A 113474-nucleotide genomic window follows, 5' to 3' on the forward strand; every position below is an offset into this window, starting at 1 on the left:
GCGGCGCGGCGTCGCGAACGCCTTGGCGCCCTCGTAAACCAGGCCTTCGGCGACGAGCTTGTCGGTGACCAGGCGGCGCAGATCGTCGGCCGCCTTCCCTTGCATGCGCGCGGGGATTTCTTCGGAGAACAGTTCAAGCAAAAGATCGGGCATCAGGCCGCTCCGCCCGCTTCAGTATGGATCCAGGCCTCGCCGCAGGCCTTGGCCAGCTCACGCACGCGAAGAATGTAGCTCTGCCGCTCGGTCACGGAGATCACGCCGCGGGCATCGAGCAAGTTGAAGACGTGGCTGGCCTTGATGCACTGGTCGTAGGCCGGCAGCGCCATCAGATGCGCCTCGCGCTTGTCGTCCTTCCAGCCGGCGTCGAGATATTTCCGGCAGGCTGCCTCCGCCATCTTGAACTGCTCGAACAGCATCGCGGTGTCGGCGACTTCAAAATTGTGCTTCGAATATTCGCGCTCGGCCTGCAGGAAGACGTCGCCATAGGTGACTTTGGCATCGCCGTCGCGGCCGTTGAAGTTGAGGTCGTAGACGCGGTCGACGCCCTGCACATACATCGCGAGGCGCTCGAGACCGTAGGTGAGTTCGCCCGCGACCGGCGCGCATTCGAAGCCGGCGACCTGCTGGAAGTAAGTGAACTGGCTGACTTCCATGCCGTCGCACCAGCACTCCCAGCCGAGGCCCCAGGCGCCCAGCGTCGGGCTCTCCCAATCGTCCTCGACGAAGCGGATGTCGTGCACGGCGGAATCGATGCCGATCGCGGCCAGCGACTTCAGGTACAGCTCCTGAAGGTTCGGCGGCGACGGCTTCATGATCACCTGGAACTGGTAATAGTGCTGCATCCGGTTCGGGTTCTCGCCATAGCGGCCGTCCTTGGGCCGGCGCGAGGGCTGCACATAGGCCGCGTTCCAGGGCTTTGGCCCGAGCGCGCGCAACGTGGTCGCCGGATGGAAGGTACCCGCGCCCATCTCCATGTCGTAGGGCTGCAGGATCACGCAGCCCTGCTCGGCCCAGAACCGCTGGAGCGCGAGGATGAAGCCCTGGAACGAGCGTTCCGGGCGCATATGGGCGGGCAATGAGGCGTCCATCGTCAGATCAGGCTCTCGCGGGGGGGTTGAATCGCGCGGGACCGTATCGACGGCGGGAGTGGGAATCAAGGCAAAGGGGCGGATTCGGGCTTAACGGCCGCCGTAGAGTGACGGTGCCGTAGGGTGGGCAAAGCGAAGCGTGCCCCCCATCGTCGCCACGATTGCCGAAGGGAATGGTGGGCACGGCGCAAGAGCGCCTTTGCCCACCCTAGGGCACCTTACATGGGGCGCGCCTAACCCGGCCGATAGGCTCCGGTCACGGGGTCACGTTTCAGGGTCTGGATGTTCCCCATATGGGCGGCCTCGGCGACGCGCGAGAGGCGCATCTCCTCCAGCTCCCGGTTGATCCTGACAGCAGTCTTGTAGGCCCAGCGGACCACGGCAAGCCCACCCAGGACGCCCGCGAAAGCGACGAACGGCGGCATCGGTCGATCCTCGTTGAGTGCTCAGCCCCCACGCACATTGTTGCGCAGTCGGGGCTGCGCCGCAATCGGCAGGCCAAGAGGCCAAATGGCGCGGGAGGGCTGCGCCTAGAACCCGAATTTCGCCCAGATCGCCCGCGTCTCAAGCGCCGAGATCAGATCGTCCGGCAGGCCGACCATTGATTCCATGGCCGAAAGCTGCCCCGCGCCGGGCGATTTCCGGCCCAGAAAGCCGGAGAGCAGCCCGGTCGGCTGCGCGATCACGGGGGTGAGAACCTTCTCGCCATAGCGGGCACGAAGAGTTGAGCGGAGATCGCCGATGCTGTCGGCGAGCCCCAGCGCGATCGAACTCTCGCCGGCCCAGTATTCGCCCGTGAACAGGGCGTCGTCCGCGCCCTTGAGGCGCGCGCCGCGGCTCTCCTTCACCAGGGAAATGAAAATCTGATGGATTTCGCGCTGGAGCGCCTTCAGCTTGGCGACGTCGTCGGGGTTCTCGGGGAGGAAAGGATCGAGCATCGCCTTGTGCGCGCCGGCCGTGTAGAGGCGCCGCTCGATGCCGAGCCGCTTGATCGCCTCCTGGAAACCGAAGCTGCCGCCGACCACGCCGATCGAGCCGAGGATCGAAGAGGGATCGCAGATGATCTCGTCGCCGGCGCAGGCGATCATGTAGCCGCCGGACGCCGCAACGTCCTCGACGAACACGAGCACCGGCAGCTTCTTCTCCGCCGCGAGCTGCTTGATGCGCAGGTAGATCTGGCGCGACTGCACCGGCGAGCCGCCGGGCGAGTTGATCACCAGAGCCACCGCCTTGGCGTGCCGGTACGAGAACGCGCGCTCCAGCACCCGCGCGACGCCCGCCAGCGTCATGCCCGGGCGCAGCGGCGTCACCGCACCGATCACACCGGACAGCCGCACCACCGGTACGACCGCGGTACCGGGGCGGAAGCGCGCCGGCAGATATTGCATGAGCTTGTCGGCCAGGCCGGAACTCTCACGATCTTTCAATTGTTCGGCCATGCCGTTACCTCTGATTAACCATTTCTTATCACGCGACTGTCATTGGAAGTGCCTGGAACGTGTTTTGCAGATTTTCCGTTGGGAGGCTGCAATGAGGCAGCGGAGAACACCATGAAAATCTATCTGCTGATGCTGCTGATCGGTGCGCTGTTCATGGCGATCCGCTTGACGTCCCCGCAAGAGCAGCAGTCGGAATCGCTTCCGCAGTAAGTCGTCACGGTTCCATCAGCGGCAAGGCCGCTCTCCCCTCCAAAATCTCCGTCACCTCTTTTTTGGACACGCCTGACTCGTCGTTGAGCATGAGGCCCGGCAGCAATCGCGTCGGAGCCCGGCCGCCTTTGACCGCACGCACCAGCACGCGGATCGCGGGCCGCCCCGCCTCACCGTGAACCGGCAGGATCGAAAGGCTCCCGAAGCCGCGTGACAGCGCCGCCAGGACATCGGCGATTCCATCTGCGCGCCAGATCAATGTCAGCACACCATTCGATCGGAGGATGCGCCGCGCTGCATGCACCCAGGCATGCAGGGTCTCCTCCGTCGCCACATGCGCGGTGTGACGCGCCTGATCCGGCGAGCCGCGATGCCGGGCCGGATCGTTGAAGGGCGGATTCATCAGCACCGCGTCGACGCTGTCGGGCGGCAGCCCGTTTGCCGCAAAGGCCGTGGCGTCGGCAGTGACATCGAGCAGGATGATCTCGGCGGCAAGCGCATTCGCGGCTGCATTGGCGCGCGCGAGCTCGGCCAGCTCCGGATCGATCTCGACCAGGCTCAGCCCGATACCAGCGACGCGCCGGGCCAGCGCCAGCCCGGCCGTGCCGATCCCGGCGCCGAAATCGACCACGCGGTCCCCGGGGCGGGCCTCCGTCGCCGCCGCAAGCAGAATGGCGTCGTGCCCGGCTCTGTGGCCACTCCGCTTCTGTCTCAGGCGCAATTGCCCGCCGAGAAAGGCGTCCTCGGTGATATCTGCGGCCTCACTCATCGCCGCGCAGTTCGTGGCTGAGGCCGGCCTCGGTGAGGAGCTCCCGCGCCTCCTGGGCGTCGTCCTCATGAACCAGGATCCGCCGCGGCAAAATGCCGAGCGAGCCCTCGATGATGCTCATGTTCTGGTCCAGCACCAGATGATGGATGTTGGCGCCGTCGAGCAGCGCGCCGATCGCCGACACCAGCACCATATCGTTGGTCCGAACCAGTTCACGCAAAACGCAGGTTTCCTTGCCTGAGAGGGGGCTAAAGCGGCAAATGTCAATGGTTCCGCGGGCCTTGCCGCATCCGCCGCCAGTTTCTATTGTCTTTCCGTCAGAATAGCCCCTCCGGGGCAAATATTGGAGACCGGCGTGGCCGTCATCGTACCTTTCGAAACTCCCGGCGCGTCGATCGAAGAGCTGGTTGCCCTTGTCGCCCCTGATATGGAGCGCGTCAACGCCACGATCCTGTCGCGGACCGGTTCGGACGTGACCATGATCCCGGAGGTCGCCAACCATCTGATCTCCTCCGGCGGCAAGCGGCTGCGGCCGATGCTGACGCTCGCCATGGCCAACCTCGCCGGCTACACCGGCGACGGCCACATCAAGCTCGCCGCCTCCGTCGAGTTCATGCATACCGCCACGCTCCTGCACGACGACGTCGTCGACGAGAGCGAGATGCGCCGCGGCAAGCTGTCGGCCCGCATGCTCTGGGGCAACGAGGCGAGCGTGCTGGTCGGCGACTTCCTGCTCGGCCAGGCCTTCCGCATGATGGTCGAGGTCGGCTCGCTCCGCGCGCTCGACATCCTCTCTGCGGCCGCCGCCACCATCGCCGAGGGCGAGGTGATGCAGCTGGCCGCCGCCAAGAACACCGCGACCACCGAGGACGAATATCTCGCCGTGATCCGCGGCAAGACCGCCGAGCTGTTCGCGGCGGCCTGCGAGGTCGGCCCCGTCATCGCCAACCGCCCCAAGGCCGAGCAGACCGCCTGCCGCTCGGTCGGCATGAATCTCGGCATCGCCTTCCAGCTCGTCGACGACGTGCTCGACTATGGCGGCAAGAGCGCAAAGCTCGGCAAGAACACCGGCGACGATTTCCGCGAGGGCAAGATCACCCTGCCCGTCGTGCTCGCCTTCCGCCGCGGCAACGACACCGAGCGCGCGTTCTGGATCCGGGCGCTCGAGCGCGGCGAGATCGGCGATAGCGACCTCGATCACGCCATCGGGCTCATGAACAAGCACCGCGCGCTCGAGGACACGCTCAGCCGCGCCCAGCACTACGGCGCCATGGCGGTGGACGCACTGGCGCTGTTCCCCTCCTCGCCGATGAAGAGCGCGCTGGAGCAGGTGGTGGCGTTCTGTCTGGCAAGGTCGCACTAGGCTTTTGCGTTTCGGCGCACCGCCAGCGAAACACTCGGTGTCGTCCCGGCGAACGCCGGGACCCATACCGCGTGATCTATCGATACAGCTTTGGTGCAAGTACCGATAACATCCGATCTTCGCCAAACCACTCCCTGTGGTTATGGGTCCCGGCGTTCGCCGGGACGACACCGGTGAGATAGGTCCGGACTATCTCCACATCGTCATTGCGAACGCAGCGACTTGTCCGCCGAAGCCTTGGCGAAGGCGGAGCAATCCAGAGTCCCGCCGTGGAGACAGTCTGGATTGCTTCGCTTCGCTCGCAATGACGGAGTTCGGGGCAACAACACAGTCACTCTCGTGTCCCGGACGCGCTGCAACGCCCTTCGCGTTGCTGCGCAGAGCCGGGACCCACGGGACATGCAACATGGGCCCCGGCTCTGCAGCGCACCGCTGAAGAAGCGCTGCGCTGCGTCCGGGGCACGAGGTTGCCCAGTCACTTGCATTTTGCAAGTCACTCACCTACCTTCCCGCCATGCAACCCAAATCCCCCTCGATCCTGGAATGCCCGGTCGGCCGTGCCGTCGAGACGGTCGGCGAATGGTGGAGCATCCTGATCCTGCGGGATGCGTTTCAGGGTGCGACGAAGTTCGACGAGTTCTCGCAAAGCCTCGGCATCGCGCCGAACATCCTGTCGCGGCGGCTTGCCCATCTCACCGCATCGGGCATGTTCGTGCGCCGCCACTATCAGGAGCGGCCGCCACGTTACGAATACGTTCTGACCGACAAGGCGCGTGATTTCTTCCCGGTGATCGCTACGCTGCTCGCCTTCGGCAACAAGCATCTCGCGCCCAAAGGCGAATCCATTCTGCTGGCGAACCGGAGCGACGCTCGCCCGTTCGATCCGGTCGTGGTCGACGCTACCGACATGCGGCCGATCACGCTCGCCAATACGGTCGTCGTCGCCGGTCCCCGCGCCAGCCGCGGCATGCGCAAGCGCATCGCTTCACTCAAGGCCATGAACCCGGCCGTCGCGCCGGCTGGAGAGTAATATGCGTCGTATCGTCGTGACGGGAATGGGCGCGGTGTCGCCGCTCGGCTGCGGTGTCGAAACCTCATGGCGCCGGCTGCTCGCCGGCCACAGCGGACTGCGCCCTCTGCCCGAATGGGCGCAGGCGCTGCCGGCGCGCATTGCCGGACTCGTGCCCGACAAGGCCGACGATGCCGATGGCGGCTTCGATCCCGCGCAGGCCGCCGCACCAAAAGACCAACGCAAGATGGATCGCTTCATCCTGTTCGCGCTGCTCGCGGCCGCCGAGGCGATCGCGCAGGCGAAATGGACGCCGCAGGATCCTGCCGCGCTGGAGCGCACCGCGACGATCATCGCCTCCGGCGTCGGCGGTTTCCCGGCGATGGCGGAGGCGGTGCGCATCACCGAGCAGCGCGGCGTGCGCCGGCTCTCGCCGTTCACGATCCCCTCGTTCCTGGCCAATCTCGCCGCCGGCCACGTCTCGATCAAATACGGCTACAAGGGCGCGCTCGGCACACCGGTCACCGCGTGCGCCGCCGGCGTCCAGGCGATCGGCGATGCCGCGCGCATGATCCGTGCCGGCGAAGTCGACATCGCGATCTGCGGCGGCGCGGAGGCCTGCATCGACATCGTCAGCCTCGGCGGCTTTGCGGCAGCGCGCGCGCTGTCGAGCTCCTTCAACGCGGAGCCGGCGCGCGCCTCGCGCCCGTTCGATCGCGACCGCGACGGCTTTGTGATGGGCGAAGGCGCCGGCATTCTTGTCATCGAGGAACTCGAACATGCGCTCGCGCGCGGCGCCACGCCGATCGCAGAGGTGATCGGATACGGCACAACGGCGGACGCCTACCACATGACGTCCGGCCCACCCGACGGCGACGGCGCCCGCCGCGCCATGGAGATCGCGCTGCGGCAGGCGAGCCTTGCACCGGCAGATCTGCAGCACCTCAACGCCCACGCAACATCGACGCCCGCCGGCGACGAGAGCGAGCTTGGCGCGATCGCCGCGCTGTTCGGCCGTAACCGCGGCATCGCCGTCAGCGCGACCAAATCGGCCACCGGCCATCTGCTCGGCGCCGCCGGCGGCCTCGAGGCGATCTTCACCGTGCTTGCCCTGCGCGACCAGATCGCGCCGCCGACGCTCAACCTCGAAAACCCCGATGCGGGCGCTGAGGGCATCGACATCGTCGCCGGCAGCGCGCGGCCGATGCCGATGCAACACGCAATCTCCAACGGCTTTGGCTTCGGCGGGGTCAATGCCAGCGTGATCTTCCGCCGCGCGGGCTAAACGAGAGCCTTGCAATCGCGGCCCGCTCCGTTACCAAAACAGGATGATCGAAACGAATTTCTGGCTGTTCCTGGCCGCAGCCTGTCTCATTGCCGCCGTTCCCGGCCCCGGCATCTTCTACGTTGCGGCACGGACCTTGTCGGAGGGACGCACCAGCGGGTTTGCATCGACCGCAGGCACGGCGCTGGGCGGACTGGTTCATGTGGTCGCGGGGAGCCTCGGCATCTCCGCAATCATCCTCGCCAGCGCCGAATTGTTCGCCGCCGTTAAATTCGTCGGCGCGCTCTATCTGGTCTGGCTCGGCATCAAGACTTTCCGGAGCGCCGGCCGCGCACTGTCGCTCGAGGGAGAGCCGGCCGGTGACACGTGCGCGTTCCGCGACGGCGTGCTGGTCGAGGCGCTGAACCCGAAGACCGCCGCGTTCTTCCTCGCCTTCATTCCGCAATTCCTCGATCCCGCGGGACCGAGCCCCACGCTGCAGTTCATTATGCTGGGTGCGATCTCGGTGGCGTTGAACACGCTTGCCGACGTCGTCGTGGTGCTGATGGCCTCCGCTACCCGCACGCAGCTGATCGGACGGCCGCACCTGATGCGGCGTCTCACCCAGGGCTCCGGCGTCTTCATTGCAGGCCTCGGCCTGTCGCTGGCACTGGTGCGGCGGCCGGCGAATGGATAGCGCCCCGATGCCCGCCCCGCAAAGCCGCTTCTACGAGTCTCATGGTCTACGGCTGCATTACGCCGATTGGGGCAATGAGGGCGCGCCGCCTCTCATCCTGGTCCATGGCGGCCGCGATCACTGCCGGAGCTGGGACGTCATCGCCCGGTCATTGCAGCCGCATTTTCATGTGGTGGCGCCCGACCTGCGCGGCCATGGCGATTCCGACTGGACCAGGGGCGGCAGCTACGCACTGACCGAATATGTCTACGATCTCGCCCAGCTCATCCGCACCATCGCAGCGTCTCAGGTGACCCTCGTCGGCCATTCGATGGGCGGCATGGTGAGCCTGATCTTTTCAGGGTCATTCCCTGAACAGGTCTCGAAGCTGGTCGTGCTCGACGGCGTGACGATGCTGCCGGACACGCCAAAGCCGCCGGCGCATGAGCGCATCGGCAAATGGGTGGTCCAGCTCGACAAGCTGCACGACCGCTCGCCGCGCCGCTATGCGACCCTGGCGGACACAGCGGCGCAGATGGTGCTTCACAACAGGCGCCTGTCCCGCGACCTCGCGCTGCATCTCGCCACGCACGGCGCACGGCAGAATGAGGACGGTACCTATAGCTGGAAGTTCGATCCCTATCAGCGCGCCTCGGCGCCGCACCGGCTCTGGCCGGACGACCACATCGCGCTGTGGTCGCGCATCACCTGCCCGACGCTGCTCTTGAACGCCGGCGAAAGTTTTCTCGCCGGTGCCAGAGCAGCAGGCCTGGAGCGTTATTTCCCGCAAGCGCGCGTCGAGACCATCGCCGGGGCGGGACACTGGCTGCAGCACGACAAGCCGCAGGAAGTGCTGGGCGAGATCCGAAAGTTTCTCGAGCTGACCGAGCAAAGCGCGGGTTAGCCGCACTGCCGTAGGGTGGGCAAAGCGAAGCGTGCCCACGCTTCCGTCTCCGTATCGGAAAGATGGTGGGCACGGCGCAAAAGCGCCTTTGCCCACCCTACGGCACCGTCCCCGGAGAGAGACTCAGCTCAACGTCCCCGCATGCACCCACCAGCCGGGGTGGTCGCGCCGGATCTTTTCGGCCGCGGCATGGGTATCGGCGGGCGAGCCGTAGATCGCAAAGCACGTCGCACCCGAGCCGGACATGCGGGCCAGCTTGACGCCGGCGGAGTCGCGCAAGGCCTCCAGCACGTCGCCGATCACAGGTTCGATACGCAGCGCAGGCGCTTCGAGATCGTTGGGAACGCTTTCGAGAACGTCGACCCAATCGGCGATCGACCCACCCTCCTCCGGCCAGGCCGGAGCTCGGAAGACCGAGGTAGCGCCGACCAGGAGCTCGCCGTTGCGCAGACCCAGCTGCTGGAAAACATCCTTGGTGGCCACAGGCACGCGCGGATTGACCATCACGCAGGGCATGCTCGGCAGTGCGAGCGGCAGCAGCTGCTCGCCGACGCCGGTCATGTCGCAGGCGCGCGAGAACAGGCACACCGGCACGTCGGCGCCGGTCGAGAGCGCGACCTTCTGCAGGCGAGGATCGTCGAGCGACAGATTGTTCAGACGCGCCAACAGCCGCAGCGCCGCTGCCGCATCGGCCGAGCCGCCACCGATGCCGGCGGCAACCGGCAGCACCTTGTCGAGCGCGAAGGCGCCGAGCTTCAGATTCGGCACCGCGTCGGCCAGAAGCTTGGCGGCCTTGAACACGAGATTGTCCGCGGTATCGCCGCAAGCCGCGGCAAGCGGTCCGGTGGTGGCGAGCTTCAGCTCGCCGCCCGGCTCCAGCGTAAGCCGGTCGGCGCAATCGGCAAACGCGACCACGCTTTCGAGATCATGATAGCCGTCGGCACGACGGCCGACGACGCGAAGGCTGAGATTGACCTTCGCCCGTCCTTCTTCAATCAACGCCGGCATTGGCGACACGCCCCCAACTTCAGTTCTTCGTCGTGCATGATCTCGTCGGAAAACCGCTACACACTTTTCGCTAGCGCGGCCCTTCGGGTCCGGATCATGCGCCAGACTAGCCGCCCTTGCCGTCGTCCTTCCTCTTTTCCGCCTGCGCGGCCGAAGAGTTCGAATTGTCGTCGGCGAGGCCATTGGCGATCTTGGCCTCGATCTTCGGCAGCTCTTCCGGCTCGGGCTTGAGATCGCGCGCGTGCGACCACTGGAATTTGGCTTCCAGCGTGCGGCCAACCCGCCAATAGGCGTCGCCGAGATGGTCGTTGATGGTGGGATCCTCGGGCTTGAGGTCGATCGCGCGCTCGAGGTTCTTCACCGCTTCTTCGTAGTTGCCGATGCGGTAATAGGCCCAGCCCAGGGAATCGACGATGTAGCCGTCGTCGGGACGCTGCTCGACGGCGCGCTTGATCATCTTCATGCCTTCGTCGAGGTTCACGCCCTGGTCGATCCAGGAATAGCCGAGATAGTTGAGGACGTGCGGCTGGTCGGGCTGGAGCTCGAGCGCCTTCTTCATGTCGGCCTCGGCCTTGGCCCACTGCTTGGAGCGCTCCTCGCAGATACCGCGATAATAGTACCAGACGCTGTTGGCCTTGTCGTTGCCGGGCGGCAGCACGTCGACGCCTTGCGAATAGGTCGCGCCGCAGTCGCCGAACCTCTTGCGGCCGCGCTCGATGTTGCCGAGCGCCATGATCGCTTCGAGGTCCTTGGCATCCTCCGATGTAACGCCCTTGAGGATCTTGATCGCCTCGTCGGTGCGGTCGGCGGAATCCAGATCGATGGCAAGCTGGATCTGCGCGTTGCGCTTGAGCGGCGAGGTCGACGGCACGCGCTCATAGACCTTGATCGCCATCTGCGGCCGCTTCACGGACTCGTAGAGATCGGCGAGCGAGAGCAGCGCCAGCGGATGGGTCGGCTGGAGGTAGAGCGAGAGCTGGAGATAGACCAGCGCCAGGTCCTCGCCGCCGCGGCGGGTCAGCGTGGCGCCGATGCCGTAGAGCGCCTCGGCGGCGCCGGCCTGGGCGGAATCGACCAGCGGCGGCATTTTCTTGCCGGCCTTGGTGTCGCGCAGGCCTTCCTGGATCAGCGGATGGCGCGCGAGCTTCTTGTCGAAGGCCTGATAGACGGTGGTCGCGGCGGCGGAATCCTTGTTGCGCGACAGCCAGCGCGCATAGGCCTCGGTCACGCGCAGCATGGAATCGTCGAGCTTGTAGGCGCGCTCGAAGCGGGTACCGGCGTCCTTCTCCTTGCCGGAGAGCTCGAGGATCATGCCGGCGTGAAGGTCCTTGAACAGCGGGTACCATTCGGGACCTGCCAGCTTGTCGATGGTGGCGACACCGCCCTTGGCGTCCCCGGCACCGTAGGCGGCCCAACCCGACAGCAGCGTGGCGACGAGATCGGTGATCGGACCGCGGATCGACTGGTTGATGTTGGTCTGCGCGGCTGCGTACTTCTTCACCTTGAGATCATGCACGCCGACGACGAGACGCGCGACGCGGTTGGTCTTGTCGATGGTGAGGACGCGCTCGGCGAGCTTGACCGCTTCGTCGATGTCGCCGTCGGCGACCGACGAGATGAAGGCGCGGTCGAGCAGCTCGTTGTTCTTGGGATCGGTGCGCAGGGCCGAGCGGTAGAACGCAGCGGCGGAGGCCGCGTCGCGCTCGACGCTGGCATGGCGGGCGGCGAGATAGCTACCGGCACCCGTGAGCGACTTCAGATCGTTTCGGGTCGGAAACTGCGCCGCCGTGTTCTCCGGGTGATCCGGCGTCTGCGCCAGGACGCTGCCGGGGACGGTCGCGATCGCTGTGCCCATGAGGGCGATGGCAGCAACAGTCCAGCGGTTGAAACGATTTGAAAACATCAGGGCTCGCCTTGAGTTGGTAGTGCCTGGGTTTGCAGCAGAGGGCCGTATCGCATGCGAACGCGGCCGGTGGCATCGGGACCCGGAACCGTCCGGCGGACAATGCCGCTTTTGGCGCTTCGCCGCAAGGATTCGGGCCGGACGATCCCCTCCGCACGCCTTAAATCGGCCAAGTGACCGGCCAAGAGCGGTCCCAAGACGCTGTCAGTATGGCCTTATCGTGGCCGCGACCGGTGGCCGCAGCGGTGTCCTCACGCGAACGTGCGCCGGATCACCCTCGTGATCAGGTCCTTTTGCTCGGCCGGCCCTTACATCGCCTCGTAGTTCGGACCGCCACCACCCTCCGGAGGAACCCAGGTGATATTACCGTTGGGGTCCTTCACGTCGCAGGTTTTGCAGTGGACGCAGTTCTGGGCGTTGATCTGGAAGCGCGGGCTCGTGCCCTCCTCGACCCATTCATAGACGCCGGCCGGGCAATAGCGATTCGAGGGACCGGCGAACACGTCGTGCTCAGAGGTCTTTTGCAGGTTCATGTCGGTGACCTTGAGATGGACCGGCTGGTCCTCCTCATGGTTGGTGTTGGACAGGAACACCGAGGACAGCTTGTCGAACGAGATCTTGCCGTCGGGCTTCGGGTAGCTCCTGGGCGCGTGGCTCTTGGCCGGATCGAGCGTGGCGCGGTCGGGCTTGGCGTGCGCCTGGGTGCCGAACAGCGAAGCGCCGAACAGCGTGTTGCACCACATGTCGATGCCGCCGAGTGCGACGCCCAGCACGGTGCCGAACTTCGACCACAGCGGCTTGACGTTGCGGACCAGGAACAGATCCTTGCCGACCGACGACGAGCGCCACGCATTTTCGTATTCGACGAGTTCGTCATTGGCGCGATCGGCGGCCAGCGCCGCCGCGACATGTTCAGCCGCGAGCATGCCGGTGCCCATCGCATTGTGCACGCCCTTGATGCGCGGCACGTTGACGAAGCCGGCCGCGCAGCCGATCAGCGCGCCGCCGGGGAAGCTCAGCCTCGGCACGGACTGGTAGCCGCCCTCGGTAATGGCGCGCGCGCCATAGGCGAGACGCTTGCCGCCTTCAAAGGTGCCGCGGATCGAAGGATGGGTCTTGAAGCGCTGGAATTCGTCGAACGGCGACAGGTACGGATCGTCGTAGTTCAGATGCACGACGAAGCCGACGGCAACGAGGTTGTCGTCATAGTGATAAAGGAACGAGCCGCCGCCGGTCTTCAGGTCGAGCGGCCAGCCGAAGGAATGCTGGATCATGCCCTTCTGGTGCTTGGCAGGATCGATCTGCCAGACTTCCTTGAGGCCGATGCCGAACTTTGCCGGCTCGCTCTTGGAGTCGAGCGCGAACTTGGCGATGAGCTGCTTGGTCAGGCTGCCGCGGGCGCCTTCGGCGAACAGCGTGTACTTGCCGAGCAATTCCATGCCACGGGTGAAGGAGTCCTTCGGCTTGCCGTCCCGGCCGATGCCCATGTCGCCGGTGGCAATGCCCTTGACGTTGCCGGCGTCGTCATAGAGCACCTCGGCCGCGGCGAAGCCCGGATAGATCTCGACGCCGAGCGCTTCCGCCTTGCGCGCCAGCCAGCGGCAGACATTGCCGAGCGAGCCGATGTAGCAGTGATGATTGTCCATCAGCGGCGGCATCATGAAGTTCGGCAGCTTGATCGCGCCGCCGGCCGTCATCCAGTAGAAGCGGTCGTCCTTCACCTGCGTTTTCAGCGGGCAGTCGGAATCCTCGCGCCAGTCCGGAACGAGCTTGTCGAGCCCGGCCGGATCGATCACGGCACCGGAAAGAATGTGCGCGCCGACCTCCGAGCCCTTCTCCACCACGACGACGTTGAGATCGGCGTTGAGCTGCTTCAGCCGGATCGCAGCCGACAGGCCCGAGGGGCCGGCGCCGACGATGACGACGTCGAATTCCATGGATTCGCGCGGGGGAAGTTCTTCGGTGCTCATCTGATCTCAGCCCTTGAGACGGTCCTTGGTCATTTGCGCCCTCTTGTTTCCGATTTTTCCGGGTAGGACAACCACGGAAATGCGTTTCGCCGGGGTGCAAAGGGGTGCAAGGCGCCCTAAACTGGACTTCCCCGGTTCTGGTAGGCCAGAACCGGGGAAGTCCCATCTTTTTTGACGCGTTTTCTTCACGCGAACCGGGTGCCCACTTCGCTCGAAAACGCTATGCTATAATAGTCAGACTTTCCCATGATACCCGAACCCGCACCCACCGTCCGCGAGCTTCTTGCCTTCTATCTGGAGGCCGGCGTCGATTGCGCGCTCGCGGAGGAACCGATCGACCGCCTGGCGGAATTGGATGCCCCGCCGCCGGCCCCGCGCGTGGCGCCTCCGGTCGAGGCACCGCGGCCGGTCGCCGCGCCGGCGGTGATGCGCGGCGAGGCCGCACCTGCGCCCGACATCGCGATTGCCTCGGCGCGCGAGGCTGCGCGCACTGCGCCGACGCTGGACGCGCTACGCGAGCTGATGCAAGGCTTCGAGGGGTGCGCGCTGAAGCACACCGCGACGCGATTGGTATTTGCCGACGGCAATCCGCAGGCGCGCATCATGTTCGTCGGTGAGGCGCCGGGCCGCGACGAGGACATCGAGGGGCTGCCCTTCGTCGGGCGCAGCGGCAAGCTGCTCGATCTCATGATCGGCGCGATCGGCCTCAACCGCAGCACGGCCTACATCGCCAACGTGATTCCGTGGCGGCCGCCCGGCAATCGCACCCCGACGCCGCAGGAGACGCAAATCTGCCTGCCCTTCATCCAGCGCCAGATCGAACTGGTGAATCCCGACGTGCTGGTGACGCTTGGCAATCCCTCGACGCAGACGCTGCTCGGAACGCGCGAGGGCATCATGCGCACCCGCGGGCGCTGGTTCGACTACGAGACGGGGGCGCGCACCATCCGCGCGCTGCCGACGTTCCATCCGGCCTATCTGCTCCGCTCGCCGTCCTACAAGCGGCTGGCCTGGCAGGATCTGCGCGCGATCGCCAAGGTGCTGACGGGGTAGCGAGCTCTCGTGTCCCGGACGCGGTGCGGCACGCAGTGACGCTCCGCAGAGCCGGGACCCAGAAAGCAACACAGTACGATGCGGCGGGATGGCCCCGGCTCTGCAGCGCACCGCCGAAGAGGCGCGGCGCAGCGTCCGGGGCACGAGACCTACGTCCTCACGTCCCCTTCGGCCGCACGATGGCCCAGCCGACGCGCAAGAGCTGCTGGCGACCGGTCACCAGCCATTCGAAGGCGCGCGGGACTTCCGGGACGATGCCGGGAAAGCGCTTGAGGATGTCCGGCGGCGGCGTGCCGGCGGTATCGGAAGCGCGCCAGACCACGACGCCGCCGGTCTCGCTGAATTTGGCCTGATTGATCCACGGCGTGCGCGCAGGGTCGGCGTCGATGAAGAGATGCGGCCGGCCGGAATGCAGCGTGATCAGGCTCGCAAGCGAGGTCTCGCCGGCCACCGCACGCAGGCGATGGTTGGTGCGGCGGGCAAAGCTCTCGTCGAAGAAGTCCGAGATCGCGCGCGCCGGCATCGAGGTCGCGATCTCGTTCGTGCCGGTCCAGGGCAGCAGCAGGACGGCGAGCACGACGCCGACGGCCGGCGCCACGACGGCGGCGGCCCAGACCGTCCGCAGCATCCGCGCACGGCGCATCGCGATGAGATCGCCGGCTGCGACCACCACGGCAAGCCCGGACACAACCAGCACGACGCCGGCGCCGCCGACGACGGAGTCGAGCCCGAGCAGGCCGGAGATGAGCACCGCGCCCAGCGCCGGCGCCAGCGCGAAGAAATAGACGAAGTTGCGCGCCATCGGCTCGACCGGTGGTCGGTAGATGATCGGCGGCTCCTCGCCCTTGCCGGCGAACAGCCCGGTGTTGAGGAAGGTCAGCGCCGGGATCGCAGCGGCCCCGAGCACGAGGCCGCCGAACAGCCACGCCGCATGCAGGGCGCGGGCATCCAGCTCCGCAACTTGCGGCAAGGCCGGCATCACCAGCGTCTCGGCGCGCATCAGCCAGACCGCGTAGGGCAGCGCCAGCACCGCGACGACAACAAGCGCGAACAGCGGATCGAGCGCGCGCAGCGTCCGGCGGCCGCCGGCGGTCGAGACCGCGAAGACGACGAGCAGCAGCAGCAGGAAGATCGCTGCAGGCGTCGTCAGCAGCAGGAGACCGGCCTCGATCGACCAGGCGAACCAGGCATTGCCGCGACGCTGGCCGATGATCTGCCAGGAGTGCAGCAGCAGCAGCGCCCAGAGCGGCCGGGCCAGGACAAGCGGGCCGAAGTCGAGCGCCGACGAGGAGAAGGCGAGCACCGTCATGGTCAAGAGCACCGCGAGCACCGCCTGCTGCGAGCCGACCACGGCGCGGGAGAGATGATAGAGCGCAATGAACGTCGCAATCTCGCAGAGCTCGGCGAGCACATAGACGCCGAACATGTGGCCGCCGGCGGCGCGATAGGCGATGTCGGCGAGCCAGACCGGCAAGGGCGGACCGAGATCGGTGCCGACCTGGTATTCGCGTCCGAAAGCCAGGAGCGTCGCAAGGCTGCCGGGCGGGCTGCGGTAGAAAACCAGCGCCACGAACAGCCACATCGCGGCCTGCAGCAGCACGGCGATCCAGACGATCAGCCGCGGCCGGGCGCGAATGAGCTCGATGACCAGGGAGGTAAACCGCATGCAACGCCCGAAAGATGCAGCCAACCCGTCCAGCCGGCCCTATTCGCTCACAAACACTTTGATAAGGGGCGCTGCGCGTTGTGGCAACGACGGTTTCCTCGTCATGCCCGGGCTTGTCCCGCCTGGCTAACTCTAGAGATTCGCCGACGCGTCGATTCCGACGCTGGCTTCCACCGGCACCTCGACCTCGGTCACCGCAAACAGATCCGGCACCGGCTCGACGGTCCACGGCATGTGCTTGGCGCGTGCGGCCGCGACCGGGGCGAAGAAGCGGCGGTGATGGACGGAGGGGCCGAGGCGGTCGAGCGCGTCGAGGTGCTCGGGGACGGCGTAGCCCTTGTGCTGCTCGAAGCCGTAGCCGGGGCAGTCCTGCGCCAGAGCGCACATCAGGCGGTCGCGCGTCACCTTGGCGATGATGGAGGCCGCCGCGATCGACAGCACGATGCCATCGCCGCCGATCACGGCTTCGCAATCGCAAGGAGTGTCGAGCCGGTCGCGGCCGTCGACGAAGACGTGCCTGGGCGCCTCCGGCAGTGCCACGACGGCGCGCTTCAGCGCCCACAACGAGGCGCGCAATATATTGTCGCGGTCGATTCGCGAGGGCGAGGCGACGGCGACCGAGACCTGGGCGGTGGCGCAGATCTTGTCGAACAGTTTTTCGCGCTCCTCCGCCGTCAGGCGCTTGGAATCGTCGATGCCGCGCGGGATGCGGTCGGGGTCGAGAATCACGGCTGCAGCCACCACGGGGCCGGCGAGCGGCCCGCGGCCGGCCTCGTCGCAGCCGGCGACCGGCCAGACGCCGCGCTTGATCAGCGCGCGCTCGCGCCGGAAGCTCGGCGGTGCGACCGCGATGATGCCTTTCTTGCCTGCGGGAACGGTCGTTGTTTTGGTCGCAGGCGCTTTGCCGGCCTTGGCGGGCGCTGCCTTTTTCGCGGCGTCCTTCCTTGCCGCGTCTTTGGCCGGTGTCTTGGCGGACTTGTCCCGAATCATGGCGGGGATCGTGCGCAAGCGGCCCGGCCGGCGCAACCGGGAACCCGGCGCAATTCCCGTTATTCAGGCTGGCCCTACTCCGCCAGATGCACGCGCCGGTCCTCGCCGACCTCGATGCCGGGTGCGACCACGACCTCCCAGGGATGGCCGTCGGGATCGGCAAAATAACCGGAATAGCCACCGTAATCGGTCTCGTGCGCGGCCTTCACGAGCTTTGCCCCCTTGCCGAGGGCAAAGGCCAGCACTGCATCGACCTCCTCTCGGGTCCGACAGTTCCAGGCGATCGTGATGCCGCGGAAGGTCGATGGCCTCGGCTGGTCCGGCAACGCCGCGTCGGCTGCGAGCTGATCCCAAGGATACAGCGCGAGCACCGGACCGCCGGTATCGTAGAACGCCACCGCCTCGCCGGTCGCCTGCAGCCGGCGCGAGAACCCGAGCGCGTCGTAAAAGGCGATGCTGGCACGGATATCGCTGACGCCGAGCGTGATGACAGTGAGCCGCGGCACCGGCGCCGAAACTTGCTTACTCATACGACACCTCTTCCACTTCCCGCTCAGAACAGGCTCAGCTGATCGCCGTTCCGGTTCGGCCGGGCAAAATGATCCGTGGTCAGCTTGGAGCGCCTTTTGTTGAGGCCGAGCCTGTCGCAGGCGATCTCGAAGCGGCGGCCGATGGTCCAGGCCATCGGTCCGGTGCCCTTCATCCGCTCGCCCCATTTCGCATCGTAGTCGCGGCCGCCGCGCATGTCGCGGATCAGCGTGAAGACGTGGCGATAGCGGTCGGGATAGTTCGCCATCAGCCATTCCCGGAAGAGATCGCGCACCTCCAGCGGCAGCCGCAGCAGCACGTAGGAGGCTTCCTTGACGCCGGCATGGGCGGCGGCATCGAGGATGCGCTCGATCTCGGAATCGTTCAGCGCGGGGATCACGGGCGCGACCATCACGGTGGTGGGAATGCCGGCGTCCGAGAGCTGCTTCAGCGCTTCCAACCGCTTCGGCGGCGTTGAGGCGCGCGGCTCCATGGTGCGCGCGAGCTTCGGATCGAGCGAGGTGACCGAGATCGCGACCTTGGCGAGGTTGCGCTTGGCCATCCGCGCGAGAATATCGATGTCGCGCACCACCAGCGCCGATTTGGTGACGATGCCGACGGGATGGCCGGCACGCTCGAGAACCTCGAGGATGCCGCGCATGATTTTGCGCTCGCGCTCGATCGGCTGATAGGGATCGGTGTTGGTGCCGATCGCGATCATCCGGGGCTCATAGCCGGTCGCGGCGAGCTCCTTCTCCAGCAGCGCCGGCGCCTCGGGCTTGACGAACAGTTTTGACTCGAAGTCGAGCCCCGGCGACAGGCCGAGATAGGCATGGGTCGGCCGCGCGAAGCAATAAACGCAGCCATGCTCACAGCCGCGATAGGGATTGATCGAGCGATCGAAGCCGATATCGGGGGAATCGTTGCGGGTGATCACCTTGCGTGAGGTGTCGACCCCGACACTGGTCTTGAACGGCGGCAGCTCTTCCAGGCTCTGCCAGCCGTCGTCGAAGGCGACGCGCGCCTCGGCCTCATAGCGGCCGCTGGCATTGGACTGTGCGCCCCGCCCTCGCCTGCGCGCGCGGTCGATGGCGACGCCAAGTTCTGGAAAGTCAGAGTCCACACCCGCCGGCTCGGAGGGCGCCTTGACCGGCGGGTGCTTGAGAGCATGAGACGATGCTGCTGGACTCATGAAGCCAGGATAGCACGACAACGGAACAAATCAAGAACACAAACAAAAAATGGGAAAACAACCCCATGCAAAGTAGGCCGCCCAAATTTCGGGCGCGGTCCTTTGACCTCACGCAACACCCCCGTCATGACGATCTCGTTTGATGCCGGTCAGGGATCAATCGTCGCGGAACAATGTTGGTGACGATCGCCGGGTGAAGGTCAGCAGGAACATGACAAAACAACAACAATCGGCCGCGGCAAGCAGCAACCTCGACCTCCTCGATCGCTACTGGCGCGCCGCGAACTACCTCTCCGTCGGGCAAATCTACCTGCTCGACAATCCGCTGCTGCGCAAGCCCCTGCGGGCCGAGCACATCAAGCCGCGTCTGCTCGGCCATTGGGGCACGACGCCCGGCCTGAACTTCATCTACGCCCATCTCAACCGCGTCATTCGCGCGCTCGATATCAGCGTGCTCTATGTCTGCGGTCCCGGCCATGGCGGTCCCGGCATGGTCGCCAACACCTATCTGGAGGGCAGCTACAGCGAGATCTATCCCGACATCGCGCGCGACAAGGACGGATTGCGCAAGCTGTTCAGGCAGTTCTCCTTCCCAGGCGGCATTCCGAGCCACGCGGCACCGGAAACGCCGGGCTCAATCCACGAAGGCGGCGAGCTCGGCTACGCGCTGGTGCACGCCTACGGTGCAGCGCTGGACAATCCTGATTTGATCGTGGCTTGCGTGGTCGGTGACGGCGAAGCGGAAACCGGCCCGCTCGCTGCCTCCTGGCACTCCAACAAGTTCCTGAACCCCGCGCATGACGGCGCGGTGCTGCCGATCCTGCATCTGAACGGCTACAAGATCGCCAATCCGACCGTGCTCGGGCGAATGCCCAACAGCGAGATCCGCGATCTCTTCCGCGGCTTCGGCCACGAGCCGCTGTTCGTCGAGGGTGATGATCCCAAATTGATGCACCAGGCCATGGCGGACGCGCTCGACGTCGCGCTCGCCAGCATCCGCTCGATCCAGCAGCACGCACGGGACGGGCGCAAAAGCGTCGAGCGGCCGCGCTGGCCGATGATCGTGCTGCGCAGTCCGAAGGGTTGGACCGGTCCGAAAGAGGTCGACGGCAAGAAGGTCGAGGGTTTTTGGCGCGCGCATCAAGTCCCGGTGGCGGGCTGTCGCGAGAACCCGGCGCACCTCAAAGTTCTCGAAGACTGGATGCGCAGCTACGAGCCCGAAAAGCTGTTCGACCAGAGCGGCGCGCTCATTCCAGAACTTCAGGCGCTCGCGCCCGAAGGCATTCGCCGCATGGGCGCCAATCCGCATGCCAATGGTGGCCTGCTCAAAAAGGAGCTGAGGCTGCCGGACTTCCGCAGCTTTGCCATCGAGGTGCCGCAGCCCGGCGGCGCCATCGGGGAAGCGACGCGCGAGCTCGGCAAATTCCTGCGCGACGTCATCCGCCTCAATGCGAAGGAGCGCAATTTCCGCATCATGGGCCCGGACGAAACCGCGTCAAACCGGCTGGACGCGGTGTTCGAGGAGACCGAGCGGGTCTGGATGGAGCCGATCGAGCCCTATGACGTGCACCTCGCGCAAGACGGCCGCGTGATGGAAGTCTTGAGCGAGCATCTCTGCCAGGGCTGGCTCGAGGGCTATCTGCTCACCGGCCGCCATGGTTTCTTCTCCTGCTACGAGGCCTTCATCCACATCGTGGATTCCATGTTCAACCAGCACGCCAAATGGCTGAAGGTCACGCGCGATCTGCCATGGCGGCGCCCGATCGCCTCGCTCAATTATCTCCTGACCTCGCATGTCTGGCGGCAGGACCATAACGGCTTCAGCCATCAGGATCCCGGCTTCGTCGATCTCGTCGCCAACAAGAAGGCCGACATCGTCCGCATCTATTTCCCGCCCGATGCCAACACGCTGCTGTGGATCGCAGATCACTGCCTGCGGACCTACAACCGCATCAATGTCATCGTCGCCGGCAAGCAGCCGGCGCCGCAATGGCTGTCGATGCAGGACGCTGCCACGCATTGCGATGCCGGCATTGGCATCTGGAGCTGGGCGGGGACGGAAGATGCGGGCCAGGAGCCCGACGTGGTGATGGCCTGCGCCGGCGACGTACCGACGCTGGAGACGCTCGCCGCCGTCGACCTGTTGCGCAAGGCGCTGCCGGATTTGAAGATCCGCGTCGTCAACGTCGTCGATCTCATGACGCTGCAACCGAAAGACCAGCATCCGCACGGCCTGTCCGACCGCGACTTCGACAGCCTGTTCACGCGCGACAAGCCTGTCATCTTCGCCTATCACGGCTATCCCTACCTGATCCATCGGCTGACCTATAACCGCACCAATCATGCCGGCATGCATGTGCGCGGCTTTGCCGAGGAAGGCACCACGACGACGCCGTTCGACATGGTCGTGCTCAACGAGCTCGACCGCTACCACCTCGCGATCGAGGCGATCGAACGCGTGCCCGGGCTCGCGGCCAAGGCTGCGCAAGCGAAGCAGCAATTCCGCGACAAGCTGATCGAGCATTCGCGCTATGTGCGCGAGCACGGCGAGGACATGCCTGAGATCCAAGGCTGGGTCTGGCCCAACAGCTCCGGCGGCAATACCCCGGCCGAAGCCGGCGACTAGCCATGTCGGACACTGTCCTCGTCCTCAACTCGGGATCGTCGAGCATCAAGTTCGGCCTGTTCGAGATCTCGGCTGTTGAACCCAGCCTGCTCTGCAAGGGACTGCTCGACGAGCACGAGGCAAAACCCCGGCTCGTGGTGAAGAGCCCCGCGGGCGAAGACCTGTTCGAGACATGGAGCGAGGCGCCGGACGCCGACGGCGGCCATCTGTTCGCCGATGTGCTTGCCTTCATCGACGACCGGTTCGGCGGACACCATCTGCGTGCCGTCGGCCATCGCATTGTTCACGGCGGGCCGGATTATTCAGGCCCGGTCGCGCTGACCGACGACGTGATCGGAAAGCTTAAGGCGCTGACGCCGCTGGCGCCGTTGCACCAGCCGCGGTGCCTCGCGCCAATTCGTGCGCTCGCGGCGATTCGACCAGCGCTGAGGCAGATCGCGTGCTTCGATACGGCGTTCCATCACGGCCTGGCGCCGCCGGCGAGCCGCTTCGCCATTCCGAGGCGCTACGAGGAACGTGGCGTCCGACGCTACGGATTTCACGGCCTCTCCTTCGAGTATGTCGCGGGACGCCTCGCCGAGATTGCGCCGGAGCTCATCGCCAAGCGTACCGTCATCGCGCATCTCGGCAACGGCGCCAGCCTGTGCGCGTTGCGCAACGGCCGCAGCGTCGACACCACCATGGGGCTGACGCCGCTCGACGGTCTCGTGATGGGCACACGCTGCGGCACGATCGATCCCGGCGTGCTGCTCTATCTGCAGCAGCACGAAAAGATCTCGATCGAGGATGTCCAGCACCTGCTCTATCACCAGTCGGGCCTGCTCGGCGTCTCCGGCATCTCCGCGGACATGCGCACGCTGCTTGCGAGCGGCGAGATTGACGCGCGAGACGCGGTCGATCTTTTCACCTTCCGCGCGGCGCAGCAGGTCGCGATGATGGCAACCACGCTTGGCGGCCTCGACTGTCTGGTCTTCACCGGCGGCATCGGCGAGCACGCCAAGGAGATCCGCAGCGCGATCGGCGAACGTCTCGCATGGATGGGCGTGCGCATCGATGCCGCGGCGAATGAGGAGACACGTGAGCGGATCAGCGGTAGCGATAGCGCGGTCGATGTGCTCGTCATTGCAACCAATGAAGAGCTGACGATCGCGCGCCATTGCGCTGCGCTGCTGCAGCAAGGCCATCCCAACTGAAAGAACGTGTCAGTCTCGTAGCGTGGACAAAGCGACTTGTCCGCCGTTGCTCGAAGAGCGAAGGCGGAAGCGTGCCCACCACGTCTGTCAATGTGGCGTCGATGGTGGGCAGGGCGCAAGTGCGCCTTTGCCCACCTACGATTCCTGACTCGTGTGGACAGAAGAGGGCACAATGACACGCACGAACTAATGCGTTCCCGACCATATCTGAAAACACCCGATCGCGACCTCGATCACGATCAGGACCACGACCGCGATCTCCAGGCGGAGCGAGCGCTGGGTGTCGATGATGTCGGTCAGCGCGTTGGCGGTCTCCGACACCGCGGTGAGCTTGCGCTCGAGCGTGTCGAGGCGTTCTTTCAGCTCGTACTCGTCCTCGAGGCGCGAATAGAGCCGGTCGAGCTCGGGCTTCTCCCAGAGCACGTCGGGCTTCTCGGCGATCGCGACGCGCCCGGCGACGCGCTGCTGCACCAGCAGTGCATTGCCGATCAGTTGCAGGATGCCCTTGCGACGGCGCGGCGTGCGTCCGTGCTCGGCGAGCTCCCGCGCAAACGGCTCGATCACATCGAAGACCGCGGCGACGCGGCGCTCGTCGCGCGCGAGCGACGTACTCTTGGCGAGCGCGTCCGCAACAAGCAGCAGCCGGTCGTCGGAGAACTTTGCGAGGCAGATCGGCCCGCCCGGCTGGATCGCTTCAGTGCTTTCATCCTTGCAGAGCTGTGCCTGCGCAATCTCTTCCTCATACGGGCTGAGCTCGCCGATAACCCGCGGCTTCAGGCTGTCGATCAGCACTTTCTCCTCGGACGGGAGCAGCCCGATCAGCACCACGACGCCGTAACGAAAGATCACGGCGAGGCCGGCATGCACACGGAAGGCGGCGGGCGTCGACGAGACCAGCGTGCCGATCTCGAGACCGGCGGCGTTGATGCGATCGCCCAGCATCAGCGCGCGGATCCGCAAGGTCGGCGCAGCCTCCGGCTTCGGCGATGTCGAGGCCGTGCCAACAGCGAGTTGATCGGCGTTCACAGGAAGCCTCCGCCGCCACCAAAGTCACACATGTCCCGTTCGAACCTTTCTTGCAGGGCGCCCCGTCCCTGCAGGAGCCAACTACCCGCGCGCCGCGCAATGTCGCCGTAAAACTCCAGGTCAATCCCCCCGGGACGAGCTTGTGCCGAAACATTCGGCAACATCGCCAACCCGCGCGTGACACATTTGGCTGCGAGGACTGGCTGCAGTTTACCATCGCACGCCGAAGCGCGGCCGGAAAGTTGCACTCGGCAACGCCACGTGTTTATGACAACATCATAACAAGCTACGCTTCTCCCGAAGTGCAGACATTGAAGCCTCAATCATGCTGAGCGTCATCATTCCGACCGAAGGCGTCGAGCAGACCGCGGTGGCGACTCTGGCCGCGCTGGTCCCCGGGGCCGCCGCCGGCGTCATCCGCGAGGTGCTTCTGGTCGACGGCACCCGCAACGGCGTCATCGAGCGGGTTGCCGACGTCGCAGGCTGCCGTTTCGTCGGCTTCGAGGGATCCTCGCAAGGCGCCGCGCTCGCGGCCGGCGCGCTCCAGGCCCGCTCGCCGTGGCTGATGTTCCTGCCCGCAGGCGCCGTGCTCGAAACCGGCTGGATCGAGGAAACCACCCAGTTCATCCAGGCCGTCGCGACCAGCGGACGGGACCGTGCTGCCGTGTTCCGCTATGCGCGCTCGCCTTACGCCGATACCGGATTGCGCGACATCCTCCGGGCCGTGGTGCGCAGGGTGATCGGCCCGCTCGGCGATCAGGGCCTTTTGATTGCGCGTGATCATTACGACCGGATCGGCGGCTACCCGCCGCAGGCCCGCCGTTCCGAGGCACGGCTGCTCCGGCGGCTCGGCCGCTCGTCCCGGACCGTGCTGCGCAGCCAGATCGTCATGGTCGGCTGAAGTCACCTGATACTTGCCAAAGTCAAATAATTAATTGACAATGGCAAATATTGAGGTGCCGTCATGCCATCAAGCTCTTCCCCATTACCCCTTGCAATCGAGCAGGTCGCCGACGATCGCATCGCAGCGGTCCGCGCCTTCAACCGCTTCTATACCCGCAAGCTCGGTGTGCTCGACCAGCATCTTGGGAAGAGCCCGTTCTCGCTCAGCGAGGCCCGCGTGCTCTACGAACTCGCGCATCGCGACGAGCTGGCGGCAAAGGAGATCGGAATCGAGCTTGGCCTCGATCCCGGCTATCTCAGCCGCATCGTGCAGAGCTTCGACGAAAAGGGGCTGATCACGCGCAGGCCCCTGCCCGCAGATCGCCGGCAATACCAGCTCAGCCTCACCGCCAAGGGCCGCCAGACCTACGCCAAGCTGAACCTGAGCTCGCAAAACGAGGTCGCCGCAATGCTGGCTCAGCTTTCGGCCAGCGATGCAACGCGGCTCACGCAGGCCATGGCGACCATCGAGGCCCTACTGGAGCAACGTCGAACCCAGCCTGCGGCTTTCATGCTGCGCAGCCATCGCGTTGGCGACATGGGCTGGGTCATCTCCAAGCAGGCCGCCGCCTATGCCGCGGACTACAACTGGGACATCAGCTACGAAGCGCTGGTCGCCGAGATCTGCGCACAGTTCATCAAGAACTACGATGCCGCGCGCGAGCACTGCTGGATCGCGGAAGTGGGCGGCGAGCCCGTCGGCTCGATCTTTCTGGTCAAGGCCACCGACGAGATCGCCAAGCTGCGCCTGTTGCAGGTGGAGAAGAAAGCGCGCGGGCTCGGTGTCGGCCGTGCGCTGGTCGAGCAATGCCTCCAGGGCGCTCGCGAGCGGGGCTACGGCAAGATGACGCTGTGGACGCAGAGCATCCTGGTTGCCGCACGCGGCATCTATCAAAGCGCAGGCTTCAAGCTCGTGAAGCAAGAGAAGCACCACAGCTTCGGTGCCGATCTGGTCGGCGAAACCTGGGAGCGGGATCTGTAGCGCTGTCGCTACAAGTCAGGAATCGTAGGGTGGGCAAAGGCGCATGAGCGCCGTGCCCACGGCCCCTGCATTGCGGACAGAGATCGTGGGCACGCTTCCGCCGTCGCTCTTCGAGCTATGGCGGACAAGTCGCTTTGCCCACCCTACGATACTGATGATGCGGAGAGCCCCCCGAGAACGATCCGCCCTTACACCGTCGCGCCTTGCGCCTTCGGCCTTCGCAGATGCTCGTCCAGCCGCGGCATGATCTCGACGAAATTGCACGGACGCGTGCGGTAGTCGAGCTGAGCGGCCAGGATGCCGTCCCAGCCATCGCGGCAGGCGCCGGGCGAGCCCGGCAGGCAGAAGATGTAGGTCGCCCCCGCGACGCCGGCGGTGGCGCGGCTCTGGATCGTCGATGTCCCGATCTTGGCGTGGCTCAGCATGTGGAAGGCGATGGAAAAACCGTCCATGCGCTTCTCGAACAGGGGCTCGATCGCCTCCGGCGTGACGTCGCGTCCGGTGAAGCCGGTGCCGCCGGTCGTGATGACGACGTCGATGCCGCTATCTGCGATCCAGCGGCGAACGACGGCGCGGATCGCCTCGACATCGTCGGTGACGATCTCGCGCGCGGCGAGACGATGGCCGGCCGCGGCTAGGCGGTCGGCAAGCGTCTGGCCGGACTTGTCAGCCGCGAGCGCACGGGTGTCGGACACGGTGAGCACCGCGATGTCGAGCGGGATGAACTGTTTTGCTTCGTCGATGGAGGCCATGATGCGTCTCTCGTGTCCCGGACTAGGTGCGGCGCAACAGCGCCGCGCCGCAGAGCCGGGACCCATTTAGAGGCTTGGGAGACCGGCGGTGTGGGCCCCGGCTCTGCAGCGCACCGCTGAAGTAGCGCTGCGCTGCGTCCGGGGCACGGCAGCGAGACTACTACGTCCCGCCGCCGAACGTGTTGCAGGCCTGGACCGTGCCCTGCTGGTAGCCGGTCATGAACCACTGCTTGCGTTGCGCCGCCGAGCCGTGGGTGAAGGAGTCAGGCACGACGCGTCCCGTGGCCTGGCGCTGCAGCGTATCGTCGCCGATCGCGCTCGCCGTGGTCAGCGCGGCGTCGATGTCGCCGGCTTCCAGGAAGTTCGGACGCTTCTTCGACTCGCGATTGACCCAGACGCCGGACAGGCAATCGGCCTGCAATTCCACCTTCACCTGGAGCGCGTTGGCCTCCGCCTTCGAGCCCGCCTGCTGCTGCAGCCGCGTCACGCGCGGAATGATGCCGAGCAGGTTCTGGATGTGATGGCCGGCTTCGTGCGCGATGATGTAGGCGGTGGTGAAGTTGCAGGCGGACTTGCCGGAGCAGCCGCGGAAGCGCGTCTCGACCTCGCGGAAGAACGAGGTGTCGAGGAAGATGGTACGATCCGGCGGACAATAGAACGGCCCCATCGCCGACTCTGCCCGGCCGCAGCGGCCGCCATTGGTGACGTTGCGGAACAGCACGACCTTCGGCCCGGTGTAGGACTGGCCCGAGGCCTGGAAGATCTCGCTCCAGCGGTCGTCGATCTCGCCGAGAATGCCGGAGATCATGCTGCCCATCTCGTCGGTCGGGGCACCGCGCTTGGCGGTCGAAGACGACTGGCGATCGGTCTGGTAGCTCGGCGCCTGGCCGCCGCCGGTGAGGATCTCGGCGCCGCCGATCAGGATGCGCGGATCGATGCCGAAGGCGTAGCCGACGAGGCCAAGCACGATGATGGTGCCGATGCCGAGCCCGCCGCCGCCCATCGGAAGGCCGAACCCGCCTCCGCCACCGCCGCCTCCACCATCGTCGCGACGATCCTCGATGTCGTCGCTGCGGCGGAAATCATCGTAGCGCATGGCGGGTTTCCCTCAGTCCTCGATTGGCATCATTTGGGCGCAGAAGCGCGAAAGCTCAACGCGCCACACACGTAAAATTTCCGTTGCTTTTATCAATATCCCGCTCGGCAATTATTGCCTAGTGCGACAGCATGCCGATGCCAGCAATTTTTTCCGAGGGTCGAGCAATTTTTTCCGAGAGAAATTTGGCGCCTTTTTGGAGCCATGATCGCTCCCGCAACGCGACGAAACGCGAAATACACTGCAAAACACGGCGAGTGCGCGCAGTGAACCGCACGCGGGGAGCGATGCGAGGCCTGCTCACGAAAGCGGCGGGTTAAGTCGATTTTTACTTTGCCGCTTCATTGTAACGGTCAGTCGGTTGTTTGGTCCCGCGTCGCCGACAGCGTCGCCTGAGTCAGAGTTCTTGAGTCATGGTAGTGTCGCGTCGCGGGGCGTCTGCAAGGGCGCCCCGCACAAATTTTGAGTCCGCTTCGCACAGCATCATCCTCGGTGATTGCGTCGCCGAGATGTCGAAGCTTCAGGCTGGTTCGGTCGACCTCGTGTTCGCCGATCCGCCCTACAATCTCCAGCTCAAGGGCGACCTCAAGCGCCCCGACGAATCCCATGTCGACGCCGTCGACGACGACTGGGACAAGTTCGATTCGTTCTCCGCCTATGACGATTTCACCCGCGCCTGGCTGCTTGCCGCCCGCCGCGCGATGAAGCCGTCGGCGACGATCTGGGTGATCGGCTCCTATCACAACATCTTCCGCGTCGGCGCGATCATGCAGGACCTCGGCTTCTGGCTCCTGAACGACATTGTCTGGCGCAAGTCGAACCCGATGCCGAATTTCCGCGGCCGCCGCTTCACCAACGCGCACGAGACCATGATCTGGGCCGCGCGCGACGAAAAGGCCAAGGGCTACACGTTCAATTACGAGGCGCTGAAGGCCGCGAACGAGGACGTGCAGGCACGTTCCGACTGGCTGATCCCGCTTTGCACCGGCGAGGAGCGCCTCAAGGGCGCCGACGGCAAGAAAGTGCATCCGACGCAGAAGCCGGAAGGCCTGCTCGCGCGCGTGCTGCTGTCCTCGTCCAAGCCCGGCGATCTCGTGATCGATCCCTTCAACGGCACGGGCACCACCGGCGCCGTGGCCAAACGCCTCGGCCGCTCCTATATCGGTTTCGAGCGCGACAAGACGTATGCCAAGGCTGCCGAAGCCCGCATCGCCGCGGTCGAGCCGCTGCCGGAAGCAAGCCTTGCCCCGTTCATGACCGCGCGCGAAGCGCCGCGGGTCGCGTTCTCCGAACTGATCGAGCGCGGCATGATCATGCCCGGCACGAAGCTGTTCGACGCCAAGAAGAAGCTCGGCGCGCTGGTCCGTGCCGACGGCGCCATCATGTTCGGCGACAAGGTCGGCTCGATCCACCGCATCGGCGCGGTGGCGCAGGGCGCCCAGGCCTGCAACGGCTGGACCTTCTGGCACATCGAGACCAAGAAGGGCCTCAAGCTGATCGACGAGCTCCGCGCCGAAATCCGCGCCGGCATGGCGGCGGAGTGATCCTCTCCGCCGTCATTCCGGGGCTCGCGAAGCGAGAACCCGGAATCCACCCAACCACAGCACATGCGGCCCAATGGATTCCGGGCTCGCGCAAGAGGCGCGCCCCGGAATGACAGCAGTGGTGGTTGAATGCCGCCCCCGCCAGGACTAGATTCGCCCGATCAGCCCCGTCCTGACGGTGGGCCCCATGCGACGACAGTCCGAGACATTGCTGCTGGTGCCGCTGCTGCCGATCTTCCTGCTCGGCATGTTTCCGATGTTCCTGATAGCCCTGCTCGGATTCTTCGGCCTCGCGCTGTTCGGCGTGCTCGTGATCTCTGTCGGGCTCGCCAGCAGCAACGAGGCGCACGACAATTTCAATCACGACGTCATCGTTCACGGCTACGCACGCGGATCGGAGCGCGCGGCGCGAGCCTCCGACATGCATCTGGCCACGCGGCTCGGGCTGCGGCTGGAAGCGGTCGGCGCCGCGATGGTCGTTACGGCGGCAATTGGCCTTTGTTACGCCGGCTGATCTGCGTGGCGCGCAGATACCGCCCGGCAAACTCGCCGGTTGCCCTCCCGCAACGGGTTCAGGCAAGACAGGCCGCACGGCAATGACGCTGCGTCCGCGCCTTGCAAAAACACTGGGGAGATCGATGCTCAAATTCTATTTCAACGGATCGCCGAATCCGACCAAGGTCGCGCTTTTTCTGGAGGAGTCCGGCCTGCCCTTCGAGCCGGTGAAGATCGACACCCGCAAAGGCGAGCAGTTCACGGCCGAATTCCTCAAGATCAATCCGAATGCCAAGGTCCCGGCGATCGACGATGGCGGCACCATCGTGTTCGACAGCAACGCCATCCTGCTCTATCTCGCCGAGAAGACCGGCAAGTTCCTGCCCGCCGCGAGCGTGCGCGGCGAGACGCTGTCATGGCTGATGTTCATCGCAACCGGCGTCGGGCCGTATTCGGGTCAGGCCGTGCATTTCAAGCATTTTGCGCCAAAGGACCAGAACCACGATTACGCCCATAACCGCTACCAGTACGAGACGGATCGCCACTACAAGGTTCTCGACGGTCACCTCAAAGGGCGCAGCTACATGGTTGGCGACCGCTATTCCATCGTCGACATGGCGCTGTGGGGCTGGGCGCGGATGCTGCCGTTCAAGCTCGGCGACGACGCCTTCGCGCGCTACCCCAACGTGAAGCGGCTGGTGGACGAGATCTCGGCACGGCCGGCGGCGGCACGCGCGATCGCGCTGAAGGACAAGTTCACATTCAAAGCCGAGATGGACGACGAGGCACGCGCCAACATGTTCAAGCACATGGCGACCAAGGTCGCCTGATCGCGCCGCGCCGTTCTTTTCAGGCCACGCGCATGCGCGTGGCCTTTTGCGTTTGGGATTCAGGCGGCGTGGACCGAGTTCAGGAACTTGGCCACTTCGAGCTTGAGGCGGTTGCTGTCGGCCGACAGCGAGCGCGCCGCCGACAGCACCTGCGATGAGGCCGACCCGGTTTCGGAGGCGCCACGCTGCACGTCGCCGATGTTGGACGACACCCTCTGCGTGCCATGGGCCGCCTGCTGGACGTTGCGGGAAATCTCCTGCGTCGCCGCGCCCTGCTGCTCCACGGCGGCCGCAACCGTCGACGAAATCTCCGACAGCCGCTCGATGGTGCCGCTGATCTCCCTGATCGAGCCGACCGATTCCTCCGTCGCGGCCTGGATGCCGGAAACCTGCTGGGCGATCTCGCCGGTGGCCTTCGCAGTCTGCTCGGCGAGCGCCTTGACCTCGGAGGCGACCACGGCAAAGCCGCGGCCGGCTTCACCCGCGCGCGCCGCCTCGATGGTGGCGTTCAGCGCCAGGAGGTTGGTCTGGCCGGCGATGGTGCTGATCAGCTCGACCACGTCGCCGATCCGCGCGGCGGCCTTGGAGAGCGCGCCGACGCGGTCATTGGTCCTGCTCGCCTGACCGACGGCCTCGACCGCGATACGGGCGGATTCCTGCACCTGGCGGGCGATCTCCGACACCGAGGAGGACAGCTCCTCGGTCGCCGAGGCAACCGCCTGCACATTGGCCGAGGCCTCCTGCGAGGCGCTGGCGACCTCCGTCGACAGGTCCTGGGCCCGCGAGGCGGTCGTGGTCAAGGTGCCGGCGGAGGCTTCGAGCTCGTTCGATGCCGACGACACGGTGCTCACGATCTCGCCGACCGCCTGCTCGAACTGATCGGCGAGCCTGACCATGTCCTTCTTGCGGCTTTCCGCCTGCCGCGCCTCGACCTCGGTCTGCTCGGCGCGCAGTCGCTCGGTCTCGACCATGTTGTCCTTGAACACCTGGATCGCCTTGGCCATGTCGCCGATCTCGTCGGCCTTGCCGCGGCCGGGGATCTCGACCTCGAGATTGCCGCCCGCGATCAGCCCCATCGCGCGCGTCATCGAGGCCAGCGGACCGACGATGCCGCGGGCGATCAGGAAGGCGACGATGCAGCCGAACAGGACGGCGAGGCCACCGGCGATCTCCTGAATGGTCGTGGTGCCCGCGATCACGGCTTCGGCGGTCGTACGCGATTCCTGATAGTCCTTCTTCAGGGTCGCTTCCGCGGCCTTGAGCCTGCCGACGCTGTCGACGATGAGGGGCGCGAGGCTCTTGTGGTAGATCTCGTCGGCCTGAAGCATCGCGGCGGACGTCGTCTCGAACGCCGATTTGTAGATTCCGAGCGAGGTCTTCACCGGCGCGAGCGTGGAGCGCAATTCCGCCGCCTGCGGGCTCTTTTCGAGAGCCGCGAGCCGCTGCGCCGCCCTATCTACGCTCGCCCTGAAATTCGCGGGTCCCTGCGCGTCGCGCAGCGCCAGGAAACGCCAGTTCGCGACCCGAACAAGGAGGATCCTGGATTCGAGGTCGGCGACGAGGGCCGCGGTGTCTTCGTCGACGGCGGCGCGCGCCGCATCGACCAGCTTGCCCATCTTGACGGCCAGCTCCTCGCCGCTCGGCAGCAACGTCGCCTTGCCCGTTCTCGCCTCGTTGACGGCGTCGCCGAGATTGTCACGCAGGCGTCGCATCTTGGCAATGTCGTCGATGAGGCCGTTGTAGAGCACTCGCCGATCCTCCGAGAGCGTCCCCTTGGCGCCGACCCGCAACAGCTCGGTCGCCGCGGTTTCCCGCTCTTGCGCCTCCTTCATCGCGGGCTCGTTGGCGTCGTAGACGTAACGCAGATTGGCCCGTTGGATCGCCTGAAGCTGGGTCGATATCTCCAAAACCCGCGCCGTGCTGTCCGAAAGTGCGGATTGTCTTGCGACCTGATCCTGCACCGCCCGCAAATTCCAGACGGCAACCACCGCCATCACGAGACCAACCACCACCAAGGCCATGAAGCCTGCGTACAGGCGTCCCCTGATCCGCAAACGAAACTTCGGCATTCCCACTGTCCACCCAGATGCATTTCACTTCGAGCGGCCGAACAATTCCGGCAAATCGTCACGACCACCCTGGCAGCCGCGTGTCTTTGCGACCCACGCTGCACTGCGACACAATGGGGGACACTCGTTAATTGAACCTTCAAATTTTTCGCGCGATCTGGATCTGCGGGCGCGAAAACTGCTGCTTTTGTCAGCAGCTATGCAAAGTTCGCGTACGAATCCCGAGCGGGATGCGCAGAGCTGCATGCGTTCACAGGACGAACGACCATTGGGCGCCGGCCTGCTGCAATTTGCCGAGCGCGTGCTCGACCACTTCCAGCGTGTACGGCTTCTGAACCACCGGCGCCGAGGCCAGATCCACCGGAAGCGGCGCGCGCTCGCCATAGCCGGTTGCGAAGATGAAGGGCACGCCGATCTCCTTCAGCTTCTGCGCCACCTTGATGCTGCTCTCGCTCCCGAGGTTGAGATCGAGCAGGGCAAAGCTCGGCCGAGTCCGCTCGATCGAGCGCAGCGCCTGGTCGACGGTCGCGGCGGTGTCGACATGACGCGCGCCGAGATCGAGCAGGATGACCTCCGCCGCCATTGCGATGATCAGATTGTCCTCGACGATCAGCGCGGTCTCGGAGATCCGGGGTCGGCTGGACTGCTGTTCCTCAAGACGCATGGCGGCTCCTGCTATCGACGGCACCAGCTCGACGAAATTGGGGGGAATGACGAACGTCGCCTGCACGCCCAGAAGGTCGAAGCGGATTTCGGCATCGCCCTTGAGATCGAACGGCACCGAGCGTTCGATGATCGTGGTGCCGAAGCCACGCCGCGACGGTGGCTGCACCGGTGGCCCGCCGCTTTCCTTCCATTCGATCACGAGGCTCGACGAGGGATCGAGGCGCCAGACCACCTCGACGCTGCCGGTGGAATCGGCGAGCGCGCCGTATTTGGCGGAATTGGTCATCATCTCGTGGACAACGAGAGCCAGCGTGGCAAACGCCTTGGGATCGAGCGCGACGTCCGGCCCGCCCATCTTCACCCGGCCTGCGCGCGCCCCGAGATAGGCGCCGGCTTCGGATTCGAGGAGGGTCCGCAGCGCCACCGGCGCCCAGTTCAGATTGGTGATCTGGTCGTGGGCGCGGGCCAGGGCCTGGATGCGACCGCCGAGAACGCTCGCAAACTCCTCCACGCTCATCGCCGTGTCCTTGCTCTGCGCTACCAGCGCGCGGACCAGGCTCAGGATGTTGCGGACGCGGTGATTGAGCTCGGCGATCATCAGCTCCTGCCGCTCCTGCGCGCCGCGGCGCTCGCGCGCGGCGAGGTCGGACAATTGCAGGATCACTTCCAGCAGTGTGACGCGCAGACTCTCGGCGATGCGGATGTCCGCTGCCGACCACGGTTTCGACTGGCCCGCCACGGTCTCCTGCCAGAGCTCGAAGCTCTTGCGCGGCGTCAGGCGCGGCCCGTTCGGACCTTCGTCGTAGATCTTGTCGGGAGCGCCGGCCCAGTTCACCGCCCGCGTGACCTCGCGCCGGAAGAAGATCAGGCAGTCGCGCGGGGTCCGTGAGATCGGAATGGCGAGAAAACCCGCCGCGCGGTCGCGAAAAGCCTGGCCGGCGGCATAGACCTTGGCGATCTCGGCGCTGGCGAAGATCCGGCCCGGCGAGGTCCGGTTGATGAAGGCGACGAGGTCCTTCACCTCGTCTTCGGTCGGCGTGTCTCCCTCGAGGGCGATCTTGTTGTCGGACCAGAGCGCGACGCCGTCGCAGTCGATCATCTTGCGGTAGTCGCCGAGAAAGTCGACGATCGCGCGGCGGCTGTGGTCGTGCGAAGCAGCGATCTCGATCAAGCGCTCCTGGACCTGATGGGCCCGCGCCTCATAGGCGACATCGCCCTCGCGCTCGCGTCCCTCGACGATCCAGGAAAACATCTGCCCGAACAGCTCGGAGGCCGTACGCTTGTCGAACGAAATGTACCGCGGCGAATAATGATGACAGGCGAACAGACCCCACAGCTTGCCATCGCGCAGGATCGATACCGACATCGAGGCGGCCACCCCCATGTTGCGCAGATATTCGATATGGATCGGCGAGACCGAGCGCAGCACGCTCATCGAAAGGTCGAGCAATCCCGCATTGTGCGTGGCGGTCGACATCAGGGCAGCCGACCTGGCGTTGACGTCGGCAATGATGCGCAGCCAGTTGCGCTGGTAGAGGGCGCGCGCCTGCCTTGGGATATCCGATGCAGGATAACGCAGGCCGAGGAAGGATTCGAGCCCTGCTTCCGCGGTCTCGGCGATCACCTCGCCCGATCCGTCCGGGTGAAACTGGTAGACCATGACGCGATCGAATCCGGTCAGCACCTTGAGCTGACGCGCGGCCTCCCGCGCGAGCTCGGTCATGCCGCGCGTCTTGCGGATCCGTTCGAGCATCAGGCGGACGAGCTCGCCGGAATTGACGCCGGGCTCGTGGACGCTCGGCTCCGCCTCGACGATGAGGTAGACGCCGGAGAAATGGATCGAGAGATCGTAAAGCGGTTTGCCGGCCTGGAGCTCGACGCCGAACAGGCGCTCGGTCGCATCCGGCCCACTCAAATAGTCGACGCGACCGCGGATGGTCTCGACAGCGGCTTCGGAGATGGCGCTCGTCAACGGCTGCTGGAGCAGATCGGCGACGTCGCTTCCGAGAAAGCTGCCGACATTGTCCGAGGCCATGCAGATCGTGAAATCCGAGAGCACAGCGAGCATGAAGCCAAACGGCTGCACGCTGCCGGGAATGTGGATCGGCTCGCGATCGCAATTGGTGAGATTGACCGCCTCGTTCATGCCCGCTCCGCCGCCCGCTCGAACGCGGCGAAGGCAACCCGCGCCGCCGCGATCACCTCGACCTCGTCGCAGGCCTCTTCGCCTTGAAGCTTCGACAGGAAACTCTGCCACAGGCGCTTGCCGGCACCATGGCTGAGATAGCTGGTGGCCTCCGTCATGCGCAGGTCGGCGGCCTCCGCGACCTCTTTCAGCAGGAATCTTGCCCCGAGCCGAGAGCCCTCCAGCACGTACATCGTACCGAGCATGCCGCTGGGCGTCAGCGGCGGCACGGATACGGTGGATTGCGCGGCGCCGCCGAGCCGCCCGAGATCAGCCGCGATCGCGGCACTGCGCGACCGCTCCGGCCAGTCCGGAAATATCCTGGCGACGCCTGCCGCGACGAGCGCGGCCTCGAGCGGAAGAAGCGCGCCGGCGCTGGCTTGAAGAAAGCGGCGATAGCCCGCCAAGACGGTGAGATCGAACGACGAAAGTTGCGCATCGAGCTCCCGGTGCGCACCCGCAGTCGCATCTCTCAGTCGCTCACGAAGTCCAGGGAAGCCAGGGTTCACCTGTGTCGAGACGTCCGAAACCCCAGCCAGCATGAAATTCCCACACGCGCGCAATGCCGGGGGGCGCGATTGCCCCGGAAGCGAAGGAAACGCCGGCGGAATCCGAAGGTTCCGCCGGCACTGGAATATCTGGAGAGGCGCGGACCGTACCCTCGACACTCTTTATTTCCGCCGGCGGGGCTTGTGCAGCTCGTACGCGATCTCCGCCCTGGTCATCCCGCAGTCCAGAAGCTCCCGCTCGCTCATGGCGGCGAGTTGATCCCGGGCCCGGGACCGTTCGCGCCTGATACGGACCGTTTCGACCAGCGCCCGCCACGCCCGCACGACCATCGCCGGCTCCGCCCGATGAAACCCGCCGGCGGACGCGACGCGCAATCCACTCAGCTCGCAGCCCTCACCGGCGCCTGCGGAAAAGAACCGAGCGCCCGCTCGGTCAGGATCGAGTCGCAGTACTCGCGGATCTCCTTGATCTCGCCGTCCTTGAGACGAAACACCAGGCAATAGTCATTGTCGTAGCGCACGCCTTCGGGCGTGACGTTGTCGCCCTTTGCCTCCACGACGACCACATCGCCGTCGGCGATGAAGCGGTGAGCGACCGTGCGCGTGCGGTCGCGCAGGCGGGTGCGCACATAGCCGTGCAAATCGTTGAGGATCGACTCCTTGCCTGAGAAGGTGCGCGACCAGGAATACTGGCCGGTCACGACCCATTTGGCGTCTTCGGCAAGGCTTGCAGCGAACAGGGCTCGATCGCGCGCGTTCGGATCGGGATTGGCGGCGGCGGCGAAAATATCCTGCATCAGTTTCTTGTTGGCGATCGCATTCATGGCGGCATCTCCGTTTGGTGGGAACGCGGAGATGATCGCCGCAGCATCAGAATTCTTCAAATCGATAGAGAATATGATATCTATTCGCCTGATGAATTTGAATTCGCTTGACCTCAACCTGCTGACCGCGCTCGACGCCCTGCTGCGCGAGGCCAGCGTGAGCCGCGCCGCGCTTCGGATGGGCCTGTCGCAGCCGGCGGCCAGCCACGCGCTGCAGCGCCTGCGCGACATTCTCGGCGATCCGCTGCTGGTGCGCACGGGCACGCGGATGGAGCTGACGCCGCGGGCGCAGGCCCTGCGCGCGCCGCTGGCGCAGGCGCTCGATCAGGTGCGCGGGCTGTTCGTGCCTGATGACTTCGACGCCGCACGCAGCGAGCGGCAATTCCGCCTGATGATGCCGGATCTCGCAGTCGAACTGCTGATGCCGCCGCTGATGGAGAAGGTGACGCGGGCCGCGCCCAACGTCCGCATCGACATCGTGCCATGGCGGGGATCGGCGATCTTCCACGCCGAGTTCGCCCGCACCATCGACCTCGTGATCTCGATCGGCAACGCCTTCAAGGGCTTTCACCGCCAGCTGCTCTACGTCGACAGCGACGCGCTGGCGGTGCGGCGCGGCCACCCCTTGGCGGCGAAGCTGAAGCGGCGCGAGACGTTCCTGGCCGCGCGCCATGTCGGCGTGATCATCCGAGGCAGCAACGAGGATCTGATCGACACCTGGCTGCGCGCCAAGGGCATCGAGCGGCACATTTCGCTGGTCGTGTCAGGCTATCTCGAAGCGCTGCACGTCGCTGCCCGCACCGATCTCGTCGCCTTCGTGCCGCGCCGGCTGATCGCGGCACTGTCGAAACAGCTCGGCCTCGTCACCGTGACGCCACCGCTCGACCCCGGGATCGACGAGCAGTTCATGTTCTACCCGACCCGCGCCCAGATGGACCCCGGCTCGATCTGGCTGCGCCGACTGATGCTGCAGACGGGGCGGGAGCTGGAGAAGCGGAAGGCTGGGTAGGACGCAGCTTCAACAGACACGGTGTCGTCCCGGACAAGCACAGCGGAGCGGAGCGCTGATCCGGGACCCATAACCACAGGATGCGGTTTGGCGAAGACTGCTCGTTCGGGATTGCTACCGATCGCAATCGATAGATTCCGCGGTATGGGTCCCGGGTCTGCGCTTGCGCTTGCCCGGGACGACACCGCGTATTTGTCACGCCTTCTGCGCGTCCATCACCTTGCGCACAGCGGGGCGGTCAGACATCCGCTTGAAATGCTCGGCGATCTTCGGGGTCGCGTTGATGTCGACGCTGTCGCCTTCGAGCCAGGTCGAGAGGGTGTAGAGATACGGATCGCAGATCGTGAACTGATCGCCCATCACCCACGGCCCCCGAAACATCTTCTGCTCGATCAGGGCGAAGCAGGCGGCCATGGTCTTCGGGACCATCGCCTTCATGTCGGCGAACGAGCTCTCCTGCGTCGCCCAGCGAGGACCGCGCATCTTGTGGGCATGATTGATGTGCACGGTCGAGCAGAGGTAGGAGTTGAACGACTGCACCTGGGCGAAGTCGAAGGGATCATCGAGCGGCGCGAGCTTCGCCTTGGGGAAGGTCTGCGCGAGATAGGCCAGCATCGCCGGCGTCTCGGTGAGGACGCCGCGATCCGTCACCAGCGCCGGCACACGCCCCTTCGGGTTGATCTTGAGATAGTCCGGGCTGTTCTGCTGGTTGTCCTTGAAGCTCAGCCGCTCGGCCGCGTAGTCGGCGCCGGCCTCCTCCAGGGTGATGTAGGTGGCGAGCGCGCAGGTGCCGGTGGCGTAGTAGAGCTTGAGCATGTCGGACCTCATGGGAAAGCCCGAGGTTAACGGCCCTCCGCCGCCCCGTCCATAGGGGACCTCTTCGCAGTTGCCCACCGCCGCCCGGCTGTGCGAAGACGCCGTCAATCGGAGGGGGATTTTGTCATGACCGTACTCATCGCCGGTGGCGGCATCGGCGGGCTGACGCTTGCGCTCAGCCTGCACCAGATCGGCGTTCCCGCAAAAGTCTTCGAAAGCGTCGCGGAACTGAAGCCGCTCGGCGTCGGCATCAACGTGCTGCCGCATGCGGTGCGCGAGCTGATCGAGCTCGGGCTGATGGACAGACTGGACGCCAGCGGGGTGCGGACGCGCGAGCTCGCCTATTTCTCCAAGCACGGCAAGCCGATCTGGAGCGAGCCTCGCGGGCTGGAGGCCGGCTACAAATGGCCGCAATTCTCGATCCATCGCGGCACGCTGCAACAGCTCCTGCTCGACACCGCGATCGAGCGGCTCGGCCGCGACAACATCCTCACCAGCCACCATCTGACCGGCTGGACCGAGACGGCAGATGGCGTGCGCGCCGACTTCATCGACCGGGCAACCGGCAAGGCCGCCGGGACTTACGACGGCGCGATCCTGATCGCCGCCGACGGCATCCATTCCGCCGCGCGCGAAAAGCTCTATCCCAATGAAGGTCCGCCGATCTGGAACGGCCGCATCCTCTGGCGCGGCGTCACGCCTTCCAAGGCCTTCCTGACCGGCCGCACCATGATCATGGCCGGCCATGAGATCCTGAAATTCGTCTGCTATCCGATCAGCAAGGCGCCGGACGCGGCGGGCAAACATCTGATCAACTGGGTCGCCGAGCGCCACATGCCGCCGACCTATCAGTGGCGGCGCGAGGACTATAACCGCACCGCGCGGCTGGAGGAGTTCCTGCCCTGGTTCGAGAGCTGGCAGTTCGACTGGCTTGACGTGCCCGGCCTGATCAAGAACTGCCCGCACGCCTATGAATATCCGCTGGTCGACCGCGATCCGGTCTCGCAATGGACCTTCGGCAAGGTCACGCTAATGGGCGATGCCGCGCATCCGATGTACCCGATCGGCTCGAACGGCGCCTCGCAGGCCATCCTCGATGCCCGCACCATCACCCGCGAGATTCTCGCGCATGGACCGACGACCGCGGCGCTGCTCGCCTATGAGGCCGAGCGCCGCCCCGCGACCACCGACCTCGTCCTGCTCAACCGCAAGAACGGACCCGAGCAGGTCATGCAACTGGTCGAAGAGCGCGCGCCCGACGGCTTTGAGGTCGTCACCGACGTGCTGTCGCAGAAGGAACTGGAAGACATCGCCGCCAACTACAAGCGCGTTGCGGGCTTCCAGGTCGAGGCGCTGAACGCGAAGCCGCCGATCGTCAGTGGAGATGCGAAGCGCGTGAGCGCCTGAAGGCGGGGCGGCAAGAGTTGTCCAACCGCCCCGCGTCCGTCACGGCCCATCAATATCCATACTGTCTGGAACACACCCAGTTGCCGTAGGCATCGTAGCAACGGTTGTTGTAGTAGCCGTATGCACCAGCCGCCGCCGCTCCGACTCCGACTGCCGCGGCTCCGTATGCGGCTCCCCGGTAGACGCCTCTACGCGCCGCAGTACGTGCTACGGGGTACCCTGCTATCGGCCGGGAGACGTGAGCGCGGCCGCCGTAGCGACCAGCGTGAACGGCACCGCCTCTGTAATGCGCGCCTCCTCCGTGAAATCCCCCTCCCCGATAGGCACCACCTCCTCCGCGGCCGCCGCGGGCGAGTGCGTCATCGGGAACAAGGCTTGCGCCGACAAGAGCGGCTGCGGCCAAGCCAACCAGAGCATATCGAAACATGGGCGTCCTCCCGTCATTGGAGTGCCGGTTCTATCCGCAGGGTGATGCCGTCAACGGGACAGGCACTTGCCCCCATCATTTGGCGCGCCGTGCATGTCCGATTGACCTAGATCAACGCCTGTCTGTTTCAAAGACCCGGGATGATCCAGCACTTTCAGGCCGAGGCTGAAGACCATGAGCGGCCGCAACCGCCCGCTGGTGCGCTTCGATCTAAGCCAATCCTTGGATGCGAGAGAAATTTGTCCATTCGATAGACGCGAATAACCGAGGCTGCGATCATGAAGTTCCGGGCGGGGTTGCTTGCGGCGGCTATCTTGCTGGCCGAAATGCACGCAAGTCATGCGGCGATACGGATCGCCGGCGATCGTGGCGGGCTAATCGACACCTATGTTGACAGATATGAACGCCTGCGCACTTCCGGAGAGACCGTCATCATCGATGGACTTTGTGCCTCATCGTGCACCATCGTTCTCGGTGCAGTTGCCGCTGACAAAATCTGTGTAACCTCGAAGGCCGCTCTCGGCTTCCACGCTGCTTGGGATTTCGGTCGGAAGGGAAGGACGATTACCGACCCTGACGCCACCAATTACCTATACTCCATGTATCCCGGGCCGGTGCAGCGTTGGATCGCGGCGCGCGGCGGGTTGAGGCCGCAACTCATCTTGCTGCGCGGCAAAGCACTTCGGGCGCTGTATAAGCCTTGCGCGCAGCACTCCGCGACACGGCCCCGACGGTAACGACTACCGCACCACCCTTGCCGCTTCCAGCAACCGCTCGGTCGCGCTTGCCGTTGCCAGCACCGTGCCGTTCTCCGCCATCAGCTTGGCCTCGACGAACGCAATCGTCTTGCCGAGCTGCGTCACCGTCGCCTCCCCGATGATCGGACCGGGCTTGGCGGGGCTGAGGAAATTCACGGTCATGCTGATGGTGGTGGTATAGAGCCGGCCCTCGCTCATCACCAGCACGGCCGGGCCCATGGTGTCGTCGAGCATGGCCGAGAGCATGCCGCCCTGGATGAAGCCCGCCGGATTGCAGAACTCCGGCTTGCCCTCGAAGCCGAGCTTGATCCAGCCCTCCTCGGGGCGGGCATCGAGCAGGCGCCATCCCAAGAGCTCCGCACAGGGTGGCCTGGGAAAATTGTCGAGCGCGGTCTTGACCATTGGCAGCCTCCGTTTCGCACCCCGATAGCGTAGCGCTGCTGCCAGCGTGCTGTCAGGAGGACGAGCCCGCTGAAAGGTTGAGCGCGTGCGCAATCACCTTGCGCATGACATTGGGCAGCGCCTCGTCCGCAAGGGTGGCGAGCGGCACCCAGCGCATACCCTCGGGCGCACGGGTGCGGGCTGCGGCCTTCGCCGTGTAGACCACCAGCTCCAGCGGAAAATGGGTGAAGACGTGGGTGACGACGCCCATTTTGCGCTGCCAGCGCGACAGCCCCTTCAGCGCCGGCGCCTGCAGCTTCGCCGCCGCGTCGTCCTGGCCGGCGAGCCAGTCCGAGCCGGGCACTTCGGTCATGCCGCCGAGCAGGCCCTTTTCGGGCCGGCCGCGGACCAGCAGATCCTCGCCGCGTGTGACGACGAAGGCCGCTCCGCGCCGCAACGTTCCGCTCTTCTTCGGCGCCTTGCGCGGAAAGGTCTCCTGCGTGCCTTGGAGGCGCGCCGTGCAATCCTCGTTCAGCGGACACAGCGAGCAGGCCGGCTTTTTCGGCGTGCAGATCGAAGCGCCGAGATCCATCAGCGCCTGCGCGCTGTCGCCGGCGCGGGAGTTTGCAAGCAGCGTCGCCGCTAGTTGCTGGATCAGAGGTTTCGCCTGCGGGAGCTGATCTTCAACTGCAAAGAGCCGCGACACCACGCGCTCGATATTGCCGTCGACCGGCATGGTGTGGCGATCGAAGGCGATCGCCGCGATCGCCGCCGCCGTGTACGGCCCGATGCCCGGCAGCGCACGCAGCCTCTCCTCGGTGTCGGGAAAGATGCCGCCATGCTCGCGCGTCACCGCGACCGCGCAGGCGTACAGGTTACGCGCGCGCGAGTAATAGCCTAGCCCGGCCCACATCCGCAGCACATCATCCTGCGAGGCCCGTCCGAGCGCAGTGACATCCGGCCAGCGCGCGACGAATTTTTCGAAATAGGGCCCGACCGCCTTCACCGTGGTCTGCTGCAGCATGATCTCCGACAGCCAGACGCGGTATGGGTCCGACGTCTCGCCGGGCGGGGCCCGCCACGGCAACCGGCGGCGGTGGCGGTCGTACCAGGCAAGCAACGCCACCGGGCGTGATGATGTCTCCGGCTGAGAAGGTTCCGGCTTCGGCTTACGGACGGATCTGGAACTCATTCCTGCACTGTAACGGCAATGCACCGGCCTCTCTACGTCATGCCCGCGCTCGTCGCGGGCATCCACGCCTTTCTTCGAGGGAAGAACGGGATGGCCGGGACATAGGCGAGCGGAAGCGACGCCGTCCTTCGGACGGCTAAGCCCGGCCATGACGCGCCGCGGGTCTGTGGCCCGCCCGCCGAAGTGCTATAAGGACCCATGTCCAAATTCCCTCCCAAACCCGGTCCGATCAGCGCCAAGCCGCTGGGCATCCTGCTCAACGACGTCTTTGCCGAGGCCTATGCCAAGCAGGGCTTTGCGGCGCGTGAGCTGGTGACGCGGTGGGCGCAGATTGCAGGTCCCGAGATCGCGGCCCATGCCGAGCCGCTGAAGATGCAATGGCCGCGCCCGGTGGAGGGCCAGCCGCAGGAGCCGGCGACCCTGGTGCTGCGGGTCGAGGGGCCGATGGCGCTGGAGATCCAGCATTCCGCGGACGTGATCCTGGAGCGCGTCAACCGCTTCTTCGGCTGGAGCGCGGTCGGCAAGCTCGCCTTCCGCCAGGCTCCACTGTCGCGCCCGCGCCGACCGGTCCGGCCCGGCCCGCCCGATCCCAAATCGGTGGCCAAGGTGGCGGAGAGCCTGGGCGATATCGAAGATGAACAACTGAAGACGGCGCTGGCGCGGCTGGGGGCCGCCATCAAGCGAAATTGAGCCTTATTTCGCGGCCAATCTGGACCCGTCTCTACCGCTCGCCATTGCCTCAAGCTACGTTTCAAGCTAGCGACAGGCCGCCCGGGCGGGAACCTCATAGACCCCCTGGGGCGACATTTTTGCCAATTCGGGAGCCGACCTTGATCATCACCCGCCGCGCCTTCACCACGATGCTGTCGCTGACCGGGCTTGCCGCGCTCGCCGGGCTGTCGCCGCTGCGGTTCATCTCGAAGGCCGCGGCTCAGTCCGCCGCCGACGTCACCAAGCCCGTGTCACTGCCCGACATGGCGCTCGGCCCGAACGATGCCGCCGTCACCATCACCGAATACGCCTCGATGACCTGCCCGCACTGCGCCGCCTTCAACGAGCAGGTGTTCCCGAAGATCAAGAAGGAATACATCGACACCGGCAAGGTGCGTTACATCTTCCGCGAGTTCCCGCTCGACATCAAAGCCGCCGCCGGCTCGATGCTGTCGCGCTGCATCGCCAATGGTGATGGGCCGAAATACTTCGCCGTCACCGACATGCTGTTTCGCCAGCAGAACGATTGGGTGGTGAAGAACACCACCGAGACCCTGACGCGGATCGGCAAGCAGGCCGGCCTCACCCAGCAGCAGGTCGAGGCCTGCCTGAAGGACCAGGCGCTGCTCGACAAGATCGCCGCCGACCAGAAATATGCCAGCGACGTTCTGAAGGTGGATTCGACGCCGACCTTCTTCATCAACGGCGAGAAGATCAAGGGTGAGGCCTCGTTCGAGGAATTCGCCAAGAAGATCAATCCGCTGCTGAAGAGCTGATTCGCTCGTCAAGATTCTGATTCGCATCTCGAAATCCGTATCTTTCCCGGCATAAATCCCTTGGGAAAAGCGGCTTTGGCCGGTTGCCCTCGCGGGGCACCGCGGCCATTGTCCAGCCGCATGAGGCGCCTCGCGCGACTCACCCGGATAGCGACACTGTCTTCCATGGTAGTGTCCCGGCAGGGGGATTCGCGCCTGCCAACAGAGATGCGTGCTTATGAAAATCACCCGCCTGCGCCTTCACGGTTTCAAGTCCTTCGTTGAGCCCACGGACTTCGTCATCGAGCCCGGCCTGACCGGCGTGGTCGGCCCCAACGGCTGCGGCAAGTCGAATCTCGTCGAAGCGCTGCGCTGGGCGATGGGTGAGACCTCGTACAAGTCGCTGCGCGCCGCCGACATGGACGCGGTGATCTTCGCAGGCTCCGGCAACCGTCCCGCGCGCAACCACGCCGAAGTGACGATGACGATCGACAATGCCGATCGCACCGCGCCGGCGGCGATGAACGACAGCCAGCTGCTCGAAATCTCCCGCCGCATCGAGCGCGAGGCGGGGTCGGTCTATCGCATCAACGGCCGCGACGTGCGCGCCCGCGACGTGCAGATCCTGTTTGCGGATGCCGCCACCGGCGCGCGTTCGCCGGCTCTCGTCCACCAAGGCAAGATCGGCGAGATCATCCAGGCCAAGCCCGAGCAGCGCCGTCGCGTGCTGGAAGACGCTGCCGGCGTCGCCGGTCTGCACGCCCGCCGCCACGAGGCCGAGCTGCGGCTGAAGGCGGCCGAAACCAACCTCACCCGCGTCGAGGACGTGATCGGCCAGCTCGCAGGACAAATGGAAGGCCTGAAGAAGCAGGCCCGCCAGGCCGTGCGCTACCGCGAGGTCGCGGCCAAGGTCCGCAAGGCCGAAGCAACCCTGTTCCACCTGCGCTGGGTCGGCGCCCATGCCGACGTCAACGAATCCGGCCAGACCCACGATCTCGCGGTGCGCGAGATGGCCGAGCGCACCCAGCACCAGGCCGAAGCCGCCCGCATCCAGGCGATCCGCGCCGCCGAAATGCCGGCGCTGCGCGATGCCGAGGCGCGCGCCGCCGCAGGCTTGCAGCGCCTGACCAATGCTCGCGAGCTGCTCGACCGCGAGGAGGAGCGCGCCAAGGAGCGCGTCGCCGAGCTCGAGCGCCGCCTTGCCCAGTTCGAAGGCGATATCTCCCGCGCCCAGCAGCAGACCATGGACGCCGACGTCGCGCTGCAGCGGCTCGACACCGAAGATTCCGAGCTGAAGGAAGAGATCAAGTCGCGCGTCGAGAAGCGCTCCGGTGTCGACGAGCGCGTCGGCGAAGCCGAGGCGGTGCTGACCGAAACCGAACAGCAGTTCGCCGAGCTCACCACCGCGCTGGCCGACCTCACCGCCAAGCGCAACCAGCTCGAGGCCAATGTCCGCACCCACCGCGACAAGCTGGCCCGGCTCGACCAGGAGATCGCGAACGTCGCTGCGGAAGAGCAGAAGCTTGCCGCCGAGACTGGCGGCTTTGGCGATCTCGACGAGCTGACCGCGACGGTCGAGACCGCGGAGCAGACGCTGGCCGCCTCGGAAGCCGCGGCGCAAGCGAGCGAAGCCGCCCACGTCGCGGCACGCCAGACGCTGGAATCCTCGCGCTCGCCGCTGGTCGAGGCCGACAAGCGCGCACAGCGGCTCGAAACCGAGGCGCGCACGATCTCCAAGATCCTCAACGGCGAGACCAAGAATCTGTGGCCGCCGATCATCGACGGCATCACCGTCGACAAGGGCTTTGAAAAGGCCATCGGCGCCGCGCTCGGCGACGATCTCGATGCCCCGATCGACCCGTCGGCGCCGATGCGCTGGACCAATGTCGGACACACCGACGGCGATCCGGAGCTGCCGGAAGGCGCCGTGCCGCTCGCCAATCATGTGCAGGCGCCGGCCGAGCTGACGCGCCGTCTGGCCCAGATCGGCGTGGTTCCGCGCGAGCGCGGTGCCGAGCTGGTCTCGCAGCTCAAGACCGGCCAGCGGCTGGTCTCGCCCGAGGGCGACGTCTGGCGCTGGGACGGCTTTGTCGCGGCGGCGCATGCGCCGACCGGTGCAGCCCGCCGCCTCGCCGAGCGCGCCCGTCTCGTCGACATCGAGAACGAGCTGGAGCAGGCCCGCATCGACGCGCAGATCAAGCGTCAGGCGCTGGAGAACGCCGAGTCCGAGCTGCAGATGGCCGCGAGCACCGAAGGCGCCAGCCGCGAAGCCTGGCGCGCCGCGCAGCGCGAGCTCAACGTCGCGCGTGAACGCCATGCCACCGCCGAGCGCGAGATCAGCCGCCACGCCGCGCGCAAGGCGACGCTGTCGGAAGCGCACAGCCGTCTCGCCGCCGACCGCGCCGAGGCCGAGGCCGCCTACGAATACGCAGAAGCCGGCATCTCCGAGCTGCCGTCGAGCGAGGATACCGAGACTCGTCTGGCCGCGGTCCGCAGCGACATCGAAGGCCATCGTCGCATGGCCGCGCAGGTCCGCGCCGAGGCGCAGGCGCTGGCGCGCGAGGCCGAGCTTGCCGACCGCCGCGTCCAGGCGATCCTCGCCGAGCGCACCGAGTGGGCGAACCGCAAGGAGAGCGCGGCCTCTCATATCGACACCATCCAGGCCCGCATTGCCGAACTCACGATCGAGCGCAGCGATCTCGAAAACGCGCCGCAAGTGTTCGCCGAGAAGCGCAGCGCGCTGATCACCGAGATCGAATATGCCGAGAACGACCGCCGCATGGCCGCCGACGCGCTCGCCACCGCGGAAAGCGCGATGGCGGAGACCGATCGCGTCGCCAAGCTGACGCTCGAAGCCCTCTCCAGCTCGCGCGAGGCCACCGCCCGCGCCGAGGAGCGCATGGAGGGCGCGCGGCGCCGTCTCGAGGACATCGAACGCGAGATCCGCGACATGCTTGAGGTCGAGCCGCAGGCCGTCGCCGGCCTCGCCGAGATCGAGCCCGGCGCGGAGCTGCCGCCGCTGCACGACATCGAGGAAGACCTCGAAAAGATGCGCCGCGACCGCGAGCGCCTAGGGGCCGTCAACCTCCGCGCTGAAGAAGAGCTGCGCGAGGTCGAGACCCAGCACACGGGTCTGGTCACCGAGCGCGACGACCTCGTCGAAGCCATCAAGCGGCTGCGCCAGGGCATCCAGAGCCTCAACAAGGAAGCGCGCGAGCGTCTCCTGACCTCGTTCGAGGTCGTCAACAACCACTTCAAGCGCCTGTTCGTCGAGCTGTTCGGCGGCGGCGAGGCCGCGCTGCACCTGATCGAGAGCGACGACCCGCTGGAAGCCGGCCTCGAAATCATCGCCAAGCCGCCGGGCAAGAAGCCGCAGACGCTGTCGCTGCTGTCGGGCGGCGAGCAGGCGCTGACCGCGATGGCGCTGATCTTCGCGGTGTTCCTCACTAACCCTTCGCCGATCTGCGTGCTGGACGAAGTCGACGCGCCGCTCGACGACCACAACGTCGAACGGTACTGCAACCTCCTCCACGAAATGACCGGCTCGACCGACACGCGCTTCATCATCATCACGCACAATCCGATCACGATGGCGCGGATGAACCGGCTGTTCGGCGTCACCATGGCCGAGCGCGGCGTGTCGCAGCTGGTGTCGGTCAGCCTGTCAGAGGCTGTGGACATTCTCGACCAGAACGTGGCTTGAGAAGATTGACCGTCATTCCGGGGCGATGCGCAGCATCGAGCCCGGAATCTCGAACCACAATCTCTGGATTCCGGGTTCGCGCTTCGCGCGCCCCGGAATGATGTGAGGTTGATGATGATCTCACCCACCCTCCCCGCCGAATTGAAAGCCGCCCTTGACGGCAGGCTGCAGGGCTTCTCCCGTACCGACGCCGCACAGCGTTCGCAGAAAATCTCGACCAGCTACCGCGCCGGCGGCGGCTCCGGCACGATCAAGTCGGACGCCGATGCGCTCGCCTATGCGCTCGCGCGCATGCCGGCGACCTACGCGGCCGTCGCCGCAAGCCTGAATGCGCTGACCGAGATCGCACCGGATCTGGCTCCGGAAACGCTGCTCGACGTCGGCGCAGGTCCGGGCACCGCGAGCTGGGCCGCCGCGGAGGCCTTTCCCTCGCTACAGGATTTTACGCTGCTCGACGCCAATGCCACTTTGAGCCGGCTCGCGCTCGAACTCGCGCGCGACAGCACGCGGCTGGCGGAATGCCGCTATCTGCCGGGCGATGCCGGCGGCAACCTCGCCGAGGTCGCGCAAGCGGATCTCGTGGTTGCGAGCTATGTCATCGGCGAGCTCAGTGAAAGCGAGCAGCGCGCGCTCGCCGCGGCCATGTGGGCGAAAGCGCGCCACGCACTGGTCGTGATCGAGCCCGGCACACCCGCCGGCACCGCGCGCATCCTCGCGCTGCGCCAGCAATTGATCGCGGCCGGCGCCTTCGTCGCCGCCCCCTGCCCGCACGAAAAACCCTGCCCGCTCACCGCGCCCGACTGGTGCCATTTCAACCAGCGCCTGCCGCGCTCGCAGGCACACCGGCAAATCAAGGGCGCGGAGGTGCCATTCGAGGACGAGCGCTTCATCTACGTCGCGCTGACCCGCACGCCGCCCGCCGTGCGCGCCGCGCGCGTGCTGGCGCCGCCGGATGTCGGCAAGGCCGAGATCACGGCCAAGCTCTGCACCGAGGATGGCGTCGCCATCACGAGGGTGCCTCGTCGCGACAAGGCCGCCTATGCCGGGGCACGCCGCTGGCGCTGGGGCGACGCCGTTCTGTCCGAAAGTTAACCTCGTTCCAGACTTTTGCCTTGAACGCGGGCGGCTCCACATTCGACCAAGCCTTACCTCTCCTCTGCGCCGGGCTCTCATCCTGCGCCAATTTGGTCTAGGCTAGCGCCCGCCTTCTTCCCCCTTCAGGAGTTCTCCATGTCGACCGGCTGGATCGTTCTCGGCGTCATCGTCGTCCTCGCGCTGTTCGCCTTCAGCGCCTACAACCGCCTGGTGGCGCTGAGCCAGCGCGTCGGCCAGGCCTTTGCCGATATCGACGTGCAGCTCAAGCAGCGCCACGACCTGATCCCGAACCTGGTCGAGACGGTGAAGGGCTACGCCTCGCACGAGCGCGGCACGCTCGACGACGTCATCAAGGCACGCAATTCGGCTATGTCGGCGCAGGGGCCGGCGCAGGTGTCCGCGGCCGAGAACCAGCTGTCCGGCGCGCTCGGCCGGCTGATCGCGCTGTCGGAGGCCTATCCCGACCTCAAGGCCAACGCCAATTTCCAGCAGCTCGCATCCGAGCTTTCCGACCTCGAGAACAAGATCGCGGCGAGCCGCCGCTTCTTCAACAACGCGGTCCAGGAATACAACACCGGCATCCAGCAGCTGCCCGCCGCTTTGTTCGCCGGCATGTTCGGCTTCACCAGGAAGGACTTCTTCGATCTCGGTGCCAGCCGCACCGAGGTCGAGGCCGCGCCGCAGGTGAAGTTCTGATCTTGAGCCGATAGGCCGGCAGGGCACCCGCGTCATGGCCGCGTATGGTCTCTACACGCACATCGCCTCGAACAAGTTTCGTTCGATGCTGCTGCTCGCCGGCCTGTTCATGCTGGTCTACGTGCTGGTCTATGCTGGCGCGTTGGTCGCCGAAGTCGTCATCAACGGCAATGAGACCGTCGTCTATTACCTGAGGCGCGCCCTCCACGATCTGATCGTGGCCGCACCGGTTGCGACGATCGTGGCGGCGGTCTGGGTCGTGATCGCCTATTTCTTCCACCAGTCGATGATCGACGCGGTGACCGGCGGCCACGACGTTACCCGGCAGGAGGAGCCGCGGCTCTACAATCTGCTGGAAAACCTCTGCATCTCGCGCGGCATTACCATGCCGAAGCTGAAGATCATGGAGAGCCCGGCGCTGAACGCGTTCGCGACCGGCCTCAATCCCAGGCAATATTCGATCACCGTCACCACGGGTCTGCTCGATGCGCTTGATGACAAGGAGATCGAGGCGGTGCTGGGCCATGAGCTGACCCACATCAAGAACGGCGACGTGCAGCTGATGGTGGTCGCCGTCATCATCGCAGGCGTGGTCGGCTTCTTCGGCGAATTGTTCTTCCGCCTGTTCACCAATTTCAATTGGAGCTCCGGCTCCGGCGGCTCATGGTCCTCGGGCTCCTCCTCGTCGTCGCGGTCGTCCTCGTCATCGAGCGACAACAAGAGTTCCGGCGGCGGCGCGGTGATCGTCATCATCATCGCGATCGTGCTGATCGTGGTGGCCTGGCTGCTGTCCCAGGTTGTCAAGCTCGCACTGTCGCGTTCGCGCGAGTATCTCGCCGACGCGGGCTCCGTCGAGCTGACGAAAGACCCCGATGCGATGATCTCGGCGCTGCGCAAGATCGAGAATCGCGGCGAGCTGCCCGGCGCGACCTCGGCCGTGATGGAGCTCTGCGTCGACAATCCCCGCGAGGGCTTTGCCGATCTGTTCGCGACCCACCCGTCCGTGCAATCCCGGGTCGACGCGCTCGTCAAGTTCGCCGGCGGCCACGATCCGGGCCCGCTGCCGCCGACCGAGGAGACGGACGAGCCCGAGGCGCAAGCTGACCCGCAGGACGCCCCACCGCCGCTGCGTCATGGCCCCTGGGACGATGCGGCCGCTCCGCCGCCCCTACCCGCACCCGGCCCCTCCGGGACCGCGAGCAGCAACCCGGCGGGCAATCTCATGGGTCCCTGGGGCCGTCATTAAGCACGCGATGTCCTGCCACGCGCAGCGGGTTTCGCCGCGATTGGGAAAAACTTCGGGAATTGCCGTATCGGCATGCCGAGGAATTGAATTCTCCCTTGTTTCTGCCATGTTCGCGCCCAACAGCAGACTTGGGACATCCTTCGGACATCGATTTGGGGCCCGGCCGATTGCGACCTCGCGATCGGGGGCGCGCGTTAGGGGACAGCAATGGCAAAGCCGGCAGTGGTTGTGGTGGGCGCGGACAAGGGCGGGGTCGGCAAGACCACGGTATCGCGCACCTTGCTCGATTATTTCTCGGCCAACAACGTGCCGACGCGCGCCTTCGACACGGAATCGCCGCGCGGAACCCTGAAGCGCTTCCACCCCGACATCACCGAGATCGTCGACATGACGACGACGTCGGACCAGATGAAGATCTTCGATACGCTCAACGCGACCAGCCCGTCGGTCACCGTGATCGACGTCCGCGCCGGCCTGCTCTCGCCGGCGCTGGCCTCGCTGCGCGACATCGGCTTCTTGGATGCCGCCAAGGCAGGCCAGATCACCTTCGCGGTGTTCCACATCCTCGGACCCTCGATCGCCTCGCTGGACGAGATCGCCGAAACCGCGGGCTTCATGACCGGCGCAAAATATTTCCTGGTGAAGAACTTCATCAACGACACCCAGTTCTTTCAATGGGACCAGGCGACCTACAATTCCTACTTCCACCGCATCAAGGACGCGACCGAGCTGACCATCCCCAAGCTCAACGAAATGGCCTATGAGCAGGTCGAGGTTTCGTCCGTCCCGTTCCTGAAATTCGTCGCCAACAAGGGCATCAGCGACGAGGCCGCGAACTATTCGTTCGTGCTGCGCGGCTATGTCCGGCACTGGCTGGCCAATGTCTGGAGCGAGTTCGACCGGATCCGGCTGACCGACATCGTCGGCTCGAAGCCCGCGACCCGCAACAGCGAAAAATAGTTGCGCAAGCAGGGCTGATACGGCTGGATTGGTCGCCAGGTTCGACTGATATAGCTGCCGATGCCCGCCACGCCCGTCTACATCATCTGCTCGCCCCGCCCGCAGGTCGGCAAGACACTGCTGGCGCGGCTGCTCGCTGAATTTCTGCTGCTCAAGAACGGCAACGTCGCGGCCTTCGACGTCAATCTGAAGGAACCGTCGCTGCTCGACTACCTGCCAAAGATCACGGAGACCGCCGACGTGATCGACACCTACGGCAAGATGCAGCTGATGGACCGCGTCATCGTCGATGATGGCATGGCCAAGGTGATCGACCTCGGCTTCCACGCCTTCGACGAGTTCTTCAAGATGACCGACGAGATCGGCCTCTTGAAGGAGGCCGCCCGCCGCCATGTCGCGCCTCAGATCCTGTTCGTCGCCGACACCGATCGCGCCTCCGCCCGCGCCCACGAGATGCTGCGCGGGCAGATCCCGCGGATGAACCTGATCACCGTGGACAATGAATATGTCGTGCGCGGTGAGCTGCCGGCCGCGATGGCCGGCGGCCGGCTGTTCCGCCTGCCTGCCTTGCCCGGCTTCCTCAAGACCTATGTCGACCGGCTGAACTTCTCCTTCACCGGCTATCTGCGCCAGGAGAAGGACGCCTCCACCGAGCTGCACCAATGGACCCGGCGGAATTACTTTGCCTTCCGCGAGCTCGAGCTCAGCCTGATCCTTCAGCGATCCTAGATAATTTCACCCGGATAATATTGACTGCGGGTTGGAGCGGGCTTATTGAGGCGGGCATCAATATCCCCCTCAGCAAGGCCCGTCACCGTGAGCGTCGACCGGAAAGCAGCGATTGCCGCCTACAAGGAGCGGAAGACCATTGCGGGCATCTTCGTCGTGCGTTGCGCGGTCTCGGGCGAGGCCTGGGTCGGCCAGGCGCCGAACCTGGAGACGATCCGGAACCGCATCTGGTTCTCGCTGCGCCAGGGCAGCCACACCTGCCGCAGCCTTCAGGCAGCCTGGAATGCGCATGGCGAGCCCGGCCTGACCTTTGGCGAATGCGAGCGCCTGGAGGATGAGGAAACCGCCTATGTCAGGAACGCGCTCCTGAAGGAGCGCCTGCTGCATTGGCGGGATGAACTGAAGGCCGAGGCGATCTGAAGATCGTGGCGACCTCTCAGTGTCCCTCGAACGTCATCAGCGTGCGCACCGGCACGTCCATGGCGCGCAGCTTGGCGGCGCCCCCGAGCTCGGGCAGATCGATGATGAAGCAGGCGGCGACGACGTTGGCGCCGATCTGGCGCAGCAGCTTCACCGCGCCTTCCGCGGTGCCGCCGGTGGCGATGAGGTCGTCGACCAGGATGACCCGCTCGCCGGGCTGGATGGCGTCGACATGCATCTCCATCTCGTCGATGCCGTACTCGAGCGAATAAGCGATGCGCACGGTGGTGTGCGGCAGCTTGCCCTTCTTGCGGATCGGCACGAAGCCGGCCGAGAGCTGGTGCGCCACCGCACCGCCGATGATGAAGCCCCTCGCCTCCATGCCGGCGACCTTGTCGATCTTGTTGCCGGCCCAGGGGTTGACGAGCTCGTCGACCGCGCGGCGGAACGCGCGCGCGTCCGCAAGCAGGGTCGTGATATCGCGGAACATGATCCCCGGCTTGGGATAGTCGGGAATGGTACGGACGCTCGCCTTGATGTCGTGGTCAAAGGTCATTCGGTTCTCATCTCAGTTGTCATTCCGGGGCGATGCGTCAGCATCGAACCCGGAATCTCGAGATTCCGGATCTGGTGCTGACGCACCATCCCGGAATGACGAGGTGAAATATCCTGCACTCAATTCGCCCCAGCATCCAGCCGGAACGCATTCTCGACAATACGTAGTCCCACCTCATTGCTGAGCGACATCAGCGATTCCGGATGGAATTGCACGCCGGCGACCGGCAGCGTCTTGTGCTCCAGCGCCATGGCGACGCCGTCCTCGGTGCTGGCGGTGACGGACAACACCTCCGGCATGCTGTCGCGCTCGACAAAGAGCGAGTGATAGCGGCCGATGACGATCTCGTTCGGCAAATTGCGCATCAAGCGTCCGCCGCGCACCTGCACCCGCGAAGGACGGCCGTGCGCGGGATGGGTGAGCTGGCCGAGCTCGCCGCCGAAATATTCGCCGATCGCCTGCACGCCGAGGCAGACGCCAAACACCGGCAGCTTCTGCTCCAGCGCCGCGTCGATCGTCTTCTTGATCCCGAAATCTTCCGGTCTGCCGGGGCCCGGCGACAGCACCAGCAAATCCCATGTCTTCCGCTTGAGCATGTCGAGTGCATGCACATGGCGGACCACGGTGACGTCGGCGCCGACCTGGCGGAAATAATCGGCGAGCATGTGCACGAAGCTGTCGTCGTGGTCGATCAGCAGCACCCGCTTGCCCGAACCGGTCGCATCCGGCGCAAAAGTCGACAGCGGCTTTGGCGGATCGCCGCGCAGCGCCTGGAACAGGGCTGCGGCCTTGACCTGGCATTCGCGGTCTTCCGCGGCAGGATCCGAGTCGAACAGACAGGTGGCGCCGACACGCACTTCAGCCAGACCATCCTTCATGCGAATGGTGCGGATGGTGAGGCCGGTGTTGATGCTGCCGTCGAAGTTCACTGCGCCGATCGCGCCGGCATACCAGCGGCGCGGCGAGCGCTCGTGATCCTCGACGAACTGCATCGCCCACAGCTTGGGTGCGCCGGTGACGGTCACGGCCCACGCGTGGGTGAGGAAGGCGTCGAGCGCGTCGAAGCCGGGACGCAGCATGCCCTCGACATGATCGACGGTGTGGAAGAGCTTTGAATAGGTCTCGATCTGGCGCCGCGCCAGCACCTTGATCGTGCCGGGCACGCAGACGCGCGCCTTGTCGTTGCGGTCGACGTCGGTGCACATGTTGAGCTCGAACTCGTCCTTCTCCGAGTTCAGGAGCTGGCGGATCTGCTCGGCATCGCCGATCGCGTCGGTGCCGCGCGCGATCGTGCCTGAGATCGGGCAGGTCTCGACCCGACGTCCGTCCGAGCGCACGAACATTTCCGGCGAGGCCGACACCAGGAATTCGCCCTCACCCAGATTCATCAGCGCGCCGTAGGGCGACGGGTTGATGACGCAGAGCCGCTGGAACACTTCGGCAGGCGAGCGATCGCAGGGCTCGGCGAACAGCTGGCCCGGCACCGCCTCGAACAGATCGCCGCGCGCAAACGCAGCACGCGCCGTCTCGACGGTGGCCTGATATTCGCCGGGCGCGTGATCGGCAAACCCCTGCCGCGGCGTCTTCAGATACGGACTCTCGGCGGTCTCGCGCGGCAGGCCCTCGGTCGACTTGCCCTTCCAGGCAAAATCGTAGCTCAGCACCACGCCGCGGCCGGTGGCGCGGTCATAGGCCAGCAGGCGGTCGGGCACGTAGAGAACGATGTCACGCTGGTCGCTCTCTCGTGCGCGCTTCTGCACGAGGTCCTCGATCTGGAACACGAGGTCGTAGGCGAAAGCGCCGAACAGGCCGAGCAACCCGTCGTCATTGGCCGAGAAGGCGGCAATGATATCGCGCACCAGCGACATCACGCTGGCGCGCCGCGTGCGCTGGTCTTCCTCGACCGGCGCATCGCCGCGGATGATGTGGCCGGCAAGGCGCGTGGCGTTCTTCTCGGAGATGACGACGCAGGGCTCGCGCAGCACATCGCCGAGGAAGGCGATCAGCACCTGCCCGCGCGCGTTCAGCGCCTCCAGCTTGAAATTGACGCCAGATGTCTCGAGCTTGAGCGGGGGATCAGAGAAGCCGAGATCAAAGCTCTCGTAGCGGCCGGGCACGGTCGTGCCCGAGGACAGCACCACGCCGCGGCGGCGGTCGAGCAGGTTGATCAGGTCGTCGAGCCTGTTGGCGCCGCCGGTAAACTGCTCCGCCACGCGCGTGATCGCCAGACCCGCGCGGGTCGCGTAGTCGCTTCTGGCCGGGAGGGCAAAGACTGTCCTGTTCATGTCGTCCTCTTACGAAACTTGCCGAGGGAACGCCACACAGGACAAACGAGAAGGCCGCCGCACTGTGCAGGCGACCTCAGACGATTTGGGAAAGGTAAATCGCACCGGCCACCTCGTTAGGAGGTGCGCCACCAAAGACGGGCTGGGCAGGCTGCGGTGCTCATGGGCGGATACTCACCATGGCGCGGGGGCGGCGTCAAGGTGAGAAACCTACTCCCCGCGACCGGGGCGCGCAGCGTCCGGCTGCCGCTTCTGCTTGGCTCAGGGCTCCTCGGCCTGCGGCTCCCAGCCGAACCGGTTCTTCTTTCGATCCCATTTGAGGACGGAATAGCCGTCGCATTCCATGCATCCCCAAAGGACGAGCTTGCCGCCCTTGTCCTTCGAGAGAGCGGCGAACTGGCGGTTCGTGCGTATGGCGTCGACAAAGCGGATCTTCGGCTTCTCGCCGTCCGCCTGATCGAGGAGCAGCATGAACCTGCCCTTGGGACCCGCACACTCCTGAAACACGCCGACCACGGCGATCTGCTTCGTGGCGCCGCCGTCGAAGCGCCCCTCGATGGTAAAGGACATGCCGGCGCCCTTCATCGCGTCGGTGCCGTTCTCGAACATCAGCTCTTTGGGGATCAGGTCCTTGCGGAATTCAGTCGCCTTGCACCAGCTCTTGCGGATCTGGTTCGCGGGGATACCGCGAACCTCCGCCGTGAAGGGTTGGAATTCCGCGATGACCCACCAGGCCTCGGTTTTGAGATTACCGTTCAGCGTGACGAAGGCTTGTTGTCCCGGCGCCTGAGCTGCCGTCAGCAGCAGGACGCCAAGGACGATCACCGGTCGAACGATCGAGCCGAGCACGCGGCGCGTGAGAAACGATGTCGACATTCCCTCGCTGCCCCTGGTCGATTGCTCCCATCTCAACCCAGATGCTTCCTGAAAAACTCCGTCGCCCGTCCCCAGGCGAGTTCGGCGGCTTCGCGGTCGTGCACGGCCTGGCGCTGCTCGTTGACGAAGGCGTGCTCGGCGTCATAGCGGAACAGCTCCAGCGACTTCCCGGCGGCCTTCATGGCCTTCTCGAAGCCGCTGACCAGCTCCGGTGTGCACCAATCGTCCTTGTTGGCGAAATGGGCCTGGAGCGGGATCTTGACGTCGGCGGGCTTGGCCGCCTGCTCCGGCGGGATGCCGTAGAACACGACGCCGGCCGCGAGCTCTGGCACATGCACCGAGCCGATGATGGTGACGGCGCCGCCGAGACAGAAGCCGGTCAGCCCGACCTTGGCGCCGTTACGCGACAGGTATTGCGCGGCGCCGCGCACGGTCTGCGTGGTGGCGTCCATGAAGTCGAGCGAGTTCATCTCCTTGTTGGCGCTGTCCGTGTCGTGATACGGCACCACCTTGCCCTTGTAGAGATCGGGTGCCAGCGCGTCGAAACCGGCCAACGCGAAGCGGTCGCACAGGCCCTTGATCTGGTCCGACAGGCCCCACCATTCCTGGATCACGACCACGCCCGGCGCGTTGCCGCGCGCGGCATTGGCGAGATAGCCCGAGGCGTCCTTGCCGTCCGGGCGCTTGAAGGTGATGGCGGTTCCCATGGTGTCCTCCGATGAGATCTTGGGGGAGCGGTTGGTGGCATTTTGGCGGGTGCATGCGAACGACGCAATCACCGCGCAAACAAACTCTCGTGCCCCGGATGCAGCGCAGCGCGCCGCCCCTTGCGGCGTGACGCGCCGCAGATCCGGGGGTCCAGCTACGAGCATTCTGGGTCCCGGCTCGCGCTTCGCGCCTGCGGGACACGGACCCAACAAAAAAGCCCCCTTGCGGGGGCTTCTTCATTTCTCGTCGCATCAGAGCACTCAGTGGGAGCTGGCCCAGACCTTCTTCTTGGTGAAGTACATCAGCCCCGCGAACAGGATCAGGAACACGAAGACCTGGAATCCGAGGCGCTTGCGCGCTTCCATGTGCGGCTCGGCGGTCCACATCAGGAAGGTGGTGACGTCCTTGGAATATTGCGCGACCGTGGTCGGCGAGCCGTCGTCATAGGTCACCTGGCCGTCGCTGAGCGGCTTCGGCATCTTGATGGCGTGGCCCGGGAAGTACTTGTTGTAGTACGAGCCCTCCGGAATGGTCACGCCTTCCGGCACCTTGTCCTCGAAGCCCTGCAGCAATGCCGAGACGTAGTCCGGGCCCTGCTCCTGGAACTGGGTGAAGAAGTCGAAGATGAACCAGGGGAAGCCGCGCTTATAGGAGCGCGCCTTGGTGATCAGGGAGAGGTCCGGCGGCGCCGCGCCACCGTTCGCCGCGCGAGCGGCCTGCTCGTTCGGGAACGGCGAGGGGAAATAGTCCGCCGGACGCCCCGCACGCTCGAACATGTCGCCGGCATCGTTCGGACCGTCCTTGACCTTGTATTCCGACGCGAAGGCCGCCGCCTGCGCCACCGAATAGCTGGGCCCACCGGGCTCGGCGAGGTTGCGGAAGGCCACATAGGACAGGCCGTGGCAGCTGGCGCAGACCTCCTTGTAGACCTTCAGGCCGCGCTGCAGCGCGCCGCGGTCGAACTTACCGAAAGGGCCGGAGAACGACCATTTGTTGCCCGGAGGCGTATCGCTGCCTTCAGACGCCTTCGCGCTGTCGACCGAGCCTGCGAACAACGAACCGGCGAGCGCCAGCATGATCGCGGTCGAGACCATCGGCGTCGATCGGCTGCCGGTCTTGGCCAGCACCGCATCCGAGATCGAGTTCGGCACCGGCCGCGGCTTCTCGATGCGCGAGAGCAGCGGCAGCACGATCAGGAAGTAGGCGAAGTAGCAGACCGTCAGGACCCGGCCGGCAATGACGTAGATGCCTTCCGGCGGCTGCGCCCCGAGATAGCCGAGCAGGATGCAGACCACGACGAAGATCCAGAAGAACTGCTTGGCCAGCGGGCGATACTTCGACGACCTCGTCTTCGCGGCGTCCAGCCAGGGCAGGAAGCACAGGATGATGATCGCACCGAACATCCCGATGACGCCGGCGAGCTTGTTCGGGATCGAGCGCAGGATCGCGTAGAACGGCAGGTAATACCATTCCGGCACGATGTGCGGCGGCGTCACGCCCGGGTTCGCCGGAATGTAGTTGTCGGCGTCGCCGAGATAGTTCGGCATGTAGAAGATGAACCAGGCGTAGAGCAGCATGAAGCAGGCGACGCCGAACATGTCCTTGATGGTCGCGTGCGGCGTAAACGGCACCGTATCCTTTTCCGTCTTCGGCTCGACGCCGTCAGGATTGTTCTGGCCGGCGACGTGCAGCGCCCAGACGTGGAGCACGACGACGCCCGCGATCAAGAACGGCAGCAGGTAATGCAGCGAGAAGAAGCGGTTCAGCGTCGGATTGCCGACCGAATAGCCGCCCCACAGCAGCGTCACGATGCTCTCGCCGACATAGGGAATGGCGGAGAACAGGTTGGTGATGACCGTGGCGCCCCAGAAACTCATCTGGCCCCAGGGCAGCACGTAGCCCATGAAGCCGGTCGCCATCATCAAGAGGTAGATGATGACGCCGAGGATCCACAGCACCTCGCGCGGCTCCTTGTAGGACCCGTAATAGAGGCCGCGGAACATGTGAACGTAGACGGCGACAAAGAACATCGATGCGCCGACCGCATGCATGTTGCGCAGCAGCCAGCCGTAGTTCACGTCACGGACGATCAGCTCGACCGACTTGAAGGCGAGATCGGCATGCGGCGTATAGTGCATCGCCAGGATCACGCCGGTCAGGATCTGCATCCCCAGCATGAAGGAGAGGATGGCGCCGAAGGTCCACCAATAGTTCAGGTTACGCGGGGTGGGATAGGCAACGAAGGAGGAGTGCATGAGGCCGAGGATCGGCAGGCGCCGCTCGATCCATTGCAGGGCCGGATTGCTCGGCTGGTAGTCGGATGGTCCGCTCATGATGCGATCCTGAGGAAATAGTACGACGAGACGGCGCGAAGCTTCGGACGAGGGTCCGAGGCTCAGCCGATCTGGATTTTGGTGTCGGAAACGAACTGGTACGGCGGCACCGGCAGGTTAGCGGGCGCGGGCCCCTGGCGGATGCGGCCGGACGAATCGTACTGCGAACCATGGCAGGGGCAGAAGAAGCCGTCGTAGCTGCCTTCATGAGCGATCGGGATGCAGCCGAGATGGGTGCAGATGCCGATCACGACCAGCCATTGATCATGGCCGGACTTGACCCGCGCCTCGTCGGTCTCGGGATCAGGCAGGCTCGCCACGTTGACGGCGCGCGCCTCGTCGATCTGCTTCTTGGTGCGGTGGCTGATGTAGATCGGCTTGCCGCGCCAGAACACCTTGATGTCCTGACCTTCGGCGACCGGACTGAGATCGACCTCGATCGGCGCACCGGCGGCGATGGTCGAAGCGTCAGGATTCATTTGGGAGATGAAGGGCCAGAGCGCGGCCGCGCCCCCTACTGCTGCAGCTGCCCCGGTTGCAACGAATAAGAAATCACGGCGTGTCGGATGGTCCGCCGAAGACGCTGTCGTCACGATTCCAACCCTTTCTTCTTACGCCACCGGTGGAACCGCTCCAGGAGCCCCCAAGGTCCCCGGAACAGTCTGCCGGCGCCCGCGGCCCCCCGCGGCGGCAGAACTTCGCTCATTCACCTCTAAACGGGTGAAACAGCAGTCCAGAATCGTTCTATTGGCACCCTTGCCGGGCGAGCGCAAGCCCGCTATCGGCGCGGGAGCGTGCCATGCACGAATTCCCGGGCAGGCGATGTTTTATTGAGACATTTCCGGCCCGCATCGCCCCCGATACAGCCCTCGCATAGCCCATGCAGATAGCGCTTTTCCAACCCGACATCGCCCAGAACACCGGCACGATTCTCAGGCTTTGCGCCTGCCTGGGCATCGCCGCCCATATCATCGAACCGGCGGGCTTCCCCGTCTCCGACCGCCTGTTCCGCCGGGCGGGAATGGACTACCTCGATCATGTCAGCCTTGTCAGGCACGACTCCTGGGCCAAATTCGAGGACTGGCGCGCCGCACATGGCTACCGCCTGCTGCTGTTCACCACGAAAGCTGCCACCGACTACCGCGATTTCCGTTACCAGACGTCGGACATCCTGCTATTCGGGCGCGAGAGCGCCGGTGTCACCGACGCGGTGGTCGAGGCTGCGGATGCGCGGCTGGTGATTCCGATCAAAGCAGGGCTGCGGTCGCTCAATGTCGCCATGACCGCGGCCATGGCCGCGGGCGAGGCGCTGCGGCAGATCCGGAACCCGCAAGCCTGATAGATTGAGGAGAGGCGATTGAGTTACGCGGTCAAGGAAATCTTCCTGACCCTGCAAGGCGAAGGCGCCCATGCCGGGCGCGCGTCCGTGTTCTGCCGTTTTGCCGGCTGCAACCTCTGGAGCGGCCGCGAGGCGGACCGCCTTGAGGCCACCTGCAAGTTCTGCGACACGGATTTCGTCGGAACCGACGGCACCTTCGGCGGCCGCTACGGCTCGGCCGCGGAGCTCGCCGACACCATCGCCGCGCAATGGACTGCGGCCGCCGCCAACCGCTACGTGGTGCTGACCGGAGGCGAGCCGCTGCTCCAGGTCGACGCCGCGCTGATCGAGGCGCTCCACGCCCGCGGCTTCGAGATCGGCGTCGAGACCAACGGCACCATCGCAGCGCCGGAGGGGCTCGACTGGATCTGCGTCAGTCCCAAGGGCGGCAGCGAGCTGGTGCTGCGCCAGGGCCACGAGCTGAAGCTGGTCTATCCGCAGGCCCTCGCCGCGCCCGAGACGTTCGAGGGCCTCGCCTTCGAGCGCTTTTCGCTGCAGCCGATGGACGGACCGGAGGTCATCGAGAACACCGCGCGCGCGATCGACTATTGCCTGCATCATCCGCAATGGCGGCTCAGCGTGCAGACGCATAAATCGCTCGGCATCAGATAGGACGCGACTGGGAATGCAGATGGACATGTCGACGATCGACGACCGCAAGACCCGCGCCCGCACCTGGTTCGAAGCCTTGCGCGACGACATCTGCGCCAGCTTCGAGCGGCTCGAGGACGACGCCCCGCAAAGCCTTTATCCAGGCGAAGCCGGCCGCTTCAAGCGCACGCCCTGGCAGCGCACCGACCATACCGGCGCGGCTGGAGGTGGCGGCGTGATGTCGATGATGCACGGCCGCCTGTTCGAGAAGGTCGGCGTGCACTGCTCGACCGTGCACGGCGAGTTCGCGCCCGAATTTCGCGCCCAGATCCCCGGCGCCGCGGACGATCCAAAATTCTGGGCCTCCGGCATCTCGCTGATCGCGCATATGCGCAATCCGAACGTGCCCGCCGTGCACATGAACACCCGCTTCGTGGTCACCACGAAAGCCTGGTTCGGCGGCGGCGCCGATCTCACACCGGTGCTCGACCGACGGCGCACCCAGGACGATGCCGACAGCATCGCCTTCCACGCCGCGATGAAGCAAGCCTGCAACCAGCCGAACGGCGTTGCCGACTACGACAAGTACAAGAAATGGTGCGACGAATATTTCTACCTGCCGCACCGCAAGGAGGCCCGCGGCATCGGCGGCATCTTCTACGACTGGCACGACAGCGGTGACTGGGACGCCGACCTCGCCTTCACCAAGGACGTCGGCCGCGCCTTCCTGAAGATCTATCCCGACATCGTCAGGCGCAATTTGGCGGCAGGCTGGACCGCCGCGGACCGCGAGGAGCAATTGATCCGGCGCGGCCGCTATGTCGAATTCAACCTGCTCTACGATCGCGGCACCATCTTCGGGCTGAAGACCGGCGGCAATGTGGATTCGATCCTGTCGTCGATGCCGCCGGAGGTGAAGTGGCCATGACTGTTTCGAGGCCGCTGCCGCGCGCCATGCTGATCGACATGGATGACACCATCCTGTCGGCCTATGGCCGGCCCGAGATCGCCTGGAACACGATCGCGAACGAGTTTGCCGAAGAGCTGGCGCCGCTGCCGCCGGCGCAAGTCGCAACCGCGGTGCTCGCCTTTGCGCGGCAGTTCTGGTCGACTGCGGAGCCGATCTGGCGGATGAAGCTCGGCGAGGCGCGGAGGCTCACCGTGCGCGGCGGCTTCGCCGCGCTCGCCGCAAACGGCCATCGCGCCCTGCCCGACGATCTCGCCGATCGCATCGCCGACCGCTTCACCACCTATCGCGAGGAAGCAATCTTCGTCTTCCCCGGCGCGCATGATGCGATCGACGCGTTCAGGGCACGCGGCATCAAGCTCGCGCTGGTCACCAACGGCGCCGCCGACATGCAGCGCGCCAAGGTCGAGCGGTTCGAGTTGACTCATCGCTTCGACCATATCCAGATCGAGGGTGAGCACGGTTTCGGCAAGCCGGAGGAGCGCGCCTATCTGCACGCGATGGAGGCGCTGGGCGTTTCCGCAAGGGACACCTGGATGATCGGCGACAATCTGGAATGGGAAGTGGTGACGCCGCAGCGCCTCGGCATCTATTCGATCTGGATCGACGTGCACGGCGACGGCCTGCCCGAAGGCTCGACGGTCAGGCCCGACCGCATCATCCGCTCGCTGACCGAGCTGGTGCCGGAGCGGCCGTAACCGAGCCCGAAGACAAAATATCGAAAACAACCCCATGCACAGTAGGGCGCTGCTGCAATTACAACGGCTTACAGCACGCGCAAAATGAATTTCTGATTTTACGAAATGATTTGACCTGTCGGGCAAAACAGGCGCATGATGCCATCATCGCGACGCACGGGACGTACCCCCTGCGCACCCCATCCGAGAAGCGCCTTTGCCTCTCGCAATGGGACTGCTCCGGCTTGACACTCCATCATCGGCGTTTCAGCAGTCTGGCAGCGGATGCGCGCTGCCGCAGGACATCCACTGATCCCGCATCCCGTGATCGGCGCGTCATGCCGGCTTGTTAGCTTCTTAAGTCAATCAACCGAAAGGACCATCCATGGAACTGAAAGCCGGCGATATCGTCATGCTGAAATCCGGCGGCCAGCCGCTGACCGTCGCGAACGTGAAGGGCGACGACGTGATCTGTCTCTGGATGGGCGTCGAAGGCGACCTGTTTCGCGAGACGCTGCCGCTCGCCGTGCTCGAGCGCCTGGAAGAAGTGGACGAGGATGATGACGACGAGGACGACGAAGACGAGGAGTAGGCACACCTAAGACTGCATCCTCGTTAGATCGGAGCGCTTCGCTCCGGCTGCTCGTGATGTCCGCTTCTCCGCCAACAACGGCGCGGTAGCGGACATCGCCAGATGATTGCGGGACTTGCGATGAAGGCCTTTGTAGACAGCTCGTCTGATTTCGAATCATGCTGGGGCGCGCGTCGCTAAAGGCGATCATTCGCTCTCCAGCAGACAGGGGCGACAGTTTGACGCGACTGTGAGCCGCAATTTTGGACCGCGGTGGATATAGTCGAACGCAGCATCCACGCGCACCTGCGATGGAACAACGAACGTTCCGGCAGATAGCGTGACACCGTTCCGAATTTCCGCCACGTCGAGATGAGTGGCTGGCGCACATCGCGCCCCGGGGCTTCTATGCTCTGCGCGGCGCTCTCGCGGCCGCAATTTCCGCCCGCTCAAGTCGGACCATCGCGAAAATCTAGCAGTAGAGATATCCGCCCGCGTCGGCTAAGCAATTGAGGACCAGCGGACGACCTCTCGCCACCTCGCAGTTTGGGGCAATGAACGCAAATGTTCCTCCTTGCCGTTCTCGTCCTTCCTTTCGCCGGAAGCTTCATTGCCGCCCTGTTGCAGGTCAATGCGCGCAACGCCGAGGCATGGCTCGCCGGAGGAGTTGCACTCGCCGCGTTCGGCCTCATCGCCACGGCTTATCCCGATGTCGCGAATGGTGGCGTCATCGGGTGGCGAACGGAGTGGGTGCCCGAACTCGGACTCGCGTTTGCGCTGAGACTTGATGGCTTCGCATGGGCCTTCGCAATGCTGGTCACCGGAATTGGCTTTCTGGTGGTGCTGTATGCCCGCTACTATATGTCGCCAAGCGATCCCGTTCCGCGCTTCTTTTCCTTCCTGCTCGCGTTCATGGGCGCAATGCTGGGGATCGTATTCTCCGGCAACCTGTTGCAACTGGTTTTCTTCTGGGAACTGACCAGCCTGTTTTCGTTCTTGCTGATCAGCTACTGGCATCACAATTCGGCTGCAAGGGACGGCGCACGAATGGCGCTGGTGATCACTTCGACCGGCGGACTTTGCCTCTTCGCCGGCGTGCTGCTGATCGGTCACATCGTAGGCAGCTATGACCTGGACAAGGTGCTCGCTTCCGGAGACGCGATCCGTTCGCACGCGCTCTATGTCACTGCACTCGTGCTGGTCCTGCTCGGCGCGCTGACCAAGAGCGCCCAATTTCCGTTCCATTTTTGGCTGCCGCACGCGATGGCGGCTCCGACCCCCGTATCCGCTTATCTCCATTCGGCAACGATGGTGAAGGCCGGCGTGTTTCTTTTGGTCAGGCTCTGGCCGGCCCTGGGCGGATCGAACGAATGGTTGTGGCTGGTGGGATCGGCTGGTTTGATCACCTTTCTCTTGGGCGCATTTCTCGCGGTGTTCCAGCAGGATTTGAAGGGGCTGCTGGCCTACTCGACGATCAGCCACCTCGGCTTGATCACGCTCCTGACCGGACTGGATACGCCGTTCGGGCAGATCGCAGCGATCTTCCACATCATGAACCATGCCACGTTCAAGGCATCGCTGTTCATGGCCGCGGGCATCATCGATCACGAAACCGGCACTCGCGACATTCGCCGCTTGAGCGGTCTCTGGGCGTTCATGCCGATCACGGCGACTCTGGCCATGGTCGCCGCCGGGTCGATGGCCGGTGTGCCGCTGCTGAACGGATTCCTCTCGAAAGAGATGTTCTTCGCCGAGACGATCGAGATTCATGACAACTCGCTGGTCGATCGAGCGCTTCCCTATATCGTCACCGCCGCGAGCACTTTCAGCGTGGCCTATTCGCTCCGGTTCATTCGCGACGTGTTCTTCGGCCCGGCCCCGGTCGGCCTCCCGCGCACGCCTCACGAGCCCCCGCTCCTGATGCGACTTCCGGCCGAGCTTCTCGTGCTCGCATGTATCGTCGTGGGCATCGCTCCCGCGTTAACCGTTGCACCTATCCTCGATACCGCTGCTGGAGCAGTTCTCGGTTCCAGGATGCCGGAGTACAGCCTGAGAATATGGCATGGCTTTACCCCCGAACTGCTGATGAGCGTCCTGGCGATGGTGGGTGGGGTGGGCGTCTATGTGATGCTGCGCTCCTACCTCCTCGTCAACGAGGGACCGCCCTTGCTCGGCCGCTTCAGCGGCAAGCAGATCTTTGACTGGATGATGGTGACGTTATCCTGGCGACTTGCACGCTGGCTGGCGAGCAAGCTCGGGACGAGACATCTCCAGCCACAGTTGAGGATCCTGGCCGGCGTGGCGTTCGTCGCTGCCCTGCTGCCACTCTATTCACGTGGCATCATGCTGGCGAATCCCCTAGGGGCCAAGTTTGACCTCACCTTTGCATTGCTCTGGGCGGTGGGCGCTGCCTGCGCCATCGGCGCTGCGGTCCAGGCTAAATTCCATCGCGTCGTCGCGCTGATCCTGCTCGGGACTGCCGGTCTCGTGACCTGCGTCAGCTTCGTGTGGCTGTCCGCTCCCGATGTCGCGCTGACGCAGATCGTCGTCGAGACGGTGACGACGGTTCTCCTGTTGCTCGGCTTGCGATGGTTGCCGAAGCGCGTCGCACCGGTCGGCGCGAGCCAGGCCGCCGGCAGGATTCGATGGCACCGCGTGCGTGACTTCGCTATCGCACTCTTCGCCGGCGTCGGGCTGGCCACGCTCGCGCTGGCAGTGATGCAGCACCCGGCTACGGACAGCATCTCGCGATACTTCGTCGAAAACGCGTACACGAAAGGTGGCGGAACCAACGTGGTCAACGTCATCCTGGTGGACTTCCGCGGATTCGATACGATGGGCGAGATCACGGTGCTCGCGGTCGTTGCACTGACCGTCTACGCGCTCTTGCGCCGCTTCCGTCCGGCGCCCGAGAGCATTCCCGTTCCCGAACAGCAGCACGCGCAGGATAGCCACGACGAAGCGCATCCCGATCGACAGAAGGGAGACACTGCCAAGGATACAACGGAGACTGCGGCGCTGATGATGGGGCTGCTGTTTCCGGTGATCGGCGTCGTGGCGATCTTCCTCCTGTTGCGCGGGCATGACCTTCCAGGCGGAGGCTTCGTGGCAGGCGTCGCAATGGCGACCGCGTTCATCCTGCAGTACATGGCTCGCGGCACGGCATGGGTGGAAGCTCGTCTTCACGTCATGCCCGTGCGCTGGATGGGCTTCGGGCTTCTGTTGGCGGGGGGCACGGGAGCCGCCGCCTGCGTCTTCGGATACCCCTTCCTGACCTCGTACTTTGCGTATGCCGAGCTGCCTCTGGTCGGCCGTGTCCCGATGGCCAGCGCCTTCCTTTTCGACATCGGCGTGTTCTCGCTCGTGGTCGGTGCCACGGTGCTGATGCTCATCGCAATCGCGCATCAATCGTTGCGTCGCTACGGAGGTCCACTCCAGACCGGCCAGCGCTTGCCCGGCGAGCGGTCGAAGGAGGAACTGGTCTGATGGAGCTCGTGCTGGCGATCGGTATCGGTACGCTTGCGGCGTCCGGCGTGTGGCTGATCCTCCGGCCGCGCACGTTTCAAGTCATCATCGGGCTGTCATTGCTCTCTTACGCCGTCAATCTCTTCATCGTGGCCGTGGGGCGGGTGCGGAGCGGGGCTCCGGTGCTTATCGCAAAGGAGATCGGCGATGTCGCCAAGCACGCTGATCCGGTCCCGCAGGCGCTGGTGCTGACTGCAATCGTCATCAGCTTCGCGACCACCGCCCTGTTCCTGGTGGTTCTGCTCGCATCGCGCGGCCTGGCACGGACCGATCATGTGGACGGTCAGGAGCCGGAAGCGTGAGCGGCGCTGCAAGTCTGGTCATCGCGCCAATCCTCCTGCCTTTGCTGGCAGGTGCCGGCATGCTGCTGCTCAACGGAGAAAGACACCGAGCCATCGTGGCAGGCCTCAATGTCACCGGAACCGTTGCACTCGTTTGCATCGCGGTGGTCTTGCTCGGAATGTCCGATGCAGGAACCAGGGAAGTCTACCGTCTGGGCAATTGGCCTGCTCCGTTCGGAATCGTCCTCGTTCTCGATCGGCTGTCCGCCCTCATGCTGCTCCTGACCAACGTCCTGGCGCTGGCCTCGGCGGTGTTCTCTCTTGCCCGTTGGCACCGGGCAGGCGCGCATTTCCATTCCCTGTTTCAATTCCTGCTGATGGGCCTCAACGGCGCCTTCCTCACTGGCGATCTTTTCAACCTGTTCGTGTTCTTCGAGCTGTTGCTGGCGGCATCATACGGCCTTCTGCTGCACGGTTCCGGCATTGCACGGGTGAAGGCGGGGCTGCATTACATCGTCGTGAACCTGGCGGCGTCGCTGTTGTTTCTGATCGGGGTCAGCCTGATCTACGGCGTCACCGGGACGCTCAACATGGCGGATCTCGCGGCAAGAGTGCCCGCCATCGCCGCCGAGAGCCGGGGCTTGCTCGAAGCAGGTGCGGGCGTGCTGGCGGTCGCCTTCCTGCTCAAGGCCGGAATGTGGCCTCTGAGCTTCTGGCTCCCGACGGCCTACGCAGCCGCAAGTCCGCCGGTGGCGTCGATCTTTGCGATCATGACGAAGGTCGGCGTGTATGTCTTACTGCGTCTGTCGCTTTTGCTTTTCGGCGAAGGCGCCGGCGCATCGGCCGGCTTCGGCAGCGACTGGTTATTGTGGGGCGGCTTGGCGACGACCCTGTTCGGAGCGATCGGCACGTTGGCATCGCAGGATACCGCACGCCTCGGCGGCTTCTCGGTGCTCGTATCCTCCGGAACGGTGCTCGCTGCCACGGGGATGGGACAGGTCGGCATCACCGGTGCAGCGCTCTTTTACCTGGTCAGCTCGACGCTCGGCATCAGCGCCTTCTTCCTTCTCGTCGAGCTCATCGAACGCGGCCGCGAACCTGGAGCGGACATGATCGCCGTCACCCGGGAAGCCTATGGAGAAGAGGACGAGACAGGCGAAGCGGAAGAGGACGTCGGCACCGCCATCGTAGCCACGATGGGCTTACTCGGCGTCGCTTTCATCGGCTGTGCGCTGGTCATCGCCGGGCTGCCTCCGCTGTCCGGCTTCATCGCTAAATTCGCGCTGCTCGCGGCGGCGCTCAATCCGACAGAAACGCATCAAAACGGCGCCGTTCCCGGCAGCGGATGGGCGCTTCTCGTTGTGCTGATCTTCTCTGGTTTCGCGACGTTGGTCGCGATGGCCCGCGCGGGACTCCGCATCTTCTGGGCCTCGCCCGATCGCACCGTGCCGCGCGTGCGCGTGATCGAGATGGCGCCGATCATGTTCCTGCTGATCATCTGCGCCGCCCAAACGGTCCTGGCCGGTCCCGTGATCCGTTTCATGCAGGCTACGGCACAATCTCTGCACGCGCCGGCGGGCTACGTCAGCGACGTCCTGGAGGCCGCCCTCGAAGGCAGCCGAAAAGCGGAGGGCAAATGACACGCTTTCTGCCCTTTCCGATCGTGAGCTTCTGCCTTCTCGCATTGTGGCTGCTGCTCAATCAAGCAGCCACGCTCGGGCACATCCTCCTCGGCTGCATGGTCGCGCTCGTCGGCGGGCGGATTCTCACCGTGCTGGAGTTACCGAGCGTGCTGGTCAGACGACCCCGCGTCATTCTGCGACTGTTGGGACTGGTCGCGGTCGACATCGTCCGCTCCAATCTGGCGGTTGGACAAATCGTTCTCGGTTTTGGACGGCGACAGCGAACGTCGGGGTTCGTGAAAATTCCCCTCGACATGCGCAGCCCGTACGGGCTGGCCTCATTGGCTTGCATCATCACGTCGACCCCCGGAACGCTGTGGGTGAATTTCGACGCTCAGAAGGGTTCGTTGATGATCCATGTTCTGGACCTCGTCGATGAAAACGAGTGGATCCGCACGATCAAGGACCGCTACGAACGCCATCTGCTGGAGATATTCGAATGAGCCAGCTCATGCTGACCTATTCGCTCGTTGCCGCGCAAGTGCTGCTCGGGTTGGCGATCGGCTGCGGCGCCTTCCGCATCTTTCTAGGGCCGCGGGCACAGGATCGCGTCCTGGGCTTCGACACGTTGTCCGTGAACGCGATGTTGTTGCTTCTGACGTTCGGGATTCGATCCGGCGAAGCGCTTTATTTCGAGGCGGCTCTGGCCATGGCGCTGTTCGGCTTCGTCGCGACGGTTGCACTGGCCAAGTTTCTGCTCCGCGGCGAGGTGATCGAATGAACGGCATCGAACAATTGCCGCCCTGGGCAGCGGTTCTCACGGCAGTTCTTCTGCTCACTGGCGCGGCCGTCACGCTTGTCGGTTCGCTCGGCCTGTTGCGTCTCGGCACATTTTACGAGCGGGTCCATGCGCCGACGCTGGGGACGACGCTCGGCACCGTCTTTATCGCGGCCGCTTCGATGGTCTACTTCTCGGTCCTGCAGAGCAGACCGGTGTTGCACGAAATCCTGATTGTAGGGCTTGGCGTCGTGACCACCCCTATCGCGCTGACTGTGTTGGTCGGCGCAGCCCGATTCCGCGATACCGCCGAACAAAGTCCGCCAGCGCGCGAACCGGAGAATAATTAGGACGAAGCACACGGCGCCACAAACGACCACGCGCTGATTGCAGGCGGCTCTGCGGATCGGCCAAGGCCGGCTAAATGTCGCATTTGATTCTCGCGGCGAATGCCTACGTCTAGCGCGTGGATGATGCCGAGCTGCGCGCGAGTTCGCCGCAACCTTCAGCCGGCCGTGCGACCGGAGCAATTGGCTCCGCGTTCGGCACGCGCCGCGCTTCCGAGGGGCGAGGCTTCAGACACGCCAGCAATGCGGGATGCCGCTCGGAAATCGGCCGCATCCCAAACAGAGGCCGTGATGACCAAAGTGCCACGAGATCGAATTCAGGGGAACCGGCTGCAGATCGGCCGGTGACCCGGGCGATTGCGGATCGCCCGGGTGCGGCAACTCGACGATTCCAAACCAAGCCGGGAGTTCCTCATGTCGGTATTTTCAGCGTTGCTCGTCCTGACCTCGTGGATGATGTTCATCTGGATTTGCGATCCCGACGGATTCCGCGCGGCATTTGCGCGCCGTCCGCCGCCGATTCCTCGCGATCCGAAAAGGTGACTTTGGAGGGTGCTTTGTCACCCCCTGCCGCCGTGTGCACCATTTGCTTTTGACCGCGACGCGTTACCGCGCTCCGCCTCTCGCGGCGCGTCCGCGCGTTCGCGGGCATGAGTCGCTTCCAAGCCAATCGAATTTCCACCGCTGGCACGAAATCGATTGCCATCGTTGGCCAATATGAGGGTCCTGACATGATCATCGTCGCTGCGACAGATTTCTCTACGCGCTCCCATCGCGCGCTCCGGCAAGCTGGCCTTCTGGCTCGCTCCCGCCGTGCCGAGCTGCACCTTGTTCACGTCGTTGATGAAGACCAGCCGGCCGATCTGGTCCGCATGGAAGAGCGGGAGGCACAGCGGGTGCTGGTGGAGCAGATCGGGTCCATGCCCGAGCTGCATGACGCTCGCTGCTATCCGACCGTCGTCAAGGGCCATCCCTTCGACGGGATATTGCGCGCGGCCGCAGCAGTCGGCGCAGATCTCATCGTGATGGGCGGCCATCGCAAGCAATTTTTGCGCGATATTTTTACAGGGACCACCATCGAACGTGTCATTCGCGGTGGAAAATATCCCGTGCTGATGGTGAACAACGAGGCCCAGCGGCGCTATGAACGGGTTCTGGTGCCGATCGACATGTCGGAAACATCGGCTGAAGCAATCCGCATCGGCCTGTCCACCGGACTTCTGGAGGAAGACGGAGCGACGCTTCTTCACGCCTTCTCGCCGATGGCCAAGACGCGATTGATCAGCTCTGGGGCTAGCTCGGCCGTCATCACCGGATATGTCGAGAGCGAACGTCACAGGGCAATGGAGGAACTGACCAGTTTTCTGGTGACCAACGAGTTCGGCACGCGACGATGGTCTCTTCGCGTCGGCGAAGGCGGACCCATGCAGATCATCACCCGTGCCGTCGAGGAGAAGCGGCCCGACATGCTCGTGATGGGTACGCACGGCCGATCCGGATTGCTTCGGGCGTTGATCGGGAGCGTAACGGAGGAAGTCCTGCGCTCGCTGAACGTGGACGTCCTGGTCGTCCCCCCCCCCGCCAGCCCCAAGCTCGGGATGGCGAAGGAGGCAGTCGCGTCCGAACTGAAGGCGTGAGGCGTGCCGTGGCTCATCCCCGTGCCGTTCACAGGGCCGAGAGGGGCGCCGAACCTAGCGGCGTCGTCGTTCGGCGTCGCGGGCAGCCAACCTTGGTGCGGTTCGTTTGTTCGGACTCCGGGTGATTTTCAGCGGATCACTGGCTGGAAACGTCTGCTGCAATTGTCGATCGAGTTCCTCGTCGAGTTCACGCTTCTCCCGCTGCTCCGGCGTCTCGTACTGCTTGGGCATAGCCTAATCTCCAGGTCTGGCACTTGGCTACCAACCGGTCTGCCACCAGGATTGTGACGCCAAAGTCCAGAGTCAACGCAATGAAGCGAAAGGTGTTGCGTTCAAGCTTCAACGATATTCAGACGAGTCCTCGGCAATGAAGGAAGCAGCTACCCGATCAGTTGCCTCGCCGCCGCCGAGATCATCACCAGCCCTCCGGTGATCACGGCGACATCGAGGATCACGGTGTGGATGTGCACCGGCATCCGCTCCACGAAGGCCTTTGCCAGGAACGCGCCGGGGATCGCGATCGCTCCGATCAGCAGCGCGAAGGCGAGCACCTGCGCGGTCACGGCACCGGCGAGGCCGAACACCGAGATCTTGATGAGGCCGGTGCCGAGCGAGATCATCGCGTCTGTTGCGATCACGGCGGCGCCTTCGAGGCCTGCGGCCATCAGCAGCGACAGCAGGATCACGCCTGAGCCCGAGGTGCCGCCGACCAGCACGCCGTAGCCGACCGACCCGGCGGCAAGGCCGCTGTCGCCGATCTTGACCTTTCGGCGGCGGAGGACGCGGCGCAGCGGCACGCTCAGGATCAGCATGGTGCCGATCACGAGCGCCGCGCCGGCATTGGTGAGACGCGTATAGCCGTAGGCGCCGAGTGCGGTCGTCAGCGCGGCGCAGGCGAGCACGATCAGCGCGCGGCGGCGGTCGGCGTAGCGCAGATAGGCAACGGCTCGGCTGGAATTGGTGAAGATGGCGGAGATCGCGATGATCGGCACCACCGGCTCGGCGCCGACCAGCGGCACCAGCACCAGCGGCATCAGGGCGCCGGTGCCGTAGCCGGCGAGACCACCGATGATCGAAGCAAACAACGCCATCAACGCCACCAGCAGGAGCTGAAAGATCGAGATGTCGGCGAAACCTGAGACGATGGTCACGTTCTCTCGTCGCGGCTGATGCGTGCCGCAGCTTGATCGGCGATGGAAGCAAGTGCGGCTTCCTCTAGGGGAAAATCCGCCGCAAGCCAAGCGTCCTCGGCGAGCGTCAACACATGTCCGAGCGCTGGTCCTTCGGCCAGACCGCGCGCGATGAAGTCGGCGGCCTTCAGCGGAAATTTCGGCGCAGTCCAGCGCTGCGGCAGCTCGGCGAGAGCGCGCCAGCGCATCGAGGTGACGTCGCCACCGGCGCGCGCCCAGCCGAGCAACACACGATCGTGATAGCGCTCGGGGCCGAGCCGATAGAGCAGCCGCCGTGCATTGGCCTCATCCTTGGCGGCGAAGCGCCACCAGCGGTGGCCCATCGAATCCAGTGCCTTGGTCTCTGCATTGGAGAGCCGCAGACGCGCGGCGACGCGCTTGGCATCCTCGGTCACGGCGACGGTCAGCGCGGCGAGGCGCCGCGTGCTGCTGGCGATGAGGCCGAGTTCGCGCTCGATCGCGATCATCGCCGACAGCGGCCCGGTATAGGCAACGCCGCCGATCAGCGCTTGCAGCAATCCGCCCTCGGCCATGGCCAGCACGGCCGCGGATGCGCCGCCGGCCACCAGCAGCTTCAGCATCTCCATGCGCACCCGCTCGGCCGAGAGGCTGGCAAGACCCGCACGCCCCCGAATGCAGGCGAGATAGCCGTCGCGGTCGGGATCGCCGGCACCAAAGGCGGCGTGGATGCGGAAGAAGCGCAGGATGCGCAAATAATCTTCAGTGATGCGCTGGTCGGGATCGCCGATGAAGCGCACGCGGCGCGCTTTGGCATCCGCGATGCCGCCGACATGGTCGTAGACGACGCCGCGCGCATCGACCGACAGGCCGTTCATGGTGAAGTCGCGCCGCTCGGCGTCCTTGACCCAGTCGCGGCCGAACGCGACCTTGGCCTTGCGGCCGAAGGTTTCGGTGTCCTCGCGCAGGGTCGTGACTTCATAGGGGTGGCTGTCGATCACCAGCGTGACGGTGCCGTGGTCGATGCCGGTCGGCACGCTCTTGATGCCGGCGGCCTTGGCGCGCCGGATCACCTCCTCCGGCCGCGCGGTGGTCGCGATGTCGATGTCGCCGGGCTGAAGACCGAGCAGCGCGTTGCGTACGGCGCCGCCGACCACGCGCGCTTCCTCGCCGTCGACGTTGAGCAATTGCAGGACGCGCGCGGTCCCGCCTGCGGTCAGCCAGGGCGCATCGGCAAGAATCGGGGCAAGTATCGGCTCCGCGCTCATCGTGCGGCCCCTATTTTTCCACGCCCGGCACCAGCCGGCCGTTCTCGATATGGGCGGGAACGTAAGTCGAATCCGGAGCGGCGCCGGAGAAGTGCGCAAGTCCGATCAGGCCCGCAATGACCAGCACGATCGCCGCCAGCGCAAGACGCGCGACGACCGCGACCGGCCAGGAGGAACGCGCGAACAGGCCGGACCGCGTCGCGGCCAGGAACAACGCGTAGACGGCAAAGGGAATGAGGAAGATTCCGATCTCGGTCAGAACCGGCCGGATCATGATGAATAGATCCGCTCATACAGCACACGCAGCATGCCGGCCGTCGCACCCCAGATGTAGCGTTCCGCGAACGGCATCGCGTAGTAGAACCGCTCCATGCCGCGGAATTCCTTGCTGTGCACCTGGTGGTTCACCGGGTTCATCAGGAAGGATAGCGGCACCTCGAACGCATCATCAACCTCGGAATGGTTGATGGTGAGCTCGAAGCCGGGCCTGACCCTGGCGACCGTCGGCAGGATGCGGAAGCCGAAGGCGGTGCCGTAGAGATCGAGATAACCGATCGGCTCGACGAAGTCTCTGGACAGCCCGACCTCCTCCTCGGCCTCGCGCAGCGCCGCATCCAGCGGCGAGGCGTCGGTGGCGTCGATCTTGCCGCCGGGGAAAGCGATCTGGCCGGCATGGTCGTTGAGATGCGCCGAGCGCTGCGTCAGCAAGATGGTCGGCTCGGGATGATCGACCACCGCGATCAGGACCGCCGCGGGGCGCACCGGCTGCTCGCGCGCGACGATCTCGAGCATCTTGTCGGTGCCGGGATCGCCCGAGGCGGGAATGATGTTCGGATCGTAGAGGCCGAGCGGAACGTCGAAGCCGAGCTTCGCCCTGGAGCGGGCGAAGAAATCCGCCGCGCCGGCGGCGACAGGATCGCTCTTCAAGATAGGCTTGTTCAAAGCGCGGCCCTCACCTGCTCCGCATCGGCCATGGCGAAGAATTCGCCAGCCGATTCGACGCCGAACATCGGCTGGCCATCGACCATCCGCTCCTCGCCCATGTCAACCAGATCGTAATAGAGCGCCCTTGTGACCTTGGCCCAGAGCTCGGCGCGAACGTGCAGATACGGCGTCAGCCCGCCGTCCCTGGCCTGCTCGAAACGCAGCCGGTGCGTGGCATCGCAGGTGACCCAGTCGTCGACATTGGTGCGGAAGCGCAGCACGCGGTGGTTGCCCTCGCCGTCCTTCTGCATCTCGACCGCCATGAAGGGCGCGTCGTCGACCCGGATGCCGACCTTCTCCACCGGCGTGACCAGGAAATGCTTGTCGCCCTCGCGCTTGAGGATGGTCGAGAACAGCCGCACCAGAGCGGGGCGCCCGATTGGCGTCCCCAAGTAGAACCAAGTACCATCGGAGGCGATTCGGATGTCGAGATCGCCGCAAAACGGCGGATTCCACAGATGCACCGGAGGCAGCCCCCTCTTGGCGCCTTCGGCATTGGCAGCACTTTTGGCGGCGGCAGTCAGCCCCTCAAGACCGCGATCGGCGCTCTGCCCTTGGTTCGCCATGGTTTGCCCTGACTTTGTCCTTTGGCACGATTGGTGCAAGTCTGACTTGTACGTCTACGTTGTAATCGGGTGCACGGTTCCACCCCGGATTAGTCCGGTGGGGGAGGTCGCCACTTCGTGATGCCGTACATAACCCGAAGCCGATAAGGTGGGGATAGGTTAATTCAACGAATACATGGCCTTCCTGCAAGTCTAGCATAGGCCCATGAGTTGACGTGATGATCTGACGTGATGATCCGTGACGTGGTGACGTGACGGCGCAAGCAAGCCGCGTGGCAGGCTGAAGGAGCTAAACGGATGGCGGAGAGTGTCGAGAAACTCGAGGACGGGATCGTTCGTTCGGCCGAGCAGGTGTCGAGCCAGATTCGCGCGGCGAAGGATGCGATCGCGTCCGTCATCTTCGGCCAGGATCGCGTGATCGAGAACACGCTGGTCACCATCCTCTCCGGCGGCCATGCGCTGCTGATCGGCGTGCCCGGCCTTGCCAAGACCAAGCTGGTCGAGACGCTCGGCGTGACGCTCGGTCTCGATGCCAAGCGCATCCAGTTCACGCCCGATCTGATGCCGTCGGACATTCTCGGCGCCGAGGTGCTGGATGAGAGCACCGCGGGGAGGCGCGCCTTCCGCTTCATCGCAGGTCCGGTGTTCGCGCAGCTCTTGATGGCGGACGAGATCAACCGCGCCAGCCCGCGCACGCAATCGGCGCTGCTGCAGGCGATGCAGGAGCAGCACATCACCGTGGCCGGCGCACGCCACGATCTGCCGAAGCCTTTCCACGTGCTCGCGACGCAAAACCCGCTGGAGCAGGAAGGCACCTATCCGCTGCCCGAAGCGCAGCTCGACCGTTTCCTGATGGAGATCGACGTCGACTATCCCGATCGCGACGCCGAACGCCGCATCCTGTTCGAGACCACCGGCGCCGAGGAGACGCTGGCGAGGGGTTCGATGACCGCGGACGCGCTGATCACGGCGCAGCGGCTGATCCGGCGCCTGCCGGTCGGCGATTCCGTCGTCGAGGCGATCCTGTCGCTGGTGCGCTCGGCCCGTCCCGGTCCGGACGCCGGCGAAGCCGGCAAGTTCATCGCCTGGGGCCCCGGCCCGCGAGCCAGCCAATCCTTGATGCTGGCCGTGCGCGCGCGCGCGCTGATCGACGGACGCCTGGCGCCGTCGGTCGACGACGTGCTCGACCTCGCTGAACCCGTGCTGAAGCACCGCATGGCGCTGACGTTCCAGGCGCGCGCCGAGGGCCGCACGATTCCGGACGTGATCCGGCAATTGAAGACACGGATCGGTTGATGGCAGCGGAGAACGGGCACACAGCGAAGGAGATCATCGCGATCCGACGTGCCGATGGCGAAAGCCGCACGCTCGCAGCTTCCTTGCCGCGCCTGGTGCTCGAAGCCCGCCGCATAGCCGCCAACGTCATCCACGGCCTGCACGGAAGGCGCCGCGCCGGCTCCGGCGAGAATTTCTGGCAATACCGCCGCTTCGTCTCCGGCGAGCCGGCACAGAACGTCGACTGGCGCCGCTCGGCGCGCGACGACCATCTCTATGTCCGCGAGCTCGAATGGGAAGCCTCGCACACGGTGTGGATCTGGCCGGACCGCTCGCCGTCGATGGCGTTCGCCTCGAAGACCGCGCGCGAGTCCAAGCTCGAGCGCACGCTGATCGTCGCCTTCGCGCTGGCCGAGCTGCTGGTGTCCGGCGGCGAGCGTGTCGGCATTCCCGGCCTGATGGCGCCGACCGCGAGCCGCAGCGTGATCGACAAGATGGCGCAGGCGATGCTGCATGACGATGCCGACCGCCTCAGCCTGCCGCCGTCCTTTGTGCCGGCGGCGCTGGCCGAGATCATCGTGCTGTCGGATTTCTGGTCGCCGATCGCGGAAATCAAGACGACGCTCACAGGCCTCTCCGGCTCCGGCGCGCATGGCACGATGGTGCAAATCGTCGATCCCGCCGAAGAATCGTTCCCCTATTCCGGCCGCGTCGAGTTCGTCGAGCCGGAAGGCTTCGGCGTGATCACCGCCGGCCGCGCCGAGAGCTGGGCGCAGGATTACACCGCGCGGCTCGCGCTGCACCGCGACCAGATCCGCGCCGAGACCAACAAGCTGGACTGGCTGTTCACCACGCACGCCACCGACCGCTCCGCCGCCGAGCTGCTGCTGTTCCTGCATGCCGGCATGCAGGTGAGCAAGTCGGGCGCCCGCACCACGACGATCAAGGTGGGGCCGGCCGCATGATGGGACTGCCGCTCGCCTTCACCGAACCGCTGCTCCTGATCGGCCTCGTCAGCCTGCCCGTGCTGTGGTGGCTGCTGCGCGTGATGCCGCCGCGGCCGCGCCGCATCGAGTTTCCGCCGACGCGCCTGTTGTTCGACATCTCCCCCCGGGAGGAGACGCCCTCGCGGACGCCGTGGTGGCTGACCGCGTTGCGTCTCCTGGCAGCGGCTCTCGTCATTTTCGCGGCTGCCGGCCCGATCTGGAATCCGCAAGTTGGCGCAGCCGACAGCAAGGCGCCGCTGATGATCATGCTCGACGACGGCTGGAGCGCCGCGTCGCACTGGGACGTCAGGATCAGGGCCGCCGACGAGCTGATCGCCAATGCCGAAAACGACCGCCGCGCCATCGCGCTGGTGCCGCTATCCGAGCCGAACCGCGACATCACCCTGATGCCGGCGGGCGCGGCGCGCGTCGCGCTGCAGCAGCTCGCGCCAAAGCCCTATTCGATCGACCGCGTCGAGACGCTGGCCGCGGTCGACCGCTTCCTGAAAGCCACCGGCGACTGCGAGATCGCCTGGCTGTCCGACGGCGTCGACACCGGCCGCGGCGAGGACTTCGTCGCTGGCCTCGGCAAGACCATCGGCGATCGCAGCCTGATCGTGTTCGAAGGCGGCACCTCCTCGCCGCTGGCGCTGGTCGCGGCCGAGAACGCCGCGGCGAAGATGACGGTGAAGGTGCTGCGCACCGACAGCGGCATCGCCATGGGCACCGTGCGCGCGCTGGACCAGAAGGCCTCGCCGATCGGAGAGGCCCGCTATACGTTCGGTCCGCAGGACAAGGAGACCGACGCGGCGTTCGATCTGCCGGTCGAGCTGCGCAACGACATCACGCGGCTCGAGATCTCGGGCGAGCGCTCCGCCGGCGCGGTGCAGCTGCTCGACAAGCGCTGGCGCCGCCGCGCCATCGGCATCGTCTCGGGTGCGACCAGCGAGACCGCGCAGCCGCTGCTGGCGCCGACCTTCTATCTCACCCGCGCGCTGGCGCCGTTCGCCGACGTCAGGCTCGCCGACAAGGGCTCGCCGCAGCAGGGCATCACACAATTTTTGGACCAGAAACTGCCGATGATCATCCTTGCTGATGTCGGCACCATCGCGCCGGAGCTGCGCGAGCGCCTCAATGCCTGGGTCGACCAGGGCGGCGTGCTGGTGCGCTTCGCCGGCCCCCGGCTGGCGCAGGCCGAGGACGATCTCGTGCCGGTCAAGCTGCGTAAGGGCGGCCGCACGCTCGGCGGCAGCCTGACCTGGGAGAAGCCGCAGCATCTTGCGACCTTCGCGGCCGACGGACCGTTTGCCGGCGTCGCTGTCCCCAAGGATGTCACCGTGAGCCGCCAGGTGCTGGCCGAGCCCGATGCCGTGCTCGCCACCAAGAGCTGGGCCTCGCTGGAAGACGGCACGCCGCTGGTCACCGGCGAGCATCGCGGCAAGGGCCTCGTCAGCCTGTTCCACGTCAGCGCCGACATGCGCTGGTCGGATCTGCCGATGTCGGGCACCTTCGTCGAAATGCTGCGGCGGGTCGTCGACATGTCCGGCTACACGTCAAAGCCAGGCCCAGGCGTTGCCAGCGAAGCGACCACCGAGACGGTGGCGCCGCTGCACATTCTCGACGGTTTTGGCGCCTTCGGCCCGCCGCCGGCGACCGCAAAGCCGCTGCCCGCGGATTACCGCGACCGCGCCACGTCGGATCATCCGCCGGGCTTCTATGGCCCGGCCGAAGGACCGCTTGCCGTGAACACGCTTGCCAGCGCCGACCGCATCGCCGCGCTGAACACCACGAGCCTGCGCGCCCGGCACGCCACCTACACCAATGCCGAGCCGCGGGACCTGCGCGGCTGGCTGCTGTCGACGGCGCTCGCGCTGTTCCTGATCGACGCCATCATCGTCGCGGTGCTCGGCGGCGGGATCGCCGCGCTGCTGCGCCGCCGCGCCGCGCCCGCGATGATCGTGCTTGGCCTGCTGTTCGCCTCGCTCTCGCCCGCGCCGTCACGCGCCGACAGCGCCGCGGACGATTTCGCGATGAAGGCGACGTCGCAGACCCGCCTCGCCTATGTCGTCACAGGCAATGCCGACGTCGATTCCATCGTCAGGGCCGGCATGTCCGGACTGACGCTGTTCCTGGCGCAGCGCACTGCGCTCGAGGCCGGCGATCCCGTCGGCATCGACCCCGCGCGCGACGAACTCGCCTTCTTCCCGCTGATCTACTGGCCGATCGTGCCGGGCGCGCCCAAGCCGCCGCAGGACGCCATCAACAAGATCGACGCCTACATGAAGCAGGGCGGCACCGTGCTGTTCGACACCCGCGACGCGATCGAAGCGCCGCCGGGCGCCAACGGCGCCGCGCAGACCCCGGGCATGCAAACGCTGCGCGAGATCCTGTCGTCGCTCGACGTGCCCGAACTCGAGCCGGTGCCGCGCGAGCACGTGCTGACCAAGACCTTCTACCTGCTGCGCGACTTCCCCGGTCGCTTCGTCACCGGCCAGACCTGGGTCGAGACCCTGCCGCGCGACGAGGACGAGGACAGCGCGCAGCGGCCGGCGCGCGGTGGCGACGGCGTCTCGCCGATCATCATCACCTCGAACGATCTTGCCGGCGCCTGGGCGGTGCGGCCCGACGGCCAGGCCATGCTGCCGGTGACCGGCGGCGACACCCGCCAGCGCGAATTCGCCTACCGCGCCGGCGCCAACATCGTGATGTACACGCTGACCGGCAACTACAAGGCCGACCAGGTGCACGCACCGGCCCTGATCGAACGGCTGGGGCAATAGGATTGAGATGAATTACGGCATCGCATTCACGCCGCTTGTCCCCGCGATCGTGCTGTGGATCGCGCTCGCCGCGATCGTCGTCATCGCGATCGTGCTGCTGGTCGCGCGCGCGCGCGGCGCCGCCGTGCGCGTGGCCGCGCTGGCGCTGTTCCTGCTCGCGCTCGCCAATCCCTCCTTCACCCGCGAGGACCGTGATCCCCTCACCTCGGTCGCGGCTGTCGTCGTCGACAAGAGCCCGAGCCAGAATTTCGGCAACCGCAATCGGGAGGCTGCGCAAGCGCAGGAAGCGCTGGTCGACAGCCTGAAGAAGGTCAAGGGGCTCGAAGTCCGTGTCGTTGAGGCCGGACAGGCCGACGGCGAGACCGACGGCACCAAGCTGTTCGGCGCCCTCGCCTCGGTCTTGTCGGACGTGCCGGTCGACCGGGTCGCCGGCGCGTTCCTGATCACCGACGGCCGCGTCCACGACATTCCGGCCAGCGCCACGGCGCTTGGCTTCCAGGCGCCGGTGCATGCGCTGATCACCGGCCAGAAGGACGAGCGCGACCGCCGCATCGCGATCACGGCCGCTCCGCGCTTTGGCATCGTCGGCCAGACCCAGACCATCAGCTACCGCCTCGACGACCAGGGCGTCACGGGCGAGCGCGCCAAGGTCACGATCCGCAGGGACGGCGAGGTCATCAACGAGCGCACGCTCTCGAGCGGCCAGGCTGCGAGCGTCGACGTCGACATCAAGCATGCCGGCCCGAACATCGTCGAGATCGAGGCCTCGCCGCTCGAGAGAGAGCTGACGCCGGTGAACAACCGCGCCGTCGTCGCCATCGACGGCGTGCGCGACAAGCTGCGCGTGCTGCTGGTCTCGGGCGAGCCGCATTCGGGCGAGCGGACCTGGCGCAATCTGCTCAAGTCCGACGCCAGCGTCGACCTCGTGCATTTCACCATTCTGCGTCCGCCGGAGAAGCAGGACGGCACGCCGATCAACGAATTGTCGCTGATCGCGTTTCCGACCCGCGAGCTGTTCCAGCAGAAGATCAACGAATTCCAGCTGATCATCTTCGATCGCTACGCCCGCCAGGGCGTGCTGCCGATCGCCTATTTCGACAACATCGCGCGCTATGTGCGCGGCGGCGGCGCGGTGCTGGTCTCGGCCGGCCCCGACTACGCCTCCAACACCAGCATCTGGCGCACGCCGCTGGATTCGGTGCTGCCGGCCGAGCCGGTCGGCGTGACGGAAAAACCGTTCTATGCGCATCTGTCCGACATCGGCAAACGCCACCCCGTCACGCGCGCCCTGGAGGGCTCCGCCAGCGAGCCGCCGCGCTGGAGCCGTTTCTTCCGCACCGTCGACACCCGCAATTCCGTCAACCCGCCGGTGATGACGGGGGCCGACGGCAAGCCGCTTCTGTTCCTGTCGCGCTTCGGCGAGGGCCGCGTCGCGCTTCTGCTTTCCGACCACATCTGGCTGTGGGCGCGCGGCTATGAGGGCGGCGGCCCGCACCTGGACCTGCTCAGGCGGATGTCGCACTGGCTGATGAAGCAGCCGGACCTCGACGAGGAGGCGCTGCGTCTGCAGGTGCAGGGCAAGAACCTCGTCGTGGTGCGTCAGACCATGGCCGACAGCGTCCAGCCGGTGAGCGTAACCTCGCCGTCCGGCGCGTCGCAGGATCTGACGCTGAGCCCCGGCGATCCCGGCGAATGGCGCGCCAGCCTTCCCGCGAGCGAGCTCGGCCTGTGGCAGGCTACCGACGGCACGCTGAAGGCGTTGATCAATGTCGGCCCGACCAATCCGAAGGAGTTTTCGGAAGTCACCTCCACCGTCGATACATTGAGGCCGCTGACGCAGGCGACCGGCGGCAACGCCGTGCGCGTGGCGAGCGGCGCCGACGTCGAGCTGCCGCGCATCCTGCCGGTGCGCTCGGCCAGCGTCTTTGCCGGCGACGGCTGGATGGGGGTGCGGATGCGCGACGCCAGCGTCGTCAAGGGCGTCGGCGTGCTGCCGATCTTCGCCGGCCTGATCGGCCTGCTGCTGCTGCTCGGCGCGTTTGCGGCGACCTGGGTCCGCGAGGGGCGTTGATCCAATCGGCTACGGTTCACCTCCCCCCGACGGGGAGAGGTGTTTCGAGTTCTGGGTGCGCACCATTCAACCAAAGCTCATCCCACTCTAGTTGCCCGAACGACACATCGCGCGGCCACCCGCGCGAGATCGCCCGACCGCCGTTGACATAAGCTGACCGTTCCTGCGATGTTACATTATAACATCGCGACGTCAGGGATTGGCGCCTCGCGACGTGGGGGTGGCTTTTCCGGATGAAGTGGTTTCGGTCGAATATCAGGCACGGCGCCCGGCTCGCGTTGTTCGCGATGCTGGTGCAGTTCGCGCTGACGTTCGGGCACAGCCACTGGTTCGCGCAGGCCGCGCCGCTCACCCAATCCTCGCTCCAGCAGACCGACGGCGCCAACGGCGTTGCTGCGGTCGACCGCGCCGCGATCCAGAAGCAATCGCCGGCCGTTCCCGACCGCGAGCATCAGGGCGAGGACAATTGCGCGATCTGCGCCGTCGTCGCGATGGCGGGCACCGTCGTGTCGGCGACGCCGCCCGTGCTGCTGCTGCCGCAGGCGATCGAGCTGCTCCACCGCACCACCGATGCCGAGTTTCTCCATCTGAAATCGGCCGGCACGGCGTTCCAGCCGCGCGCCCCTCCCGCGTCCTGACTCTCAACATCGCTTGATCACGCCCGGGCTCGCCGCGCATCGGCAAATGCCCGGGAGACGTTGAAGTCGAATTCCGTCGCGCCGCGACGGCAGGCCGCCTCCGATCAGCCCACAATCATGCGGACGGCGCCTGACTGGAATCAGGACCATGTCATTCAAATTGCGACGCGCGCAGCGTCTTGGCGGAGCGAGCCTGCTCCTGCTCGGCGCCGCCGCCACGCCCGCTTTCGCCCAAACGCCTGCGCAAGAGAAATCGTCGACCGAGATCCCCGCCGTCACCGTGACGGCTCCGAGCCCTATCGTGCGCAGAGCGGTGGTGCCGTCGCGCAACCCCGGCCGCGGCACGCGGACCGCGCGGGTGCGCAGCCGCCAACAAGCGGCGGAAGCAGAGCCGGCAGCCGCCGTGCCCGCCGCGCCTCAGCAGGGCGTGCTGCCTATTGTGACCAACCAGTTCGCGACGGTCACGGTGGTGCCGAACGAGGAGATCCGCCGCGAGGGCGGCGGCCAGCTCGGCGATCTCCTGTTCTCCAAGCCAGGCATCACCGGCTCGAGCTTCGCGCCCGGCGCCTCCAGCCGGCCGATCATCCGGGGTCTCGACGTCAACCGCGTCGGCATCGTCGAGAACGGCACCAATTCGAGCGGTGCGTCCGATCTCGGCGAGGATCATTTCGTGCCGATCGATCCGCTCGCGACCAACCAGATCGAAGTGGTGCGCGGGCCCGCCGCGCTGCGCTACGGCTCAACCTCGATCGGCGGCGTCGTCAGCGCCACCAACAACCGGATTCCGGATGCGCTGCCTTCCTGCGCTCCGTCATTCCAGGCTTACGGCCTGCCGACCAAAGCGCCGCTCGCGACCGCCGCAACATCGCCTTGCGCCACCGCCGAGACCCGCACCGCGTTCTCTTCGGTCGATCGCGGCGTCGAAAGCGGCGTACTGCTCGACACCGGCGGCGGCAATTTTGCGTTTCATGCCGACGCCTATGGCCGCACGACCTCGGACTATTCGATTCCGGGCTATCCCTATCTGAACGATCAATCGCGCCCGGTGAACGGCCGCCAGCCGAACTCGGCGACGCGCTCGGATGGCGCCTCGATCGGCGGCTCCTACTTCTTCCAGGGCGGCTATATCGGCGCATCGATCACGCAAAACGATTCGCTCTACCACATCCCCGGCATCGACGGCGCCGACCACCGCACGCGGATCGACGGCCACCAGACCAAGATCAACGTCAAGGGCGAATATCATCCCGACGCCGCCGCGATCGACACCGTCCGCTTCTGGGCCGGTGCGACCGACTACCGGCACAATGAGATCGGACTTGCCGATCCCGCCGACCTCAACAGCGACGGCATCAGGCAGACCTTCACCAACAAGGAGCAGGAAATCCGCACCGAGGTGCAGCTGATGCCGTTCAATGCGCGCTTCGCCGAAGTGACGACGGCGCTGGGCTTCCAGGTCGGGCATCAGGAATTGAGCGCGCCGAGCCCGGACAATCCCGGCACGCTGTTCAACGGCCTGTGGGATCCGAACAACAGCACGCGCGTCGCGGGCTACGCCTTTAACGAGTTCAAGTTCACCGAGGCGACGCGGGCGCAGATCGCCGGCCGCATCGAGCATGTCGAGCTGCACGGCACGACGCCGGACTTCCCGGCCGATTATTTGCCCGACGGCACGCCGCAGGCGGCGATCGCGCGCAATCCGTCCTTCACGCCCAAGAGCGGCAGCATCGGCCTGCTGCAGGATCTGCCGGGCGGCATGGTCGGCAGCATCACCGCACAATATGTCGAGCGCGCGCCGAAGGCGGCCGAGCTGTTTTCACGCGGCGGCCATGACGCGACCGCGACCTTCGACATCGGCAATCCCAACCTCACCATCGAGACCGCAAAATCGATCGAGCTCGGTGTGCGCAGGGTGACGGGGCCGTTCCGCTTCGAGGCAACCGTTTACTACACGCATTTCGACAATTTCATCTATCGCCGCCTCACCGGCGTGTCCTGCGATGACGACTTTGCCTCCTGCGGCACGCCGGGCGCCGAGCTGAACCAGGCGGTCTACTCGCAGCGCAATGCCAATTTCCGCGGCGGCGAATTCCAGTCGCAGCTCGACGTCGGCGCGTTCCAGGGTGGCATCTGGGGTATCGAGAATCAGCTCGACTTCGTCCGCGCCACCTTCAGCGACGGCACCAACGTGCCGCGCATTCCCCCCATGCGAATGGGCGGCGGCGTATTTTGGCGCGACGACAACTGGCTGATGCGCGTCAACCTGTTACACGCCTTCGCGCAGAACAACGTCGCATTGATCGCGGAGACGCCGACGGCGGGCTACAATCTGTTGAAGGCCGAGGTCAGCTACAAGACCAAGCTCGACCGCAACTGGTTCGGCGCGCGCGAGATGATGGCCGGCATCGTCGGCAACAATCTCCTCAACGAGAACATCCGCAACTCGGTGTCCTATACCAAGGACGAGGTGCTGATGCCCGGCATCGGCGTGCGCGCATTCGCGAACTTCAAGTTCTGATCTTGGGTGCGTCGGGGCCAGGGGGCCCCGGCACACCGGCTTTCTCACCCCGTCATTGCGGAGCCGCTGTCGTCTCGTAGTGCACAGAGTGGTAGCCCGAACTACTTCCGCGCCTTGCTCCAGTCCGGGCCGACCGGGCCCGACATGCCTTCGAAGGCGCCGTCGACGAGCTCGAACACCAGGATGCGGGCGGCGTCGACCGGGCCAGGCATGGTGACGCGGCCCTTCGGGACCGGCTTGAATCCGACGCGGCTGTAATAGGGCTCGTCGCCGACCAGCAGCACGAGGCGGTGACCTTTCGCCTTCGCATCCTTTAGCGCGCGCTCCATCAGCAGACGGCCGACACCGCGGCCGCGGAATGGCGGCTCGACCGTCAGCGGGCCGAGCAGCAGCGCCGGCGTCTCGCCGACCAGGACCGGCAATTGCCTGACCGAGCCGACCAGCAGCGTGCCGATGCGCGCGGTGAAGGACAATTCGAGCAGATGGTCGACGTGCTCGCGGATCCTGTAGGCGCTGAGCACGAAGCGGCCGGGACCGAAGGTGCGTTCGTGCAGCCGCTCGATCGATTGGGCATCGCCAGCGGCCTCGGGGAGGATGGTCAGTGAGAGATCGGTCATGTCAATCGCGGGATAGCACCTGAACGCAGCGCGGTCCATCGGGCAACAAGGCGCTCAGCTCCTTTTCAAGGTCGACGGGAGAGGTGTTCTGAAACCCTCGGCTTGCATTCGTTCAACTCCAACTCCTGACGCACTCGCACAGGCCGTCCTCAGCGCCACGTCGCAACCATTGGCCGGCCGTCCAGCACTTCGGCGATCCGCAGCCGCGTCCCTCGCGTGGTGCCGTCGGGCAGCGCCGTGACCGCGAAGAACCCGCATTCGACGATCTCGCGGTTGGCCTCGGGCAGGCGGTCCTGCCTGAACTGCCTGACGACGTAGACCGCGACGTGGTCGCGGCGGGAAACGTGGCTGTTGAGGAAGATGCCATGCAGCACGGCCTCGCCAGTGAGGTCGATATCGCCCTCCTCCTTGAGCTCGCGCCGCATCGCCTGCTCCATGGTCTCGCCGTGGTCGACGCCGCCGCCGGGCAGGTACCAGCCGCTGACGTAGCTGTGCCTGACCAGAAACACCCGATTCTCGGCATCCAGCACCACGGCGCGGACGCCGAGCGTCATGCCGCGAACGATAAGGAAATAGGCGTGGAAGACTCGCCGCAGCAGCGGCTCGAATTTTCGTCGAATACGGTCCAGACCATCTCCCATCAGGCTTCCTTGAGGCCGCTGTCCCGGCCCCGCTTGCACAGTCCCCGCGACCTTGCCATTACAACGGAGCAATAGCGAGGCAATCGCACGCCATGACTCCCAACACGCTGGCCCCCTTCACGCTCGCCCATCTGTCCGATCCGCATCTAGCGCCCTTGCCGAAACCGCGGCTGATCGAGCTCGCCGGCAAGCGCGTGCTCGGCTACGTCAACTGGACGCGCAACCGCCACAAGTACCAGCGTCGCGAGGTGCTCGATGCGCTGGTCGCCGACATGAAGGCGCAGGCGCCCGACCACATCGCGGTGACGGGCGATCTCGTCAACCTCGCGCTGGAAGCCGAGTTCGCCCCTGCCCGCGCCTGGCTCGAGGGCGTCGGCCCGCCCGACCGCGTCACCGCGATTCCCGGCAATCACGACGCCTATGTCCGCGCCACCTCGCATCGTTTCGGCGAGACGTTTGCGCCCTATCTCGCCGGCGACGACGGCGGCATCGGCTTTCCATCCGTGCGCCGGCGCGGGCCGCTCGCGCTGATCAGCCTGTCCACGGCGGTGCCGACCCTGCCGCTGATGGCGACGGGCACGCTCGGGCGCGATCAACTCGACTCTCTTGCAGCAATGCTCGAACGGCTCGCGGCCGAGGACGTCTTCCGCGTGCTCCTGGTGCACCATCCCCTGAAGTCCGATGCACGGCAGAAGCGGATGACAGATTCGGCCGCGCTGCTGGCGCTGCTCAAGCGCCACGGCGTCGAACTGATCCTGCACGGGCACGACCACATTCATTCGACGATGTGGTTCGAGGGTCCCAACGGCAACATTCCCGCGCTCGGCGTGCCCTCGGCCTCCGCGCTCGCGCACGGGCGCTACCCGGCGGCGGCCTATAATCTTTTCAGAATCGAGAAGGACAATGCCGGCTGGCGCTGCGAGCAAACGGTGCGGAGCCTCGGGGCGGGATTTCAGATGGGGCAGATCAAGCATGTGAGGCTGATCTAGTTCGATGTCATTCCGGGGCGCGCGATGCGCGAGCCCGGAATCCATCGGGCCGCAGAATTGGTGGATGAATGGATTCCGGGCTCGCGCCTTTGGCGCGCCCCGGAATGACGGCGGAGAATACCTCACCAGCTCCGCAAGGCCGCCAGCACGGCGAGGCCGAACAAGGCGGCGGCGCCGAGCACGAAGCCGAACACGAACGGCCACAGGCGCGAGCGGCGCGGCGGAGGCGCGACCGCGGGCTTCGGCTCGGGCGGGACCACCATCGCATGCTCGCGCTCGACCATGCGGCGCGCGACATAGTCGGTGACGGCCTCGACGATCACAGTGGTGTCGTGCGATTCGGCGAGCACGATGCGGCCAAAGCGTGTGTCCTGGACGAAGCGGTACATCCGCTTGTCGCGCCCCATCACGATGTGGGCGACGACGTCGATCCAGAGTCTGGGCGTATCGCCCTGGCTGATGCCGCGGTCGAACAGATCGATCCTGTCAGGCACCTGCGCGAACAGGGGATCGAGCGCGTCGTTGAGGATCTCGAGCCGCGCCACCTCGGCGTCCCGGAGATCGACGACGACGCCCGTTCGGTCGGCGGCCTCGATCCGCGCGCGCAGCAGCGCATCGCGCAGCCGCACCGGGCGCGGCTGGCCGGGATGGGTCCCGCTGGTCTCGGGCTCTGACATGGTCGGCCTCGTCCTCGACTTTCCTCCATTAACCTATCAGCAACCTTGAGGCCCGCAAAGGGTCCATAATTCCAGATACTTACGGCGCCCACAGGCGATTGACCTGTGCCAAAAACAGACGATCCCACCCAGGCAGAGCCTGGATGGGACCATCCGTCCTTGGACGTCTTCTTAATTCAGGTCGGCAGCCAAGCCCTTAGGCCGAGACGCGCGACGGCTCTTCCACGATGGAGAAGCGGACGCCGGCCTTGTGGCGGTTCTCTTCCGAGACCGTGCGCCAGGCGTCCTCGGCCTCCTTGCGGGTCTTGAACGGACCCTGCACCTGGGCCGAGCCTTCCACGAGCTTGTGGAAGTTCATCGAACCGAACTCGCCGCCGATCACCCAGAAATTGCTGCCTTTGGTCATTGTCAGTCTCCTGTCCAATAGCGTGCTGCGTTAGCCGAACTGGTTCATCGTGTTGTGGACGCCGCCCGCCTTCAGGGCAGCCTCGCCGGCGAAGTATTCCTTGTGGTCGTCGCCGATGTCGGAGCCGGCCATGTTCTGATGCTTGGCGCAGGCGATGCCCTGACGGATCTCCTGGCGCTGGACGTTCTTGACGTAGCCGAGCATGCCCTGGTCGCCGAAATATTCCTTCGCCAGATTGTCGGTCGAGAGCGCCGCCGTGTGATAGGTCGGCAACGTGATCAGGTGATGGAAGATGCCGGCGCGCTTGGCCGAATCCGCCTGGAAGGTACGGATGCGCTCGTCGGCTTCCTTCGCCAGCGGCGTATCGTCGTATTCCGGCTTCATCAGCTCGGCACGGTTGTACTTGCTGACGTCCTTGCCGGCTTCCTTCATCGCGTCGTAGACCTGCCAACGGAAGTTCAGCGTCCAGTTGAAGGACGGCGAGTTGTTGTAGGCCAGCTTCGCGTTCGGAATGACCTTGCGGATGCGATCGACCATCTTGGCGATCTGCTCGATATGCGGCTTCTCGGTCTCGATCCAGAGCAGGTCCGCGCCGTTCTGCAGCGAGGTGATGCTGTCGAGCACGCAGCGGTCTTCGCCGGTACCCGGGCGGAACTGATACAGATTGGAGGGCAGCCGCTTCGGACGCATCATCTTGCCGTTGCGGTTGATGATGACGTCGCCATTGCGGGCGTTCTCCGCGGTGATTTCCTCGCAATCGAGGAAGCTGTTGTACTGGTCGCCGATGTCACCGGGCTTGTGGCTGACGGCGATCTGCTGCGTCAGGCCGGCGCCGAGCGAGTCGGTGCGGGTCACGATGACACCGTCTTCGACGCCGAGCTCGAGGAAGGCATGGCGGCAGGCGCGGATCTTCGCGATGAACACTTCGTGCGGCACGGTGACCTTGCCGTCCTGGTGGCCGCACTGCTTCTCGTCCGAGACCTGGTTCTCGATCTGCAGCGCGCAGGCGCCCGCTTCGATCATCTTCTTGGCGAGCAGATAGGTCGCCTCGGCGTTGCCGAAGCCGGCGTCGATGTCGGCGATGACGGGTACGACGTGGGTCTGGAAGCCGTCGATCTTCGCGATCAGCTCCTTCTCGCGGGTCTTGTCGCCTTCCTTGCGCGCCTTGTCGAGGAGGCGGAAGATGTCGTTGAGCTCACGCGAGTCCGCTTGGCGCAGGAAGGTGTAGAGCTCTTCGATCAGCGCCGGCACCGAGGTCTTCTCGTGCATGGACTGGTCGGGCAGCGGGCCGAACTCGGAGCGCAGCGCCGCGATCATCCACCCCGAGAGGTACAGATAGGTGCGATCGGTCTTGCCGCCGAAATGCTTCTTGACCGAGATCAGCTTCTGCTGGGCGATGAAGCCGTGCCAGCAGCCCAGCGACTGGGTGTACTTGGTGGGGTCGTTGTCATAGGCGGCCATGTCGGCCCGCATCAGCGCCGCGGTGTAGCGGGCGACGTCGAGGCCGGTCCTGAAGCGGTTTTGCAGGCGCATGCGTGCGACGGCCTCGGCCGACACCCCGTTCCAGGTCGGCTGGGTCTCGAGGAGCGCCTGGGCCGCCTTGATCTCGTCTTGATACGAGGCCGGGCGCTGAAGCGCGTTGATGCCGCGGGGCTGGTAATTCATGTGCCTATCCTTTCGCTGACGATGACCGATGGCTGGCCATCGACATTCTTGACAATGCATTGCGAGATGCGTGTCAGGAGCTAAACGCGAAAACAGAAACTTCGTATAGATGGCTTGTTTTTTATTGGTGATGTCATGTAACATCAGAACATGTAACAGATGTTATTTTGTAAAGTTTGTAAAAAATATAGGTCAGCCAAGCTGTCCTTCATGTGCACGGAGATCTGAGATATGGCCGCCGAATCCGGCAAGAAACTCTTCGTCGGCCCGCGCTTCCGAAGGATTCGGCAGCAATTGGGGCTGTCCCAGACCCAGATCGCCGAAGGCCTCGGGATCTCGCCGAGCTACGTCAACCTGATCGAGCGGAACCAGCGCCCGGTGACCGCCCAGATCCTGCTGCGGCTGGCCGAGACCTACGACCTCGATTTGCGCGACCTTGCGACCGCCGACGAGGACCGATTCTTCGCCGAGCTGAACGAGATCTTCTCCGATCCGCTATTCCGCCAGATCGACGTTCCCAAGCAGGAGCTGCGCGACCTCGCCGAACTCTGCCCCGGCGTCACCCATGCGCTGCAGCGGCTCTACGCGGCCTATACCGAGGCGCGCCAGGGCGAGACGCTGGCCGCGGCCCAGATGGCCGACCGCGACGTCGGCACGCGTTACGAGACCAATCCGGTCGAGCGCGTGCGCGAGCTGATCGAGGCCAACCGCAACTATTTTCCGGAGCTCGAGCAGGCCGCCGAAGCCTTGCGCGACGAGCTGAACGTGCCGGCCGAAGGGCTCTATGCGGCGCTGGCCGCGCGTTTGCGCGAAAAGCATTCGGTCCAGACCCGCATCATGCCTGTCGACGTGATGCGCGAGACGCTCCGGCGCTTCGACCGCCACCGCCGCCAGCTCCTGATCTCGGAGCTGGTCGACCCGCCCGGCCGCGCCTTCCAGCTGGCCTTCCAGCTGGGCCTCGGCGAATGCGCGCAGCAGTTGGAGACCATCATCGGCCGCGCCGGCCCGCTCGAGGACGCCCCGCGCCGGCTGTTCCGCATCACGCTCGGCAACTACTTCGCCGCCGCTGTCATGATGCCCTATCCGGCATTCCTCGCTGCTGCCGAGGCGCTCAACTACGACATCCACGTGCTGGCGCAGCGCTTCAATTCCGGCTTCGAGCAGGTCTGCCACCGGCTCACCACTTTGCAGCGGCCGAACGCGCGCGGCATCCCGTTCTTCCTGCTCCGCGTCGACAATGCCGGCAACGTCTCCAAGCGTTTTTCCTCCGGCACCTTCCCGTTCTCGAAATTCGGCGGCACCTGTCCGCTGTGGAACGTGCACTCGACCTTCGATACGCCCGATCGCCTGCTCAAGCAGGTGATCGAGCTGTCCGACGGCACGCGCTATTTCTCGATCGCGCAGATGGTGCGCCGCCCCGTTGCGCCGCACCCGCTGCCGCAGCCGCGCTTCGCCATCGGGCTCGGCTGCGAGATCCGTCACGCCGCGCGCCTGACCTACGCCGCCGGCGTCGACCTGGAGAAAACCGAAGGCACGCCGATCGGCGTCAACTGCCGCCTGTGCGAGCGCGAAAACTGCGCCCAGCGCGCCGAGCCGCCGATCACACGCACGCTCATCCTGGACGAGACGACGCGGCGGGTGTCGAGCTTCGCGTTCTCGAATGCGCGGGAGTTGTGAGGGGCACTCTCTCCTCCGTCATGGCCGGGCTTGACCCGGCCATCCACGCGCTTCAGCGTGCGAGGAAAGACGTGGATGCCCGGGACAAGCCCGGGCATGACGACCGAATATGCGGCCGCTGCTCGCCACTATCGCAAACAAGGCCCTACGCCAGCGTATGCACGATCACCGGCCCCGCAGCCGCGCTCGCATGGCCCGCAAGCAACGGCCCGAGATCCTTCTCGATCCAGGCGATCGCGCGCCGGTTCGCCTCCTCCGCCTGCTCGAACTTGTCGAAGATCGAGATCGCGGTCACCGTGTCGTCGCCGGCATAGACGACGTAATAGGCGCGGAAACCGTCGACGTCGCTGATGATCGGAACGGCGCCGTCCTTGATGCGGCGCGCCAGCTCTTCCGCGCTCCCGCTCTTTGCCTTGGCCTGACGGATGGCGGCATACATAACTTCCTCCTCCCGGCTATTGATGTGGGCTTTGTGCCCGAACCGGATGTTACGCCGAAGCGCCGGGCCCGGATACCCTCCTTGGTTAACCCCGCACTAATCTGCCGCAGCGATCTGCAACCACCGATTAAGCACGCCTCAACATCGGTGCCTTAGTCTTGCCCCACTCACTTTTCGCAAACAACGGTGGCCTATTCTGCCGGGCGAAGTGACATCAGGGGGTTCATCATGCGCATTGCGTTGCTGCTGACCGCAACCATTGTCGGCGCGCTCTTCGCCAATCCATCCCAAGCCGGATCGCTCGATGCCGATGCAGCGCAGTCGCTGCCGCCGGGCTTCCAGAGCTATCGCGGCTACATGTTCGACCTGTCGGAGAACTCCGACCGCAAGGATGTCGACAAGCTCACCGACAATCTGAAGAGCCAGATCGACGCGGTCGAGGCGGCCGGCCTGTCGCCGCGCGTGCTGCGCTTCTTCCGCACCGTGCCGATCATCGCCAGCGAGCTCGCCTGCCTCGACGAAGGTGCCGCCACCGCCTGCTACGGCCGCGTCGCCCCCAACGTCGAACGCCGCGTGCCGCGGACGCTGACGGTCTGGGACCACGACAAGCAGCGCTGGACCAATCCGAACGCCGTCGACCTCGCGGTCGATTCGGGCCTCGGCGTGATCATGCTGCGGCCGGACATGATGCGCTACGAAAAGGAGGCGGTGCTGCTGCACGAGCTCCTGCACGCCTATCACGCGCGGCTGTTGCCGGACGGCTACGCCAACAAGGGCGTGATCGCCTACTTCGCCCTTGCCAAGTCCAAGGACTTGCTCCCCAAGGAATCCTATGCGTTGAAGAATCCCATGGAATTCTTCGCCGTGACCGCCAGCATCTTCCTGGCCGGAAAGAGCGAATTCCACGATCCGAAGTCGCGCGAGACGCTCAAGGAGAAGATGCCGGACTATTACAAGTACCTGGTCGGCGTGTTTGGCTTCGACCCGGAGCCGGCGGCGGCAAACGGCCCGGTCGCCTCGCTGAAGTGAAGCGAACGTAGAGCTGCCTCAGCCAGATCAGCCAAAGAGCCGCGCGAAATGCGCGGCTTTTTTGTTTCGCAGGCCGGAAGCTGCGGATGACGCCCAGGCGGGAATTGCCAAGGCGGGGCCCGATCTGCATAGTCCCGCCCGCATCGAGACCCATTTTTCGAAGAGGATAGAACAACATGGCGGACGCCGACCTGGATGTCGTGATCCGGCAACTGGCCAGACAGCTGCATACGGGCCTGATGACCCGCGCCAAGGAGCGGCGGGATCGCTTCAACGGCCTGGCGGCCAAGGCCAAGGGCAAGGAGACCGGCGACCGCTTCAAGATGATGGCCAAGGCCACCATGGAGCAGGCCACCGCCGCCGCCAAGCGCCTGCAGATGTCCGCCGACAACGTCGCCGACAGCTACGCGCGGTCAATGCGGCTTGCCGCCAGCACCCCCGTGGCGGCGAAGGTCGAGAAGAAGGCGAACGAAGAGAAGCCGGCGAAGAAGGCCGCGAAGGCGAAGAAGGCCAAAGCCAAGAAGGCGAAGTAGGCGGATGAGGAGTATCCCTCCGCACAATCGGCGCCGTAGGGTGGGCAAAGCGAAGCGTGCCCACGCGTCTGTTGCCGTATTGTAGAGATCGTGGGCACGGCGCAAGGGCGCCTTTGCCCACCCTACGATTCCAGGATTCGGTGGCTAGAGCCCCCTCACCGCCTCGGCACTGACACCTGCGTCGGCTCGGCGCTGGCGAGTTCGGCGAGCCTGGCGCGCGCGGCTTCTCGGGTGCGGCCGTCCTTGCCGGCGGGCAGCGCCAGCGCCGCCTCGAAATCGGCGCGCGCATCGTCGGCCTGGCCGCGGGCGAGGAACGCAAGGCCACGGTCGAGGCGGGCCTGCGCATCCGAGGGGTCGAGGCGGACCGCCGTGTTGTAGCTCAGAATCGCGCGGTCGAGATCGCCCGTGGCGGCGAGCGCGAGACCGCGCTGGTGATAGGGCGCAGCGCGCTTGGGATCATGCGCGATCGCCTCGTCATAGTCGGCGATGGCGAGTTCAAGATCGCCGTTCTGACGGCGCGCGAGCGCGCGGTCGCGATAGAGCGAGGCGCGATTGGGATTGAGGTGAATGGCCTCGTCGAAATCGGCGACTGCCCGCCTGAAGTCGCCATGGCGCAGCGCGATCCGTCCGCGCCCCTCATAGGCAAAGGCGATCAGCGAGCCGCGCAGCGGCGAGAAGCCGATCACGGCCGAGCAGATATCGGGATCGTCCTCGTCGCCGCAATTGACGACCATGTGCGTGGACAGGCCGACGAGCACGCACAGGACGATCAGCAATGGTACGGCAGCTCTGGTCATCTTCGACGGTGGCCGGCAGCGAGCCGGTCACGCATCCCCTTTCGAAGGAAGTGTCTCGCCGGGGTCTTAACACCGGCTCCGACGATCCTGTGTGCGCCAGGTCACAAAGCCGACCGCAAATTGCCGCCGGTTCCGTATCAGCCCCAGGGGCCGCGTGAAGGACCACGCGAGGACGAGCGCCCCCATGGGCTGCGCGGGGGATAGTTCTCGTTGGCGCCAACCGACGGCGCCGGCCGCGTGCCGAGCTCGGCCGCGAGCTGCTGAAGCGCCGCGATGCGGTTCTGCGTCGAGGGATGGGTGGCGAACAGATTGTCCACGCCATGGCCCGACAGCGGATTGATGATGAACATGTGCGCGGTCGCGGGGTTTCGCTCGGCCTCATAGTTCGGCACCTGATGCGCGGCGCCCTCGATCTTCACCAGCGCGGAAGCCAGCCACATCGGCTGCCCCGCGATGCGCGCACCGAGATTGTCCGCGGCATATTCGCGGGTGCGGCTGATCGCCATCTGCACCAGCATGGCGCCGAGGGGGGCGAGGATCATCATCAGGATCGAGCCGACGATGCCGAGACCATTGTTGTTCTCGCGGTTGCCGCCGAAGAACATGCCGAACTGCGCCAGCATGGAGATCGCGCCCGCAATGGTCGCAGTGATCGTCATCAGCAGCGTGTCGTGATTCTTGATATGGGCGAGCTCGTGCGCGATCACGCCGGCGAGCTCCTCGCGGCTGAGCTGGCGCATCAGGCCTGTGGTGACGGCGACGGCGGCGTTTTGCGGGTTGCGGCCGGTCGCGAACGCGTTGGGCTGCACCTCATCCATCAGGAACACGCGCGGCATCGGCAAGCCTGCCCGGCCCGCAAGTTCCGCGACCAACCCGACCAGCTCCGGCGCGGTCGAACGATCGACCTCATGGGCACCGTACATCGAGAGCACCATGCGGTCGGAGTTCCAGTAGGTGAAGAGATTCGTTGCCGCGGCGATGACCAGCGCGATCATGGCGCCGGAGGCACCCCCGATCAGATAGCCCACGCCCATGAACAGGGCGGTGAGGCCTGCGAGCAGCATAGCGGTACGAAAATAGTTCATGGCCGTCTCCCAAGGCGGCCGCGGGCGAACCTCTGGCCGGCACCCCGGAGGTATGAATGCTGCCTGCCACCGCAAGGTTCGTGCGTCGCCCGGCCGCACATCCATTGCGGCGTCAGCCTTTCCCGTGCCGCTAAAGCTTGAGCGGGATTTGCGCAAAAACACCCGCATACGTTTAGCAACCCGGAAAGCGCAATCGCGGCTTAATTCGTGGTAACCGGGCACGCCGCGCGGTCGCGGCGCATTGACCGGTTCCGTTGGCACCCCGTCAGCAAGGTGACCGTCATGATGGACCGCTCGAGCGCCGCCTCCGTCGATCCCGCATCTGCTCCCTCCCCTCACGACGCCAAGACTGACGCCAAGATCGACGCGAGGACTGACGCGAAGGGTTTGCAGGAGGCGTTGTACGAGCAGATGTTCGCCAATGACGAGCCCGGCCCCGCGCCCGATGCGCAGACACAGCCGGAATCGCAGCGGCGCTGGCCACGTCTGAGGCGCGGCGCGAAGATCGCGATCGGACTTGCCCTCATCGCCATTTTCGGCTGGCTGCCGCTGCGCGCGGTCTGGGAGTATTCAAGCGTCGAGGCCGTGTTGAATTCCCGCCTCGTCACCCTGCGCACCCCGATCGGAGGCCGTGTGGCAGCCGCGCAGCGCTTGACCGATCAGGCCAGGCTCGACGCCGGGACCGTGGTCCTGCGCGTGGTCAACCCGCGCGGCGATCGCACCCGGCTCGACGATCTCCGGCGGCAGAAATCGCGCCTGGAGAACGAGCGGCCGAGCCTTGCCGCCAAGCTTGCCTCGGCCCAGGCAGCGCAAAAGGACCTGGCGCGGCAGGCGACGCAATTCCGCGACGGGCGCGTGCTCCAGCTCGAGGCCCGGATCGCCGAGATCCAGACCTCGATCGAGGCCGCGGCAGCGCGGCGGGAGGAAGCCAGTGCCGCAGTCGAGCGCGCATCCTCGCTGGCGAAATCCGGCAACGTCTCGACCGTCGAGCTGGCACGGCTGACGCGCGAGCTTTCCGTATCGCAGCAGACCGAGCTCGGTGCGCGAAAGCGGCTGGACGCGGCCAAGGTCGAGCTTGCCGCGGCACGGAACGGCTCCTTCCTCGGCGACAGCTACAACGACCGGCCGAGCTCGGTGCAGCGCGAGGAAGAGATGCGCCAGCGTGCCGGCGACCTCGACGCTGACCTCGCACGCACCGACACCGAGATCGCCTGGCTCGCCAGCGAGATCATCACCGAAGAGATTCGCTTCGCCGATCTGTCCGAAGCCAACATCACGACACCCGTCACAGGGCGCGTCTGGGAGATGATGACCTCGCCGGGCGAGGACGTGCAAGCCGGCCAACCGCTGCTCAAGGTGCTCGATTGCAGCGGCGCCGTCATCACCGCGAACGTCACCGAGAGCGTCTACAACCGTTTGCAGCTCGGCGACCACGCTACCTTCGAGCCGAACGACGGCGGCGCAGCGATTTCCGGCACCGTGGTCAACCTGACCGGCGCCGCCGGCGCGCCCGCCAATCTCGCCATCAATCCCGACGCGCTGAGCAAGGAGCCCTATCGCGTGACCGTTGCGCTCGGTGATGGCGCTGCCCACGCCTGCACGGTGGGACGCACCGGCCGCGTGGTGTTTGCAAGGCAAGAGACCGCGCCGTGACGACGGCGCTGACGCCCGGCCTGATTGCGCTCGGCGCCTTCATGGCGATCGTACCGCTGCTCAGGCGCGACAGCACGATGGCACGCTCGTTCCTGGCCATCGTGTCAGTCGTTTTCCTGCTCCGCTATCTCCATTGGCGCGTCACAGCAACTCTCCCGCCGCCGCATCTGACCGCGGATGCCGTGATCGGCTATCCCTTCATGCTGCTGGAAGCGGCCTCGCTCGTCGCGGTCACGTTGTCTCTGCTGTTCCTGAGCCGAACAATCGATCGTTCCAGATCAGCCAGGATCGATAGCCGCGCCTTCAATCCCGGCGCGCCGCTGATCGACGTCTTCATCTGCACCTACAACGAGGAACGATCGATCCTCGAGCGCACGATCATCGGCGCGACCGGCATGACGTACGGCAACTACCGCGTCTGGGTGCTCGACGACGGCCGACGGCCCTGGCTGCGGCGACTCGCGGGTGAACTCGGCTGCCATTATCTCACGCGGCCCGACAACCATCACGCCAAGGCCGGCAATATCAATCACGCGCTCCGACATGTCGGTGCGATGCCGAAGCCGCCGCAATTCGTGGCCATCCTCGATGCGGACTTCGTGCCGCGGCCCGACTTCCTGGCGCGGACCATCTCGCTCATGGACGATGCTTCGGTCGGGGTGGTGCAGACGCCGCAGCACTTCATCAATCCCGACCCGATCCAGAGCAACCTTGCTGCAACCGACGTTTGGCCGGACGAGCAACGCTTCTTCTTCGACATCCTGCTGCCGGCGAAGGACGCCTGGGGCGTCGCATTCTGCTGCGGCACCTCCTCACTCATTCGCTACGACGGACTGGTGCGGATCGGCGGATTTCCGACCGATTCCGTCACGGAAGACTATCTCGTCACCCTTCGCCTGAAGGAACGCGGCCTCAACACGATCTATCTCAACGAGCGGCTGACGATCGGGCTCGCGCCGGAAGGGTTGAAGGAATACATCACCCAGCGCGCCCGCTGGTGCCTCGGCTTGATGCAAATCGTGCGCGGCCGCAGCGGACCGCTGTCGAGGGAGTCGAAGCTCTCCTTCATCGACCGACTCTCGCTGGTCGATGCTTTCATGAGCTGGTCCGCGGTCTACACGTCGAAGGTGGCGGGCCTCGTGGTGCCCTGGCTGTTCCTGCTCTTCGGCATCAAGGCGGTCCGGGCCGACCTGACCGAGTTGCTCCGGTTCTTTCTGCCGTTCTATGTCTGGCACAGCCTCAGCATGGCCTGGCTGTCGCACGGCCGCTCGCTGGCCATGATGACGGACGTGTCGCAACTCATCGCCGCGCCCGCAGTGCTGAGGGCGGTGGCAACCGGTCTGCTGAGGCCGAAAGGACACAAGTTCAAGGTCACGGCGAAAGGCGGGGACCGGGACAGGAGATTTGTCGAATGGCCGCTGCTGCGGCTCTATGGCACCGCGCTTCTCGTCACGCTCGCAGCCATCGCCTATGCCTTCATCCTGCACCTGCGCGGCGAGAACATCGCCTACGGCGGGCTGGCTCTGACCTGGAGCCTCTACAACGCGTTCATCCTCACAGTGGTCTGCTTCGTCTGCATCGAGCAACCGCGAAAGCGCAAGGCGGAGCGTTTTGATCGCAATGAGACGGTGCTGCTGCGCCAGCAAGGCAAGTCGCATCTCGCGCGGCTCGCCGACATCTCGATCACCGGCGCCCGCCTGATCGATCCCGATCCGCCGCACCCCGGCAGCGCGATCGAATGCCGGATCTATGGCCGCCCGATCGCCGCGGTCGTGGTGCGGCGGACCGCGGATGGATTCGCGGTGCGTTTCGAGGAAGGCATGGATACACGCGTGCATGCGATCAGGGCGTTCTATGCTGGCGAGTATGTTCGCGCCTATCAGGGCGTCAGGGCGCTCCCGGTCGGGAAAGCGCTGCTGATGCGGCTGTTCGGCTAGGCCGGCATCCACTCGCATTCCGTATGCTGGCATGGGACGGAAAGGATGGCCTGAGGCCATCACTTCACCTAAACTTCGGGCGAATCCACGCCTGCCCCTTCCCCGCCGGAACCCCAATGGTCCAGACCCGATTTCTGATCGCGGCCGTCGCGCTCCTCGCATGCTCCGCCACCGCCTCCGCCCAGTTCGCGCCGCCGCCCGCCAAACCCGTGGCGCCCAGGACCACCGCAGCCTCGCCGCGTGCGGCGTCGTGCCATAACGGTGCGAACTTCGATCGCTTTCTCGCCGACGTGAAGCAACAGGCTGTGGCCGCCGGCGTATCGCAGCGGACGATCGCGGAGGCTTCGCCGTACCTCGTCTACGACCAGGGCATCGTCAACCGCGACCGCGGCCAGCGCGTGTTCGGCCAGCTCTTCACCGAATTCGCCGGACGCATGGCGGCGCCCTATCGCATGCAGAACGGGCAGCAGCACATCAAGCAATACGCCGCCGCGTTCGCACGCGCCGAAAAGGAATATGGCGTGCCGCCCGCGGTGATCGCCGCGTTCTGGGGGCTGGAGAGCGACTTCGGCGCCAACATGGGAAATCTGCCGACGCTGAAATCGCTGGTGTCGCTGGCCTATGACTGCCGGCGCTCGGAAATGTTCGTGGGCGAGACCATCGCCGCGCTGAAGATCATCGACCGCGGCGATCTGCATCCCGACGAGATGATCGGCTCGTGGGCCGGCGAGCTCGGGCAGACCCAGTTCCTGCCTGTGCATTACGTCAACTACGCCGTCGATTATGACGGCGACGGACGGCGCGATCTGTTGCGGTCGCCAGCCGACGTGATCGGCTCGACCGCGAACTACATTGCCAACGGCCTGAAGTGGCGGCGCGGCGAGCCGTGGCTGGAAGAGATCAAGGTGCCGCAAAACCTGCCGTGGGAGCAGACCGACCTCACGGTGCGAGAGCCGCGCTCGAAATGGGCGCAGCTTGGCGTCACCTATCCCGACGGCCGGCCGCTGCCGAATGACAATCTCGCAGCCTCCGTGCTGCTGCCAATGGGACGCAATGGTCCGGCCTTCATGGCGTACCCGAATTTCGCGGCCTACACCGAGTGGAATAACTCGCTGATCTATTCGACCACCGCAGGCTATCTCGCCTCGCGCATTGCAGGTGCCGCGCCGATGCGCAAGCCGACGGCGCCGGTGGCGCAGCTGCCGTTCAACGAGCTCAAGGAATTGCAGCAACTGCTCGTGCGTGCCGGCTTCAATGTCGGCAAGGTCGACGGCGTGCTGGGCCAGCAGAGCCGCGCGGCCGTCAAGGCGATGCAGATCAAGCACGGCCTGCCGGCCGATTCCTGGCCGACCGCCGACCTGCTGGCGCGCATGCGCGGCGCCACGGCGCAGGCGCAGCCGGCGGGGATGGTGAGGTAGAATTTTCGCACTGCACAAGCGGCTTCCCGCGATTGTATTTTTCCGTGAGCCTCCCATGTGAGTAGCTCAGGTTTTCTCCTGAGATTTCCCATTCACAAGCGAGCATCACATGTCCCTCTACGACGCGGCCGTCCCCGCCTATTTGCAAATGCTGAACAGCCTCACCGGCCTGCTCACCAAAGCCGAGGCGCATTGCGCGGCCAGGAAGATCGATCCCAGCGTCCTGCTCGGCTCGCGGCTCTTCCCGGACATGCTGCCGCTGTCGAAGCAGGTCCAGCTCGTCAGCGATTTCGCCGCCAAGGGCTGCGCCCGGCTGACCCATAGCGAGGTGCCCTCGACACCCGACACCGAGACCAGCTTTGCGGAATTGAAGCAGCGGCTGGCCAAGACCATCGACTATGTGAAGTCGTTCAAGCCCGAGCAGTTCGAAGGTGCCGAGACCAAGGACGTCACCTTCCCCGCCGGCCCCGACAAATCCATCACCATGAAGGGCCAGCAATTCCTCAGCGCGTTCTCGCTGCCGAACTTCTATTTCCACGCCACGACCGCCCACGGCATTTTGCGCCACAACGGCGTCGAGATCGGCAAGCGGGATTTTATGGGCGCGAACTGATTTGCGAAATTGCACGGCCGTGGCGGTCGTAATCCACTGTCACGGCCAAAATCGCACATGAATTATGCTACGCGGGCCCCGTCGCGTAGCTCGCCTGCACTTTCCGTATGGCTTCTCCCTTGCGCCCGATGTCGCGATGCACAAGTGTTCGGGACCTCACACCCCTGGAAGCATTCCCCATGAGCCGTTCGACCAAATTGTTTGAGACCTATAAGCTCGGCCCGATCACGCTGGCCAACCGCCTGGTGATGGCGCCGCTGACGCGCAACCGAGCCGTGCCCGGCACATTCGTGCCTGGTGCGCTCGCCGCCGATTATTATGGCCAGCGCGCCTCCGCAGGGCTCCTGATCACCGAAGCGAGCCAGATCTCGCAGCAGGGCCAGGGCTACCAGGACACGCCCGGCATCTATTCCAAGGACCAGGTCGCCGGCTGGCGCAAGGTCACCGACAAGGTGCACGAGCGCGGCGGCAAGATCTTCATCCAGCTCTGGCATGTCGGCCGCATCTCGCATGTCGATCTGCAGGCGGGTGGCGCAGCCCCTGTGGCACCGAGCGCGATCCGCGCCAAGGGCAAGACCTTCGTGAACGGCGGCTTCGCCGACGTCTCCGAACCGCGCGCGCTCGAGCTCTCCGAAATCCCCGACATTATCGACGATTTCAAGCGCGCCACGAAGAACGCGCTGGAGGCCGGCTTCGACGGCGTCGAGATTCACGGCGCCAACGGTTATTTACTTGAGCAGTTTGCCAAGGACGGCGCCAACAAGCGCACCGACGCCTATGGTGGCTCGATCGAGAACCGCGCGCGGCTGATGCTGGAGGTGTCCAAGGCCGTGGTGGCCGAGGCCGGTGCCGACCGTACCGGCATCCGCATCTCGCCGGTGACGCCGGCCAACGATATCTCGGATTCCAACCCGCAAGCCCTGTACGACCATATCGTCGACGGCCTCAGCGCGCTGAAGCTGGTCTATCTCCATGTCGTCGAAGGCGCCACCGGCGGCCCGCGCGACATCGCGCCGTTTGATTATGCATCCTTGCGCAAGCGCTTTGCCGGCGCCTATGTCGCCAATAACGGCTACGATTTCGGTCTCGCCACCAAGGTGCTGGACACCAATGCGGCCGACCTCATCGCCTTCGGCAAGCCCTTCATCTCCAACCCCGACCTCGTCGAGCGGCTGAAGCAGGGCGCAGCACTGAACGACTGGGACAAGAACACGTTCTACGGCGGCGGCGCGAAGGGTTACACGGATTACCCGACGCTGGCGGCCGAGCCGGCGGAGTAAGGCTTCGCGCTCTCCGCCGTCATTGCGAGGAGCCGGCGACAAAATTGCGAAGCAATTTTGCGCTGGCGACGAAGCAATCCAGACTGCCTCCGCCGGAAGATTCTGGATTGCTTCGCTGCGCTCGCAATGACGGTGTGGTGAACAGAGTGGCTCACAACAAAAAGGCCGGGATCGCTCCCGGCCTTTCGATTTTGATGGATGGCCGGGTCCAGCCCGGCCATGACGTCTCACGACGTCACTTCGCTTCCGCGCGCTTGGGCGGGGTGGCCGGCCACGACTTGATCAGGGTGTCGTAGTCGACGGTCTCGCCCTTCGGCTTCTCGTTGGCGAGCTTGCGCTGCGGAGCAATCGTGCCGTCCTTCTGGGCCTTGGCGAACCAGTATTCGGCCGTCTCCTTCTTGTGCAGCTTGGGACCGCAGGCGCCCTGCACGCCGGACTTCTCCAGGCGCTCCATGACGGAGTCCTGAGCGGCGGCCAGCGCGTCCATCGCCTGCTGCGGGGTCTTCGCACCGGACGACGCATCGCCGATGTTCTGCCACCACAGCTGCGCGAGCTTCGGGTAGTCGGGCACGTTGTTGCCGGTCGGGGTCCACTGCACGCGCGCGGGCGAGCGGTAGAACTCGATCAGGCCGCCGAGCTTCGGCGCACGCTCGGTGAACGACTTGTCCCAGATGTCGGATTCACGGATGAAGGTGAGACCGACATGGCTCTTCTTCAAGCTCACCGACTTCGAGATGATGAACTGGAGATAGAGCCAAGCCGCCTTGCGGCGATCCGCCGGGGTCGACTTCAGCAGCGTCACGGAGCCGGCGTCCTGGTAGCCGAGCTTCATGCCTTCCTTCCAGTACGAACCGTGCGGCGAGGGAGCCATACGCCATTTCGGCGTACCGTCCGCGTTCATCACGGCGATGCCCGGCTTCACCATGTCGGCGGTGAAAGCGGTGTACCAGAACATCTGCTGGGCGATGTTGCCCTGCGCCGGCACCGGGCCTGCTTCGGAGAACGTCATGCCCTGCGCCTGCGGCGGCGCGTACTTCTTCAGCCACTCGAGGTACTTGGTGATCGAGTAGACCGCGGCGGGACCGTTGGTGTCGCCACCACGCTCCACCGAGGAGCCGACCGGACGGCAGCCTTCCATGCGGATGCCCCATTCGTCGACAGGCAGGCCGTTCGGAATGCCCTTGTCACCGTTGCCGGCCATCGACAGCCAGGCGTCGGTGAAGCGCCATCCGAGCGAGGGGTCCTTCTTGCCATAGTCCATATGGCCGTAGACCTTGACGCCGTTGATCTCCTTGATGTCGTTGGTGAAGAACTCGGCGATGTCCTCATAGGCGGACCAGTTCACGGGCACGCCGAGCTCGTAGCCATACTTGGCCTTGAACTTGGCCTTGTAGTCGGCGTTGGTGAACCAGTCGTAGCGGAACCAATAGAGGTTGGCGAACTGCTGGTCGGGCAGCTGATAGAGCTTGCCGTCCGGCCCCGTGGTGAACGACTTGCCGATGAAGTCGTTGACGTCGAGCATGGGATCGGTGACGTCCTTGCCCTCGCCGGTCATGTAGTCCGAGAGCACGACGGTCTGGCCGTAGCGGAAATGCGTGCCGATCAGGTCGGAATCGTTGATCCAGCCGTCATAGACGTTCTTGCCGGACTGCATCTGGGTCTGCAGCTTCTCGACGACGTCACCTTCCTGGATGAGGTCGTGCTTGAGCTTGATGCCGGTGAGCTCGGAGAACGCCTTGGCCAGCGTCTGCGACTCGTATTCGTGGGTCGTGATGGTCTCGGAGACGACGTTGATCTCCATGCCCTTGAAGGGCTCGGCGGCCTTGGCGAACCACTCCAGCTCCTTCTTCTGGTCTTCCTTCGACAGCGTCGAGGGAGTGAATTCCGCGATCCACTTCTGGATCACGGCGTCGTCGGCGGCGCGGACCGGCGCCGAGACGGCGAACGACACCGCAATGATGGCGGCGGCGCTGGACATGGTCAGAAAGCTATTCTTGGCCAATGGACCTTTCCTTCTCCTAAACTGTCGCATGTTGTTCCTCCGTTGCAGCGACAAACTTTTATACAGACCCGGATTGCCCCCGGATCTGGCCGTCCCTTCGCGAGCTTCAGACCGTGCGAAAAATGAGCACGGCCGTGACCAGCGAAATTCCACTTGCGAGCCACAGGCGCGAGATTTCAACGCCCTCCTCGCCGATCGGCAGCGTTGCGATCGCATCGGTGCCGAAGAAGCCGATCCAGAGAAGGTGGATGACCGCCGCCGATATCAGCGAGATGAACAGGCGGTCGCCGCGCGTGGTTGGAATTCGGAGCACGCCGACGCGCTCGGCTTCGGGATAGACCGCCGCAAGCCACGTCATCACGGCGAGCGTGCAGGCGAGCGCGGCGAAGAAGATCGCCGTCGGCAGCGTCCAGGCCATCCATGCGATGGATTCCATTGATGCCTCCTTACACGCGACCGAGCGCAAAACCGCTCGCGATGTAGTTGCGGACGAACCAGATCACGAGCGCGCCCGGGATGATGGTGAGCACGCCGGCCGCTGCCAAGAGGCCCCAATCCATGCCCGATGCCGATACCGTGCGGGTCATGATCGCCGCGATCGGCTTGGCCGACACTGAGGTCAGCGTGCGCGCAAGCAGAAGCTCGACCCAGGAGAACATGAAGCAGAAGAAGGCGGCGACACCGATGCCGCTCGCGATCAACGGCACCAGGATCTTGATGAAGAAGCGCGGGAAGGAATAGCCGTCGAGGAAGGCGGTCTCGTCAATCTCGCGCGGCACGCCGGAGACGAAGCCCTCGAGGATCCACACCGCCAGCGGCACGTTGAAGATGCAATGCGCGAGCGCGACCGCCCACGGCGTATCGAACAGGCCGATCGCCGAATAAAGGTTGAAGAACGGCAGCGCGTAGACCGCGGCCGGCGCCATGCGGTTCGACAAGAGCCAGAAGAACAGATGCTTGTCGCCGAGGAAGCGGTAGCGCGAGAAGGCGTAGGCCGCAGGCAAGGCCACCGAGATCGAGATGATGGTGTTGAGAACGACATATTCCAGCGAGTTGATGTAGCCGGAATACCAGCTCTCGTCGGTGAAGATGCGCTTGTAGTGCTGCAGCGTCGGGGTATGCGGCCACAGCGTCATCGTCGAGACGATCTCGCTGTTGGTCTTGAAGCTCATGTTGACGAGCCAGTAGATCGGCAGCAGCAGGAAGATCAGGAACAGCCCCATGATGAGGCGGCGGCCGGGAATCGAATGCATCAGGCCACTCCTTCCTTTGGCTTGAGCGCGGTCACGGGCTTGAGCGCGGCCGCAGGCTTCGGCTCCGCCGCCGGCTCACTTTCGGCCTGAACCTTCCGCTCGGCGCCGGCATTGGTCATGACGGTATAGAAGATCCAGCAGACGATCAGGATGATCAGATTGTAGACCAGCGACAGCGCCGCGGCCTTGCCGAGGTCGAACTGGCCGAGCGCGATCTTGACGAGCTCGATCGACACGAAGGTGGTGGAGTTGCCGGGCCCGCCGCCGGTGACCACGAACGGCTCGGTGTAGATCATGAAGCTGTCCATGAAGCGGAGCAGCACGGCGATCAACAGCACCCGGTTCATCTTCGGCAGCTGGATCGCCTTGAACACGGCCCAGCGCGAGGCACCGTCGATCTGGGCGGCCTGGTAATAGGCTTCGGGAATCGATTTCAGGCCGGCATAGCAGAGCAGCGCGACGAGGCTGGTCCAGTGCCAGACGTCCATCACGATGACGGTGACCCAGGCGTCGATGTCGTTGGAGACGTAATTGTAATCGATGCCCGCGGCATTGAGGACGTAGCCGAGCAGCCCGATGTCGGGACGCCCGAAGATCTGCCAGATCGTGCCGACCACGTTCCACGGAATCAGCAGCGGCAGTGCGAGGATCACGAGGCAGGCCGCCACCGTCCAGCCCTCGCGCGGCATCGACAACGCGACGACGATGCCGAGCGGCACCTCGATCGCGAGGATCACCAGCGAGAAGAACAGATTGCGTCCGAGCGAGGCAAGGAAGCGGCCGCCGAGATCGGTCGACGGATCGAGCAATTCCTTGAACCAGCCGACGCCGTTCCAGAAGAACTGGTTGTTGCCGAAGGTGTCCTGCATCGAATAGTTCACCACCGTCATCAGCGGCAGCACCGCCGAGAAGGCGACGACCAGGAACACCGGCAGCACCAGGAACCAGGCTTTTTGGTTGACGGTCTTGTCCATCAGGCGGCCCCCTCCACCAGAAGGCTGTCGGCATAGACGTGGACGTGCGACGGATCGAATTTCAGTCCGGCCATGCCATCCGAGCTGGTGAATCCCGCGGGCGCGCGCGCCGCGAGCTTTGCATCACCCAAGCGAGCGCGCGCAAAACGGATGCGGCCGAGATCGTCGAGGCGCTCGATCTTCGCGGTGAGCAGGCCGGGCGCGGGGGCCACGACCTCCACGAATTCGGGACGGACGCCGATCTCGATCTTCGCGCCGACAGGCAGATTGTCGTAGGCACGGTTCAGCGCGATGACGTGACCGCCGATGCGCGCCTCGCGCCCCCTCACCTCGGCCGGCAGGATGTTCATGCCCGGCGAGCCGATGAAATAGCCGACGAAGGTGTGCGCCGGCTTGTCAAACAGCTCGGCAGGCGTACCGCTCTGCACCACGCGGCCGTCATGCATGACGACGACGGTGTCGGCGAAGGTCAGCGCCTCAGTCTGGTCGTGGGTGACGTAGATCATTGTGAGGTCGAGCTCACGGTGCAGCGCTTTCAGCTTGGAGCGGAGCTGCCATTTCAATTCGGGATCGATCACCGTCAGCGGCTCGTCGAACAGCACGGCGGCGACGTCGGAGCGGACGAGGCCACGGCCGAGCGAGATCTTCTGCTTGGCGTCAGCGGTCAGCCGCGTCGCCTTGCGGTTTAGATAGGGTTCGAGATCGAGCAGGCGGCCGATCTCGGCGACGCGCTTGTCGATTTCGGCCTTCGGCACGCCGCGGTTCTTCAGCGGAAACGCCAAATTCTGTCCGACCGTCATGGTGTCGTAGATCACCGGAAACTGGAACACCTGCGCGATATTGCGCTTCTGGGTTGACAGAGGTGTGATGTCCTTGCCGTCGAACAGGATTTGCCCTCGCGACGGCGTGATGATGCCGGAGATGACGTTGAGCAGCGTGGTCTTGCCGCAGCCGGACGGACCAAGCAGCGCATACGCGCCGCCCTGCCGCCAGGTCATGGTCACCGGCTTCAGCGCAAAACTGTCCTGCGGCGCATCATTGCCGCCGTAGGAATGGGCGAGATCGACGAGGTCAATGCGGGCCATGGCGCATCCCCTCCTACGATCCAGGTGCTGCGACCAGCCGGTCGGCAGCGTCGAACACGAAGACATCATTCGGATCGAGCACGGCATCGAGCATCTGGCCGGGCTCGAACTCGTGAACGCCGTGCAGCACCGCCACCCAGTTCGATCCTTCGCGGGTCAGATGCACGAAACTCTCCGAACCGGTGATCTCGGTCACCGTGACAGTGGCATGGAAGGCATGACGATCAGCCTCGCCATTGGCGAGCGCGAGCTGATGCGCGCGAAAACCGACGCGATAGGCGCCGTCGGCAAGGCCTGAATAAAGGCCGGAGGCAGGCGAAGCGGTGCCGCCGGCATATTGAACGGAGCCGCTCTTCTTCTCGATACCGACGAGATTGAGCGGCGGATCGGAAAACACCTGAGCAACGCGCAGCGTCTGCGGCCGGCGGTAGACATTGGCGGTCTCGCCGATCTGGAGCGCCTGGCCTTCCCACATGCACACCGTGTTGCCGCCGAGCAAAAGCGCCTCGGTCGGCTCGGTGGTGGCATAGACGAAGATCGCGCCCGAGGCCTCGAAGATGCGCGGCAGCTCGGCGCGCAGCTCCTCGCGCAGCTTGTAGTCGAGATTGGCGAGCGGCTCGTCGAGCAGCACGAGATCGGCGCCCTTGACCAGCGCGCGCGCGATCGCGGTGCGCTGCTGCTGGCCGCCGGAGAGCTGGAGCGGCGTGCGCTTCAGAAACGGCTCGAGCCGCAGCAGTTTTGCGGCCTCCGCCACCCGCGTCTCGATCTCGTCGCGTGGCTTGCCCTGCACGCGCAGGGGCGAGGCGATGTTCTCGTAGACGGTGAGCGAGGGGTAGTTGATGAACTGCTGGTAGACCATCGCGACCGAACGCTGGCGCACGTCGGCGCCGGTAACGTCCTTGCCGTTGACCAGCACCTTGCCCGAGGTCGGCTTGTCGAGGCCGGCGAGCAGCCGCATGATCGAGGTCTTGCCCGACAGCGTCGGCCCGAGCAGCACGTTCAGCGTTCCGCTCTCGAGCGTCAGCGAGACGTCGCGGATATGCTGGACCCCCTCGACGGTTCGGGTCACGTGATCGAGCGTCACGGTCATGAGCGTCCTCCCGCTTCCAGCAGAGGACTTTGCGGCACGGCGTGGGTCCTGATCCAGTCGTCAAGCGCAGCAATCTCATCGGCAGATAGTCGCAGGCCGAGCTTGGAACGGCGCCAGACGACGTCCTCGGCGGTCACGGCCCATTCGTTGGCCATGAGGTAGCGGACCTCGCGCTCGGTCAGCGTCGCGCCAAAGCTCTGGCCGAGATCGGCCGATGATTTGGCGTCGCCGAGCAGCTTGATGGCCTTGGTGCCATAGGCGCGCGCGAGCCGCCTGGCGTGCTCGTGGCTGAGGAAGGGATAACCGCGCTGCAGCTCGGCGATCAGGCCGTCGATGTCGGACACATTCATGTCGCCGCCGGGCAGCGGCCATTTGCCGGTCCACCCTTCCCGCGCTTTTGCGCTGCGAAGATAGGGCGCGAGCCGCTCCAGCGCTTCCTCGGCGAGGCGGCGATAGGTGGTGATCTTGCCGCCATAGATCGACAGCAGCGGCACGCCGCCGGGCGTGTCGAGCTCGAACACGTAGTCGCGCGTCGCGGCCTTGGCTTCGCTGGCGCCGTCGTCATAGAGCGGCCGCACGCCGGAATAGGTCCAGACCACGTCGTCCGGGGTCACGGGCTTTGCCAGATATTCGCTCGCCGCGGTGCAGAGATACTGGATCTCCTCCGCCGTCGCCTTCACCTTGGCGGGATCGCCGTCATAGTCGCGATCCGTGGTGCCGATCAGCGTAAAATCGTCCTGGTACGGAATCACGAAGATGATGCGGCCGTCCGCGTTCTGGAACATGTAGGCGCGGTCGTGGTCGTAGAGCTTCCTGACCACGATGTGCGAGCCCTGCACCAGGCGCACCTTGGCTTTCGCGTTGACACCGGCGCCGCGGCCGAGCACGTCCTCGACCCAGGGGCCGCCGGCGTTGACCAGAGCCTTTGCCTGGACCTGCGAGCGCTCACCGGTCAGCGTGTTGACCATGCTCACGGTCCAGAGGCCGTCGGACTGCTTGATATCCGTTGCGCGGGTGCGGGTGCGGATCTCGGCGCCCTTGTCGGCGGCATCGCGTGCATTGAGCACGACGAGGCGGGCGTCATCGACGAAACAGTCGGAGTATTCAAAGGCGCGACTGTAGCGATTCGGGATCAGCGGCTTGCCGACCTCGTCACGCCGGAGATCGACCGAGCGGGTCGCCGGCAACAGATGACGGCCGCCGATGTGATCATAAAGGAAGAGGCCGAGCCGCAGCAGCCAGGCGGGGCGCAGACCGGCGTGATGCGGCAATACGAAACGCAAGGGGCGGATGATGTGGGGCCCGATGCCCCAGAGGATCTCGCGCTCGATCAGCGCCTCGCGAACGAGGCGAAACTCGTAATATTCGAGATAGCGCAGGCCGCCATGCACCAGCTTGGTCGACCAGGACGACGTCCCGCTCGCCAAATCGTTCATTTCGCACAGGAAAACCGTGTTGCCGCGGCCCACCGCGTCGCGCGCGATGCCGCAGCCATTAACACCGCCTCCAATGATGGCGAGGTCGAAAATACGCTCCAACAGACGCATCCCCCGGGCGACCGCTCGTTCCGTCGAGCGGCTACTTTCGTTTTTGATTAGATCACACCGAAAAACGAAAGCAAGACGAAAGAGAGGAGGAAAGGAAGTGAAAGCGAAACTTTTTCAGCGCCAATACGGCGGAGAAATCAGCGGAGAACGGACAAGTTTTGAGGCACGGGGGTGCACCGCACCGCTTCAGCTGATCGAAAACTTGAATGTAGCAACATACCTACATATAATTTAACCCATCGCAGGCGAGGAGGCGCGAACGATGGTCACCACCCTGACCAGCCGAGAGTTCAATCAGGATACGAGCGGCGCCAAGAAAGCAGCATCAAAGGGGCCCGTCTTCATCACCGACCGCGGCCGTCCAGCCCATGTCCTGCTGAGCATCGAAGATTATCTGCGCCTGAGCGGTGGGCACATGAGCCTTGCCGAAGCTTTGGCACAGGCGAACGCGGACTTCGATTTCGATCCGCCTCGCATCACCGGCGGAATCTCCAGGCCAGCCGATCTCGACTGATGTTTCTGCTGGACACCAACGTCATTTCCGAACTGAGGCGGCCGGATAAGGCTGATCGCAACGTGCTTGCTTGGGCCAATACAGCGCCCGCGGCGAATTTCTTCATGTCCGCCATCTCGATTCTCGAAATTGAACTTGGCGCGCGCCTGATCGAGCGCAAAGACGCGGTGCAAGGTGCTGTCCTGCGCGCCTGGATCGACGATCACATTCTGGCCCGCTTCGAAGGGCGGATCCTGGCTATCGATACGGCCGTGGCGCAGCGCTGTGCCCAACTTCACGTTCCCAATCCGCGGGCCGAACGCGACGCCCTTATTGCAGCCACCGCGCTTGTCCACGGCCTGACCGTCGTTACGCGTAATGTGGGGGACTTTGAACCTACGGGCGTCCCGCTGCTCAATCCGTGGGACGACGTCTAAGCCCTATCTCAGCCGCACCACCGGCGCGGCTTCCGGTGCGGCTTCCTGGGCATCGGCCGGCACATCGTCGATGTCCGCGCCCTTGGGCATCGCCGCCATCACCTCGATGCCCTTGCTGTGGCAGATCGTGGCGAGGCGCTCGGGAAGCTCCTGGTCGGTGACGAAGGTCTGGATCTGGGTCATGTGGGCGATGCGCACCGGCGCGCTGCGGCGGAGCTTGGTGGAATCGGCAACCAGCATCACGCTGCGGGCATTGGCGATGATGGCCTGCGCCACCTGCACCTCGCGATAGTCGAAGTCGAGCAGCGCGCCCTCCTCGTCGATCGCGGACGCGCCGATGATGGCGTAGTCGACCTTGAACTGGCCGATCAGCTGTGTTGCGGTGGAGCCGACCACAGCGCCGTCGGCCCGCCGGACCGTGCCGCCGGCGACCACCACCTCGATGCGGGGATGACGGTAGAGCAGCATCGCGACGTTGAGATTGTTGGTGATGACGAGGAGATCCTCGTGCGAAGTCAGCGCGCTCGCGACCTCCTCCGTCGTGGTGCCGATATTGATGAAGAGCGAGCATCCGTTCGGGATCAGCGAGGCGGCCGCGGCTCCGATCGCCTTCTTTTCGTCGGCGGCGACGAAGCGCCTTGCCTCATAAGCGAGGTTTTCGACGCCGGAGGCGATGATGGCGCCGCCATGGATGC

The 113474-nt window shown here is 65.3% G+C and carries 107 protein-coding genes (2 of these 107 cut by a window edge); 55 read left to right on the forward strand and 52 right to left on the reverse strand.

The genetic code is table 11. The annotated features are described in order from the left end of the window. From glyS to XI04_RS30310, 6 genes are all read right to left on the reverse strand, one after another. Positions 1-153, reverse strand: partial view of a glycine--tRNA ligase subunit beta gene (gene glyS / locus XI04_RS30285; protein ID WP_038972121.1) — the start only. Its footprint begins 1947 nt before the window's first position; the window shows 153 of its 2100 coding nt (coding positions 1-153); its start codon is at positions 151-153; its stop codon lies off the left edge, out of view. Further along, positions 153-1088, reverse strand: a complete 936-nt coding sequence (locus XI04_RS30290; RefSeq protein ID WP_038948278.1) for a glycine--tRNA ligase subunit alpha — start codon at positions 1086-1088, stop codon at positions 153-155. The genes glyS and XI04_RS30290 overlap by 1 nt, the downstream gene beginning before the upstream one ends. Positions 1089-1321: 233 nt before the next feature. Next, on the reverse strand, positions 1322-1513 hold the full coding sequence (locus tag XI04_RS30295; RefSeq protein WP_028141656.1) for a hypothetical protein: 192 nt from the start codon (positions 1511-1513) through the stop codon (positions 1322-1324). Positions 1514-1618: 105 nt separating this feature from the next. Further along, on the reverse strand, positions 1619-2527 hold the full coding sequence (locus tag XI04_RS30300; RefSeq protein ID WP_028141657.1) for a S49 family peptidase: 909 nt from the start codon (positions 2525-2527) through the stop codon (positions 1619-1621). Positions 2528-2741: 214 nt separating this feature from the next. Continuing rightward, complete coding sequence (locus XI04_RS30305; protein WP_038972122.1) at positions 2742-3506, reverse strand: tRNA1(Val) (adenine(37)-N6)-methyltransferase; 765 nt, start codon at positions 3504-3506, stop codon at positions 2742-2744. Then, positions 3499-3726 carry a putative signal transducing protein gene (locus tag XI04_RS30310; RefSeq protein WP_018323354.1) on the reverse strand — a complete coding sequence of 76 codons (228 nt, stop codon included), beginning with the start codon at positions 3724-3726 and terminating at the stop codon, positions 3499-3501. The genes XI04_RS30305 and XI04_RS30310 overlap by 8 nt, the downstream gene beginning before the upstream one ends. A 135-nt stretch (positions 3727-3861) precedes the next feature. Here XI04_RS30310 and XI04_RS30315 point away from each other — a divergent pair, with 135 nt between their 5' ends. The 5 genes from XI04_RS30315 (at position 3862) to XI04_RS30335 (ending at position 8722) form a co-directional block, all read left to right on the forward strand. Continuing rightward, on the forward strand, positions 3862-4869 hold the full coding sequence (locus XI04_RS30315; RefSeq protein ID WP_026202916.1) for a polyprenyl synthetase family protein: 1008 nt from the start codon (positions 3862-3864) through the stop codon (positions 4867-4869). Between the two features lie 514 nt (positions 4870-5383). Beyond that, entirely contained in the window at positions 5384-5899 is a 516-nt protein-coding gene (locus XI04_RS30320) for a winged helix-turn-helix transcriptional regulator (protein WP_271623877.1), read from the forward strand. A 1-nt stretch (position 5900) separates the two neighbouring features. Then, complete coding sequence (fabF, locus tag XI04_RS30325) at positions 5901-7163, forward strand: beta-ketoacyl-ACP synthase II (RefSeq protein ID WP_271608948.1); 1263 nt, start codon at positions 5901-5903, stop codon at positions 7161-7163. Positions 7164-7206: 43 nt separating this feature from the next. Next, positions 7207-7839: a LysE family translocator gene (locus tag XI04_RS30330; RefSeq protein ID WP_271608947.1), complete on the forward strand. Its 633-nt coding sequence runs from the start codon at positions 7207-7209 to the stop codon at positions 7837-7839. 7 nt (positions 7840-7846) lie between these two features. After that, positions 7847-8722 carry an alpha/beta fold hydrolase gene (locus tag XI04_RS30335; RefSeq protein ID WP_049801736.1) on the forward strand — a complete coding sequence of 292 codons (876 nt, stop codon included), beginning with the start codon at positions 7847-7849 and terminating at the stop codon, positions 8720-8722. A gap of 123 nt (positions 8723-8845) precedes the next feature. Here the strand turns inward: XI04_RS30335 and XI04_RS30340 are convergent, their stop codons facing one another. The 3 genes from XI04_RS30340 to XI04_RS30350 all read right to left on the reverse strand — a co-directional run bounded on the left by XI04_RS30340 (position 8846) and on the right by XI04_RS30350 (position 13603). Further along, a complete protein-coding gene (locus tag XI04_RS30340) occupies positions 8846-9730 on the reverse strand; it encodes a 4-(cytidine 5'-diphospho)-2-C-methyl-D-erythritol kinase (protein WP_028141663.1) in 885 nt (294 codons plus the stop codon). Between the two features lie 106 nt (positions 9731-9836). Continuing rightward, on the reverse strand, positions 9837-11633 hold the full coding sequence (locus tag XI04_RS30345) for a tetratricopeptide repeat protein (RefSeq protein WP_028141664.1): 1797 nt from the start codon (positions 11631-11633) through the stop codon (positions 9837-9839). 308 nt (positions 11634-11941) lie between these two features. Next, positions 11942-13603: an electron transfer flavoprotein-ubiquinone oxidoreductase gene (locus XI04_RS30350; protein WP_038948288.1), complete on the reverse strand. Its 1662-nt coding sequence runs from the start codon at positions 13601-13603 to the stop codon at positions 11942-11944. Between the two features lie 246 nt (positions 13604-13849). Between XI04_RS30350 and XI04_RS30355 the strand changes: the two genes are divergently transcribed. Next, positions 13850-14656 (forward strand): uracil-DNA glycosylase, encoded by an 807-nt coding sequence (locus XI04_RS30355; protein WP_152103373.1) that lies wholly within the window; start codon positions 13850-13852, stop codon positions 14654-14656. Positions 14657-14813: 157 nt separating this feature from the next. On the opposite strand, the gene XI04_RS30360 is transcribed toward XI04_RS30355, so the two are convergent. The 4 genes from XI04_RS30360 to XI04_RS30375 all read right to left on the reverse strand — a co-directional run bounded on the left by XI04_RS30360 (position 14814) and on the right by XI04_RS30375 (position 19032). Then, complete coding sequence (locus tag XI04_RS30360; protein WP_028141667.1) at positions 14814-16322, reverse strand: glycosyltransferase family 39 protein; 1509 nt, start codon at positions 16320-16322, stop codon at positions 14814-14816. Between the two features lie 132 nt (positions 16323-16454). Then, on the reverse strand, positions 16455-17312 hold the full coding sequence (locus XI04_RS30365; RefSeq protein ID WP_212429499.1) for a ribonuclease HII: 858 nt from the start codon (positions 17310-17312) through the stop codon (positions 16455-16457). Positions 17313-17386: 74 nt separating this feature from the next. Then, positions 17387-17842, reverse strand: a complete 456-nt coding sequence (locus XI04_RS30370) for a VOC family protein (protein ID WP_097668757.1) — start codon at positions 17840-17842, stop codon at positions 17387-17389. A gap of 23 nt (positions 17843-17865) precedes the next feature. Further along, positions 17866-19032 carry a PA0069 family radical SAM protein gene (locus XI04_RS30375; protein WP_212429497.1) on the reverse strand — a complete coding sequence of 389 codons (1167 nt, stop codon included), beginning with the start codon at positions 19030-19032 and terminating at the stop codon, positions 17866-17868. A gap of 211 nt (positions 19033-19243) precedes the next feature. On the opposite strand from XI04_RS30375, the gene XI04_RS30380 reads away from it, so the two are divergent. Next, positions 19244-21658 carry a phosphoketolase family protein gene (locus tag XI04_RS30380; RefSeq protein ID WP_271608300.1) on the forward strand — a complete coding sequence of 805 codons (2415 nt, stop codon included), beginning with the start codon at positions 19244-19246 and terminating at the stop codon, positions 21656-21658. 2 nt (positions 21659-21660) lie between these two features. After that, positions 21661-22851 carry an acetate/propionate family kinase gene (locus tag XI04_RS30385; RefSeq protein WP_271608301.1) on the forward strand — a complete coding sequence of 397 codons (1191 nt, stop codon included), beginning with the start codon at positions 21661-21663 and terminating at the stop codon, positions 22849-22851. Positions 22852-23037: 186 nt separating this feature from the next. Here the strand turns inward: XI04_RS30385 and XI04_RS30390 are convergent, their stop codons facing one another. Next, positions 23038-23877, reverse strand: coding sequence for an RMD1 family protein (locus XI04_RS30390; RefSeq protein WP_018323338.1), 840 nt, complete (start codon positions 23875-23877; stop codon positions 23038-23040). Positions 23878-24202: 325 nt separating this feature from the next. On the opposite strand from XI04_RS30390, the gene XI04_RS30395 reads away from it, so the two are divergent. Together XI04_RS30395 and XI04_RS30400 are read left to right on the forward strand one after the other, a co-directional pair. Then, positions 24203-24778 (forward strand): glycosyl transferase, encoded by a 576-nt coding sequence (locus XI04_RS30395; RefSeq protein ID WP_028141674.1) that lies wholly within the window; start codon positions 24203-24205, stop codon positions 24776-24778. Positions 24779-24841: 63 nt separating this feature from the next. After that, on the forward strand, positions 24842-25801 hold the full coding sequence (locus XI04_RS30400; protein ID WP_049801738.1) for a bifunctional helix-turn-helix transcriptional regulator/GNAT family N-acetyltransferase: 960 nt from the start codon (positions 24842-24844) through the stop codon (positions 25799-25801). Positions 25802-25989: 188 nt separating this feature from the next. Here the strand turns inward: XI04_RS30400 and moaB are convergent, their stop codons facing one another. Then, complete coding sequence (gene moaB / locus XI04_RS30405; protein ID WP_271608302.1) at positions 25990-26553, reverse strand: molybdenum cofactor biosynthesis protein B; 564 nt, start codon at positions 26551-26553, stop codon at positions 25990-25992. A gap of 160 nt (positions 26554-26713) precedes the next feature. Next, complete coding sequence (ypfJ, locus tag XI04_RS30410) at positions 26714-27649, reverse strand: KPN_02809 family neutral zinc metallopeptidase (protein WP_028141677.1); 936 nt, start codon at positions 27647-27649, stop codon at positions 26714-26716. Positions 27650-28062: 413 nt separating this feature from the next. Between ypfJ and XI04_RS30415 the strand changes: the two genes are divergently transcribed. From XI04_RS30415 to XI04_RS30425, 3 genes are all read left to right on the forward strand, one after another. Next, a complete protein-coding gene (locus XI04_RS30415) occupies positions 28063-29193 on the forward strand; it encodes a site-specific DNA-methyltransferase (protein ID WP_028141678.1) in 1131 nt (376 codons plus the stop codon). A 187-nt stretch (positions 29194-29380) separates the two neighbouring features. Next, positions 29381-29707, forward strand: a complete 327-nt coding sequence (locus XI04_RS30420; RefSeq protein ID WP_028141679.1) for a hypothetical protein — start codon at positions 29381-29383, stop codon at positions 29705-29707. 124 nt (positions 29708-29831) lie between these two features. Further along, the gene (locus XI04_RS30425) at positions 29832-30518 is read left to right on the forward strand and encodes a glutathione S-transferase family protein (RefSeq protein WP_271608303.1); all 687 of its coding nucleotides are present in this window, start codon (positions 29832-29834) and stop codon (positions 30516-30518) included. A gap of 59 nt (positions 30519-30577) precedes the next feature. Here the strand turns inward: XI04_RS30425 and XI04_RS30430 are convergent, their stop codons facing one another. From XI04_RS30430 to XI04_RS30450, 5 genes are all read right to left on the reverse strand, one after another. Continuing rightward, positions 30578-32587 carry a methyl-accepting chemotaxis protein gene (locus XI04_RS30430; protein WP_271608304.1) on the reverse strand — a complete coding sequence of 670 codons (2010 nt, stop codon included), beginning with the start codon at positions 32585-32587 and terminating at the stop codon, positions 30578-30580. 250 nt (positions 32588-32837) lie between these two features. Next, on the reverse strand, positions 32838-35399 hold the full coding sequence (locus tag XI04_RS30435; protein ID WP_271608305.1) for an HWE histidine kinase domain-containing protein: 2562 nt from the start codon (positions 35397-35399) through the stop codon (positions 32838-32840). Then, positions 35396-35980, reverse strand: a complete 585-nt coding sequence (locus XI04_RS30440) for a biliverdin-producing heme oxygenase (protein WP_028141683.1) — start codon at positions 35978-35980, stop codon at positions 35396-35398. Before XI04_RS30440 ends, XI04_RS30435 begins: the two co-directional genes overlap by 4 nt. 129 nt (positions 35981-36109) lie before the next feature. Continuing rightward, on the reverse strand, positions 36110-36277 hold the full coding sequence (locus XI04_RS30445) for a DUF1127 domain-containing protein (RefSeq protein ID WP_080670146.1): 168 nt from the start codon (positions 36275-36277) through the stop codon (positions 36110-36112). A 50-nt stretch (positions 36278-36327) separates the two neighbouring features. Next, positions 36328-36771 carry a nuclear transport factor 2 family protein gene (locus tag XI04_RS30450; RefSeq protein ID WP_271608306.1) on the reverse strand — a complete coding sequence of 148 codons (444 nt, stop codon included), beginning with the start codon at positions 36769-36771 and terminating at the stop codon, positions 36328-36330. 91 nt (positions 36772-36862) lie between these two features. Between XI04_RS30450 and XI04_RS30455 the strand changes: the two genes are divergently transcribed. Further along, positions 36863-37780: a LysR family transcriptional regulator gene (locus XI04_RS30455; RefSeq protein ID WP_271608353.1), complete on the forward strand. Its 918-nt coding sequence runs from the start codon at positions 36863-36865 to the stop codon at positions 37778-37780. 195 nt (positions 37781-37975) lie between these two features. On the opposite strand, the gene XI04_RS30460 is transcribed toward XI04_RS30455, so the two are convergent. After that, the gene (locus XI04_RS30460; protein WP_028141686.1) at positions 37976-38596 is read right to left on the reverse strand and encodes a glutathione S-transferase family protein; all 621 of its coding nucleotides are present in this window, start codon (positions 38594-38596) and stop codon (positions 37976-37978) included. Positions 38597-38722: 126 nt separating this feature from the next. Between XI04_RS30460 and XI04_RS30465 the strand changes: the two genes are divergently transcribed. Beyond that, the gene (locus tag XI04_RS30465) at positions 38723-40003 is read left to right on the forward strand and encodes a flavin-dependent oxidoreductase (RefSeq protein WP_038948303.1); all 1281 of its coding nucleotides are present in this window, start codon (positions 38723-38725) and stop codon (positions 40001-40003) included. Between the two features lie 705 nt (positions 40004-40708). After that, the gene (locus XI04_RS30475; protein WP_028141689.1) at positions 40709-41167 is read left to right on the forward strand and encodes a hypothetical protein; all 459 of its coding nucleotides are present in this window, start codon (positions 40709-40711) and stop codon (positions 41165-41167) included. A 3-nt stretch (positions 41168-41170) separates the two neighbouring features. On the opposite strand, the gene XI04_RS30480 is transcribed toward XI04_RS30475, so the two are convergent. Both XI04_RS30480 and mutY read right to left on the reverse strand, forming a co-directional pair. Further along, a complete protein-coding gene (locus tag XI04_RS30480) occupies positions 41171-41590 on the reverse strand; it encodes a PaaI family thioesterase (RefSeq protein WP_038948304.1) in 420 nt (139 codons plus the stop codon). Between the two features lie 52 nt (positions 41591-41642). Continuing rightward, positions 41643-42761 (reverse strand): A/G-specific adenine glycosylase, encoded by a 1119-nt coding sequence (gene mutY, locus XI04_RS30485; protein ID WP_038948305.1) that lies wholly within the window; start codon positions 42759-42761, stop codon positions 41643-41645. Positions 42762-42959: 198 nt separating this feature from the next. Between mutY and XI04_RS30490 the strand changes: the two genes are divergently transcribed. The 9 genes from XI04_RS30490 (at position 42960) to XI04_RS30530 (ending at position 53076) form a co-directional block, all read left to right on the forward strand. Continuing rightward, positions 42960-43451 (forward strand): DUF721 domain-containing protein, encoded by a 492-nt coding sequence (locus XI04_RS30490; RefSeq protein ID WP_028141692.1) that lies wholly within the window; start codon positions 42960-42962, stop codon positions 43449-43451. Between the two features lie 140 nt (positions 43452-43591). Continuing rightward, positions 43592-44248, forward strand: a complete 657-nt coding sequence (locus XI04_RS30495; RefSeq protein WP_028141693.1) for a DsbA family protein — start codon at positions 43592-43594, stop codon at positions 44246-44248. A 217-nt stretch (positions 44249-44465) separates the two neighbouring features. Beyond that, positions 44466-47930, forward strand: a complete 3465-nt coding sequence (gene smc / locus XI04_RS30500; RefSeq protein ID WP_028141694.1) for a chromosome segregation protein SMC — start codon at positions 44466-44468, stop codon at positions 47928-47930. A 111-nt stretch (positions 47931-48041) separates the two neighbouring features. After that, the gene (locus XI04_RS30505; protein WP_028141695.1) at positions 48042-49022 is read left to right on the forward strand and encodes a small ribosomal subunit Rsm22 family protein; all 981 of its coding nucleotides are present in this window, start codon (positions 48042-48044) and stop codon (positions 49020-49022) included. Positions 49023-49160: 138 nt separating this feature from the next. Next, positions 49161-49721, forward strand: coding sequence for a LemA family protein (locus XI04_RS30510; RefSeq protein ID WP_018323315.1), 561 nt, complete (start codon positions 49161-49163; stop codon positions 49719-49721). A gap of 34 nt (positions 49722-49755) precedes the next feature. Next, a complete protein-coding gene (locus XI04_RS30515; RefSeq protein WP_038948308.1) occupies positions 49756-50967 on the forward strand; it encodes a M48 family metallopeptidase in 1212 nt (403 codons plus the stop codon). Between the two features lie 207 nt (positions 50968-51174). Beyond that, positions 51175-51927, forward strand: coding sequence for a hypothetical protein (locus tag XI04_RS30520; protein ID WP_271608307.1), 753 nt, complete (start codon positions 51175-51177; stop codon positions 51925-51927). Between the two features lie 60 nt (positions 51928-51987). Next, a complete protein-coding gene (locus XI04_RS30525) occupies positions 51988-52656 on the forward strand; it encodes a hypothetical protein (RefSeq protein WP_028141698.1) in 669 nt (222 codons plus the stop codon). Positions 52657-52743: 87 nt separating this feature from the next. Further along, a complete protein-coding gene (locus XI04_RS30530) occupies positions 52744-53076 on the forward strand; it encodes a GIY-YIG nuclease family protein (RefSeq protein ID WP_271608308.1) in 333 nt (110 codons plus the stop codon). A 16-nt stretch (positions 53077-53092) separates the two neighbouring features. On the opposite strand, the gene XI04_RS30535 is transcribed toward XI04_RS30530, so the two are convergent. The 6 genes from XI04_RS30535 to petA form a co-directional block, all read right to left on the reverse strand. Further along, on the reverse strand, positions 53093-53632 hold the full coding sequence (locus tag XI04_RS30535) for an adenine phosphoribosyltransferase (RefSeq protein WP_018323310.1): 540 nt from the start codon (positions 53630-53632) through the stop codon (positions 53093-53095). Between the two features lie 119 nt (positions 53633-53751). After that, positions 53752-55917, reverse strand: coding sequence for an anthranilate synthase component I (locus XI04_RS30540; protein WP_271594605.1), 2166 nt, complete (start codon positions 55915-55917; stop codon positions 53752-53754). Positions 55918-56178: 261 nt separating this feature from the next. Beyond that, complete coding sequence (locus XI04_RS30545) at positions 56179-56793, reverse strand: hypothetical protein (RefSeq protein ID WP_271608309.1); 615 nt, start codon at positions 56791-56793, stop codon at positions 56179-56181. 32 nt (positions 56794-56825) lie between these two features. Further along, positions 56826-57500, reverse strand: a complete 675-nt coding sequence (locus XI04_RS30550; protein ID WP_028141701.1) for a dienelactone hydrolase family protein — start codon at positions 57498-57500, stop codon at positions 56826-56828. Between the two features lie 261 nt (positions 57501-57761). Continuing rightward, positions 57762-59834, reverse strand: a complete 2073-nt coding sequence (gene fbcH / locus XI04_RS30555; protein ID WP_095426908.1) for a cytochrome b/c1 — start codon at positions 59832-59834, stop codon at positions 57762-57764. A gap of 62 nt (positions 59835-59896) precedes the next feature. Continuing rightward, positions 59897-60427 carry a ubiquinol-cytochrome c reductase iron-sulfur subunit gene (petA, locus tag XI04_RS30560; RefSeq protein ID WP_028141703.1) on the reverse strand — a complete coding sequence of 177 codons (531 nt, stop codon included), beginning with the start codon at positions 60425-60427 and terminating at the stop codon, positions 59897-59899. A gap of 287 nt (positions 60428-60714) precedes the next feature. Between petA and XI04_RS30565 the strand changes: the two genes are divergently transcribed. The 13 genes from XI04_RS30565 to XI04_RS30625 all read left to right on the forward strand — a co-directional run bounded on the left by XI04_RS30565 (position 60715) and on the right by XI04_RS30625 (position 72208). Further along, positions 60715-61173, forward strand: coding sequence for a tRNA (cytidine(34)-2'-O)-methyltransferase (locus XI04_RS30565; protein WP_271608310.1), 459 nt, complete (start codon positions 60715-60717; stop codon positions 61171-61173). A gap of 18 nt (positions 61174-61191) precedes the next feature. Beyond that, positions 61192-61824 (forward strand): 7-carboxy-7-deazaguanine synthase, encoded by a 633-nt coding sequence (queE, locus tag XI04_RS30570; protein WP_028141705.1) that lies wholly within the window; start codon positions 61192-61194, stop codon positions 61822-61824. 19 nt (positions 61825-61843) lie between these two features. Next, entirely contained in the window at positions 61844-62731 is an 888-nt protein-coding gene (hemF, locus tag XI04_RS30575; protein ID WP_271608311.1) for an oxygen-dependent coproporphyrinogen oxidase, read from the forward strand. Next, complete coding sequence (locus XI04_RS30580) at positions 62728-63468, forward strand: HAD family hydrolase (RefSeq protein WP_038948312.1); 741 nt, start codon at positions 62728-62730, stop codon at positions 63466-63468. Before hemF ends, XI04_RS30580 begins: the two co-directional genes overlap by 4 nt. Before the next feature lie 364 nt (positions 63469-63832). Continuing rightward, positions 63833-64039 carry a YodC family protein gene (locus XI04_RS30585; protein ID WP_028141708.1) on the forward strand — a complete coding sequence of 69 codons (207 nt, stop codon included), beginning with the start codon at positions 63833-63835 and terminating at the stop codon, positions 64037-64039. A gap of 543 nt (positions 64040-64582) precedes the next feature. Next, positions 64583-67504: a monovalent cation/H+ antiporter subunit A gene (locus XI04_RS30590; RefSeq protein ID WP_271608312.1), complete on the forward strand. Its 2922-nt coding sequence runs from the start codon at positions 64583-64585 to the stop codon at positions 67502-67504. Then, entirely contained in the window at positions 67504-67845 is a 342-nt protein-coding gene (locus XI04_RS30595) for a Na+/H+ antiporter subunit C (RefSeq protein ID WP_152103383.1), read from the forward strand. Before XI04_RS30590 ends, XI04_RS30595 begins: the two co-directional genes overlap by 1 nt. Further along, the gene (locus tag XI04_RS30600) at positions 67842-69464 is read left to right on the forward strand and encodes a monovalent cation/H+ antiporter subunit D (protein ID WP_271608313.1); all 1623 of its coding nucleotides are present in this window, start codon (positions 67842-67844) and stop codon (positions 69462-69464) included. Before XI04_RS30595 ends, XI04_RS30600 begins: the two co-directional genes overlap by 4 nt. Further along, entirely contained in the window at positions 69461-69949 is a 489-nt protein-coding gene (locus tag XI04_RS30605) for a Na+/H+ antiporter subunit E (protein WP_212476733.1), read from the forward strand. Before XI04_RS30600 ends, XI04_RS30605 begins: the two co-directional genes overlap by 4 nt. Next, the gene (locus XI04_RS30610; protein WP_028141712.1) at positions 69946-70227 is read left to right on the forward strand and encodes a K+/H+ antiporter subunit F; all 282 of its coding nucleotides are present in this window, start codon (positions 69946-69948) and stop codon (positions 70225-70227) included. The genes XI04_RS30605 and XI04_RS30610 overlap by 4 nt, the downstream gene beginning before the upstream one ends. Further along, positions 70224-70574: a monovalent cation/H(+) antiporter subunit G gene (mnhG, locus tag XI04_RS30615; protein ID WP_038948315.1), complete on the forward strand. Its 351-nt coding sequence runs from the start codon at positions 70224-70226 to the stop codon at positions 70572-70574. Before XI04_RS30610 ends, mnhG begins: the two co-directional genes overlap by 4 nt. A 369-nt stretch (positions 70575-70943) precedes the next feature. Then, positions 70944-71114 carry a hypothetical protein gene (locus XI04_RS30620; RefSeq protein WP_154694107.1) on the forward strand — a complete coding sequence of 57 codons (171 nt, stop codon included), beginning with the start codon at positions 70944-70946 and terminating at the stop codon, positions 71112-71114. A 188-nt stretch (positions 71115-71302) separates the two neighbouring features. Beyond that, on the forward strand, positions 71303-72208 hold the full coding sequence (locus XI04_RS30625) for a universal stress protein (protein ID WP_271610718.1): 906 nt from the start codon (positions 71303-71305) through the stop codon (positions 72206-72208). Between the two features lie 54 nt (positions 72209-72262). Here XI04_RS30625 and XI04_RS30630 read toward each other — a convergent pair whose 3' ends face one another. The 6 genes from XI04_RS30630 to XI04_RS30655 form a co-directional block, all read right to left on the reverse strand. After that, complete coding sequence (locus XI04_RS30630; protein WP_162832244.1) at positions 72263-72439, reverse strand: hypothetical protein; 177 nt, start codon at positions 72437-72439, stop codon at positions 72263-72265. A gap of 149 nt (positions 72440-72588) precedes the next feature. Beyond that, positions 72589-73359, reverse strand: a complete 771-nt coding sequence (locus tag XI04_RS30635) for a sulfite exporter TauE/SafE family protein (RefSeq protein WP_028141713.1) — start codon at positions 73357-73359, stop codon at positions 72589-72591. Then, the gene (locus XI04_RS30640; protein ID WP_038948318.1) at positions 73356-74624 is read right to left on the reverse strand and encodes a CCA tRNA nucleotidyltransferase; all 1269 of its coding nucleotides are present in this window, start codon (positions 74622-74624) and stop codon (positions 73356-73358) included. The genes XI04_RS30635 and XI04_RS30640 overlap by 4 nt, the downstream gene beginning before the upstream one ends. A 10-nt stretch (positions 74625-74634) precedes the next feature. Continuing rightward, positions 74635-74898, reverse strand: coding sequence for a DUF6111 family protein (locus XI04_RS30645; protein WP_028141715.1), 264 nt, complete (start codon positions 74896-74898; stop codon positions 74635-74637). Then, positions 74895-75566 (reverse strand): CoA pyrophosphatase, encoded by a 672-nt coding sequence (locus tag XI04_RS30650; RefSeq protein ID WP_028141716.1) that lies wholly within the window; start codon positions 75564-75566, stop codon positions 74895-74897. The genes XI04_RS30645 and XI04_RS30650 overlap by 4 nt, the downstream gene beginning before the upstream one ends. Next, positions 75563-76174 (reverse strand): DUF1285 domain-containing protein, encoded by a 612-nt coding sequence (locus tag XI04_RS30655; RefSeq protein WP_028141717.1) that lies wholly within the window; start codon positions 76172-76174, stop codon positions 75563-75565. The genes XI04_RS30650 and XI04_RS30655 overlap by 4 nt, the downstream gene beginning before the upstream one ends. A gap of 297 nt (positions 76175-76471) precedes the next feature. Here XI04_RS30655 and XI04_RS30660 point away from each other — a divergent pair, with 297 nt between their 5' ends. The 6 genes from XI04_RS30660 to XI04_RS30685 all read left to right on the forward strand — a co-directional run bounded on the left by XI04_RS30660 (position 76472) and on the right by XI04_RS30685 (position 86442). After that, complete coding sequence (locus tag XI04_RS30660; RefSeq protein ID WP_018323293.1) at positions 76472-77470, forward strand: AAA family ATPase; 999 nt, start codon at positions 76472-76474, stop codon at positions 77468-77470. Beyond that, positions 77470-78414, forward strand: a complete 945-nt coding sequence (locus XI04_RS30665) for a DUF58 domain-containing protein (RefSeq protein WP_038972158.1) — start codon at positions 77470-77472, stop codon at positions 78412-78414. Before XI04_RS30660 ends, XI04_RS30665 begins: the two co-directional genes overlap by 1 nt. Next, positions 78411-81215 carry a DUF4159 domain-containing protein gene (locus tag XI04_RS30670; RefSeq protein ID WP_271608315.1) on the forward strand — a complete coding sequence of 935 codons (2805 nt, stop codon included), beginning with the start codon at positions 78411-78413 and terminating at the stop codon, positions 81213-81215. Before XI04_RS30665 ends, XI04_RS30670 begins: the two co-directional genes overlap by 4 nt. Before the next feature lie 7 nt (positions 81216-81222). Next, positions 81223-83286: a membrane protein gene (locus XI04_RS30675; protein ID WP_028141720.1), complete on the forward strand. Its 2064-nt coding sequence runs from the start codon at positions 81223-81225 to the stop codon at positions 83284-83286. A 233-nt stretch (positions 83287-83519) separates the two neighbouring features. After that, positions 83520-83924, forward strand: coding sequence for a DUF2946 domain-containing protein (locus XI04_RS30680; protein ID WP_271608316.1), 405 nt, complete (start codon positions 83520-83522; stop codon positions 83922-83924). Positions 83925-84072: 148 nt separating this feature from the next. Further along, a complete protein-coding gene (locus XI04_RS30685; RefSeq protein ID WP_271608317.1) occupies positions 84073-86442 on the forward strand; it encodes a TonB-dependent receptor in 2370 nt (789 codons plus the stop codon). A gap of 101 nt (positions 86443-86543) precedes the next feature. Here the strand turns inward: XI04_RS30685 and XI04_RS30690 are convergent, their stop codons facing one another. Beyond that, positions 86544-87059, reverse strand: coding sequence for a GNAT family N-acetyltransferase (locus XI04_RS30690; protein ID WP_271608318.1), 516 nt, complete (start codon positions 87057-87059; stop codon positions 86544-86546). 149 nt (positions 87060-87208) lie between these two features. Continuing rightward, on the reverse strand, positions 87209-87700 hold the full coding sequence (locus XI04_RS30695; RefSeq protein ID WP_028141724.1) for an NUDIX domain-containing protein: 492 nt from the start codon (positions 87698-87700) through the stop codon (positions 87209-87211). 107 nt (positions 87701-87807) lie between these two features. Here XI04_RS30695 and XI04_RS30700 point away from each other — a divergent pair, with 107 nt between their 5' ends. Beyond that, a complete protein-coding gene (locus XI04_RS30700; RefSeq protein WP_028141725.1) occupies positions 87808-88689 on the forward strand; it encodes a metallophosphoesterase family protein in 882 nt (293 codons plus the stop codon). A gap of 122 nt (positions 88690-88811) precedes the next feature. Here the strand turns inward: XI04_RS30700 and XI04_RS30705 are convergent, their stop codons facing one another. The 3 genes from XI04_RS30705 to XI04_RS30715 form a co-directional block, all read right to left on the reverse strand. Continuing rightward, complete coding sequence (locus XI04_RS30705) at positions 88812-89366, reverse strand: hypothetical protein (protein WP_028141726.1); 555 nt, start codon at positions 89364-89366, stop codon at positions 88812-88814. A gap of 196 nt (positions 89367-89562) precedes the next feature. Continuing rightward, positions 89563-89772, reverse strand: a complete 210-nt coding sequence (locus XI04_RS30710; protein WP_018323282.1) for a DUF4170 domain-containing protein — start codon at positions 89770-89772, stop codon at positions 89563-89565. 30 nt (positions 89773-89802) lie between these two features. Then, positions 89803-91437 carry an isocitrate lyase gene (locus tag XI04_RS30715; protein ID WP_028141727.1) on the reverse strand — a complete coding sequence of 545 codons (1635 nt, stop codon included), beginning with the start codon at positions 91435-91437 and terminating at the stop codon, positions 89803-89805. A gap of 231 nt (positions 91438-91668) precedes the next feature. Here XI04_RS30715 and XI04_RS30720 point away from each other — a divergent pair, with 231 nt between their 5' ends. After that, positions 91669-93114 carry a helix-turn-helix domain-containing protein gene (locus XI04_RS30720; RefSeq protein ID WP_028141728.1) on the forward strand — a complete coding sequence of 482 codons (1446 nt, stop codon included), beginning with the start codon at positions 91669-91671 and terminating at the stop codon, positions 93112-93114. A 145-nt stretch (positions 93115-93259) separates the two neighbouring features. Here the strand turns inward: XI04_RS30720 and XI04_RS30725 are convergent, their stop codons facing one another. Beyond that, positions 93260-93553 carry an antibiotic biosynthesis monooxygenase gene (locus tag XI04_RS30725; protein WP_014497428.1) on the reverse strand — a complete coding sequence of 98 codons (294 nt, stop codon included), beginning with the start codon at positions 93551-93553 and terminating at the stop codon, positions 93260-93262. Positions 93554-93781: 228 nt separating this feature from the next. Here XI04_RS30725 and XI04_RS30730 point away from each other — a divergent pair, with 228 nt between their 5' ends. After that, the gene (locus tag XI04_RS30730) at positions 93782-94582 is read left to right on the forward strand and encodes a hypothetical protein (RefSeq protein WP_026202904.1); all 801 of its coding nucleotides are present in this window, start codon (positions 93782-93784) and stop codon (positions 94580-94582) included. A gap of 176 nt (positions 94583-94758) precedes the next feature. Then, positions 94759-95115 (forward strand): hypothetical protein, encoded by a 357-nt coding sequence (locus XI04_RS30735; protein WP_028141729.1) that lies wholly within the window; start codon positions 94759-94761, stop codon positions 95113-95115. Between the two features lie 155 nt (positions 95116-95270). Here XI04_RS30735 and XI04_RS30740 read toward each other — a convergent pair whose 3' ends face one another. Both XI04_RS30740 and htpX read right to left on the reverse strand, forming a co-directional pair. After that, positions 95271-95912, reverse strand: a complete 642-nt coding sequence (locus XI04_RS30740; RefSeq protein ID WP_028141730.1) for a tetratricopeptide repeat protein — start codon at positions 95910-95912, stop codon at positions 95271-95273. Positions 95913-96049: 137 nt separating this feature from the next. Further along, entirely contained in the window at positions 96050-96997 is a 948-nt protein-coding gene (gene htpX, locus XI04_RS30745; RefSeq protein ID WP_028141731.1) for a zinc metalloprotease HtpX, read from the reverse strand. A gap of 282 nt (positions 96998-97279) precedes the next feature. On the opposite strand from htpX, the gene XI04_RS30750 reads away from it, so the two are divergent. The 5 genes from XI04_RS30750 (at position 97280) to XI04_RS30770 (ending at position 103898) form a co-directional block, all read left to right on the forward strand. After that, a complete protein-coding gene (locus tag XI04_RS30750) occupies positions 97280-98650 on the forward strand; it encodes an HlyD family secretion protein (RefSeq protein ID WP_028141732.1) in 1371 nt (456 codons plus the stop codon). Next, on the forward strand, positions 98647-100587 hold the full coding sequence (locus XI04_RS30755; protein WP_028141733.1) for a glycosyltransferase: 1941 nt from the start codon (positions 98647-98649) through the stop codon (positions 100585-100587). The genes XI04_RS30750 and XI04_RS30755 overlap by 4 nt, the downstream gene beginning before the upstream one ends. 116 nt (positions 100588-100703) lie before the next feature. Further along, entirely contained in the window at positions 100704-102005 is a 1302-nt protein-coding gene (locus XI04_RS30760) for a lytic murein transglycosylase (RefSeq protein ID WP_271608319.1), read from the forward strand. A gap of 109 nt (positions 102006-102114) precedes the next feature. Then, entirely contained in the window at positions 102115-102618 is a 504-nt protein-coding gene (locus tag XI04_RS30765) for a DUF1993 domain-containing protein (RefSeq protein WP_028141735.1), read from the forward strand. 179 nt (positions 102619-102797) lie between these two features. Beyond that, positions 102798-103898 carry an alkene reductase gene (locus tag XI04_RS30770; protein ID WP_271608320.1) on the forward strand — a complete coding sequence of 367 codons (1101 nt, stop codon included), beginning with the start codon at positions 102798-102800 and terminating at the stop codon, positions 103896-103898. Between the two features lie 235 nt (positions 103899-104133). On the opposite strand, the gene XI04_RS30775 is transcribed toward XI04_RS30770, so the two are convergent. From XI04_RS30775 to glpD, 7 genes are all read right to left on the reverse strand, one after another. After that, entirely contained in the window at positions 104134-105876 is a 1743-nt protein-coding gene (locus XI04_RS30775; protein WP_026202903.1) for an ABC transporter substrate-binding protein, read from the reverse strand. Positions 105877-106006: 130 nt separating this feature from the next. Next, positions 106007-106336, reverse strand: coding sequence for a DUF2160 domain-containing protein (locus tag XI04_RS30780; protein WP_018323269.1), 330 nt, complete (start codon positions 106334-106336; stop codon positions 106007-106009). Positions 106337-106346: 10 nt separating this feature from the next. Further along, positions 106347-107153: a carbohydrate ABC transporter permease gene (locus tag XI04_RS30785; RefSeq protein WP_018323268.1), complete on the reverse strand. Its 807-nt coding sequence runs from the start codon at positions 107151-107153 to the stop codon at positions 106347-106349. Next, positions 107153-108127, reverse strand: a complete 975-nt coding sequence (locus XI04_RS30790) for a carbohydrate ABC transporter permease (protein WP_028141737.1) — start codon at positions 108125-108127, stop codon at positions 107153-107155. The genes XI04_RS30785 and XI04_RS30790 overlap by 1 nt, the downstream gene beginning before the upstream one ends. Further along, on the reverse strand, positions 108127-109212 hold the full coding sequence (locus XI04_RS30795; RefSeq protein ID WP_028141738.1) for an ABC transporter ATP-binding protein: 1086 nt from the start codon (positions 109210-109212) through the stop codon (positions 108127-108129). Before XI04_RS30795 ends, XI04_RS30790 begins: the two co-directional genes overlap by 1 nt. Positions 109213-109225: 13 nt before the next feature. Further along, positions 109226-110302, reverse strand: coding sequence for an ABC transporter ATP-binding protein (locus XI04_RS30800; protein ID WP_028141739.1), 1077 nt, complete (start codon positions 110300-110302; stop codon positions 109226-109228). Next, positions 110299-111849: a glycerol-3-phosphate dehydrogenase gene (gene glpD / locus XI04_RS30805; protein ID WP_028141740.1), complete on the reverse strand. Its 1551-nt coding sequence runs from the start codon at positions 111847-111849 to the stop codon at positions 110299-110301. Before glpD ends, XI04_RS30800 begins: the two co-directional genes overlap by 4 nt. A 262-nt stretch (positions 111850-112111) precedes the next feature. On the opposite strand from glpD, the gene XI04_RS30810 reads away from it, so the two are divergent. Both XI04_RS30810 and XI04_RS30815 read left to right on the forward strand, forming a co-directional pair. Further along, positions 112112-112363: a type II toxin-antitoxin system Phd/YefM family antitoxin gene (locus XI04_RS30810; protein ID WP_028141741.1), complete on the forward strand. Its 252-nt coding sequence runs from the start codon at positions 112112-112114 to the stop codon at positions 112361-112363. Continuing rightward, the gene (locus tag XI04_RS30815; RefSeq protein ID WP_038948341.1) at positions 112363-112779 is read left to right on the forward strand and encodes a type II toxin-antitoxin system VapC family toxin; all 417 of its coding nucleotides are present in this window, start codon (positions 112363-112365) and stop codon (positions 112777-112779) included. The genes XI04_RS30810 and XI04_RS30815 overlap by 1 nt, the downstream gene beginning before the upstream one ends. Positions 112780-112782: 3 nt before the next feature. On the opposite strand, the gene XI04_RS30820 is transcribed toward XI04_RS30815, so the two are convergent. Then, positions 112783-113474 carry the 3' portion of a DeoR/GlpR family DNA-binding transcription regulator gene (locus XI04_RS30820; RefSeq protein WP_028141743.1) on the reverse strand. Its footprint extends 154 nt past the window's final position, so only the last 692 of its 846 coding nucleotides appear in the window; its start codon lies beyond the right edge, outside the window; its stop codon occupies positions 112783-112785.

This window comes from Bradyrhizobium sp. CCBAU 11430 (assembly GCF_028128855.1).
Lineage (GTDB): Bacteria > Pseudomonadota > Alphaproteobacteria > Rhizobiales > Xanthobacteraceae > Bradyrhizobium > Bradyrhizobium ottawaense.

Bases quoted from the DNA above. Each gene is read 5' to 3' on its own strand.
- XI04_RS30290 (WP_038948278.1), bottom strand. From the start codon at position 1,088: ATGGACGCCTCATTGCCCGCCCATATGCGCCCGGAACGCTCGTTCCAG.
- XI04_RS30295 (WP_028141656.1), bottom strand. From the start codon at position 1,513: ATGCCGCCGTTCGTCGCTTTCGCGGGCGTCCTGGGTGGGCTTGCCGTG.
- XI04_RS30300 (WP_028141657.1), bottom strand. From the start codon at position 2,527: ATGGCCGAACAATTGAAAGATCGTGAGAGTTCCGGCCTGGCCGACAAG.
- XI04_RS30305 (WP_038972122.1), bottom strand. From the start codon at position 3,506: ATGAGTGAGGCCGCAGATATCACCGAGGACGCCTTTCTCGGCGGGCAA.
- XI04_RS30320 (WP_271623877.1), top strand. From the start codon at position 5,384: ATGCAACCCAAATCCCCCTCGATCCTGGAATGCCCGGTCGGCCGTGCC.
- fabF (WP_271608948.1), top strand. From the start codon at position 5,901: ATGCGTCGTATCGTCGTGACGGGAATGGGCGCGGTGTCGCCGCTCGGC.
- XI04_RS30330 (WP_271608947.1), top strand. From the start codon at position 7,207: ATGATCGAAACGAATTTCTGGCTGTTCCTGGCCGCAGCCTGTCTCATT.
- XI04_RS30335 (WP_049801736.1), top strand. From the start codon at position 7,847: ATGCCCGCCCCGCAAAGCCGCTTCTACGAGTCTCATGGTCTACGGCTG.
- XI04_RS30340 (WP_028141663.1), bottom strand. From the start codon at position 9,730: ATGCCGGCGTTGATTGAAGAAGGACGGGCGAAGGTCAATCTCAGCCTT.
- XI04_RS30345 (WP_028141664.1), bottom strand. From the start codon at position 11,633: ATGTTTTCAAATCGTTTCAACCGCTGGACTGTTGCTGCCATCGCCCTC.
- XI04_RS30350 (WP_038948288.1), bottom strand. From the start codon at position 13,603: ATGAGCACCGAAGAACTTCCCCCGCGCGAATCCATGGAATTCGACGTC.
- XI04_RS30355 (WP_152103373.1), top strand. From the start codon at position 13,850: ATGATACCCGAACCCGCACCCACCGTCCGCGAGCTTCTTGCCTTCTAT.
- XI04_RS30360 (WP_028141667.1), bottom strand. From the start codon at position 16,322: ATGCGGTTTACCTCCCTGGTCATCGAGCTCATTCGCGCCCGGCCGCGG.
- XI04_RS30365 (WP_212429499.1), bottom strand. From the start codon at position 17,312: ATGATTCGGGACAAGTCCGCCAAGACACCGGCCAAAGACGCGGCAAGG.
- XI04_RS30370 (WP_097668757.1), bottom strand. From the start codon at position 17,842: ATGAGTAAGCAAGTTTCGGCGCCGGTGCCGCGGCTCACTGTCATCACG.
- XI04_RS30375 (WP_212429497.1), bottom strand. From the start codon at position 19,032: ATGAGTCCAGCAGCATCGTCTCATGCTCTCAAGCACCCGCCGGTCAAG.
- XI04_RS30380 (WP_271608300.1), top strand. From the start codon at position 19,244: ATGACAAAACAACAACAATCGGCCGCGGCAAGCAGCAACCTCGACCTC.
- XI04_RS30385 (WP_271608301.1), top strand. From the start codon at position 21,661: ATGTCGGACACTGTCCTCGTCCTCAACTCGGGATCGTCGAGCATCAAG.
- XI04_RS30395 (WP_028141674.1), top strand. From the start codon at position 24,203: ATGCTGAGCGTCATCATTCCGACCGAAGGCGTCGAGCAGACCGCGGTG.
- XI04_RS30400 (WP_049801738.1), top strand. From the start codon at position 24,842: ATGCCATCAAGCTCTTCCCCATTACCCCTTGCAATCGAGCAGGTCGCC.
- moaB (WP_271608302.1), bottom strand. From the start codon at position 26,553: ATGGCCTCCATCGACGAAGCAAAACAGTTCATCCCGCTCGACATCGCG.
- ypfJ (WP_028141677.1), bottom strand. From the start codon at position 27,649: ATGCGCTACGATGATTTCCGCCGCAGCGACGACATCGAGGATCGTCGC.
- XI04_RS30415 (WP_028141678.1), top strand. From the start codon at position 28,063: ATGGTAGTGTCGCGTCGCGGGGCGTCTGCAAGGGCGCCCCGCACAAAT.
- XI04_RS30420 (WP_028141679.1), top strand. From the start codon at position 29,381: ATGCGACGACAGTCCGAGACATTGCTGCTGGTGCCGCTGCTGCCGATC.
- XI04_RS30425 (WP_271608303.1), top strand. From the start codon at position 29,832: ATGCTCAAATTCTATTTCAACGGATCGCCGAATCCGACCAAGGTCGCG.
- XI04_RS30430 (WP_271608304.1), bottom strand. From the start codon at position 32,587: ATGCCGAAGTTTCGTTTGCGGATCAGGGGACGCCTGTACGCAGGCTTC.
- XI04_RS30435 (WP_271608305.1), bottom strand. From the start codon at position 35,399: ATGAACGAGGCGGTCAATCTCACCAATTGCGATCGCGAGCCGATCCAC.
- XI04_RS30440 (WP_028141683.1), bottom strand. From the start codon at position 35,980: ATGCTGGCTGGGGTTTCGGACGTCTCGACACAGGTGAACCCTGGCTTC.
- XI04_RS30445 (WP_080670146.1), bottom strand. From the start codon at position 36,277: ATGGTCGTGCGGGCGTGGCGGGCGCTGGTCGAAACGGTCCGTATCAGG.
- XI04_RS30450 (WP_271608306.1), bottom strand. From the start codon at position 36,771: ATGAATGCGATCGCCAACAAGAAACTGATGCAGGATATTTTCGCCGCC.
- XI04_RS30455 (WP_271608353.1), top strand. From the start codon at position 36,863: ATGAATTTGAATTCGCTTGACCTCAACCTGCTGACCGCGCTCGACGCC.
- XI04_RS30460 (WP_028141686.1), bottom strand. From the start codon at position 38,596: ATGCTCAAGCTCTACTACGCCACCGGCACCTGCGCGCTCGCCACCTAC.
- XI04_RS30465 (WP_038948303.1), top strand. From the start codon at position 38,723: ATGACCGTACTCATCGCCGGTGGCGGCATCGGCGGGCTGACGCTTGCG.
- XI04_RS30475 (WP_028141689.1), top strand. From the start codon at position 40,709: ATGAAGTTCCGGGCGGGGTTGCTTGCGGCGGCTATCTTGCTGGCCGAA.
- XI04_RS30480 (WP_038948304.1), bottom strand. From the start codon at position 41,590: ATGGTCAAGACCGCGCTCGACAATTTTCCCAGGCCACCCTGTGCGGAG.
- mutY (WP_038948305.1), bottom strand. From the start codon at position 42,761: ATGAGTTCCAGATCCGTCCGTAAGCCGAAGCCGGAACCTTCTCAGCCG.
- XI04_RS30490 (WP_028141692.1), top strand. From the start codon at position 42,960: ATGTCCAAATTCCCTCCCAAACCCGGTCCGATCAGCGCCAAGCCGCTG.
- smc (WP_028141694.1), top strand. From the start codon at position 44,466: ATGAAAATCACCCGCCTGCGCCTTCACGGTTTCAAGTCCTTCGTTGAG.
- XI04_RS30505 (WP_028141695.1), top strand. From the start codon at position 48,042: ATGATGATCTCACCCACCCTCCCCGCCGAATTGAAAGCCGCCCTTGAC.
- XI04_RS30510 (WP_018323315.1), top strand. From the start codon at position 49,161: ATGTCGACCGGCTGGATCGTTCTCGGCGTCATCGTCGTCCTCGCGCTG.
- XI04_RS30515 (WP_038948308.1), top strand. From the start codon at position 49,756: ATGGCCGCGTATGGTCTCTACACGCACATCGCCTCGAACAAGTTTCGT.
- XI04_RS30520 (WP_271608307.1), top strand. From the start codon at position 51,175: ATGGCAAAGCCGGCAGTGGTTGTGGTGGGCGCGGACAAGGGCGGGGTC.
- XI04_RS30525 (WP_028141698.1), top strand. From the start codon at position 51,988: ATGCCCGCCACGCCCGTCTACATCATCTGCTCGCCCCGCCCGCAGGTC.
- XI04_RS30535 (WP_018323310.1), bottom strand. From the start codon at position 53,632: ATGACCTTTGACCACGACATCAAGGCGAGCGTCCGTACCATTCCCGAC.
- XI04_RS30540 (WP_271594605.1), bottom strand. From the start codon at position 55,917: ATGAACAGGACAGTCTTTGCCCTCCCGGCCAGAAGCGACTACGCGACC.
- XI04_RS30545 (WP_271608309.1), bottom strand. From the start codon at position 56,793: ATGTCGACATCGTTTCTCACGCGCCGCGTGCTCGGCTCGATCGTTCGA.
- XI04_RS30550 (WP_028141701.1), bottom strand. From the start codon at position 57,500: ATGGGAACCGCCATCACCTTCAAGCGCCCGGACGGCAAGGACGCCTCG.
- fbcH (WP_095426908.1), bottom strand. From the start codon at position 59,834: ATGAGCGGACCATCCGACTACCAGCCGAGCAATCCGGCCCTGCAATGG.
- XI04_RS30565 (WP_271608310.1), top strand. From the start codon at position 60,715: ATGCAGATAGCGCTTTTCCAACCCGACATCGCCCAGAACACCGGCACG.
- hemF (WP_271608311.1), top strand. From the start codon at position 61,844: ATGGACATGTCGACGATCGACGACCGCAAGACCCGCGCCCGCACCTGG.
- XI04_RS30580 (WP_038948312.1), top strand. From the start codon at position 62,728: ATGACTGTTTCGAGGCCGCTGCCGCGCGCCATGCTGATCGACATGGAT.
- XI04_RS30585 (WP_028141708.1), top strand. From the start codon at position 63,833: ATGGAACTGAAAGCCGGCGATATCGTCATGCTGAAATCCGGCGGCCAG.
- XI04_RS30590 (WP_271608312.1), top strand. From the start codon at position 64,583: ATGTTCCTCCTTGCCGTTCTCGTCCTTCCTTTCGCCGGAAGCTTCATT.
- XI04_RS30595 (WP_152103383.1), top strand. From the start codon at position 67,504: ATGGAGCTCGTGCTGGCGATCGGTATCGGTACGCTTGCGGCGTCCGGC.
- XI04_RS30605 (WP_212476733.1), top strand. From the start codon at position 69,461: ATGACACGCTTTCTGCCCTTTCCGATCGTGAGCTTCTGCCTTCTCGCA.
- XI04_RS30610 (WP_028141712.1), top strand. From the start codon at position 69,946: ATGAGCCAGCTCATGCTGACCTATTCGCTCGTTGCCGCGCAAGTGCTG.
- mnhG (WP_038948315.1), top strand. From the start codon at position 70,224: ATGAACGGCATCGAACAATTGCCGCCCTGGGCAGCGGTTCTCACGGCA.
- XI04_RS30625 (WP_271610718.1), top strand. From the start codon at position 71,303: ATGATCATCGTCGCTGCGACAGATTTCTCTACGCGCTCCCATCGCGCG.
- XI04_RS30630 (WP_162832244.1), bottom strand. From the start codon at position 72,439: ATGCCCAAGCAGTACGAGACGCCGGAGCAGCGGGAGAAGCGTGAACTC.
- XI04_RS30640 (WP_038948318.1), bottom strand. From the start codon at position 74,624: ATGAGCGCGGAGCCGATACTTGCCCCGATTCTTGCCGATGCGCCCTGG.
- XI04_RS30645 (WP_028141715.1), bottom strand. From the start codon at position 74,898: ATGATCCGGCCGGTTCTGACCGAGATCGGAATCTTCCTCATTCCCTTT.
- XI04_RS30655 (WP_028141717.1), bottom strand. From the start codon at position 76,174: ATGGCGAACCAAGGGCAGAGCGCCGATCGCGGTCTTGAGGGGCTGACT.
- XI04_RS30660 (WP_018323293.1), top strand. From the start codon at position 76,472: ATGGCGGAGAGTGTCGAGAAACTCGAGGACGGGATCGTTCGTTCGGCC.
- XI04_RS30665 (WP_038972158.1), top strand. From the start codon at position 77,470: ATGGCAGCGGAGAACGGGCACACAGCGAAGGAGATCATCGCGATCCGA.
- XI04_RS30670 (WP_271608315.1), top strand. From the start codon at position 78,411: ATGATGGGACTGCCGCTCGCCTTCACCGAACCGCTGCTCCTGATCGGC.
- XI04_RS30675 (WP_028141720.1), top strand. From the start codon at position 81,223: ATGAATTACGGCATCGCATTCACGCCGCTTGTCCCCGCGATCGTGCTG.
- XI04_RS30680 (WP_271608316.1), top strand. From the start codon at position 83,520: ATGAAGTGGTTTCGGTCGAATATCAGGCACGGCGCCCGGCTCGCGTTG.
- XI04_RS30685 (WP_271608317.1), top strand. From the start codon at position 84,073: ATGTCATTCAAATTGCGACGCGCGCAGCGTCTTGGCGGAGCGAGCCTG.
- XI04_RS30690 (WP_271608318.1), bottom strand. From the start codon at position 87,059: ATGACCGATCTCTCACTGACCATCCTCCCCGAGGCCGCTGGCGATGCC.
- XI04_RS30695 (WP_028141724.1), bottom strand. From the start codon at position 87,700: ATGGGAGATGGTCTGGACCGTATTCGACGAAAATTCGAGCCGCTGCTG.
- XI04_RS30705 (WP_028141726.1), bottom strand. From the start codon at position 89,366: ATGTCAGAGCCCGAGACCAGCGGGACCCATCCCGGCCAGCCGCGCCCG.
- XI04_RS30710 (WP_018323282.1), bottom strand. From the start codon at position 89,772: ATGACCAAAGGCAGCAATTTCTGGGTGATCGGCGGCGAGTTCGGTTCG.
- XI04_RS30715 (WP_028141727.1), bottom strand. From the start codon at position 91,437: ATGAATTACCAGCCCCGCGGCATCAACGCGCTTCAGCGCCCGGCCTCG.
- XI04_RS30720 (WP_028141728.1), top strand. From the start codon at position 91,669: ATGGCCGCCGAATCCGGCAAGAAACTCTTCGTCGGCCCGCGCTTCCGA.
- XI04_RS30725 (WP_014497428.1), bottom strand. From the start codon at position 93,553: ATGTATGCCGCCATCCGTCAGGCCAAGGCAAAGAGCGGGAGCGCGGAA.
- XI04_RS30730 (WP_026202904.1), top strand. From the start codon at position 93,782: ATGCGCATTGCGTTGCTGCTGACCGCAACCATTGTCGGCGCGCTCTTC.
- XI04_RS30735 (WP_028141729.1), top strand. From the start codon at position 94,759: ATGGCGGACGCCGACCTGGATGTCGTGATCCGGCAACTGGCCAGACAG.
- XI04_RS30740 (WP_028141730.1), bottom strand. From the start codon at position 95,912: ATGACCAGAGCTGCCGTACCATTGCTGATCGTCCTGTGCGTGCTCGTC.
- htpX (WP_028141731.1), bottom strand. From the start codon at position 96,997: ATGAACTATTTTCGTACCGCTATGCTGCTCGCAGGCCTCACCGCCCTG.
- XI04_RS30750 (WP_028141732.1), top strand. From the start codon at position 97,280: ATGATGGACCGCTCGAGCGCCGCCTCCGTCGATCCCGCATCTGCTCCC.
- XI04_RS30760 (WP_271608319.1), top strand. From the start codon at position 100,704: ATGGTCCAGACCCGATTTCTGATCGCGGCCGTCGCGCTCCTCGCATGC.
- XI04_RS30765 (WP_028141735.1), top strand. From the start codon at position 102,115: ATGTCCCTCTACGACGCGGCCGTCCCCGCCTATTTGCAAATGCTGAAC.
- XI04_RS30770 (WP_271608320.1), top strand. From the start codon at position 102,798: ATGAGCCGTTCGACCAAATTGTTTGAGACCTATAAGCTCGGCCCGATC.
- XI04_RS30775 (WP_026202903.1), bottom strand. From the start codon at position 105,876: ATGTCCAGCGCCGCCGCCATCATTGCGGTGTCGTTCGCCGTCTCGGCG.
- XI04_RS30780 (WP_018323269.1), bottom strand. From the start codon at position 106,336: ATGGAATCCATCGCATGGATGGCCTGGACGCTGCCGACGGCGATCTTC.
- XI04_RS30785 (WP_018323268.1), bottom strand. From the start codon at position 107,153: ATGCATTCGATTCCCGGCCGCCGCCTCATCATGGGGCTGTTCCTGATC.
- XI04_RS30790 (WP_028141737.1), bottom strand. From the start codon at position 108,127: ATGGACAAGACCGTCAACCAAAAAGCCTGGTTCCTGGTGCTGCCGGTG.
- XI04_RS30795 (WP_028141738.1), bottom strand. From the start codon at position 109,212: ATGGCCCGCATTGACCTCGTCGATCTCGCCCATTCCTACGGCGGCAAT.
- XI04_RS30800 (WP_028141739.1), bottom strand. From the start codon at position 110,302: ATGACCGTGACGCTCGATCACGTGACCCGAACCGTCGAGGGGGTCCAG.
- glpD (WP_028141740.1), bottom strand. From the start codon at position 111,849: ATGCGTCTGTTGGAGCGTATTTTCGACCTCGCCATCATTGGAGGCGGT.
- XI04_RS30810 (WP_028141741.1), top strand. From the start codon at position 112,112: ATGGTCACCACCCTGACCAGCCGAGAGTTCAATCAGGATACGAGCGGC.
- XI04_RS30815 (WP_038948341.1), top strand. From the start codon at position 112,363: ATGTTTCTGCTGGACACCAACGTCATTTCCGAACTGAGGCGGCCGGAT.